The organism is Bacillus sp. ABP14, from assembly GCF_001831375.1.
In the GTDB taxonomy this organism is placed as follows: domain Bacteria; phylum Bacillota; class Bacilli; order Bacillales; family Bacillaceae_G; genus Bacillus_A; species Bacillus_A paranthracis.
Map to the genome: position 1 here is coordinate 909142 of NZ_CP017016.1, position 115070 is coordinate 1024211.

Below are 115070 nucleotides of genomic sequence, written 5' to 3' on the forward strand. Positions count from 1 at the left end.
TTAATTACTTTTCCTTCTTTTTTATCCTGTTCTTCTTGTACTGATTTTTTGTATTCGTATATTTGCATGTGGATTCCCATATTTTTTGCGATAGGAGTATGCGGTGTAAGAACAATTAAACCGCCTAGTACAACTGCTGCAACGATGGTGTTTACAAGATATGTGAATCCTTTTTTTTCTTTTTTACGGTTTATCATATATTCAATGAACGAGAAGAAAAGTGCTACGCCTAATGTTAGCACAATTGCACCATATCCAACTTTTGTTCCGACCATAATACTTGCATACATCGCAAGTATTGTTGGGATCCAGTAATATATTTTCGAGAAAGAAGTTGTTTTATAAATCGAATATAAGACAACGATTGGGAACATAATCGCGAAGAGAGCACTTAAATCATTTCCAGCAAAGAACCATCCTCTTGAACCAATTTTTGAGTGAGGATAGCTTGGGAAATCAGTTCCAGTTTGCATTGCGATAATCATTGTGATGCTTAAAATTAAAGTTGCATATAAGAAATATGTAATGATTTTATGAAACACATATTCTTTATTTTTTAGCTCTTTAAAGACGATAATATATCCAAACAGTAGCACAATTGGATATATGCTCTTTAAAATAAATTTAACTTCTTCTCCAAATGAAACTGGAGATTTAACCATCATATTATTTACAAGACCGATTGCCAGTGCAATTCCGAGTAAACATAAATAGAGAATGTACTTTTTCGCGCCTTGTTGTTTATGATGAAGAAGTAGATAACCTAATGCAAGAAGCATAAAGGCGAAACGGACTACGATTCCGACTGTTGCGCTCATGTGTAATACATAGATTGAAAAAGATGTTAATAAATCTAAAATTGGTTGAAACACGATGAATAGCAGTAGGAAATGCGGGAAGTAGTTATCCGTCTGTTTTAACTTAGTAACCATATGTTCCTCCATTTCTTCATTCCTTTATTTCAGCACCCCTCTATATAATAGGAAGGGGAATGAATTTCTATATTTAATTTTTATATCAGACTTAAGAATACACCATTTCATTGTAATGGTAAATAGATGAAGAGCCGGGATAAACCGACTTTAATTTCTATATTTTTCAACGAAATTGTATGTTTTATACAAGGTGATATACAAATTACGAGATTATTAGACAGAAAATTAAGAAAAAAAGAAGGGTTTTTCACATCCTTTCTATAATTATATAAGTATAATCTTTGTCCCGCTTTAATGGGCAGTAAGACCCCCACCTCAAAATTCAGAGAAAGCAAAGAAGTTAGGTGGGGAATCAACTGCCCATAAAAGTCCGATTGGTTCAACTAATAATCAGTGGAGTGGGGGATGAAGAAAACCCCCACCCCACTGATTAAAGTTTCACTTTATGTAGAAAAGAGGGGTATATATAATGGAAGTAACAAGTAAAACAGAATCTGTCATTGTGAAATATGAAGGGCACGTTGCAACGGTTATGGTCAATCGCCCAGAGGTGTTAAATGCATTAGATGAGCCAACGTTAAAAGAGTTATTACAAAAGCTGAAAGAAGTAGCGGAGAGTTCTGCACACATTGTTGTGTTATGCGGGAACGGCCGTGGTTTTTCTGCGGGTGGAGATATTAAATCGATGCTTTCAAGTAATGATGAAAGCAAGTTTGATGGTATTATGAATACTATTTCTGAAGTCGTTGTGACTTTATACACGATGCCGAAACTTGTTATTAGTGCTATTCATGGACCAACTGCTGGTCTTGGATTAAGTATTGCACTAACAGCTGACTATGTGATGGCAGATATATCATCAATTATTGCGATGAACTTTATTGGAATCGCTTTAATTCCAGATGGTGGCGGCCATTTCTTCCTTCAGAAGCGCGTTGGTGAAAATATGACGAAGCAAATTATTTGGGAAGGAAAGAAATTATCGGCGAGCGAAGCGCTTGATATCGGTTTAATTGATGAAGTAATCGGCGAAGATTTCCAAACGGCTGTGAAGCAAAAAATTAGTGAATGGTCACAAAAGCCAATCAAAGCGATGATTCAAACGAAGCAAATTTTATGTGAAGTAAATCGCTCTAATTTAGAACAAACGCTGCAGCTTGAAAAACGCGGCCAATATGCGATGAGACAAACAGCGGATCATAAAGAGGGCATCGCTGCATTTTTAGAAAAACGTTTGCCAGCATTTAAAGGAGAATAAAGTGTAGTGGTAGTTTTACTGCCGGCTAATTTAGGATAAAGGGAGAAAGTGCTAACACATTTTAGTATAATTGTGTTAGCACTTTTTTTAGGAGTAATATATGAAGAAAATTATTGGTGTTATCGTTATTATTTTACTTACATATTATGCTTTGCATAGTACACCATCTCTTGCGGTACGAACTGCACTATTCTTTGAAGGGCATCCAATTGTTGCTTTCTCAGGTGAAGTGGAGAAAGAACGGGATGTGAAAAAAGAGGCGATTCCTGATGAGTACCAAACCTTATATGGCGATAAGAAAGAAGAACCAGAGCATTATTTCTTTCCGGCAGTAAGGGCACATGGATCAGGAATTGATATGTTAAGTGCTTGTGTGAAAAAAGAGTGGTTATTTTATAAGGCAGAGCTCGGCTGCTATTAAACATAGGAGGATGAATGATGTCAGCATATAACAAGTTAGTAAGAGATCGTGTTCCAGAGAAGATTTTAATGTCTGGAAAAACATATACAGCACAAAAATTAACAGGACAAGCATACATACAAGCTTTGGCGAAAATTGGGACAGAAGAAATTCGTGAATTTGCTTCTATGAAAGAGCGTGAACATGCGCTTGATTCTCTTGCGGATGCACTGGAAGTAATCATATCATTAGCGCGTGCAGAAGGTGCAACAATTGAAGATGTAGAACGTCTTCGTAAGCAGAAAGAGATAGAGCGCGGTGGGTTTGAAAGAGGTATTTACTTGTTGGATGTTTCAGAAGAATAGATTTGTAGGGAAAGCATAGCGTTACTCATTAATGCTATGCTTTTTTGTTGCAAATAAACTAATAATGAAGAAGATAGCTGTTAATACCCAGCCAGTTGTAATAGAAGTAGTAGTATGAACTGCATAAGAAACTTGTAAACAAAGTAATGATGCTAGAAACCAAATGAGTGCAATGTGTACATATTTTTTTGATATATTCATATTGTATAACTCCTTTTATATACTAAAGTGAATTTTACTATAATTTAGAAAATTAAGCTATATGAGTAGAGGATTTATAGTAAATTCGGTATACTAAATAATAGGAAAAATGAGGAGGAAATGACAATGGCACATCATACGAAAGAAACGATGGAATTGATTAAGGAGCTTGTCTCTATTCCAAGTCCATCTGGAAATACAGAGAAAATTATTCGTTTTATTGAAAACTATGTAAGTGAGTGGAATGTAGAAACGAAGCGTAACAATAAAGGTGCTCTTATTTTAACGGTAAAAGGGAAAAATGATGCACAGCACCGTTTATTAACAGCACATGTTGATACGTTAGGTGCGATGGTAAAAGAAATTAAGCCAGATGGTCGTCTCAGTCTTTCTATGATTGGCGGATTTCGCTGGAACTCTGTAGAAGGGGAATATTGCGAAATTGAAACATCAAGTGGCAAGACGTATACAGGAACGATTTTAATGCATCAAACATCTGTACATGTATATAAAGATGCAGGTGAAGCGAAACGCGATGAGAAAAATATTGAGGTTCGTATTGATGAGCGCGTATTTTCAGCTGATGAAGTACGTGAATTAGGAATTGAAGTAGGAGACTTCGTTTCATTTGATCCACGCGTTCAAATTACAGAGAGTGGATACATAAAATCACGTCATTTAGATGACAAAGTAAGTGTTGCGATTCTATTAAAATTAATTAAGCGATTACAAGATGAAAACGTAACATTACCATATACAACTCATTTCTTAATTTCTAACAATGAAGAGATTGGATACGGTGGTAACTCTAACATTCCAGAAGAAACGGTTGAATATTTAGCGGTTGATATGGGAGCGCTAGGTGATGGACAAGCATCTGACGAGTATACAGTATCTATTTGTGCAAAAGACTCTAGTGGTCCGTATCATTATGCACTACGTAAACATTTAGTAGAGCTTGCGAAAACGAACAATATTGAATATAAAGTAGATATTTATCCGTACTATGGATCGGATGCATCAGCTGCGATTCGCGCTGGATTTGATGTGAAGCATGCATTAATTGGAGCAGGTATTGATTCTTCTCATGCATTTGAGCGTACACATGAAAGTTCGATTGCTCATACAGAAGCACTTGTTTATGCATATGTATTATCAGAGATGATTGCAGAATAAGAAAAGAAATAGGCTACCTCTAGTAGCCTATTTTTTGTTTGCAGAGAAATCGACTTTATTTAACAAAGAGTAAATTAATTGTAATTTATTTTACAATATTAAGAAAGTAGGTTTACTACATAATTCGAGTATTATAAAATAATAGAGGCGCACTAATTTTTTTTGTTCGAATTTGTCGAAATTTATATATTAAGATTACGCGTTATTAAAAGATGATTGTCGAGAGGAGTATTATTTTTTATGAAGTATCGTGCAGTCGCGGCAGGTATTTTAGCCGCAAGTTTATTATCGTCTCCAGTAAGTAGTTTCGCAGCAGCGAAGAAGTTTTCGGATGTTCCTTCATGGGCGCAAGAATCAGTTGATTATTTAGTAGGAAAAAAGGCGCTTGATGGAAAGCCAGATGGAACGTTTTCTCCATCTGAAGCAGTAGATAGAGGATCAGCTGCAAAAATTTTAGCAGTCGTTCTTGGTTTACCAATTGATCCAAAAGCAAAGCCATCTTTTAAAGATGCACAAAACCATTGGGCAGCTCCGTACATTGCTGCAGTGGAAAAAGCAGGTGTAATTAGTGGAGATGGTACTGGTAAATTTAATCCATCAAGCCAAATTAACCGTGCATCTATGGCATCTATGTTAGTACAAGCATACTCATTAGATAAGAAAATTATTGGAGAACTTCCAACACAGTTTAAAGATTTGGAACCTCATTGGGGTAAGAAACAAGCTAATATTTTAGTAGCTTTAGAGATTTCTAAAGGTACGGGAAATGGCTGGGAGCCTGAAGGAACTGTAACTCGTGCAGAAGCAGCTCAGTTTATTGCGATGGCTGATCAAAATAAAACAGATACATCAAAAAGAATGTATATGAACAGAAACTTTATTACATATCATCAACCATCATTATCATCTGGTATTACTGATGTTCAGCATAAGCCACAAATGGTTGTAGTGAAAGAACAAAGAGCAGACGGCTGGTTAAAAATTGTAACAAGTAAAGGTGAGAAGTGGACACCTCTAACAGAAAAAACAGAAACGATTAATGAAGGATTTACTACTTATGAAACAGCTTCACATAGTTCTAAAGTGCTAGGTACATATAATGCACAAACAGTAACGGTTATGGAAGAGAGTGGAAGCTGGATTCGTATCCGCGTAGGCGCTGGTTTCCAATGGGTTGATAAAAATCAATTAAACCCAGTAAAACAAGAGAACTTCTTAGAAGGTAAAGCAATTATTATTGATCCAGGTCACGGTGGAATTGACTCGGGTAATGTTGGTTATTACGAGAAAGAAAGTCAAATCGTATTAGATACATCTTTACGATTACAAAAACTATTTGAGAAAAAGACACCATTTACTGTTAAGTTAACACGTACGAACGATACACGCCCAGGAGTAGATTCTAGTGATTCTTTAAGAAAAAGAGTAGAATTTGCTAATGAAAATAATGGTGATATTTTCGTAAGTATTCACGGTAACGGTTCTACAGGTAAAGATGGACATGGTACAGAAACATTCTATTATGCAGCAGCACCGACAAGATCAACGAATCCACATACGGAAGACAGTCGCTTATTAGCAGAAAAAATTCAAAAGCGCCTTGTAGCAGCTCTTGGAACAAAAGATCGTGGTGTGAAAAAGGATAATTGGTACGTAGTAAAATATAATACAATGCCAGCTGTATTAGCAGAATTAGCATTTGTAGATAATAAGGATGATGCAAATAAACTCGCTACACCAGCACAGAAGCAAAGTGCAGCAGAAGCGATTTATCAAGGTATTTTAGATTATTACGAAGCAAAGGGTAATAACGTATCTTCTTTCCGTTAATACACTAAAAGAGATTGCCAATAGGCAGTCTCTTTTATTTATTAACGTTTCTCTTTATTTCAGGCATGTGATATCATTTAATTTTACATAAGAAAGTATTGTAATTATAACGATATAGAGGATGATCATAGATTGAATAATCATAGGAAAACACCTGCATGTATATATACGTATGCATTTCGTGAGGAGGAGCGTGCTTTATGTTACTTGGAAATGCGCTCGTTCTTTGGAATGGAGTCCCACATTAATATTTTGAAAAGTGATGTCAAAATTGACCCGAGTAGAAGTCCTTTTATGAAAGAGCGCGTTGAGGTTATGTATGAAGGAGACGACTTAGAAAGTATTTTGGAACAAGTAAAGGAAATTGAATTAGGAGAAATGACGTTTAAAGTTATCTTCGTGAAAATCAATGATCTTGAGGGGGAAAATAAAATAGAGTATGCGGAAAGGCGTATCATTGAACGACGTATTGGAGATTGTATTGATGCGGAAGCAGATGTGCGCAATCCAGAGCGTACTTTTGGTATTGTTCCATTAGGCGGACGTTGGTATTTTGGACATTATGTAGAGAGTAAGCCAGTTTGGTATCATCATATAAAAAAACCACGTAGCTATTCGACATCTCTTAGCACACGCGTTGCAAGATCCGTTGCAAATATTGCGGTGCCAAATCCAGAGGGAGTAAGAGCGATTGATCCGTGCTGCGGCATTGGAACGGTTGTAGTAGAAGCTCTTTCGATGGGAATTAACATCGTTGGTAGAGATATAAGCCCGCTCGTTGCGATTGGAGCGAGAGAAAATATTGCACACTTCGGATTCGATGGGACGATAACGAAAGGCCCGATCGAGGAGATTACGGATAATTACGACGTCGCAATTATCGACATGCCATATGACTTATTTACGCATGCAACACCAGAAAATCAGCTCTCCATTCTTTCAAGCGCGCGCCGCATTGCTAAAAAGGTAGTCGTTGTTACAATGGAAACAATGGACGATATGATTCATGAAGCAGGATTTGAAATTATAGATCGCTGCACTACAAAAAAAGGAACATTTTCTAGACAAATTCTTGTTTGTGAATAAGGAAGAAAGGTCACCCGTTTGGGTGACCTTTTTTATGGTGGTTTGATGTGTGATTGGTTGGTGGAATGGAGAAGGGATTTGGCGAAATTTGTCGGTAAGTCGATATTCCATGTCGAATCGTCGATAAATTTAAAAAATCGCCGATATATTGTGTGAAATCGCTGATATATTCCGAGAATCGTCGATATCGTTACATTAGTATATTACCGTTCTTTTAATTTCTCTTGTTGTGCAAGTAGTAAATTGCGCAAGATGTGTCCGCGGTAACTTTCTAGTTTGCGTCCTTCATGATAACGCACGCCTAATTTTTTTAGTTCAGCTACGTACCAGCCTTTTGTTCCGTAGTACATTGGATCACTTCCTTTTTGCTTTTGAACAGTATATGTTGGGGGTGGAAGTAACTTTCCAGTGAAAATAATAAGCCTGGCTGTATCAAGTGGTTCCATAAAATAGCTTCTGGATCGTGTATAAAAAAATAGACAGTAGTGTATGCTTTTTTAAACAATGTATACAAATTTATACCCTATGCGTTGGCATGATATTTGCAATAAAAAGAGTATCAACATATAGGGGAGAGATGGAAATGAAGGTTAGTAAAGTGTATACGACAATTGATGCTCACGTAGCTGGGGAACCACTTCGAATTATTACAGGAGGCGTGCCAGAAATAAAGGGAGAAACGCAGCTAGAAAGACGTGCATATTGCATGGAACATTTGGATCATCTTCGCGAGGTTCTTATGTATGAACCGAGAGGACATCACGGTATGTACGGTTGTATTATTACTCCGCCTGCGAGTGCTCACGCTGATTTTGGTGTGTTATTTATGCACAATGAAGGATGGAGTACGATGTGTGGACACGGCATTATCGCTGTTATTACAGTCGGAATTGAGACAGGTATGTTTGAAGTGACAGGTGAGAAACAAAAGTTCATTATTGATAGCCCTGCTGGGGAAGTCATTGCGTACGCAACATATAGGGGAAGTGAAGTAGAGTCCGTATCATTTGAAAACGTTCCTTCATTTGTATACAAAAAAGATGTTCCTATTAAAATAGATGACTATGAGTTTCAAGTAGATATCGCATTTGGCGGAGCTTTTTACGCTGTTGTGGATAGTAAAGAATTTGGTTTGAAAGTTGATTTTAAAGACTTAGCTGCTATTCAAACGTGGGGCGGTAAAATTAAGCGCTACATTGAGAGTCAGATGGAAGTGAAGCATCCACTTGAAGAAGGATTAAAAGGAATATACGGCGTTATTTTCTCAGATGAACCGAAAGGGGAAGACGCAACGTTACGAAATGTAACAATCTTCGCTGATGGGCAAGTAGACCGTTCTCCTTGCGGCACAGGAACTTCCGCAAGAATCGCAACTCTTTTTGCAAAAGATGCCCTGCAAAAGGGAGAAATTTTCGTCCACGAATGTATTACTGACGGGAAATTCGAAGGGGAAGTATTGTCGGTAACAGCGGTACATACATATGAAGCTGTCGTTCCGAAAGTAACGGGGCATGCATTTATTACAGGATTTCATCAGTTCGTTATAGACCCGAGAGATGATTTGAATCGGGGATTTTTGTTAGGATAGAAGAAGGAGGTGGAAAGATATGCTAGTCATAAGCGCGAACGAACAACGAAACTTAGTAAATATGAATGAAGTCATTGCATACGCGGCGCTTGCCTTAAAAGAATTTTCCGCAGAAAGAACAATCACGCCAATTCGCGGTTCGTTACCATTTGCGAACGAGCAAAATACGGCATTAATTATGCCTTCAGTCGCAGAAGGGCTTGAGGCAATTGGCTTAAAAGTAGTAACAGTAGTCCCTGAGAACAAAAAGATAGGAAGGAAAACAATAAACGGGATTGTGATGCTATCAGACTTTCAAACAGGAGAACCGCTCGCACTTTTAGAAGGATCCTACTTAACGATGATTCGAACAGGCGCATTATCAGGAGTAGCGACAAAACATTTAGCTCGTCATAACGCAAAAACTTTATGCATCATCGGGACAGGAGAACAGGCAAAGGGAATTGCTGAAGCAGTATTTGCGGTTAGAAATATTGAAAAAGTCATGTTATACAATCGAACAGAGGAAAAAGCATACGCATTCTCGCAATATATACAAGAGAGATTCAATACACCTGCTTATGTTCACAAAAATGCAAATGAAGCAATAAGCGAAGCAGATATCATCGTCACAACTACGAATGCATCCACACCAGTCTTCTCAAAAAAACTACAAAAAGGCGTCCATGTAAACGCCGTCGGCTCATTCAAACCGAACATGCAAGAACTACCATCCCATGCCATTGCGGGCGCAAACAAAGTAGTAGTAGAATCGAAAGAAGCAGCATTAGAAGAGACAGGGGACCTTCAAGTTCCGATAAAAGAAGGTCTATTCGAAGCTAGCAACCTCCACGCCGAACTCGGTCAAATTATAAGCGGAGAAAAAGCCGGTCGCGAAAATGATGAAGAGATTACTGTTTTTAAATCGGTTGGTTTGGCGGTAGTGGATATTATTGTGGCGAAGTATTTGTATGAGAGAGCGGTGGAGAATGGGGTGGGGAATAGGATTGAGTTTTGAGGGGCCGCCTTTTGGTGGTCTTTTTAATTTGGGGTTGAGGGGTAATAACATTTGGTCCTTTCCAATAGAAATAAAGAGTTGCATCAAAGTTATTTTAGGTGTTATGAAGAACTGAGTCATTTATTTCTACAGGTTTCTAAATTTTATAACTGCTGTACAGTATCGCCATAACCACTACTAGCATTTCCATCGTCTTAAAAAAGATTTATAGTTATATTATAAATCTTCTTAAGGAGAGGGTATATTGAATAAGAAAAACAGGATGAATATTGCTATTTTAACAATTTTATTATTAATAATAGGCTACATATTTTATACAATGTACAGCAAAAATATTACGCAAGATAAAGCTTCGAAAGTAGCAATAAATCACATGAAGGATAAAGAAAATATAGATCTTGTAGTTACTAAAGCTGAGATTTTACATGGAGTACGTGAAGGTTTTATTGATGTAGAAGGTTATTCTAAAAATGATAAGAAAAAGGTAATCCGCGTTACGATAAACAAAACGCAAAACTATTTAGTCTCTGGTTGGGGATTTAAGGATCAAAGGTAAACGATTAGATTGCTCAAATAATAAATTCAAATGAGAAAAAGGCACCTTAAGGTGCCTTTTTCTAGCTAGATTTATTATTAACGAATGTATCCCCACCACCAAGCTCCGCCTCAATCTGCGAAGTCTTCGATGACTCATCCATACGCCAATACGTAATAAAGCTGATCGCGATACATCCGGCTACGTAGAAGTAGAATAATGACTCCATTCCGATACTCTTTAGCCATAAAGCGATGAATTCTGCTGTTCCGCCGAATATTGCAACGGTTAGTGCATATGGTAAACCTACGCCTAGTGCACGGATTTCAGTTGGAAAGAGTTCTGCTTTTACAATTGCGTTAATCGATGTGTAACCAGTAACGATGATGAGGCCGACCATCATAAGTAAAAATGCTACGATTGGTTCTGTCGTTTTTTCCATAAAGAAGAAGATCGGTGCTGTTAGTAACGTTCCGAGAATACCGAATGCCATTAATAGTGGACGGCGTCCGATTTTATCGGATAGTAGCCCTGCAATCGGTTGAAGTACGACGAATATAAGTAGTGCGACAAAGTTAATCCAGCTTACAACTTCTTTCGGAAGACCGACTGTGTTTACCATGAATTTTTGTAAATATGTTGTGTACGTATAGAATGCAACAGTGCCTCCGAGTGTTAGGCCGACTACTGTTAATACTGCTTTCGGGTGTTTCATAAGAGTGCGAACGGTTCCTGCGCTTTCGCGTTTTTGTGATTTAATGTTTGCGAATTGCTCCGACTCATCCATCGTGCGGCGAAGCCATAATACAGCTACTGCACCCATCGCTCCAATAATGAACGGAATGCGCCATCCCCAAGCTTTCATATCTGGTTCGCTTAGTAATTGCTGAAGAACAATTTGAACGCCTAACGCAACCATTTGTCCAGCAACGAGCGTTACATATTGGAAGCTGGAATAAAAACCACGGCGTCCACTACTAGCCATTTCAGATAAATACGTTGCGGAAGTTCCGTACTCTCCGCCAAGTGATAATCCTTGTAGTAAACGGGCAAGAACTAAAATAATTGGTGCCATAATACCGATGCTTTCGTAACTAGGTGTACAGGCGATAATGAAAGAACCACCTGCCATAACTGTAATCGAAAGCGTTAATGCTGCCCGGCGTCCGTGCCGATCTGCATAACGCCCCATTAATAAACTTCCGATAGGGCGCATTAAAAATCCAACTGCGAAAATAGCTGCTGTGTTCAATAATTGACTCGTTGGATCGCCTTTAGGAAAGAACTCTGCTGAGAAGTAAACAGCGAAAGCAGAGTAAACGTACCAGTCGTACCATTCAATTAAATTACCGACAGAACCTTTGAAAATATTGCCGGCGACTCGGTTTGATTTTACTTGAGCCATACTAATTCCTCCCCGTGCTATAAATAAAATGATAATTATGAAAGCGTGTTCATTATAGTTGAATTGTACTGTTTGTAGAATGAAATCTCAATATTATGACAATTTTATTCTTTTTGTACTTTATGAACATGGATATTTTTAATAGTTGCTTCATTATTCGTTTTGTCATAATAATAGAAAAAGGAGATTGATAGTTTTGAATATTTTATCAAAGGGTATGGGGTATGAAAAAATCACGCAAAGTGTCATTACAAACGAAAATAGTAAGCTTAATTATCGCGTTAATTTTATTTGTCGTTCTCCTATTAGCAGGAATATTTGTTTACATTCAGTCCGTTGATACGAAGCGTCAAGTGGAACAGTTAGCACTGCAAACAGCTAAATCTCTATCTTTTATGCCAGCTATAAAAGAAGCTTTTCAAAATAATGAGCATAAAAGTACGATTCAATCCATTGCGGAACAAGTTCGTGAGCAAGCTGGTGCCGATACTGTCATTATAGAAGATAGCTATGGGATTATGTATTCGAATTCTAATTCGGAGTTGATTGGTACAAAGAGTAACAATCCATATAACTATGAAGCACTCACTTTTGGTGGTTATTATACACTCGAAGGAAATAGTGTAAGTGGTCCGGCTTTAATGGCGAAAGCACCGATTATTGTTCATAACGGAGATTACGATCAAGTAGTAGGTGTTGTGACAGTGGAGTTTTTAATAAAAGGCATTGAATCTAACATATTGAGCAGAACGAAAGAAATTACACTCTTTTCTTTAGCTGTATTATTAGCGGGCATTGTTGGTGGCATTCTTTTAGCACGTAGCATTCGTAAAGATACACTCGGTTTAGAGCCGAATGAAATCGCAGCGCTATACCGGGAGCGAAGCGCAATACTACTATCTATAAAAGAAGGGATTATCGCCATTGATCAAAACGGTTTTATTACGATGATGAATACGTCGGCAGAAGAGATGCTACATGTAAATGGTGATTATATGCAGCAGCACATTTCAAAAGTTTTACCGGAATTTCATATGGAGAGAGTACTAGAAAACGATCAAGAAATCGCATTTCAAGATAAGGTGTTTATTTTAAACATGACGCCGATACTCGAAAATAACAGTACGGTAGGCGTTGTATGCAGTTTTAGAGATAAAACAGAACTGCAAAATTTAGTGAATACAATATCTGAGGTAAGAAAGTATTCAGAGGACTTACGCGCTCAAACACATGAATTTACAAATAAACTTTTCGTCTTATCAGGATTACTTCAGTTAGGGCACTACAGAGAAGCGATTGAATTTATCCAGCAAGAATCTAATATTCATCAAAGCCAAAACCATATTTTATTCCATCAAATTCACGATGCGAAAGTACAAGCTATTTTATTAGGAAAAATCGGAACAGCGTCTGAGAAGAAAATTGATTTTCATATTGAAGGAGATAGTGCGCTTCATCCATTACCAGACCATATAAAAGTTTCGCACCTTATTACGATTCTTGGAAACATAATCGACAATGCATTTGATGCGGTGAGTGAACGAGAGGAAAAGAGTGTTTCCTTCTTCGTTACGGATATTGGACACGATATTGTATTTGAAGTGATAGATAGCGGGATAGGAGTACCGGCAGAAAAAATAACGACCATTTTTCAAAAAGGATTTTCAACGAAAGGAAACAATCGTGGTTACGGACTAGCAAATGTGAAAGAAATGGTAGATGTACTAGAAGGAACGATTGAAATTCAAAACGAGAAAAATGGGGGAGCTATTTTTACAATTTACCTTCCGAAAACATTGAGAGAAAGTACATGACAAATAGGGGGATGGATATATGTTGAAGGTTGCAATTGCAGAAGATGATTTCCGCATCGCACAAATTCAGGAAGAGTTTTTATTAAAAATAAAGGACGTAAAAGTGATTGGAAAAGCATTAAATGCAAAAGAAACGATGGAACTACTACAAAAGGAAGAAATCGATTTGCTTCTATTAGATAATTACTTACCAGACGGAATCGGAACAGACTTATTGCCGAAAATTCACGCTGACTTTCCAAACGTTGACGTCATTATGGTTACTGCAGCGAATGAAAACCATATGCTAGAAAAAGCAATCCGAAACGGCGTAAGTAACTACCTTATAAAACCGGTCACGTTAGAAAAATTCGTTTGCACAATTGAAGACTATAAAAGAAAGAAGCAATTACTACATAGTAACAATGAAGTGAATCAAGCACTAATCGATAACTTCTTCGGTATGTCGCAAACACAAGATATAAAAAACTTACCGACAGGTGTTGATCCGTTAACACTGCAAAAAGTGAAAGGCATTATAAAAGGATTCGAAGAGGGCATTACAATAGAAGAAATGGGAGAACAAATGGGGGCCTCCAGAACAACCGCAAGAAGATATTTAGAATACTTAGTAGCGACCAACGAGTGCACAGTAGAATATACATACGGAATAATTGGACGACCAGAACGAAAATATCGAATAGGACGAGGGCTATGAAAAAACGATTATTACTATGTATATGGATCATGACAGGAGTAATAGCGGGTTGTTCCTCGGAGAAATCCGAAACAAATAAAGTGAATATCGACAAAGTAGAAATCGTTGCGCCAAACGTTCAAGGAGCAGGATGGGACTTAACAGCACGGGCAATGCAAAAAACGCTCGCAGAAGAAAAAATCTTCACAAAACCAATTACTGTCACAAACAAAGTAGGTGGTAGTGGTGATGTCGGATGGAAATATACGAAACAAAAAGGCGGTCACGTACTGGCGATTAACTCAAGCTTACTCATAACGAACAACCTACTAGGTCACAGTAAACTAACATATAAAGACTTCACGCCGCTCGCAACATTAGCATCGGACTGGGAAGTCGTTGTCGTATCAAAAGACAGCACCATAGATAACGCAAACGAACTAATGGAACAACTAAAACAAGACAAGAAAAACTTCAAAATCGGCGTTGCCCCCGGCCTAGGAAATGACGATCACCTATCCTTCGTACAAGTAAGCAAAGCATTCGGCATAAACCCAGCCGAACTACAATTCTTCGTCTACGAAAACAAAGAAAAAATCATAAACGCCCTAACGAACAAACAAATAGGCGCCGCAACCATGACCCTATCCGAAGCCGAAAAACAATACAAAGCCGGCAAAATAAAAATACTAGCCGTATCCGCACCAAAACGACTAGATCGACTACCAGAAATCCCAACATGGAAAGAACAAGGCATCGACGTCATATTCCAGCACTGGAAAGGCATTATGGGCCCGAAGGATATGACGGAGGAAGAGGTTGCTTATTGGGATGGTGTGATTAAGAGGATGGTGGAGAGTGATAGTTGGAAGGGGGTTTTGAGGGAGCGGGGTTGGGAGAGTTTTTATAAGGGGAGTGGGGAGGCTAGGGGGTTTTTGGAGGAGAGTAGTGGGTGGTATGGGGGAATGGTTGGATTTAGTAATTAACACCTTTCTATTGGTTTGTTTGTAAAAATTAGTATATTCAACGTTAATAATGCTGAATTTTAAGGTATACTTTGGGAGTAGCAAATTAATTGAATGCTAGAGAAGTATTGTAACTAAGATATTTAGGGAGATAGAAAAATGAAAGTAGAAACATATTCTTATAGGTATGCAGAAGAGATTTTGCAACATCCCCGTTTTGAAGCTGCATATAACGAATTGATAATGGTTTGTCGTGATTGCCCTGTTCCAATATACAAGGGGAAATCGGGCAGTCAGTCACAGCTGGAAGTTATACAGCAGATAATGAATACTTATTTTCTTTTGAGATTCGAAGAGCTTGGCTGGGAAAAAGAGCCTCGAGCTACACCGAATACATCTGATGATGCATTACGCTCTGATTTTCGAAAATACTATATTGATCCTGATACAGGAGAAGTTATTCTTAAACTTCAAATTGAAGTTGAGTTTGGTAACGTTGCTTCCAGTTATCGTAACTACTTCAAGTTTCAACTTAGCTTTTCTTATGATTTAACAGATATATGTATTTTAATTGTTCCTTCTTATGAACTTTGTAAGAGAATTGATAGTGGTGTTTCAAATTATGAAAAAACAATAAGGGAAATACCAGCTGCAAAACTCTCTGTTACTGTTCCAACACTAGTTATTGGACTTTTTGATGATGGCTCTACAGCCTGGAATGTAAAAGATATTACAGAAGATTTAAAAGTTTTGAAAGGAGCACTAAAAGATACATATCCTCAGCATTGTGAGATAGTGAAAGGATACATAAATGATTTAAAAGTATAAAAGGTTAGGGAAAGTAGTTATTTTTATTGGGATTTTTTTTTGAATATTCATCAATTATTAATTATATTATTAGGGATTTCAACTTCAATTAATGTTGGAATAACTAGATAATCGGTCATTAGAGATACTATTTGTAAAATCGTAACAAATTGATAAAAGCAGATATCTTTAGGGATAAAATTGATATCTGCTTTTTATCATGAATGGTAATTTCTTTATAAATTAAATCCTTATGATTTTTTATCAGTAATAATATCAGCTATGTATGAATTATTTAACCAATAACACTGCTTTGTAATTTGCTGGCCATCAGGTAAAGTTACTTTATCGGCACCGTTGCGGGCTTTTGGTCTAATGTGCGCGACACCGTTGAAGTTTATTTTTGGTAGGTTATTTGCTTCGACGACTTTATCACCGCGTTTTTTATATTCGATTTGAATACCCTCATGTATTACTTTATTAACCTCTTCCCATAGTTCACGTATTTCTTTTTCTATTGTAGGAGTAGGCATGTTCCAAAGTTTAATACCTTTAAAGTAGAGTTTACGATTTGGATTTTCTTTTTTTGTTTGGTTAAATTCAAAAATTACGAATAAAAACTTGGTTTGATAGAAGCGTTCTCTAATTTCGCTTTCTTCCCATGATTCGTTTGTCCATTGATGAAAATCGATTGTTTCAAATGACATGCTTTGTTCGGGTTTACCGTTGGGCTCTAAACGAACTGTTTTAAATTCTATATTAGCTTTCGCAAATTCTTCAATTTTATCGAGTCGAGTTCCTTTGATGCCAAGTAAAGAGCTTACTAATAGTGGAACAAAGCTTTTGGTTGTAGGTTTGTAATCAATAGATAATTTTTGAGCGATTTCTTGATCAGTTAAGCCTATGTAATTTTCAAATTTTGAATAAAGGATTTTTTCTAAAGATTTTCCTTTTAGTTCATTTGTTGTTGTAAAACTTACTAGTTCTTCGTTTAGGTGATACCTGCGAACTAGTGCTGTCATATAAGAAGGCTTTAACGAAAAAGCTCTTTGCATTGCTGGAATTTCAGAATACGGTTGTGAGCGAAGTGAATTTTTATTGGAACCCTTAGTGCAAGCTCCTAAATAGTTTGTATCACCTTCAGATAATTCATGTGCTTTGCCGGCACGAATTTTATTTACGATGGTTTCCCAGTCTTGTCTAATTATTTCTAAATCAGCTTCGGGATAGGTGAATAAAAGGCTTTTTGTAATGTGAAAATCTTTACGGTCTACACCAGGTACCCATTCATAGAACATTAATAGTAGTTTTTCGTTTTTCTTCCAAAAGCTTGAGGTTTCAAAGTGTGTATGAACTTCTTCCATATAGTTGATAATATTTAAGACTAGCCGCTCTTTGGCAGATAATGAACCGTTTTTATTTTGTTTAAATGCAGTTACTTTAAGTTCAATACCAAGGTGTTTAAAGTCAGCTTCTGCGTTTGAATTGACTTCATATCCAAAAAAGCTTTCTTCGATTACTTGCCCTAGTCCACCTTTCGATTTAGCATTTGCCAGTCGGTTAGTGGAATCAATTTCACCAAATGTTTTTCCTTCAGCTTCATGTGCTTTTTTCATTAGTTCTTCTATTGTAGTATAGTCCATAATAAACTCCTTTCTGTATCCAGTGCTGCGTTGTATGATTTTAAACAATACATATTAAATCTATGCTATAATAAAAAGCTGTTTCAATTTTATACAAGTAAAATTTATAAGAAGGAAAAGTCAGTTTGTTCTATTAAAGAACAGTTATATTGGATCTATTCAAGGCGATTTGTTTCGTTTATACTATTGATATAGTAACGAATTATTTTCTTAACGGTTACAAGTCAAAAAAGGAACTGTAAAAAAATATGATTCCTAAAATGTTATAGTTGATCTTTTCCTCACTTTTTATTATAATGAAGCATAGATAAATAAAATACCGAAAGGATGTTCGTGTATTTATGGTGAAAGTAGTAGAACTTTTCGCGGGAGTAGGAGGTTTTAGATTAGGACTAGAAGCAAACGAAAACTTTGAAGTTCTTTGGGGAAACCAGTGGGAGCCCTCAACTAAAGCACAACATGCATTTAATTGTTATGCAACTCGCTTTGAAAATAAAGGAATACATGTAAATAGAGATATAGCAGAAGCTTGGCCGGAAATACCTGAGCATGATTTATTAGTAGGTGGATTCCCTTGTCAAGACTATTCTGTAGCACGTACTTTATCAAATGAAAAAGGAATACAAGGGAAAAAAGGTGTTCTTTTTTGGGAGATAATGAACATAGTTAATTCTCGTAAGCCAAGATTTGTTTTGTTAGAGAATGTAGATAGATTATTAAAGTCACCAGCAAAACAAAGAGGTCGTGATTTTTCTATTATGCTGGCGAGCTTTAGAGATGCAGGATATGTAGTGGAATGGAGAGTTATTAACGCTGCGGATTATGGGAATTCTCAAAGAAGACGAAGAGTATTTATTTTTGCGTATTTAAAAGAATCTCATTTCACATCTGTTCAAAGTAAAATGAAGCCTTTAGAGATATTGTGTAAAAATGGATTCTTCGCTCCAATTTTTAATGTGCATGAAGCACCTGAAGAAAACAAAAAAAGAGGGCAATTTGAGTTGCCAGTCGATATTATTGAGGTTTCTGATACATTTAAAGCTGAATACTATAATTCTGGCGTAATGATGGATGGACAAGTATATACGGAAGAATTAGTTCCAGTAACTGAGAGTCCAGAGACTTTAGGTGAAGTTGTTCAAAAGGTATATGATAAATTTGGTCCTGCAGATGAATCATATTATTTGAAAATGGATAAGGTTAACAAAAAGGGCAGAACTGAATTTGAGGAACTTAAGTATCTTAAAGGTCCTAAAAAAGAAGAAAGAGTATCAAAGGCGACAGGTCATAAATATTTCTACTCTGAGGGAGGAATGGCTTTCCCTGATGATTTAAATAAGCCTGGGCGTACAATGTTAACAAGTGAAGGAACATGTAATAGAAGTTCACATGTCATTGAGGATCCTTATACAAAAAGACTAAGATATTTAACACCAGTTGAATGTGAATTGTTAAATGGTTTCCCGATGGACTGGACAAATACAGGTATGCCACAAAGAAATAGATATTTTTGTATGGGAAATGCTTTAGTGGTTGATTTGGTGGAGCGAATGGGTCAAAGGATTTTAGAGATTAACAAAGAAGAAGAGAAGATGGATAGTATTGTGCAGTTGAGTTTATTTTAATAAATGAGGAAAGGAGTATAGTGAATTAGTTCACTATACTTTTTTTCTTGTAAAGAATAAATGTACGAAGTAGATAAATAGAAGGTTATTTATATGTGGTAATTTTTGGTTTTTTGTCGGATTATATTTTTATTCATGGGGTCTTATATTAAAATGTAATTAGATTTGGTATAGTACCGAGTCTACGTGCAAAAAATTAAGAGTTCCTAGTTTTATTAAAGGTGTTTCATAACTTTTCATGTACGTAGGTGAGGTCTGTCCTTTTAGGAGCAGACCTTTTTATTTTCAAGACAAATTTAATAAGATAAGGAAGTGTTGGTTCATGGTTAAACATAATCGTGAGAATAGTCCAAACGCAGGTTTATTTATTGTGGCATTACGCAATTTAGGGTATAACAATATATCCGCTATCAATGATCTTATTGATAACGCACTTGATGCGGAAGCAGATAAAATTATTGTGAAAATCGAAAGTATTGATGGTCTTATTGTAATATCTATTATAGACAATGGATATGGTATGAATTTTGATGTGTTAGATCAATCTCTTCGTTTAGGATCGGCTGTTGAACGTGATATCACAACAGAATTAGGGAAATTTGGAATGGGTCTTTCTACAGCATCTATTTCAATCGCTCGCCGTGTAGAGGTGATAACGAAACAATTAAAATCTCAAGCAATTTTAAAGGCAGCTCAGGATATAGATGAAATTATTAATGAAAATGCTTTCGTTAAATATATTGGAGAACCAGAAAAGGAAGATATAGACTTCTTTAATGTACATTTAGACGAGAAGGATCAAGGTACTGTTATTAGATTGATTGATTGTGACAAAATTACGAATAAAAAGTTGAATAATTTTGCTTCTCAACTTATGAAGGATATAGGACGCACGTTTCGTGAGTACATTAACGCAGGGCGAGAATTTTATGTTAATGGAAAAAAAGTAGAAGCAGATGATATTTACATGTTATCTGAAGGTGGAGAAATTTATTCTGATGAGGAATATGAATTTACTATTAAAGATGAAGAAGGGATTGAGAAGAAGGAAACAATTCGTGTACGTTTAGGAATTCTTCCTGATTTTGGGGTAGCGGGTAATTTATCTCGAAAAATTAATGCATCAACTCAAGGTTTTTATGTGATGCGTAACAATCGTGAAATTGAAAAGGGCTCAGTGCTAGATCTTTACACTCGACATCCACAACTTAATAGGTTTCGTGGAGAAATTTATTTCTCTGCTGCACTTGATGAAAATATGGGGGTTAACTTTCAGAAGAATGGTGTGAATTTAGAACAATCGATTTTTGATAAAATTCAGGCTGATGTGAAGCATCAAATAATTGCTATTAGGCGGATGTTACAGAGGGGAAAAGCGGCAAAAGAAGCACAGGACATAGATCATAAGGAATCAGAACGTCATATTAATAAGAAAGCGCCTTTATTAAAAACACCAAAGCCATCGGATGATACTGGAAAGCAGATCAATAATAAAAGGAAAGAAGATGGTGTAAGAGGGAAAGATAAGGTTTCGCGTAAGCCTCGTGAAAATGTTCGTGTGAGATTTGAGGCGCAGCATGATGGTAAGGCTGGTCATATTTATGAAGCTAGAATGGAAGGGAAAACAACGGTGATTGTCTGGAATATTGATCACCCTTTCTATGAGCGCTTTGTAATTGGTACAAAGGATGACAAAACATTATCTACTTCAATTGATTTTATGATTTACTCTTTGGCAACAGCTGAACTAAATATTATGAATGATGAAACACTCGATATGATTGAGGAGTTTAAGAATATAATGGCATTGAACTTAAATACATTATTAAGGTAAAAGATAAAAAACAAGTGAAGTGAACTCGAATAGTGGTACATGAAAAAAACTATGCTACCTGTTTCTTGTATTTTATAGGAGACAGGTAGTGTAACTTTTCATGAATACGTTCCATATTATAATACTCAATGTAATCGTGAAGGAGTTGTTTTTCTTGTGAATAAAATAATTCAGATTTCAATGAGGAATAAAAAGATTCTATTGCGGCATTATCAAGACAATTTCCTTTACGGGATATTTGGAAAGCGTAGGAGGTATACACGGCCCCTTAATCACTATGTAGTATAATTTGAGTCTTTTGTTTTAGTTTGATTGCCTTCTCAACTGTGTTTAAGACAAGTGTTACGTCTTGTCTGTTACTTATTTCATACACAATGATTTCATTGTTATATAAATCCATCATAATTGATAAATACAACATCTCTGTACCAAATGGCAAATATGTAATGTCTGTAACCTATTTTTCATTTGGCTTGTTAGCTTGAAAGTTTAGATTTAAGAGATTCTCTATAACAATTCTACTTTCTCTATTGATCCAGGTTCTTCTTTTTCTTTTGACCCTACATTGTAAACTTTTCTTTTGCATTATTTTTTGTACAGTTTTTCGATTTAGGTGATAATTATATTTTCGTTTCAATAAAGCAGTAACTTTTCGATGGCCATATCGAAAGTGATTTGTCATACAAATTGTCAAAATAGCCTGTTCTAATTTTGCTTCCTTTACATCTTTTGCTTTATTTTTCCATCGATAATAAGTAGAATGAGGTATACCAATTAATATACATATCTCTTTAATGGAGTACTCATCTTTGATCAACTCCACTACTTCTACAACTACTTCTTTAACCAACTCCTCTCGATTTCGTGGTACTTTTTTTTTTTATCTAGTTGCATTTTTAATTTCCGATTCTTTATTTGAAGTTTCTCGATTTCAGTTATGCCTTCTTCACTAATCTTTTGTAGCGTACTTTGTTTTCCTACAGGGCGACTAAAACGATACGTTTCACCTTCACGATGCCACTTCATCCAAGTTTAATCTGTGCTTTATTTTTAATTCCTAATTGTTCCATAATTTCTTTGTTTGTGTATCCTTGTTTTTTCAGCTCGATTGCTTTCCATTTAATTTCTTCTGAATAAGATTTTCTCGTTCCCATAAAAGAAACACCTCCGTATATTCGTATTTAATTTAAATACGAATATACGGAGGTGTTTTTTCATGTACCACTCTTCGGGTTCATTTGATTTTTGTATTACTAATCGTGTTGAATCTTTGAAAAAGTAGGAGGCCTCCCTTGTCAAGTTCTTTTAATTTTCAAGTGATTTTCATAGAGATTAATGTGGGGGGAATTCGTGACTAGATAAATCCTTAGTATTTAAAGAGGATATATACAGTTGATCTTTTAATTTAGTAGAGATATAATAGGTGAATCATAAAAATGAAAGGGGGAAGAGCGGTGAATTTTATGATTCCTTTGACTGGTATCTCAATCTTGTTTCTCTGCTATTGGTGTGTTGTGAATCAATATATTGTAGTTAAATGGAGTGCTATTTTTAAGAAGCTTAATGAAAATGTAGTGTTTGGGATATTTATTACATGTATGTTATTTTGGCTGCAGTATTTATTTCAAATGTTTTTTGATAGATAATTAGTTTTTTATGAGGTAAATAGACACAACGAAGTATGTAAGATATTTCATTGTGTCTATTTTTCAGAATTAATTACAGTTTATTTCTTGCATCTCCCCCAACGTCACCCCCTAACCTAAAGAAGACAAATCAAAAAGGGGGACCAAACTACTCATGAAAACTACCACAAAAGAAAAAAGAAACACCATCATCATGCTACTACTTTCAGCTGCAATAGGAATCTTTTCACCACTACTCATGTACATCACGCTGGCACGGAAAAATGAGGTGTACAAATATCATTGCCGAAAGGCGTTCAACTTTCATTTGTTAATTTTTCTTCTATTTAATATTAGTTCGCGTATTAGTGATGTTTTATTTTGGATTGTATTTCCCTTTGAGGTCGTTCAAGTAATCATTGTTGCGTGGAAAGTAATACGCGATGAACCGTATCGTTATTTCATTCGAATTCCGTTATTTAAAGAAGATAAGTATATCGTGGAAGGAGAATAGGCGATGAAACAAGAAGTGGAGATAAGGGGAAAGCGAATTTTTATCATGATTGCAGTGTTGTTTATTGCGATTTATATTATTTTACGAAAAAGAAAGTATGAGTACTTTTATGATGGTATTAGTGAGTATGAACATCGTTATAGAAGGAATGTTCCTTTTATATTGCTTGTTGTAGGTTTGTTTCAATATTGTAGGCAGAATGAGATGAGTTTTTCTCATATGCTTCAGTACGTGAAAGAGAAGTTATCGGAGTAGGTGATGATATGGCGTGGATGATTAGTGAGTTTGCAAGTGTTGGGGATGTTACGGTGCGGACGCTTCGTTATTATGACAAGATTAATTTATTAAAGCCGAATGATTATACTGAAGGCGGACATCGGTTATATACGAAAGATGATTTGTATGTGCTGCAGCAAATTCAATCGTTTAAGCATCTCGGTTTTTCGCTTGGGGAAATTCAAAATATTATATTGCAGCGTGATATTGAGACGGAAGAATTTTTAAGACAAATACATTTTCAAAGGGAATTGCTTTTGGCGGAGCAAGAAAGAATTGCGAAGGTGCTTTCGCATATGGATGAGATGACGAAGAAGTTTCAAAAGGAAGAACGAGTGGATGTTGCTTTGTTTTCTTCATTTCTGCAAACTTTTATATGGGAGAAAGAAAATAAAGAATGGCTAGAGGAACATTTTTCGAAGGATAGTGTTCAAGCTTTTTATAATAATAAGGAATTAAAAGAAAAGTTCGATCGGCGATTTATGGATGTAATAGGGGAGTTGAAAAAGTATAAGGAAGAAGAGAGGGATTCGAGTCATGAAGACGTTCAAGTTACCTTGAAGGAATTTTTCAATGTAATAGAAGAAGTAACGAACTATTTTGAGACACCTCAAAGCGATATAGAGGATATAATCAAACAATCAAAAATCCCATTAGCCGAATTCCCAACGCTCTTCACAACTGAAGAAGAAAACTATATAAAAGAAGCAGTAAAGCAGTTTAACACCTAGTTAAATTGCTTCACTTTCTATTTCATCTGGAATTTGATAAGTGAGACACAGGTCAACTGCCCTTTTAAGTGGATATTTGCTGTTTTAATAGGCGTGGTAAGTAATATGTGCTTGTCGGAATATTGAGGACGTCATACATTATTAATATCGAATGGATGTGACCATTATATTATGAGTCACATCTATTTTTGTCTCATAATAAGCGTTGCTTTAAAATGTTGTTCTCTATCAATGAACAGTGGTTTTCTTTACGTAATTGAGCCAGTTCTTCTTTTTCTGTTCGACTATCTTTCGCAATGAACAATCCGGTTGCTGTATAATTTTTAATCTAACACTTTCATGTTGAAGGCGTCATGTTATATTTACGTGCAATACCTATGAGTTTTTTTATTTTTGTGAAAATTCACTAATTGTAGTTTCAATGTGGGTATAAAAGTTCGATGGTGACATCCCACATTAGCATGTGCCCTTATTTTATCGTGCAGCCTATCCAATTTATAGAGAAATATATAAATGATTCAACTTAATTGGGTATTTTTGTTATAATTTAATATGAAGCGGAGAAATTTTCAGGACACAGAGGAGGGTTTTTAAGTGGATTTAATGAGTATATCAGATAATTCAACTAATTATCTAACAATGTTTGGAACTAAGGGCAATCAATTTGGACAAGAAGTGATTTCTTTACAATGTAGTGTGGATTATGTATTGAAATTTTTGGAAATCGATAGATCTGTACAACGTGATATGCTGGAAAAGCAGGTCGCCTCAATATCTAAGTATATACAATATGGTCTAGATGGAAATGATATATATTTTCCACCTTTAATTTTTTCGGCAAGGGGAAAAGGAATTTTTAATGTTAGAACTAATGAATTTTCGATTGGAACTAATGATAGTATGATAGTTTTAGATGGTCAACATAGAATAAAAGCTTTTGAAGTAATAAAGAAAAGACTAGAATTGAGTGATTATCCAGAAGATAAAAGGAAATTAGATTATATAAAGAATTTTCCTTTTACAATTCAAGTATTTACGAATTTGACTTTAGATCAAGAAAAGCAGTTATTTACAGATGTTAATACTAAGTCTTCTCCAGTTAGCAATACTTTATTAGTTATGTATAAAGATAATGATTTGTGTAGTAAATTAGTTAAAAGTGTAATCTACAATCATTCTTCTATTTCCTCAGACAAATTTGAAGTTAGAGCCAAAACAACAAAGACGAAATTAATGACAGCATTTACTTTATATAATTTAGTACTTACATTAAATGAGGGTATTGTTGTTATTAAAGGTAGTAATAGTAAATTAAATGCTGGGAATTATGATTCGTTTAAAATGAATGTAGAGAATTTTTTGACATTACTAGTGAAATATGCACCGGATCAAGGGTTAGATAGAAATAAATATATTATTATGAATCCTAATGTATTAAAAGGAATTGCTAAAGCTGTTTATCTGTTAAAAAAAGATAATGAGATATTTGATATGGAAGAATTTTTTAAACATGTTATTTTTTCATTTGATTGGTCTCATAAAAATAAAAAATTGAAACAAGTAGGTATTCCATATAACCCGAAAACAAAAAAGTTTAGAATTAATGTGGGTACTAGGACTACTTCTCAAATTTGTGATCTTTTACTTGAAGATTTTTTGAAATTTAGGGAGGTAGCTATTAATGTTTGAAGTTAAATTAAAGGGTATTATAAATATAATAAATAATAATAAGGGTATGATGACTACACAAATTTTTATCAGAGATATCCTGGACATTTATAAGATTGATAATTCTGTAAATAGGGATGTGAATTATAATAGATTAAAACCTATTTCTAGTTACATTAATTCTTACGATTCTGAAATAGGTATCTTTTTACCTTCACTCGTATTTTCTTTTCAAGAAAATCCACTTTATTTATATGATAAGGTTTCAAAGGAGTTAACAATACCCTTAGGATCAAAATTAAAAGTCTTAGATGGACAACATCGTATTAAAGGATTAGAAGAATTATTAAATAGTTTGAATGATTCTAAGAGAAGAGAGGAAATATTAAATAGTAGTATAACAGCTCAAATTTATTTTAATTTGAAAGAAGAAGATGAGAAGGTTTTATTTGCTGATATTAATTCTAATGCTAAACGTGTTTCCATGTCCTTAGTAACTAAATATGATACAAGAGATATTATGAGAGTTTTAATAAGGGATCTTTACTCTTCATGTAAGGCTTTGCAGGTAGCTGGTGTAGAGTTTAATAAAAGTCGGATAGTAAGACCTACGAGTACTTTGTTTTTTACTAGTGCTCGTTTAAGAACGTTTATTATTAGTTTGCTTTTTGGTACAAATCAAAAGCTTTCTAAAAAGAATGAGAAACTTCTTAAGGAAAATTATGATGATATATTAATTTTTTTAGAGAAATTTTTCACTATATTATTTGATGTACTTCCTTCTGATTCTGGAGACGTTAAGAAATATATACTGGGGCATGAAGTTTTGCAGACATCTATGGCAATATACTTACATCAAGCGATAATCCTAGAAACAAAAGAAGATGTGAAGTGGTTCGCTGATTGGGAATCTGAAGTAGAACGGTTGAAATTAATAGATTGGAGTGTATCTAATTCAATATGGCAATCATATCTAATGAAACAACGAGTTAATACAGATTACGAGTATTATGGTTTTTCAGATAATAGACCGAATGAGTTAGTATCTACATTAAATCATTATTTGTTAGAAAGTTAAAGTTGATACAGAATGCAAATAAAAAAACACACTAAGGAAATTGTCACGCTAAGAGTATTTCGGTGTGAGACAACATAAATTGTTGTGTAGCTAATGCGGCACAACTCTTAGTATGCCTTTCAAAAATGCTCATGATAATCTAAATGGAATATTATTTTTCTGATTTTAACAAAAGTTAACTTTGAAAATTGTGGTTGTTTAATTTAACAGCCACGATTTTTATTGTAACTGTCAAGTTAAAATTTTTTCAACAGTGTAAAAGCACCTTAGTGAAAATTGTTTGGTACAAAGAATAGAAGAAAAAACTAACGGAGGGAAAGCCCATGCCAACCTACAACAAACTAATCCGAAACAACATCCCGCAAATAATAAAAGCTAACGGAAAAACACCCACAACAAGAATCCTACCCGAAGACGAATACATAAAAGAAATCTGTAAAAAAACACAAGAAGAATTAATCGAATACCTAGAAGCAACAACGAAAGAACATAAACTAGAAGAGCTATCCGACCTACTAGAACTAATAAACGCTCTAACCGAATACGAAGGTACGACACTAGAAGAAATAGATAAAATTCGTAGAAAGAAAGCAGAAGAGCGAGGTGGCTTCCAAAATAGAATCTTCTTACAAGATGTTAAGTGATAGATTTAACTGGCTGTAAAAGCCTGATTGACTTAATTCACAATCCGTGAGGGATGGATACTCCGCACGGATTCAAGTTCCATTTTATTATTTAGAGGTTCTTTTATTTTGTATGGAAATGTTTTTCGTTTAATGTCCTTGGTGATGATAAGTGGAATTAATTGTAATTAAATTAAGTCAGGAGAGAATTTGCATTGTATAATGTATATAAAATGATAATGAAGATGAGGGGTTAAGTATGAATAAAAATTATAAGAAGTTAGCTGGAGTTGCGGCAACTGCTGTAATGGCGGTTACGATGGTAACAGGCGGAGTACAGGCACAAACAGTAGATACTATGCAGGTAAGTGAGGTTGCAAATGTACAAGGGATTAAGCTGTACAACGTACCTATTACGTTTGATAAGACAGAATATACAATGAAAAAGGGTACAACGGGTGTTCTAAATAATTTACTAGATTTACTTGGTGTGAAGGCACAGGTACAGACTCCAGAGGGGCTTCGAAGCCTAGAATATTATGTAGATTATGAGTTTAGTTCAGTGGATGTAGACAAGGTGGGGGACTACCGTGTTGTGTTTGTCTTAGATAGAAAAGATGATGATGGGAAAGCAAGGTTTGTAGGTAAGGGAGAGGCTATTATTCATGTTGTAGATAATAGAGTTCCTGCTTTTACGTTTAAGAATGGAGAGATGGTTGCCCATGTAGGTGATACGTTCAATCCTCCTGATTACGTTACAGCTACAGATGTTGAGGATGGAGATATAACGAGTCGGGTTAAGGTCTTTGATTCTAAAACGGGTAAGCTATTGGGAGATTTAAATCAAGAAGGGACATACAAAGTACAATTTACGGTTAAAGATAGTGATGGAAATCTGACTGTGGAAGAGAGAACGTTAAAGGTGCTACCGAAGAAGGAAGATGGAAAACAATCCGTATTTAAAGATGTCCCGAAAGATCATTGGTCTGAAGACGCAATTAACGATTTAGCAAAAAAAGGTTTGGTTAACGGATACGGTGATGGAAGATTTGGACTTGGAGACAATGTAACGCGAGGTCAAGTGGCTTCATTAATTAGTCGTTATCTGAATTTAGGGGACGTACAGGGTAGTTCAATGTTTACAGATACAAAAGGTGATATGTTCGAGAAGGATATTGAAAAAGTAGGTCGTATGGGAATCATGGTAGGTGACGGTACTGGGGAATTTAGACCGAAAGATACTTTAACGCGTTATGAAATGGCAGCTGTAATGAAGAAGGCGTTTAACTTAGAGACACAAAGTAATGAAAACTATGTAGATGTACCAAAAGGTCATTGGGCATATGACTACACTCGCATTTTATATGGAAACAAAATTTCGATAGGTGTAGGTAATGGTAAGTTCGCAGGAGATGCAGTTGTAAAACGTGAACAGTATGTACAATTCCTATATAACCAAATGATAAGAAAAGCTTAAGTTACATATTAGGAGAGAAGCGGGAGTAGAGATGCTCCCGTTTTTTTATTAGGCCATGTAAAGAGTGTTAATTCATAAATAAGAAAATGAGTATGTTTATAAAAACGAATGATGCTAACCCCTCCTAAGCCCCTTACAAGCCCCTACCAAGTAATAAATCACTAAGAAAAAACACAACAAAACAAAAACAACTACAAACACCGTAGTAGTAGTCAAAAAAAATTTTGAAATAACACGCCAAAAACCCGGACCTCCCGCCTATATATTACAAAGGGGCTTTTACATTTTGAATGAGGACGGGAGGAATTTGGATGGCGGTGTATCGTACTGTGCAGGTGAATTTTTGGCAGGATGATTTTGTTTTGGATTTGACGCCGGAGGAACGGTATTTTTATGTGTATTTGTTAACTTGTTCGAAGACGACGCAGTGTGGGATTTTTCCTTTTCCGAAGCGGTTAGCTGAGATGGAGACGGGTTATAATCGGGAGACTGTTGATAAGCTTGTGCAGCGCTTCATTGATTATGGGAAGATTCTTTATGATGCGGATACTCGTGAGTTATTCGTTTTGAATTGGCTTCGTTATAATCCGGTGACGAATACGAATGTGGAGAAGTGCGTGCTTCGTGAGCTTAAGGGTGTGAAGAATAAGGAGTTTGTACATATGTTTCTTCAGAAGTGCGTAGAGGAGGAGCTGAATGCTCCGATGCTTTTAGCGCATTTCGGTATGCCGAGTGATTTAGCTGTGGATGATGTTGAGCCAGTTTGCGAGGAGACAGAGGAAGAAGAGGTTATAGAGGAAGAGACAGGGAGTCGCGTGTTTTCTTTTTATGAGCAAAATTTCGGTAGTTTGTCTCCGCATACGGTGGAGGAATTGAGTGCGTGGATGGAAAATTTGTCAGAGGAGCTTGTGCTGAAGGCTCTTCAAATTGCGTTTGAGAATAATAAGCGGACGGTTGCTTATGTGAAGGGGATTTTGAGAGGGTGGCATGGGAAAGGGTTTACGAAAGTTTCTGAGGTTGAGGCGGATACGGCGAGCTTTAGAAAGAAGGATTCGTCTGTTAGTACGGTTGAGACGGAGGAGTTTTTGGCGAGGTGTGAGGAGTGGGAGAAGAATGCGCCGTCTGAGGAAGAGTTGCAGCGCTTTTTAGCAGAACGCGGGTGGCGGCCATGAGTATTCAAAATGTGGAGGCGGAAAAGACGGTATTAGGTTCTCTATTACTTGATGGAGAGCTTATTAAGGAGTGTCGTTTGACGGAGCAGTATTTTTCTCTGTCAGTGCATAAGTCTATATTTCAGCTAATGCGAAAAATGGAAGAAGAGGGGCAACCGATTGATCTTGTGACATTCATTTCTAGGGTGGATCCGAAGTTTTTAGAGGGAATCGGGGGAATGGAGTATTTTATAGGGTTAATGGATGGTGTGCCTACAACTGCCAACTTCTCTTATTATGAGGGGCTTGTTCGAGGTGCCTGGAAAATGTATCAGGCTGGCGTTCTTGGGCACAAGATGGGAGAGCGTCTTATTGCGGAGAAGAATGAGAAGATTATTGGTGAGACGATTACGGCACTTTGTGAGTTAGAGGAAAAGGACTGTGTATGTGAGTTTGATTTGAAGGATGCGCTAGTTGGTTTATATGAAGAACTTCATCAAGATGCGAAAGAGATTACGGGTATTGAGACTGGTTATACATCGCTCAATAAAATGACGTGCGGATTGCAGGAAGGTGATTTTGTCGTTCTTGGTGCGCGTCCTTCTATGGGGAAGACTGCGTTTGCGTTAAATGTGGGACTGCATGCGGCGAAGTCTGGCGCGGCGGTTGGGTTGTTTTCGTTAGAGATGAGTAGTAAGCAATTGCTAAAACGGATGGCGTCGTGCGTAGGTGAAGTGTCAGGAGGTAGGCTGAAAAATCCGAAGCATCGTTTTGCGATAGAGGACTGGGAAAAGGTGAGTAAGGCGTTTGCGGAAATCGGGGAATTACCATTTGAAATTTACGATAACGCAGGCATTTCGGTGCAAGATATTTGGATGCAAACGCGTAAGTTAAAGAGGAAGCACGGTGATAAGAAGGTTTTAGTCATTGTAGATTACTTGCAGCTTATTACGGGTGATCCGAAGCATAAGGGAAATCGATTTCAAGAGATTAGTGAGATTTCTCGTAAGCTTAAGTTATTAGCACGTGAGTTAAATGTTTGTGTAGTAGCATTATCGCAATTGTCTCGTTCTGTAGAGTCACGTCAGGATAAGCGTCCTCTTTTATCTGATCTAAGGGAGACAGGACAAATTGAACAAGATGCGGATGTCATTATGCTTATGTATCGAGAAGATTATTACGATAAAGAAACGAAGCAGAAAGAGATGACGGAGATCCATGTGGCGAAGCATCGGAATGGACCTGTGGGGATTTTTAAGCTGCGGTTTTTGAAGGAGTTTGGTCGGTTTGTGGAGATTGGATGATAAAATAGAAGAAGGCATATAAAAAGGTAAAGGAGTAGTTACGGATGACAAAAGTAGGTCGTTTATATGAGCAAGAGAAGCAAGAAGAAATTGATAAAGCACTTTCGGTAGCTGGAATGCTCTTTAAAGGAATGAGTGTAGAAGAAATAGCTGAAAAATTAGATGTAACAATTGAAAAGGTGAAAGAGTGGGAGAAGCGTTTATCTCATTAACAGAGGAGCAATGTCCGTCATTGCTCTTTTTTTATGCGCTCTGACATTAATGTCGACATAAGTGCAATGGATCCGAGTATCGCTGAATAAACAATGCCGATAAATCCAGATTGTTCCCCAATGATGCAAGAGATGAAAGGCGGCATTAATATAGAAAGGGATAAGCCAACGAAAAGCATGGCAGGTAGAAGATTACGAAACATTTTCATGACTTACAGTTTGTGTAGTAGGCTTCCATATCGGAAATAATCTAATTAAATGCATTAATTTATTTTGCAAAGAGCATCCAATGATTTTCTAGAAATACCACGCACTTCCCTATTCTCTTTATCTTTTTTCCTTATCCTTTTGTGAGAGAGTTGTGTATAAAAGCTTCAAATTATATTATGTATGATATAATTTAATTTGAATATATGGATAAAGGAGTGTTTTTGTGTTTAAAGAAAAAACAAATTGGAAGTTAACTTTTTTAAAACCGATAATTTACCCTATAATATTTGGTTTGCTAGCAATATTGTTATACTTTGGGTTGTTTGCTGGTTTAGAAGGAATAAGTTCATTGATTGCTCAAGGATTTAATATGAATAATAATGCTGAAATAATAAAATCTACAAATTCCACTTTTGGTGCTATGCTTGTAGCAATGGCAACTATTTATTGGAATTTCACAAATAGTGAAGAAAAGGATAAAAATAAGAGTATAAAAAAGAAAGTTATAAAGCTTCATATATTGAAAAGAAGGATTGATAAAATTCAAAGAAATATTAAAGGTATGGAGGGCTTATTGTTAAATCAAAATTTAAGTATTGAATTAAAACAAATATTTAAAAATAAACTTGATGAAATAAAAAAGATAGAAGATGAGGTTATTGAAATAGTTGTTGAAATAGAGCATTTTGATTTGTATAAAAAAAGTAATTTGTTTTTTGAAGCTATTTATACTGAGAGATCTTTTGACACAAAGAACGAGTTGAAAGATTATTTACTTATGCTAGAGGAGAATTTAAAAGAATTAAAGGAAATAACATCTGATAAATTAGTTTCTTATATAAATAAATAAATAAATAAATAATATATGCGTTTGTTTTTTGCTCATTTATATATTTTATTTAGGGTGTTTAGCTCTAGCAACTAGGTTGTTTGTTTGAAAATGTAGATTATGTCACTTTTATAAAGATAGATACTGATGGATTAGAGGTTATTATTAAATGTGGAATTATATATGTTATATACGCAGCTATTATTCTCTTATTGTTAATGAAGAGAATAACGGAAATTGTAAGAAAAACAAATGTAAAATCTGATAATAAAAATTTTACATTAAATGTTTAAAAAAGACACCAATTGGTGTCTTTTTTATTTAGATGTTGAAAAGAAAGATTTCCCCGGGGCATGTTCATCTATCTCAATAAAATGCCTACGTCACATTCCCCTTAAAATCCACCTCAGCAATCAACATACTTAACAATATAAGCGTCGCACCTCAAATTCTTTGATTCTTTCAATATGTTCCTCATTTCTCCATAAAGAAAGACTTTCTCTCTGCAGTAATCCATTGCTCCAAGTCATCTTGGCTACGTCGGACAAGTCGATTTACTAAAACATCATGCCATACATAATCCTCTAATAAGTATATATGAACGGGGTCATCTGTATAAAAAGCAATATTACGCTCTTCAAGTGATGGGCCATAAATCATCTCTTTAGAATCTATCGATAAAATAAACCAATGTTCTGTAGAGAGGGTTTCTGTATAAGTTGTTATACGATGGGCTTCTAGATTTTTAATAGGATTTTCAACATGCAGAGTAATGCCTTGTACTGTGACTTTATCAGCTACCTCAGCTAGGTCCTCTTTTAACGCTTCATACATTTCATCCCACATCGAAATGACAATACGTCGTTCTGCTTTTTTTATTAATGTTTGACAGTAGCTAATGATTGTTTGATTATCTTTTAAAGTAATGACTCGATTATCCGTTTTTTCTTCGGAAGTTTCTAGTTTCTTTAATGAATCACTAATTCCTTCATAAGTAGACTGCCATTCTGATTGAGCCTTCTGTAAAAAGATTTCAACAGGTAGAGGTGAATAGCGAGTGGTGTCATTTATTTCTTCCTTCATGACAATTCCTTTTTCTACAAGGTTACCTAAAATCTCATATATTCGCGCTCTTGGGACACCCGAATCCTTACTTACTTGATAGGCTGTGACAGGCCCTTGTTTCACAAGAGATACATAAGATTTAGCTTCATATTCATTAAAACCAATTTTTTTAAGCTGTTGCACTATGTAGTCCACTTTTTTGTCCTCCGATGTTTGCTGTTATATTTCAACGTTACAATAACTCTTTACATTTAGCAAATTGATAGTTACTATTACAATAGTGACTAAAGGGGAGGCTACTAATATGGATTTTTATTTAGACCCATCTGTATTAATGATTTTGATTGTTTTTGGGTTTGTGGCTGCATTTATTGATTCAGTTGTAGGTGGTGGTGGATTAATCGCTTTACCAGCTTTATTATTTTCAGGATTGAATCCAGCAAGTGCGGTAGCCACAAATAAATTAGCATCAACAATGGGGAGTGCAACTAGTAATATTGTGTTTTATCGTTCTGGTAATCTTGATTTGAAATCGGCGTTTAAATTATTTCCAATCACTTTCATAGGTTCCATAATAGGGGCATGGACCGTTCATTTAATGAATCCAGAAGTATTAAAGCCATTAATGCTGATCATGCTCGGTGTGGTCGCTATTTATACGATATTCAAAAAGGATTGGGGAAGTATTTCCACTCATAAAAAATTGTCTGGTCGACACGTCATTATTTTTACCTTTTTTATTTTTATTATTGGTTTTTATGATGGATTTCTAGGTCCTGGTACAGGTTCATTTTTAATGTTTTCTCTTTTATTTATTGGGTATGATTTTTTAAAAGCAGCAGGTACGGCGAAGTTTCTTAATTTAGGAAGTAACGTTGGTGCATTGTTCATGTTTATGTATGTAGGGCAAGTAAACTATGTGTATGGTTTTATAATGGGAGTTGCTCAAATTGCTGGAGGAATCGCCGGCTCCAGATTTGCTATAAAAAAAGGAAGCGGGTATGTTCGCGCCCTTTTCATTACCGTAACTTGTTTGTTGTTAGCGAAAAACTTGTATGACTATATTCAGTAAGTAATCTAAGTGAAGAGAATGAAAATAATATAAACTCATATTTTTCCATATAAAATTTCATTTGTTTTATTTACATAATATCTTTACAATCATTTGATAAAATAAAGTCAACTGCGTATTGTGAGGGTGGGTGGTTATCCCTTCTTTCTATTTGGAAGGAAAGGAGGTGATAATATGGACTTTTTGTTTGATCTTGTAAAAGAGTTTGTCAAAGCAACTGTGCGCGAAGTTTCAGCGTATTTTTTGCAGAAGCAACTTCTGGGTAAGGACAACAAAAAACCCACTCCGCGCCGTAGGAAGCAAAAGGGTGGGTTTCGTAAAAAATAATAACGTATAATAACCACCACCCTATACGGTAGCAGTTAAGGAAGAGATGTTAGCGCATCTCTTCTTTTTATTATATGCCAATTCATTCGCTGTTACACTTATATAGTATTCTACGGAAAATATATCATATTCCTATTTTGGGGTCAATTTGATTGCATGATTGAAAAGGTGCAGTCTTATTCCTTTTCAAACTGAAAAATATCCCGGTTAATAAGTTGGTGGAGATACATATCCATTTCAGTAGCAGAAACTTTTCTTTCATTTTTAAACCACCATGCGCTTAATGAGGTGATTGCCCCTGAATAAAATTCAATGATTAAATCATTTGGCATCGTATGATTTTTGCGCAGTTGATATAACGCTTCTATTTCTTGTTTTCTCGTTTCGTGACTTAAATACTGTGTCTGGTTAATAAATTGTTCATCAGACATTTGCGTCTCTAATATTTTACCGAGTTCTTCATGGTGTAGAAATTGTTCCATTACTTGAAATGGTTTACTTAATCGATCTGAAACGGGTATTTCAGCAATCATCTTGCTGTATCGTTTAAATCCAAAGGCTAATAAAGCATCTTTATCTTCAAAGTGTTTATAAAAGGTTGTTCGGTGTACCATCGCACGGTCGCAAATTTGGTTAATCGTGATCGTGCTATATTTTTGTTTTGATTGCGTCATTAATTCAAATAAGGAATCCCATAGTAATTTATGTGTACGTCTAATACGTAAATCGAGTTGTTTTTCATTATCGTTCATCTACAATTCTCCTTTTTTGTAGATTAAATATACAGTGGTTGAAAATTGATTCTCCCTTTTTAATCTACATATGTATATTATATTACATGTGTTCAGGTATATTTAAAGTTTTTTAAGTAAGAAACAGGAGGAGAATTTGCAAATGAATATGACAACTAAGAGCCCTGCAAGTGGCAAAGTTGATACTTCTAATATGAAACATACCCCCATTTTAATTGCATTACTTTTAGGGGCAATGGTTGCGTTATTAAACGAAACGTTACTTGGTAATGCGTTAACAGTATTAATGAAAGAATTCGGTGTAACAGCTTCAACGATTCAATGGCTTTCTACAGCATACATGTTGGTGGTTGGGGTTTTAGTTCCAATTACAGCGTTACTTCAGCAATGGCTTACAACGAGACAGATGTTTTTGATCGCTATGGTAACGTTTTTAGCTGGTACATTAATTGCGGGATTCGCACCGACATTTTCCATTTTATTAATTGGCCGTATCGTCCAAGCTGTAGCGACGGGATTAATTACACCGTTATTAATGAATACGATTTTAATCATTTGTCCGCCTGAAAAACGTGGTGCCACAATGGGATTAATTGCACTTGTGATGATGGCAGCTCCGGCAATTGGTCCTACATTATCTGGAGTAATTGTGGATTCATTAAATTGGCGCTGGTTATTCTATATTGTTATTCCAATCGTGATCATTTCCATTATGATTGGGATGAAGTACATTCAAAATGTTTCAGAGTTAACAAGACCAAAAGTAGATTATCCATCAATCCTTTTATCGACATTAGGATTTGGTGGGCTTGTGTATAGCTTTAGTGCATCGGGTGATTTAGGGTGGTCTGATGCGAAAGTGTATGGTACTTTACTTGTTGGGCTTATCTCATTATGTATTTTTGCTGTTCGACAATTGAAAATTGAAAATCCAATTTTAGAATTACGAGCATTTAAAGTTCCGATGTTTACATTATCAGTTGGATTAATTGTCATTGTGATGATGTCGTTATTTTCAACGATGACGTTATTACCGATGTTCCTGCAAACAGTTTTACTCGTTACAGCTTTTAAATCAGGAATTATCATGCTTCCGGGAAGTATTATTAGCGCCATAATGGGACCAATTGCAGGTAAACTATTTGATAAATTTAGTCCGAAAGTTATTATCGTTCCCGGCATTGTGTTAGTAGGGATTGCAATGTTCTTATTTAAAGGCATTACACCTGACACATCAATGTTACAAATTATTATTATGCACAGCGTATTAATGGTTGGACTCATGTTTGTCATGACAGCACAAACATACGGTTTAAATCAATTAACACCAGATCTATATCCGCACGGAACAGCACTGTTTAATACGCTGCAGCAAGTAGCTGGCGCAATTGGTACGGCTATCTTTATTTCAAAAATGTCTTCAGGAACAACTCAGTATATGGAAAGCTCCGCAAATCCAATGGATCCAGTAGAGAAGTTAAATGGTTTAACGTCAGGATTCCAAGGTGCATTTGCACTTGGATTAGTCTTTATCGTTGTTGCATTTATCGTATCGCTATTCTTAAAAGAAGAGAAAAAGGGAGTAAAGGTGGCAGGGGTTTTACAGAACGAAAATTAAGGTTTATATAAAAAGACATCTTTATGATTAAAGATGTCTTTTTATATTTCTTTCGTAATAATAGTTCAAACAGCGGAGGGAAATGTGGTGTATGTATTGTCTATTTTTTAGTATAAAGATCTATTGAGAATAACGATGTAAAGCCTTACTAATAACTAAAAGTCCAATAATGAGGGAAAGTGTTCTTATAATAAGTTCTGCAACTAATAAGTCACCCATCGTTTTCGTGACATCATACATAGTCCCTGTAATGAGAATAGGTGCGATCATAATGATAATTCCAATTACTATTTGAAAAAGTAAATTGACGTTTTTACTCAAGATAATCACCTCCCAAAAATATTACAAAATGATTATGTTGAATTTTCTGTATTATACATTAATTATACTGTATCAAATTAAAGTTACGGTAATGTTTCTAAAATAAAAAGGAGGTGTCACATAGTCAAAAAATGACTCTTGGGACATCTCCTTTTAAGTAGTAGAAAGTAAAGACGCTTCAATAATATAACGATCTGGGGCGTCACCAATGTAGTTGAAAGGGTAACACGTTGTTAATGTTAATGTTGGTTCCTCTTTTTCTACAATGACAGTTCGATCTTCTGCGTTTGTTATCCAATGTTTGTTAATGCTGTATGTATAGGTTTTATTCTCATATTCTACAATTAGTTGGTCATTTTCCTTTAGTTGACCTAGTTCGGTAAATACAGTATCTCGATGACCACTTAAAACCGTGTGACCATTTCCAGATGGTGTAGTCGTTAATTCGCTAACAAACATACCAACACCCTTTTTTAGTACTTTATCATCAGCGCCCCAATATATGGAGTATTTCTTTTGGATTTTAGGAATGATTAAGTAGGCTATTTTTTGTCCTAATCTATGATTTACTTCTGAAGACGGAATTCGTAAAATTTCTTCATGTTTTTGCGGAGTTTCTATTGTATCGTTATTGTCTTCAGGAGATGCTATGATGGATGTTTGCGTTTCATATTTTTTTATTTCACTAGAGGCTAAAGATTCCGCTGAGCTTCTAGCACTATACCATTCTATAAAACAATAAGAAAAGATCGAAATTCCAACGATAAATAAACATAAGCCGATCCATTGGTTTATTTTCATTTCTATCACTCCATTTTAAAAGGACAGGGGAACCCTGTCCTGTAAAGGAATTATTTTATGCGTTTGTTTTTTTACGACGGAACATTAATACAGATCCAACTGCAGCTAAACCTAAGCTTGCTAACATCATTGTAACACCGTTTGATGCTGTATTTGGCAATTTTTCGCCTTGTTTTTTAGTTTCTTTTTTCACAGCTGTATCGTTGTTTTTCTTTGTTTCTTTTGTAGTTGTTTGAGGTTTAGTTTGTTCTTGTTTCGTGTTTTCTTGTTTAGCAGGTTCTTGCTTAGTTTGTTCTTGTGGTTTGTTTTCATCTTTTTTATCAGTTTGTTTACTAGCTATAAATTGGTCATAATCCCCTTTTTTAACTTCACAAGGTAAACCATCGTTGTCACGGTCTAGATCGTGAGGGTCGTTAGTTGCGCTATATCCATTGCTGTGCCAGAACTCCATAACTTCTTGCTTGTTTTTGAAGTGCCCACAGTTTTTGTCGTTTGGATTTTTCGCTGCAAATGCAGAAGAACTGTACCCCACAGTTAAAAGTGTGAACGCTGTTGCTGAAACTAATAATTTTTTCATGATTTTCTCCCTTTTCCCAATATTATGTATTACATTGAAATATTTTACATTCAAATATTCGAAAATACAATAGGAAAAATTAAGAAATGTAAGATTTTTTAAGAATCCTACATTTCCTCCGTAACATCATACCGAAGCAACTCTCCCGGATCATAAAACCTCTCAAACACAATCCCCATTACATAAAAGAATACTAAACCGAAACCAATATGAATAAGTGTAAAAGTAGCTCCAAATGAAGAAAATTCATACACGAGAATTGGCAATTTCGCAGTTGTCCAAACGCCTAAGAAAAATACGATGTACCGAATGCTTGCACCTTTTTTTAATAGTAGTGCTGCGATTGGAAAGGCGACGTAGAGGGGACCAGCTGCAATGCCTCCTAATAATAGAGAAAACAAGATTCCGTACATACCTGATTTTTTACCCATATATTTCATGAGCGTTTCTTTTTTCACCCACTGATCAAGTAACCCTACAAATAGTAAGACAGGGGGGAGGAGAAACAACATATCTAAAATGCTATTCCCTGTTAGTTGTAATGCACGCCATCCTAAAGATTGATTTATAAAAGTTAATAGAAAGAGCCCGAGTAGTAAGACGAAAAAGAAGCGATATCTTTTTAGTTCTTTCATACCATCACCATCCAAATGATATAGGAGAATAGAAGAGACATGAGCAAAGCAGATGCATTACGTGCGTAAGCAAAGCTTCGCCCAAATATCTTTTGTTCCATCGGCAAGGTTGTAATTCCTACTGACATGAATGTAGACATAAGTGCCGCAACTTGAGGTAAGCCTGCACCGTGTTGGACTAACGTATGACCAAGAGGAAATACGACAAAGCTTGGAATAAGTGCAATGGATCCGAGTATTGCTGAATACATAATACCTAACACTCCGGACTGTTCTCCAATGATAGAAGAGATAAAGGACGGCGTTAATATAGAAAGCGATAAGCCAACGAAAAGCATGACGGAGAGCATCGCAGGGAGAAGGTTGCGAAACATTTTCCACGACTTCATTAGAGAATCTTTCGTTTTCTTGCGTTCCTTCATAAAAGAAATCCCCGTAAGAATAATGGCTAACGTGTAAAGAATCACGCCGTTAAGCATGGTCGGATTCCTGTAAGTCTTTATATTTGCCTAGGAAAAAGGATAAGTTCTTCATTTTTTCTTCAATATCCATTTGAAAATCTGCCAATTGTTCTTTTCCAGCAGATGTAATTTTGTACATCTTTCTCGGTTTGTCTTGATGATCTGTACTTACATAAGATTCAATTGCACCTTCGTTTTCTAATTTTTTTAGCGTACGATATAAAATGGCACTATCGATTGGATTGACGGGAAGTTCTTCCTCGCACTTTTGCAGTAATTGTCCGCCATAGTTATCACCCTCAGCTAGAAATAACAAAAGAAATGCACCTGTATGTCTTCCTGTATGTTTCATGGATATACCTCCTAGAATGAATTTGGATTTATACTGTTAATGACAGTATACTGTTGTTAACAGTATATGGTGCATGAAGTGTTATGTCAATTTCAAAATGTGTAATTCTTCAGAAGAAAAATATAATCGGTTTAATTGTAATTGTTTTCTGATTTTGTTGAGTGACAAAATTAAAGCATGCGGCATTCTCGTTCAAATGTTTATTGAGTACCTCGGTTGAAATACAACTAACAGTGGCTGCATTTAATTTTGTGCAAAGAGTAACTAAAGACTCAGAACTAATTGTTTGTCCTAAAAATACAAAGAGTAATAGAAGATTCTGTGCCTGAGATTTTTGTTTTGGTTGAATCATACCTGTTTAATACATAAGTTCCTCGATTGGTGCGTCATTGTTTATAGCCATAAATTAAAACACCCTTTCATACAGTACTGCATGAAAGGGTACCCTAATTCATTATTTTATTCATTTTCTTAAGTTGATGGCTATGCTCTTATGAGTGCCTACAGTGTTAGTTTTTAAGTTCTAAATTTTTAGAATGAGACATGGAACTTACATGATATTTTTCTCCACCGTATTCTACATCTGCAGAAAAGGTTTTACTCTCATCATCTTTTATATGCCCGTTTATAAAGACGGTTTGAAAATCACTTGGAGCAAATTTATGTCCTGTAATGACTACTTCTAAATTCTCTTTTTCTTTGAAATATTTAATAGTTACTTCTTCGGCCTTTTTTACTATTTTTTGTTCTTCTTTCTTATCATCATTCATGTTACACCCTCCTAAAATGATTAATATAAAAATAATACTCAAACTGGAAAAGATTTTTTTCAATTCAATTCCCTCCATTAATGGTATCTAATATTTAAATCTATACTTTGTGGAATTGATTGAGCTATTAGATCAAAAAAGAGACGCTGTAATTAATGTTTCTTTACAATAAGTGTACTCTTACAGTTTAAGCATACTATTTCTTTTTGTTTGAATACAAGGTGCTGCCTATTACAAGTTAGGAAAATAATACCAATAGAGGTTAAACGTAATGTATTATATTCATGACTCTAAAAACCCGTTGTTTAAGAGGAGTTTATATAAGGGAGACGTAGTAATCAGTTCATAGGGCATTAACGGATTATATATGTAAATTGAGTGCAGCTAGAGGGAAAATTAATTATTATAAGTAAAAAAAGACACTCTCAAGAGTGCCTTCCCTTAGCAGCCGAATCCGCCGCCCCAACAGCTAGCGCCAACGATGATTAATAAAATAAAGAGTACAACTAGTAAAGCGAAACCGCCGCCGAAACCGCAGCCTCCACCACAAGTACCGCCATAGCCCATATTAACTCCTCCTTCCATAAAGACCATTAATTAATGGATTTAATTCACTTTATGTTTTTACGGATAATCTTGAGCAGGTCCTTTTGAAAAATAAAGGTGCTTAGATTTTATAAGAGTTGACGACCTTATTTTTGTCACCGCTATTCCGCTGATGACATATTCTATTTTATTCTGTGCATTGGGGGAAGGAGGATCTTTATGGCTAATTCTGAAATGATTTTACGTTTACTTACAGATTTAAAGATTGAACAGCAAGCTTTAAAAGAACAGCTGGAAAAAATGCAAACAGCTGTGAATACTCTTGAAGAAAAATCAGTGATTGTGGAAGAAAAACCAAAGACTATTGAAGAAAAACCAGCTGTTGCTGCTGCAAAGCAAAGAGCTCATTCTGGACACCCAACATCTTTTCGTGCTTGGAGAGCATCTGCTCAAAGGAATTCATAAAAATATAAGAAAAGAAGACATCAATTAAGATGTCTTCTTTTGCTTGTACAATCCAAATGCGATAAGAAGGTATATATCCATATTGCTTTAAAACTAAGAAGAAAATAACGATTGTCGACTCCTGTTTTAGTATAGCATGTAATAATAAAGATTTTTATGTAATATTGCATATATATGAATTATATAATATTTAGTCGTATATATTTTAGTTGTCTGTTATTACTCTATACGTATTACATGTAAAGGTTTTTTATGAAAAGATACCTAGTATATAAAGAATGAGAAATGTATATTCAGGACTATAAAAACAGTGGGTTATCAAAGGGTTTTTGGTGTTAAAGCAAAACTTATCGGTTCATCGGCTTTATTACTGGCTGAAAAAATTATCATCTGAAGTGAAAGGGTAAAATCCAAATCTAAATGTGCGTGTGGAATCAGTGTTATTTGATGTTTTACTTAAATTGTGATAAAAAAGTTAGTTAGCTTAGAGAAAAAGATTAATATATATACAGCAATAATATTGCTAATTATAATTAAGATGAAAGCATTCATAATATATGGGGGAATAACAAGTAATGAATAAAAAGGCAACATTTAAAATAGGGGCAATGTTTACCATTTTATTAATGGCATGTTTGTTTTATGGATATAGGAGTTTAAATAGTTTTTTAGTCTGGAATGAACTCGGTGATATACAGATGATTTCAAGTGAAAAAGAGGTTGCAAATGGTATATATTTTGTAAGGGGAGAGATATATTCTGAACGTGTAACAGGAGATGAAACGCTACTTGCTGATGGGTATGCGGTAGTGAATCGAATTCAAAAGAAAAAAACAACATACTATACACAGACTTCTGCACCAAATCGTTCGTTATGGAGTAACGGTCAAGTAACAGCTTTTTATAATGAACCAATACATATCGGAAATAAAGAATTAAAATTAATAAATAAAGAAAATGTGTCTTTGGAAACTCCCTTTATGGAATTAAATGATCAGAATGTAATTTCAACAAGAATAAATGATATTCAGGCGAATACTACCAAGTTAGCAGATGGAAAAAAACGCTTTTATTCATTTAGAGCAGTAGAAAATAAAGAAAATGTAGTTGTACTTGGAACAGTAGATGGAAAAGTAATAAAAGAATTACCTAGTAGGTACGGGAAATTTGTTCATATTGGACATACGAAGGAGCAAATTATAGATAGCTTAAAGAATGGTAATGAAAAAAATTGGATATATTTCGCTGTACTTATTATACTAACTAGTATTAGTGGATTCGTATTTTATATGTACGGGAAAGGAAAATGGACAAAAGATGTTTTTGTTTTTACATTTTTCGGACGGAAGATAAATTAAAGAGGATGCATCTTTGCATCCTCTTTAAAAATTCATATGAGTTCTTTTCGTAAGGAAAGTTCTTCTTCATTTTCGTATCCAGTAAATAAAATTTCTTCAATTTAAAAGGTCCCCCACAAATGATAAACCATACCGATAACAAAAAATGCGAGTCCCACAAACAAAACAATTAAAGCAAGGATTCCGTTTTTATTATGTTCCATACAGTCAGCTCCTTTTTAATTTAAAGAGAAAAGACACCTTAAGGCGCTTTCCTCCGACTTGAACCATCTTAATTTTAATAATATGTATTGGACTCCCATCCGAAGATTATTTTACCCCCAGAACGAAAAATTGTGCTTACTTGTAATAAAAATCTCATTTTTTCGTTTTGGGGTGTTATAAAATCTTGAAGTTGATGGGCATAGGGTGGGACCCAAAACAGTACAATTTTATTTCAAAGACACAACGATCTTACTACACACTTTTATTTATCCCACACTCTCATCTGCTAGTATTACTATTTTTTATTACTAATGTTGCCGTTTCACTCGGATGGCTAAGAGGAAAATGATGGCCATATGGAACAAAATCAATCTTACCAACATGCGATGGAGCAGAATATGCTCTGTCATAACCCCCCCAGATAATGTGAAGATTATACTTTGTTACTTCATTGAAATCACCTTGATCGTTTTTCAGTAGGAAACTGTTAAGCTGAACCGTAGTATTTAAAATTCTAGGAGAAGTAAAACTTTTACTTATCTTTTCAATATAATGTTCAGGGATGCTCTCTATACTTTCAAACAAACCATTACTTAATAAATATCGCTCTATGAAATTAGTAGTTGCCAGTTTTAATGTCCATTTGTTCATAAATTGAGGAACATTTAGCGATTTAGCATTTTTTTTAACAACAGGTGGCTGAAGTAAAGTGATTGCATACTTCTTATCTATGTACTGTTGTACCAATGCTTCCAGAAGAATAAATGCACCGAATGAATGACCAATTAGATGTGCACCATTAGTAGCTTTCTCCAATAACTTTTTCACTACATTCAAATAGATATCTAGAAGATTTTTATCTCGTTTAAAAGGAGAACGCCCCAAACCTGGAAGATCCAAGATCCATACAGGTTGACCAGTTTTTTCATGAAGCTCTTGTGCTAAAGGAAATAAATCCTCTCCATCACTCAATAAACCATGTAATAAAATAAACGGTTTACCCTCTCCTTGTAATTGGTAAAGGGTAGTGTTATCGCATAATGTTCGTTTAAATAAATGATTATGCTGGCCATTTTGATATATCATTCGATAGTCCAGATCTGCTACTACAGCAGGGAGAAATTTCATTACACTCGTCTTCTTAAACCAATCCTCTCCCATAATTTTTTTCGCTGAAACATTTGAAAATTTTCGTTTTGTAATAAAATTCAGTCCATCAGAAGGAATTTTTGTTATTTTACTTACTCCACTATTCATAATTGTTTTCATAAGCGGCATTGGAACCGAGATTTTTGGTGCCCTCATATTCATACTTTCCGACATAATACTTAATAATTCAGCAATGTTCTGATCGTGCTGTTTGTCTTCAACAAGTGTATATGTTTGGATAGTCGGTTGCTCCAACCTGAAAACCTGCACAATAAACTTCGCAAACTCATCGTTTGAAATAAGTGGTAACCTATATCCCTTACCTCCAGGAATCACTGGCATGAGCCCTCTTCGCATACTCATCACAAGTAAACCTAATCCTGCTATCTGCTCTGTACTCCCTGTTTTGCTACTACCGACTACAGTTGGCGGATTAATTACAGAAAGTGGATAACCTATTGCTGATGCCTGGTGACGGATATAAAGATCTGCTAAAAATTTTGTTCTCTCATATGGATTTTTTATTTTCAAATAATTGTTTCCTTCTTTAAACACATCAATTGCAATGTTGCTATTTTTATCATCAAAGGGGCTCATATAACCTACAACATGAATAAATTGTTGCAAGCCCTTCAATTGATGAATACTTTTAGCTAATTCACTAATATGTTTCGCGCCATTTAAAAATACGGAAGCTGCCTCATTACTTGTCGCTTGAATATCCATGGGGCCTCCTGCGTGAATAATCACATCCGTTTCCAACACCCTCTCCTTATCTTCAGCACTTAGACCTAAATCTATTTTCGTTAAATCACCTTCAATAAAGTGCATAACTGCCTTTTTTAAGATGCCTCTTTCTTGAAAAATGCTTGTTGCTTTACTTTTCGACCTCACTAAAAGAAGAATTTTAACATCCTCTCTAGCTAATTCTTTCACTAATTGCTTTCCAATAAAGCCTGTTCCACCAGTTAAAAATACTGTTCTCATATAAAATCCCCCTTTTAGTACTACTTAGTACTAATTTGATGTAAAAAAAATGCTTCTTTTATCGAAGCAATTTTAAAAAATGATCTGCTGTTTTCGTGATTACAGTTGCATCCTTCAATGTTTCTGAAATAAATAACGCTCCTTCAAGATTTGTAATAAAAAGTGATGCAACCTCATCAATATGAATCGTATTTCTGAATTCTCCATTCTCTACCCCTTGTTTAAGTAATAGAGAAACTTTCTTTTGTAATCCTGTAAAAAAAAGACCTATTTTTTCTTTTATTTGCGTGGCCTGTATAGGACTTTGAATATAAAGAGTAATAAATGGACAGCTCCCCTTATACTCTCTCGACTGAACTCCTTGTGATAATTGCTTTAAAAACAGTTGGATACGATCTTCAACTAAAAATTGGCTCTGAGAAATTACGTCATCAATTGCAGATTGATACATTTCAATCCAATAATCAACGACTCCTTCTAATAATTGTTCCTTATTAGAAAAGTGATAATACACATTCGACTTTGAAACTTTGCTTACACGTACTAATTCATCCATACTTGTATAAGCAAACCCTTTTTCTAAAAATAATGTTGCAGCTACTTCAATCACACGTTTTTGATTCATTAATTTTACCTTTGTCATAATTAGAACTATATAGTACTAATTTAAATATTGCAAGTATTTATGTTAATTTTAAAAAAAGTTTGATTAAAAAAGTTCCACCAACATTGATTTTACTGCAAAAAAATCTTATTTTGAATAAAGTTGAACTGAACCCCGAAATTGTTAATTTACTATCGTCTAATAGGGGTCACCATACATGTCCATCAACTTAAGAAAAAAATGCCCGGCTTCTCAGAGTAACTATCGTTAGAGAAAGAAAGTTTTAATTTAGGGGGATATGAAAATATTAGCTTGATGGTGATGGAGTATTACCAACGAGTCGCTTAGAATTGTAAATCTGTCTTTTCATAATCCTACTCCATAAAGAAAAGACACCCTAAAGTGCCTTTTATCAATTTGAATTATTTATTGTATATAATCAATATTCGCTAGCATAAAACTCTTTTATTAGCTTTATTTCGTTTGTATCCGGATCAAACTTAAATATTTTAATTTGATTAGATTCGTCTTTATAGGCAAATGTATGATCGCCAATTTGGGTCATATTACTAGTGTTTAACATAGGATCGCTACTATGGTCAGTGATTTCTACAGGTTTCTCACGGTCCCAAAATGCGATGACGATAATTAAGATGATAAGGCATATACGTATGTTACGTAATTCTCTTGCAACAGGATGTTCCATTTGATAGTCTCCTTTATCATGTAATAGATTTTGTGTCTAAAAGAGATAAATCCTTAGAATATAAATAAAAAAGACACTGTAAAAAGTGTCTTTTTTATTTGAGTTATGCGCATTGCTTAATAAGACGCTAGTTCCTCAATCGGAATATGAGTAACTATGTAGGGTAATTTTATTATAACATTTTAACCAGTAATGGGTCTATATGGAATTTTTGTAATGATTATGTTTATTTATTCAAAATGATAGATGTATCATGCCAGAGAGATCGGAATTTGATCAATGAAAAACAGTGGAAAAGGCAAATGGCATACTTTATTCCGTGTTATAGGAATGGATAGAGATTGATTTCCCTTTACACAAACATAACGGTATAATATAGTTAAGTTAAGTGAACTTAACTATTAAACGAAACAAAATAACAGCATGGAGGAAGAGTGCTATGACTAGAACTTATAAAGAAATAATTAATGAAATGAATCGAGCCTATAATGAATTCTACATTTTACTATTTCAGGAGTTGAAAGATGAGTACGGTCTTACAGGACAGCAAGAGAGTATGTTATTTCATATTCATTTAAATGAAAACACGACAGCAAATCACATCGCGACTACTTTTAATATATCGAAAAGCGCTGTGAGTCAAGTTTTATCGAAATTGGAAAAGCAGAAGATGATTTCAAAACAAGTAAATCCTAATAATAAAAGGGAGTATTTCCTTACACTTGGTCCGAACGGTAGTAAGTATATGGAGGAGTTGTCTGAGTTAGATGATGTATTAATTGAGAAGTATTTTTCAAAAATCGATATCGGTGCTTTAGAACAAATGACGGATACGCTAAAGAACATAAATAAAGTGATATTGGAAGAAAAACAGAAGGATCTTGAGTCTAATGAGTGAGAATGAAGATGAAGCAATTAGTAGAAAGGAGGCGAAGCGTGTGATGAGTTACATACCAAATATGATGACGATAGCAAACTTTGTGTGTGGACTTTTGGCTATTCACGCTGTTATCGTTCACGATATGTATGGTGCAGTCATGTTCATTATTACAGGTATGGTATTTGATTTGTTTGATGGCATGGTTGCTCGGAAAATGGATGCTGTTTCGGAAATTGGCGGAGAGTTAGACTCATTTGCAGATTTAGTTACTTTTGGCGTAGCGCCATCTATTCTTGCCTATAGTGTCGCTTTAAAAGATTTGCAATCTATTGGGATGATATGTGCGCTCGCTTACAGTATTTGCGGAATGCTTCGACTTGCGAGATTTAACACGCAGCAAAGCAAACTCCCAACCTTTATCGGAATGCCCATTCCATTTGCGGCAATGTGTCTCCTCATTTTATGCTTTTTGAATAATCCAGTTTCCGTAGCGTTTGGCACATGCGTACTCGCTTATTTAATGGTAAGCAAAATCAAATTCCCCCATTTTAAAAAAGATATATCGGAAAGCTTGAAGTCCGAAAGATGGGATTAATGGGAGAGATAAGGAGCATAACATGATTCGTATGGCATTAAGATCATTTAACATACAAATATATTGTTTGCTAGGCGTGATGTTACTGGGATGGTTGATGACACCTTTTCGAGCCCAGTTTGTAGGGATAAGCATTGGCCTGTTAGTTAGTATGTACTGCGCCTGGATTTTAGGAAGGCGTATCGAAAAGTTCGGAAACAGCATTGTAAAAAAAGAAAAAGCACCGATGCTCGCAATGATAAATCGGTTCGCAGCCGCAATACTCGGTGCGATTATTATGTATGAAATTGAACATCGTGAGTACATGTGGACATTCGCTGCTGGAATTATGGGTGGGTACTTCTTGGTTATTATTAATTTGGGGTATTATAGTATGAGGGAAGAGAAGGGATAGATTAGTACATTTTAAATTAGAAATTACCCCCCCTCCTCAAGCTCTTGAGGAGGGGGTTATTAATACTTACAATAAAATCAATACAATTCCCAAAAAATATAAAAAATGAAAGTAAGTGCTCTATTTTGAGTCTGCTCTATAAAACTAGCTCTTCTTATTTTTTATTTTTTTAAACATAAATTTGTAAATTAACCATGTAATAATTATTACCACAGGAGTAATTAATGCACCGTTAAACATTTTTTTTGATATGTATAAAATATTTAAAATTAATAAAGAAATTATTGTAATGATCATATTATATTTTGAAAAGGTTTCTACAAATTTAGAATGTGCAAATAACTTTTTGTATATAAAGTAAAAGATTACAAAAAGGATTGTTGTTACTAAACTAAAAACACTAATTTGAAGATAAAATATAACTATTAAATTTGTTACTGCTATTATCATTAACCAAAAAATTATAAAAAAATTAGATAAAACTTCTACACTTACTAATAGAGCTCCTAGCGTTGCAATAAAAGCAGCAATTTTATTTGAGGAATCATCTTTGTTATTAGAAGAATTTTGTCTATTCATGAATAAAAATCAGCTCCAATTTAATTTCAACGATTGTTAAGTAATTGATTTATTTTTTGCTCAAACAGGATATCATTGAGATTCGTTAATGATAATGTTCCATCATTTTGTTCATCTTGAGAAAACAACCATTGTTTTCCTTTTGTTTCAATAATAAAGAAGCCATTATCAGAAGTGATTTCTTTATTATCTTTTGTTTCAAGTTTTATTACGCTATATATATTTTTTGTTGTTTTTAGGTCTTGTATGAATTCTTCTGCAGATTTTATATCAAAATCATGAGCAGTTAAAATTTTAATACTTTCTTGAGAGGGTAGTGTTATTAGTTTTTCAATGTTGTTTATTAAGTCAGTAGATATTGATCCATACTTTTTATTTTGCAAATGATCTTCTTTAATTGTAAGTTGTAAAAGAGTCTTTGATTCTACATATAATTGTTCATTGTTTATTTTTTGTAATTGATGGGTAATACCATTTAAACTTTGATATCCAATAATTGTTTTATCACTAAAATAGATATTTCCAGTTGTTGTTGTTGTGTTTTCAATATTAATTTTTTGTAATAGAAGCACGGTGGACGGATTGTTAATTATATTAAGCCATTGTTTTAAATCTGGTTGTATATCAATTTCTTCTTTATGTTGATCATATGTAATTAGATTCCTTGTTAAAAGTGAATGTGATACTGTCGAAACAATTATTTCTAATTCTTTTTCTGTAAGTTCATTGTAAGCAATACTTAATAGCTCTTTTGCATATGCAGTATTATTTGTAGAATTTAATAAAAACACTAGTTCTTCTAATGAAATTAATTGTTTTGTATTCATAATTAATTAAAAGTCTAATTACTAGACTTTTTAGTCGCCTCTTTTCTTAAATATTTATTTTTTGAAGAATTTTTCAATCCCATTTGCTAGATTTGCTACGCTATCCTTGAATTGTTCGCGAGGCATCAAATGGTTTATAGTTTCTTTAACAATAGTTCCACTTGCAGTAGAACCAATTATACCTCCTGCAAGAGCACCTACGGCTGTACCAATTGGTGGGAACACAAGTGATCCAGCTAAAGCTCCGGCTTCAGCACCTGCTAGTCCACCAGCCCAACTAGCGCCGATATTAGTTGCAACCTTCACAGTAGAATATGCTAGATCTGCTGATACACGAGATCCGGCATCTAATCCATCATATTTTTTGATATCTGAAGTTACGTTAGTTATTAAAGAAGGCACTTCTAGTGCGCTTTCAAGTATTATACTTCCTTTTGTAATAGTTTTTACATTTTTCTTTATATGATTAGCAATATTTGATTCTTTTATACTATTATTAGGCAGTGCGGGGTTTAATTTCCCCAATGATGCAGCCGCTTTTTCAGGTGATGAGTAGTCTTTTATTAATTTATTTAATGTTTTATTAGAACCTAATTCCCTCCACATAGCCCCAAATTTTCCGTTAACCCAATTTCTTGTGCCGATATTTACAAGATCAGCACGTTTTTTATTTGACATTATATTTAATGTTCCTAATATAAATCCTAATTTTCCAGTTGTTACTGTTCCTGCAATAGCAAGTCTTTTAAGAATATCTTGACTACTGTTTTCTCCTTTTGATAATTCAGAACCTGTTTCATTATCGGTCGTTCTGAATTTTTCAGCTATTCTTTTTAATTCTGTTTCAATTTGTTGAAGTGAATAAATATATTTATCCATTACTTGGCCAGATTGTTGATAGTCATAATAAAATTTTTCTCTTGTTGTACCGTACCAAACCATTTCAAGATGTGAAATATCTTGGCGTAGGCCAGTAAAAATTTGTTGTGATTGTTCTTGTGCACTTTTAAATTTATTTGCTGTTTCTTCTAATAGCTCAGGTGTTACTAAAATTTTCAACTTTCTTTATCCCCCTTAAATAAGATAGCTGTGTATATGAAAAAAATTCCATATAGAAATGATTATCTATTTTATATTATCAGAATTTCGTTTTATGTGGAATTGTATTATGTGGTTGTTAGGCTTTTTTAACTAGGCGCATACAAAAAACAAGATGGGAACCTAGAGTCCCCCCTTGTTTTATCACTAATTACCCACTCCAAATCCTCTACCTTAAGCAAATTGAGCGAAACATCTTTCATATCTAAAGAAGTTAGAAGGGTACCAACTTTTACGAATGTAACTTGTGATCCTTCAAGCTCACATAAACGGCGAATGTGGTTTGCGAAAATGTATTGTTCCATTAATGGCGTTGTGCCGAGCGCGTTAATGAGGATGGCTAAGTTGTCACCTTTTCTCCAGTGATACATGCTTTTTAGTTTATTCATTAGTTCGATTGCTAATATTTCAGAAGAGGAAAGTGCTTTTTTACGGTAACCTTTTTCACCGTGGATGCCGACGTCATAAAATACTTCATCGTCGTTTTTAAAAGAAAGGGAAGTAGCTATTTAGCAATCCCCTAATTAACATAATTCCTTAATAGTTTCTTTAGCAATTTTATTAGAAGCATCTAAAGCTAAAATTTTATTACAAATTGTAATTGCTTGTTTATCAGAAATTAATTTGTCTGGTACGGAATGCAAAAAGGGTAATTGTAATAAACTATCCACATTTTCTTCGTTTGTTAATTCCACTGATCTTGTAGCATGATACAAAGCAGAATAATAGGCTCCTTCTATATGACATAAAGGATTTACTAGTAAATCAAATGCAAGGTCATGTAAATCACTTGATTCTTTTTTGTTAATAAATAATTGATAAAACTATAATTGGTAATACTACTATTTTTATAAGTAACATATAGCATTTCTTCTGAGAATTCCTCAAAGCTATTGTTTTTAAATAACTGTTCAGCTTTTTCGAAAGCGGCCGAAGTGATAAAATTTTCTAGCTTTTTTAACATTATGTATTCACCCACGCATCACGAATTCTTATTTCATTAAGTATCTTTTCATTCACGCTTACTGTTTTCCTCTTGTCAGAATAAGTATATCTGATTGAGTCAGACTTTAACTAAACAAATGATTATATATACTGCATTGATAAAAATACTACAAGGGTTGCATGTGAAGAGTTAAGAAAAATTTTATATTTACCCCACTTTTTATTTTAAAAGTTTCTCCTATCCTATAAACAACAAAGTCATAGATGAAAATGTAAAGTTAGGGGATTCCACATGCATAGAGAAGTTTTGATGAGTTATTTGTATACTTATTTTTTTACAATTATGTTTTGTATTTTATTTCAAATTGGATTTTATTTTAAAGCGAAAAACAATATATCTATTCGGCATTTTTTATGGGTATATGTTTTTCTATTCTACCTTTCGTTAGTGTATAAGGTGACGCAGATCGCGACTGTATGGGATATAAGTAGATATGAAACGTGGATTCGTGTAAATCAAATCAATTTGACTCTATTTGATACGGCAGGTAGTACTACGTATCTTTTAAATATTGTACTGTTTATGCCATTCGGTTTTTTATTGCCGACTATTTGGCCGCAGTTTAGAAAAATGAAAAACACCGTATGTGCAGGATTCTTTTTTTCATTGGCAATTGAGTTAAATCAATTACTAAATAATAGAATTACAGATATTGATGATTTATTTACGAACACCCTTGGGTCAATTATTGGGTATGTATTATATAAAGTATTATATACAGCATTATTTAAAATGATATTGAAAAGAGAGGAAAAAAAGATTGATACGAACTCTTCGCTAGTCATAAAATACGAGGCTATTTTTTGTTTAGTGTGTTCATTTGTAGGTGCGATGTTAATTTATTATCCAATTTTATTTGGAAGACCTGTAATTCTCCAATGAGATGTGTGATCTCGTTTATAAAATGATTCTCGTTCTCCACACCCAAACACAGTAAAATGTGAATGATGCATTCTCTTTTTCTAACTTAATAGATATAGTTTATGTATTACATGATAGGTAGGTGTAAAGGTGTTACATGTTCAATTATCTCAATACTTACTAAAAGAATCAAAACCAGCTCTTCATACAGATGAAAAACGAGTATATATGTTAAAAGATGAAGGATTATCGCCGTATCCTATTTATTTAAATCACCCTATTATGATAGGAGTGGGGACGAATTGGAATCAGCATACAGGATTCGAAGAAATCGTTAAAGGATTTATGAGTACACATAACAAATTTCCTATGTATATGCTATTTGAAACTTATTTATGTAGAGACTTTATTGAAGGATTTTTAGAAGAGAATAAACTTCATTTTGAGCTAGTTTTTACTAATAAGAAAAAGGATACGAACTTTTTTAAAGTGTGCATTACCAATAGTGATGATATAACCACACTTATGAAGTATTTCTTCCAATCAGCACAAGATTCTCTCTATACGTTAGTAAGCTATTCGGCAGACTGTAAGATTATCAGTAATCGTATTGGTGAGATTGAAATAAAGGCTGACAGTTTCTATCCAAGCTTTTCATTTATGTATGATGCGCAAGAATTATTTATTATTGGTGGAGAAGAAAAATGGTCTGATATCCATTATATAAAAAGATTTTTCCATCTTGAGCAGATTACAGATGAGCTAATTATTGATTTAAGAAAATGAGAGACGAGAGAGAATAAATGAAAAAACCCTCAAGTATAGAACGACATACTTGAGGGTTTTTATGTATGAAGAAGGGCCTTGTATCATATATTTTATTCGTCGCTGCATAAAAACAATGTGTTGAATAAATCAGTAAAGAAGGCTTTTCTACTTTTCCCTAGAATGAACAGTAATGTATAATCTAATTCCTTCATGTAATAAGGAGGCAGTGAAATTTGAACAGGAAAATCTGGTATGTATTTACTTGTTTTGCTCTTTTAGTAGCTAGTTATATTGTTGTCCAATATTTTATTATGGATGGATTTCAAACAGGGCTTGTAAAAGCGAAGCTTATGTATGGATCTAAATTAAGTGAGTTTTGGTATATGATGTTATTTATACATATTATAACTAGTATAGTAGCATTAGTAATTGGCCCTTTTACATTATCCACTCAATTTAGAGAAAAGAATATGAACCGTCATCGAATAGCTGGGAGAATTTATATGGTTGGTATATTATTAGGCGGCGTTTCTGGACTATACCTATCCTTTTATGCTACGGGAGGATTGGTAGCGAAGCTAGGTTTCGGTTTGTTATCCGTACTTTGGCTAACATCAGCATATGAAGCATTACATAGAGTTAAGAATAAAAAAATTAAAGAGCATCGGAATTGGATGATTAGAAATTATGCTTTAACCTTTGCGGCAGTTACATTAAGAATTTGGCTACCTTTGTTTATCGTTCTATTTGGGATAGAACATTTTGAACTTAGTTACGCTATTATTGCTTGGTTAGCATGGGTACCTAATTTAATTGTTGCAGAATTATTCATAAGAAAAAGGCTTAATAAAGGAAAATACGAAGGAAATGAGGATTTACATTTTTGATGTAAATTTGCTGTAATATTGAGTGCAGAATTCTTCAGTAATTGAATTTTTCTCATAGCTGAATTACGTACAAAAATAGGATGGCCAATTGAAGCCATCCTATTTTTATTTGTACTACCAACTAGCAGTTTCCGTATTTTCTTTCAACCACTTCACCCAATCCAAATCCTCTACCTTAAGCAAACTGAGCGAAACACCCTTCATATCTAAAGAAGTCAACAGCGTACCAACCTTTACGAATTTCACATGTAATCCTTCCAGTTCACATAAACGACGAATGTCATTTGCGAAAATGTATTGTTCCATTAATGGCGTTGCACCGAGTCCATTAATGAGAATCGCAAAGTTGTCACTTTTTCTCCAGCGATAAATGCTTTTTAATTTGTTCACTAGTTCAATCGCTAATATTTCAGAAGAGGATAGTGCTTCTTTACGGTAACCTTTTTCGCCGTGGATACCGACGCCATAAAAGACTTCATCGTCGTTTAACGTGAAAGAAGCTTTTCCTTTCACTGGATCGTTTGCAGGTGAAAGGGCGACTCCTAATGTGTGTAAGTTTTCAGTGATAGAACGGCCAAGTGCAGTCAGTTCTTCTAAAGAATGACCTTCAAGAGCGGCCGCACCTAATATTTTTTGAACGAAAACAGTACCAGCAACACCGCGTCTTCTTTTATTAAACGAAGCGTCATCTTCAATTGAAACGTCGTCATTTACGATGATGTGGTCAATTTGTCTTCCTTCTTCTTTTGCGATTTGTTCTGCCGCTAAAAAGTTAGCTACGTCATCTTTAAAGTTTTTTATGATGAATAGTATACTTTTTTCTTTTGGTATGAGGCTAGTTGCTGCGACGATTTGTTCTACTGTAGGCGGAGTGAAAATACTGCCGTTTACGGCCGCCGTAAGCATACCTTTTCCTACATAACCAATATCAGCTGGTTCGTGTCCGCTACCACCGCCGCTTATGATGACGACGTTTTGCTTCAGTTTTTCGATATTTTTTACATAAATGATGTTATTTGTTTCGTCGTAATTTACTTTGTCGTTATGTTCAAAATAAAAGCCATGCATCATATCTTGAACGATATGTTGTACATCATTCATAATCTTTTTCATTGCTTTTGCCACCCTTTAATTACTTTGCTGATTGCTCCAGTAATAGTAGTAATTGATTGTTTATCATATTTTTCATGAGAGAAGACATAATGGAAGGATCTACTTCGCATTTGCTTTCAATCCAATCTTTTATCGTTCCGACGAAGCCGTGACTATAAAAAGAGGCAATCGTATTTTTTGTCTCATCAGAAAGACTGAATCCGCAGCTCACGGATAGTTCATCAATAATCTTCATATATAAGTTTTTTGTATGCTCAAATAAATAGTGATTAAACGAGTTTTGTTCAATGACTTTAAAAGCATTTCGGTAAAATTTTTGATTTTCATAAAAGTAATCAAATAATAAATCAAAAATGTTTTCCCACGTTTCATAGTCAAGAAAGTCGATAATGTTTTCTTTCGTTTCTTCTCTATAAATCCAGCTTAATAGTTCAAATTTATCTTTAAAATGATAATAAAAAGTTTGCCTACGCATTTGACAGTGTAACATAATATCGCTCACTGATATTTTATGAAACGACTCTGTTTCCATTAAATATTTCAATGAGTTCGCGATTATTTTTTTAGAAATTATAGAAGAGGTCATCTCAATCATCCCTAGAATGTTAGTAATATAAAAATCCTATCTATAAATGAGAGCGGTGTCTTTAGACAGATTGTCCATTTTGTCCGTTTACTATAAAACGCTTTCATTTTAACATGAGTAGTAAGAAGAAGATTTCAAATATATCACAATATATTAAAGGAATTGAGGGAGAATCACAATGAAAAAGATTATAAACAAACCAGAAACATTAGTAATGGAAATGTGCAACGGAATGGTTATGGCTCATCCAGAGCTTGAGCTTTTGAAAAAATATAAAGTCATCAAGAAGAAAAAAATGAACGAAAACAAAGTAACGTTAATTAGTGGCGGCGGTAGTGGTCACGAGCCAGCGCATGCAGGACTAGTCGGAAAAGGAATGTTAGATGCGGCAGTGTGCGGAGATGTGTTTGCGTCACCTTCACAAATTCAGGTATATCAAGCAATTAAAGAAACAGCTAGTAAAAAAGGTACGTTATTAATTATTAAAAATTATAGCGGCGATATTATGAATTTCAAAAACGGTGCGCATTTAGCGACAGAAGATGGAATTGAAGTCGACTATGTAAAAGTGGACGATGATATTGCGGTAGAAGATAGCCTGTACACAGTAGGACGCCGCGGCGTTGCGGGCGTTATTTTAGTCCATAAAATTGCCGGTGCAGCAGCGGAAGCAGATATGGATTTAGGGGCGGTGAAAGCTGTAGCAGAAAAAGCAGCGGCTAACGTGCGTACAATCGGTTTAGCGTTAACTTCTTGTACAGTTCCAGCGAGCGGATCACCTACTTTCACACTTGCGGAAGATGAAATGGAATACGGCGTAGGTATTCACGGTGAGCCAGGAATTAAGCGTGAAAAAATGCTGTCAGCGGATGAACTAGCTAATCGTATGACAAATGATTTAATGAAAGATTTAGGAGTAAAAGGTGGCGAGGAAATCGCACTTCTAGTTAACGGTTTTGGCGGAACACCACTGCAAGAACTTTACTTATTTAACAACGCTGTTACGAGAGAACTAGCAGCTAGAAACATTAAAATTAATAGAGTATTTGTCGGTAACTATATGACGAGTATCGATATGGCTGGTATGTCTTTAACAGTGATGAAATTAGATGATGAGTTAAAAACATTATTATCGAAAGAGTGTAATACACCAGCGTTTAAAGTAGATGGGCCAGTTGAAAGTGTTGAGTATGTAAATGTACTTGAAGAGGCAGAAGAGAAGGAAGTTTCCTTTGAACTAGAAACAGCGGAAGAGCACGCTGTTATAAAAGATAATATCATCACATTAAACAACATGATTTATCTCGTTGATAAAATGAGCGATATTATTATTAAAAATGAAGTACCGTTCTGTGAGTTAGATACACATGCAGGTGACGGCGACTTTGGAATGAGTGTGGCAAAAGGATTTAAGCAATTAAAACGTGAATGGCATTCGATTGTAGAACAAGAAAACGTAACGATCGGATCATTCCTTGACGGTTGCTCCATGATTATTATGGAACATTGCGGCGGCGCATCTGGTCCAATTTGGGGCGGTGCATTCCGCGCAGCTAGTAAAGCAGCAGGCGAGAAGCGTGAGTTAACAGTGAAAGAGTTCGCTGAAGTGTTGCAAGGAGCACTGCAAGGCATACAATCGATCGGTGAAAGGTCATTCGGAAGAGGAGCAGTAGTTGGTGATAAAACACTTGTTGACGCACTTGCTCCATGTGTAGATTCTTGGTTAGATAACGCTTCAAATGAAGTAGACATGAAAACTGCCTTTGAAAAAGGAGCAGAAGCAGCGGTTAAAGGAGCAGAGTACACGAAAGAAATCGTAGCTCGCATGGGCCGCGCCGGTACAGTTGGTGAAAGAAGCTTAGGCTACCCAGATGCAGGTGCACATGCACTTGGGGTTATCTTTACGGAGATTGCGGGTAGTTTGAAGTAGGAATGAGAAAGTCCCTTTGCCTTAAGGTGAAGGGGCTTTTATATAGTTGGTAGAAGACTATTTTCGGGCTCTCTGTAAAATATGAGTTTGTTACTATTTTTGATAAAATTTTATTTCAAAAATACAACTAATATTTCTCAACATTAATATATTGAAAATAATTAGAATATTCAAGAAAATAGTTTATGAAGAAAGAAATTATAAAAAAAGGGGGAATTTATTTTGTTACGTCGCTTATCTATTTGTACTTTATTAACAGCTTTTATGTTTACTTTATTTACATTTAACGGCTCTGCTTTTGCGGCTACGAATACTACTGAAAATGAAACAGTAGTAGCAGCTTGTGCCAAGGGAGGTACGGTAGGTACATATGGTGCAAAGATGCGCAGTGGTTACACTGTGGGATCACCTGTCTTACATACATTTACTAGTGGTCAGAAAATTACTGGCACATGGGTAACAGGTGAGTATGTTCAAGGGCATTATAGTAATTCTAAACAGTGGTTAAAAGTTACTTATAAAGGGATGACAGGTTATGTATCCCACACAACATTATATAACGTTTGCTCATAAAACTATGTAATATAATAGCTTTTGAGATATTGAACTAATCCCTTCTAGGGATTAGTTCTTTTTTATTTCCTAGTTTTTAATGGAGCATTTTTTTGGGGAAAACCAACGATTCATTAAATCAATAGCTTTATGTTTATATATGATTCATTTGTACCTATATCAAATCTTTCAATGTTTTTGCTTATTTGAGAGATTTCTTCAATCAAATAGATATATTAATCATATAATTTGTCCCTATCAAAATGAACGTTTCTTGTATCTAATATATTGTAACTATATTTTATTTTGAAAGGATGTGATGATATGGCTCATAAATCTACTGGAGTGTTTCGAGTTCCCGTTTCTGAAAATGGGATTATTCCAACTGCTCTCAACATTATGTTAAACAATGATTCACGCTGCCATACTAGTAATGTAACGGTAACTGTTAAGAGAAGTCCAAACACTTCTTTCCCAACTCAAAATGAATTAGTTGAAATCTCTCGTACTTTTGTTTCTTTAGAACGAAACAGAACGACTAAGATTGTGTTGTTTACGCCAGAATTCCACATAGAAGATTTTCTTGATGTCATCATTAGTGGAAATAAAGATGATGTTAAGGATGTTCTTGTATATTCTTTCTTAGCAGATTCAGCAGGTCACAATCTTCCATCTACTGTTTTCAGAAATGCAGAATACACTTTTGCTTGCTGACATCGTGATGAAGTATGCTTTACTATCATAAGTACCATCCTGCAGCTTGAATCAACTTCATTTTATTGTGTTGTTATTATATAAGAAAAGAAGACATCCATTAAGATGTCTTCTCTTACTTGTACACTTGGTGTTAAGAAGGTATCATATTGCTTAAAAACTATAAAAAATATAACAATCATCGAGTAAGCCTATTATAGCATCAATAAACAGGGTTCAATATGTAACATTGCATATATATAGATTTATTTATATTTATTCTATATAGTTAAATTGTCTGTTATTTGTTTTAATTCATTTACTTATTTTATTTTTGAGCGCTCCAGCAATGGAGCCTTTTTTTATGAAATAAAACATTTTCTTTGCGTTATTTAGTTGATCTATATTAACTTTACCTCTTAAAAAAATATCCATATTTAACAAAAGTAGTGTATAGATAACTAGTTTTTTTCAAGAATCTATTGGATTAATAGTTTTAATGATATTTTACTAAGTTGAGGTTGCGTCACATCACCATCAAGCTAAAAAAATACAACTCCCTCATAACGAAAATTTTATGCATCGTTGACTATTGGCAATGAGACGCTATGTCTACTAATTTTGTATAGAACAAACATAAAAAATCTGTAAAAACTATTACTAAATTGAATCATGTTCTTTATTAACAAAGTTTTTAATTTTATTTCCATATAAAACTTTCTTTGGATTTATAACTATAAGTAAAATGGCAACTATTAAATAAAAAATTGCAGTATACATAATTAATTCAATTAATGGTCCATTTATTATGCCAATAAATAAATTAAAGAAAAAGTGGATGATAATTGGAACAATTAAATTTTGATTTAAATTATAAAATGTTGCCATGATAATTGTAGTAGATATAATTGCAATCATAAAAAATAAAATATATTTGATTAAATTACTGCCTGTAAAACCTGTAGTAAACCATATAGGCAGATGCCACATTCCCCACCAAAAACCAATAATGATTGAAGATTTTAATGGCGAGTATTTTTTCTGGAGCTCCATTAATGCAAAACCCCTCCACCCTAATTCTTCTCCTAGTGGTCCAGATACAATAGTTTTAACAACATAATAAATTAACACGCCCCATGTAGTTCTATTAAAAATAGAGTCTGCTTCACTATTAGTCGAAATGAGAAACAACATCGTCAAAAATATAATTATTTGAATCATACTGACAGTAAGAACGATAGAGTAGTTAAGTTTATTTTTAAATCTATCTTTTACGAATTGAATAAAACTTTGTCCAGGATAAATTCTTTTAAATAGAAACATAAAAGCAAAAGTGGAAGACCAAGCTGATATGCAGAGCATTACATCAAAAATCCAAGTTGGAAAATGTAATAACTTTGTAATTCCTACAAGCAGAAAAAGTGGCCAAAAAATAATGTTGGTTAGTAATATAAAACTTACCACCGGCTTTTTCAGTCTTTTATATTCAGTCATATACAATCCCACCTTAAGTTAAATTTTTAACATGCAATAATGTACCTATTCAGCGCGTTGAGATGATGCACCGAGTATTCTTTCTATTATATCTATATGTTCTTTCAAAATATTACTTAGTTAATTAATAAAGGGAATTTTCAACTAATTGTTCACATAAAATTCATTCTTGGAAGTAAAGTTCTAAAAGTAATTTATCCATAGTGATATTAAAATTACTACTAATAGGGGGAGCACCACATCGCTATCATGCTAACAAAAATAAACTACACAAAATTAATTTTTTTGCTTCATATGTTAAAGAATATGGAGTAAAAACCAGAAAATGAAATGATTCATACAGAACTAGAGGTATATATAATTTTATACATTTACATAGTTTTTTAATTTTAAACAGTAAACTAATTCTGGATGGTGTCCTTCTTCAATCTCTCCTGTTGGCCTAAAACCCACTTTTTCATAAATCCGCTTTGCGCGTTCATTATCGTGAATAACCGATAAGAATATTTCTTCACATTTGTACGTCTGAACCATACTATCTATTACTGCTTTTAAAACAGGAATCCCATACCCTAACCCTTGATATTGATGGCCAAGCATCATACTAATTAACTCATATTGCTTCGTTTCATTTCTAAACCCATACGAAGCAAAACCTATTAAAACATCATTATCATATATAGCTTTCGGAGTAAACCCAAACGTTTGGCAAGCTGCAAGAAAGAAAGCATTTGAACCAACCCATCTTTCATATATTTGAATGTGTTTTTCTTGAAGTTTATCTGATTTTAAATTAATAATTTCAAAGAAATTTTCTTCTGTTACATCTATTAATTTTAGATTCATCTTTTCCCCTCTTTCCATTTTTTACATTATCTATTCTAATTCTTTATCGTATTTCTTATTCCTTTATCTTCTTAATCAATAACTCATTAGTATTCTACATACTAATTGCATGAATTAAGAGGTTTCGTGCACTACTTCTTGGAAGTTGATCATGTAGCGCTCTATTTCGTAATTCACTATGTTTTCCAAAGAAAATAATGAAAGGAAAGGCGATGAATACATTTGCAAAATGACAAAATTGTAAGAATACAAGAATGTTTGTAAGAAAGTTCGATGTTTTCCTTTTTCTTTTTTTATTATAGTGAAAAAGAAGAAAGAAATATTCTCTTATGTAGGAAAGGAAGATAATAATGATTGATTTATTAAATAAATGGATGTTAGAAAGTACAGGGAATTTCAATATTGTTGTAGGACTTACAGCACTGCTACTTTTGGGTTCAGTAATTGCACTTATTATTATTTACAAAAAAATTGGTAAACCAAATGAAGGAACAAATGCTATTTATTTAAAAATTACTTCTCGTATGTTTACTACTCAAATTCTAATGAATGCTATATTTATTTCTTTAGTTGGTAAAGATATCGAGAATTTCCGTCAAATCTTTATATTATTTGAAGCTTTTGTATTCTTTATTGGAGCTATTTATTCGTTTAAATTATATAGACAGGAATACAAATAGTTCACTTATAAGAAACAATAAAAAATGTAAACTTTTCATTTTTAGTTTACTGTATATTCTATACATATGAGGTTAATATAACGTCTCATTATCGGTAGCAAGAAAAAGGCGAATTCCAAATTTCAAAAGGAATTCGCCTTTTTCTTTTTCTATAACCCTATCCATATCTTTATACATTCCTATCATGGCAGTACCCTATTTATAGGTTATGAGAAAGGGTATTTTTTGCACTATTATCTATTCTTGGATATTATTAATAATATCTATATGAACTTATTTTTTTATTAAAAAGGTTTGGCGGTGTGTAAAATGATGAAAGGGATTAAAAATATTGAAACGAAAGAACCGATAAACATGTTTCTATTTATTCCCTGCAGTACTCTTTTGTTTGATAATATTTATCAACATTTTATTCTTGGAAAGGATTTTACACTAGAGAAGCTTTTATTTGAATTCGTATTTTTATTTATTTTCATTTCATTTTTTTTATGTAATAAGTGTTTACAAAAAATGAATAAACAAATGTTTACAAAATATATTTTTCTTGGTGTTAGTATTATTTATCTTTTGGCATATGATCTTATGTTTATACGTGATCCAGGTTCGTCTTTACATATCCCATATTTAGAGTGCTTCCTAGTAATTTCTGCACCTTTATTTTTAAGTATTCATTATCTTCTAACGGTATCTATTTGTATGGTATGTAGATTTTTAATTGCTATTTATTATTTTGAAATTAATTATCCAATATCATTAATATTATTGTTTCTAATCATTTTTGTTACGTCATTTTTTGTATTTCTTTCATTAAAATTTTTAGTACAAAAAATTAAAGTATCCTATGAAAAACAAATGAAAGAAACAGCTTTATCGATAATGAGGATAATGGAATTAAAGGATCAATATACGAAAGGACATAGTGAACGTGTAGCCAATTATGCTACGATTCTTGCTAAAGAAACAAATGAATATGATGATAATTTTTTAAAACAATTTCATTTTATTTGTTTATTACATGATATAGGGAAAATAGGTATTCCGGATGATGTTTTAAAGAAAGCATCTTCTCTTACAGAAGAAGAGTATAATCTTATTAAGACACACCCACAATTAGGATTAGAAGTTTTTAAAAATATATCTTTAATAAAAGGTAATGAAGACATAATTCTTTCTCATCATGAAAGATGGGATGGAAAGGGCTATCCTCAAAAACTAAAAGGAAATCAAATACCATTATGCGCAAGAATTGTTGCAATAGCAGATGCTTTTGATGCGATGACTTCTTCAAGAGCGTATCGTTCGGCTCTATCTCCTGAAGAAGCGTATAGACGTATTATAGAAGGATCTGGTACACAATTTGATCCTTTCATGGTAGAGATTTTCAAAAAGGTATTTCCTTTGTGGGAAAAAATGGTCCCCAATTCTTTTCGTTAAAAACACATGTCTGAAATCGATTCTTATTTCAGGTATGATGAATAAGAAAAATGAAAAAACAAATTCAATCGTGATAAAAATTTGGAACTAGATAATGAATAAGGCATATAAAGAAAAGGTACCCATATAGGTACCTTTTCTAATAGTTTTTTAGCAGAAACAACTGCATCCGATAATGATCAATAGAATAAATAATACAACTAATAAAGCAAATCCTCCAGCGAAAGCAAAGAAGTTAGGTGGGGGATCAACTGCCCATAAAAGTCCGATTGGTTCAACTAATAATCAGTGGAGGATAAAGAACCCCCCGCTGATTAAAGTTTCACTTTATTATGCACTGTTACATACTTCTCTAAATTCCTCTATTTTTCATTTGATAAAATGGAATCCTAATATTACCAAGAATCAAATAAATATTTCTACATATTCAAGATATTTACATAAATTACAAAAGTGATACATTTAAGTTGTAAGCTATAAAAACTATTAAAGGGGGATTTATTATGTTTAAGAAATTAGTAGTAGGGCTATTGGCAACTGGTATTGTATTAACAGGAGGAATTGGAGCGGCTTCAGCTGATACGCAAAAAGCTGTGAGTTCTCCGAAGCAAGCAACATGCTCAATTCCTTATGAGTATTCTAACGGTAAATTCAAAAGAACTCTTTATTACTCAAATGGAGTATATGCTAATAGTTTTAATGAAAATGTTTGTGGCGGGACGATTACATGGTATTTAAAGCATGTTCAAAATGGAGTTGCTTTTTACGAAGGTAATTTAAAATAGTAGATTCTTTGAACCTCATTTATTGAGGTTCTTTTAGTTTTTAAACTGATTCTTCACAAAAAAAGACACCTAAAGGTGCCTTCCTGCGACTTTTGTAAGTATCTTTTACGAAATTATGATTGTTTTTTATTTTGTATTTCAATCAGTTCATCTGGTAGCGTTTTTGTATAATATTCTTTTTCTGTTAGTTCAAATATAAATAATGCTTTTTTCCAGTTATAAACAACCTCTTCTACATTATGTTGTTTAATCTTTAATAAATATTGACCTTTTAAATAGAATAGTTCACCTAATAGGTATAAAGTATTTAAATTAATTGCTAATTTTATACCCTTATCAAGGTATTTTATTGCCTCTTCATGTTGATATATGGAGTCTAAACATTTTGCTAAATTTAACATGATTTTTAATTTAATTTCTTTATCTCTAGGAAAATCTAACTTATTAAAATTAGTTAAACATCTTTTTAATATATTAATACCTTTTTCATAATTTTTATTTTCTGCATAAAATATAGCCATTGTTTGCATAATATCTATTTCTCTTTCTGATAAAAAATCAGAATTAGTTAAAGTCAGTTTTAATGCATTATTTAAAAGATCTAAAGCAGTTTTTATTGATCTATCCACCATAAATATAGCAATTGCTTCGTGCCATATTAGAAACTGTTTCTCTTCTTTTGTTTGAAAATTATTTAAGTTTTTCTCTTTTTTTACTATTTCATAAAGTTCTTTATATTGTTTTTGCTTTAAGCAGTCTTTTATTACGTATTTTACGTTTTCTACATATTTTAATCTTTTGTTTTGAGTTAGTGCAAATATATTATTTGGATCAATACCAAGTCTTTCTGATAATTGATATAACAATATACTAGATGGATAAATCATACCTTTTTCAATCTTGCTAATTTGACTTTGTGAACATATTCCATGACATAATTCGGATTGTGATATATTTTTTTTCATTCTAAGTTCTTTAATGATAATACCCAAATCGTTAAATTCCATTTTTCCACCTACTATCTAGCACTTTATTTGTAAAAGGACATCCTTTTACCTTAATGTAATGTAAAAATAATATAGTTGCAATTATTGTTTGGTGTAAAGGGCTTACCGTTTTTATAAGGTGGTGAGGATTTTAGTATGTACAAAGAAGATACCCAAAGGTGCCTCCTGCAACTTGAACCATCTTAATTTTAATAATATGTATTGGAAGCTCATACGAATATTATTTTACCATGTTAAATACCTAAATTCATTGAGAGAAAGATATAACTCATTATTCATTCTGTCAAAAAGGATTTATCTAACGTAACGTATGAATGTTCCATAAAATGTATCAAAAAAAATGAATAAATCGTGATTGGCATGAAAAAAGGGTTTTTACTATTACGTAAGAACCCTTAAACAAAGAAAAAAGTCGTATGTGCCTCTATATTAGAATCGAAATAACATTTTTAATATTCAATTATATATAGTTTTCTATATAACTTAACGTGATGAAGTTAAATAAAAATGTTATTTTAATACAAAACGAAATTGAAAGTTAGCAAGCAATACTTAAATAAGTAAAAGCGGCAAATCCATAAACTAATAAGCTACTAGTAGCAAGGAATTTTATAATTTCATTTGTAGAAATAATAGTTAAACATATTGCTATAGATGCACCTATAAAGAATTGGTACTTCGTATGTATATTTGTAAGATTAATTATTACAAGTACAGTTAAGAAAAGTGAAATGAAGTTCAAATATCTTTTCATTGTCATATTTCCTTTCAATATTTGATCTGTATTTATTATACCGGATTGTACCAGTAATAACATACTTTGTAATAGATCGTAATAGAAATCTCATTTTGCCATAAATAAAAAGGCGGTTGTTTCCGCAACCACCTTTCAGCAAAATAAAGCACTTTTTCAGAAATAAAATATGAATAATTCCTGAAAATGTTATAGGATATAATCCCATTTTTATAATTCAAGTGACGAGCTTAATTTATAAGAAAGGAATGACTACATTATATGAAAGCTTGTCTAACAAGGTTTCATATAAAAGAGCAGCTAGCAAGGGCTAACTGCTCAATACAAGGAGATACAGAGAAAACGAAATGAGTTTTGGCATACAGCCTATCAACATTATGGACATAATATTGAGTTTTATTCGAAGGAATTCATATTTTATAAATTAGATTACGATAGTCGATATTCTCCATATTGACCAGAAAAGAACCAAGAATTCTAGTGAAATTCCAAGTGTTCTTTTCCTAGTTTTTTGAAATTCTTTTATTAAATAGCCAATAGCACTAATTGCTATAAGAATGAAAAGAATAAGTTCTAGTGTAACTGGCATTTGATCCGCTCCTAATATATTTATTTGTTATATAAGGATTATAAGATGTTTTTGAGGTTAGTGGTGAAAAATTCAGCAAAACTATCTCTATATGAAAAAAGATTCTGCTGTCTCCAACAGAACCTTTTCTAAAATGGCAAAGAGTAACTCTTACCTTACTCTTTGTTTATATACTACAGGAGTGTTAATGAAAATCCAAGGTTTCTTATATTGAGAAATAAAGAAGAATTATTTTAAAGAATTTGATCATTGTTATAAATAAAGGAGCAGTTAGCAAAAACTAACTGCTCATCTCCAAGGGGAAACCAAGAACAAACAGCTATTATAGACGATTTAAAAAATCATACTATTGGTTTAGGATTAGTAAGGAAATACATTGCTCTACAGAAATTAGAAAAGGCTATAGCTTGTATAATGAAATAAGTAATGATATGGAAAGGAAGCAAACGCGAGAGTCTCTTATTATCGTACTAGATAAAACGATAAATAAGTTTATAAAAATAAGGAATATAAGAAAGGACCCGCTGGAGTTTGGGTCCTTTTAGAAGTGATGATGTTTTCTCGGATTAGGAAACTGAGAAAATACAAAAATATAATACATCGAGATTTAGAGAATTTCAATACTAAATTAGAGGTTACCATGAGGGAGTTATAACGACTTACTACTTATATATTCGCAAGTAAAACAACATAATATTAATACGGAAAAATATATTAATATGAGTTTTTGCATATTTCAAAACTTAGTGTATCCTTCAAAAAATTTTAATAGTATAATATGTTTTGTCATATTCTTTTAGATTTTTCGACAAAAAATAACATAAATAGAGAACGAATTGGGAGAAGGAATTATGTACACAAAACTATTAAAATCAATTACATCATTAACACTTATTGGTGGTGCTTTACTGTATACAAACGGCAGTGATGTGAAAGCTGCTGAGGCGGGTGTTTTTTCTGACGTGCCTACATCACATTGGTCGTATCCGGCGATTAAAGATTTAGCGAGTAAAAATATTATTTCAGGTTATGGAAATGGGAAGTTTGGTTTCGGTGATGTTGCGACGAGAGAGCAAGTTGCAGCTTTAATTTATCGTGCGCTGTTACCGAATAAGCAAGGTGGTACGTTTAGTAATGATGGTGCTCGTTACGTATTACAAGATGGATCTACTTTAAACAATCCGTATCGAGATATTCGCGCAGGATCTACATTGTTTCCAGAAGAGGTTTTAACGTTAACGAAATTAGGGATTTTTAACGGGGATGGAAATGGAGGTTTTAGACCGAAAGATTCTGTTAGCCGTGCAGAAATGGCGCAAATTATTAAAAACGCTTTTCAAGTTTCGGCTAAGCAAAAGCATACATTTAATGATGTTCCGAATGGTTTTTGGGCAGAAGGGGCGATTAGTGCGGTGCAGTCAAACGGGATTGCATCTGGTACAGGCGACGGGAAATTTGAACCTGCTAAAACGGTAACGCGTGAACAATATGCACAGTTTTTATATAATGCTTTGCAGTATAAAAAGCCTGCGGTTGCGGTGCAAGATACAGGAGATGCGGCATTATTAGCAGCATTTAAAGATGAAGTACAGAAGCGTATTAATGCGTATGAAATGAATATTACACTGCCATATAAAACGACAAACAGTAATACAAAAGAAGTGATGAATACACTTTTTAACGCCTATAAAGAAGTGGCAAGTAAAAATGAGTATACAAATAATAATAGATCGAATGTTTCATATGGACTTTCTGGATCACCTGGAAATTATACGTTTACGCTGAAAATTACATATCGTGAAACGAAAGAACAAACAGAATATGTAATGAAGCAAGCAAAAGCAATTGTTTCTTCTATTACACAAGTTGGGATGGATGATCACGAAAAAGTGAAAGCGATTCATGATTATGTCGTAAAACATGTTTCTTATGATACGTCTTATAAAGCTTACACAGCATATGAAGCACTTGTAAATCGTTCTGCTGTTTGCCAAGGTTACGCACTATTAACTTACCAATTATTAAAAGAAGCGGGAATTGAGAATCATTTTGTAGTAGGAACTGGAGACGGTCAGCCTCATGCTTGGAACTTAGTGAAAATCGAAAACAAATGGTATCACCTTGATACAACATTCGATGATCCTGTGCCAGATGAACAAGGCCGCGTAACATATTCTTATTTCAACTTATCAGATGAGCAAATCGCAAGAAATCATGAGTGGAACCGCGGGGACTATCCGCAAGCTACAACAAATTATTATAGTACATTAACAAATAAAATTGCTGCAGGTGGTACGAAAATCCCTGCCTATCAGCAAATATTAAAAGATACAAAGTTAAACTATTTAGGAAATGAATACATCGCAAATAACTATAACGAATTAAAAAATAAAATGCAGCAACGTTATAACGAAAAGTCACCAAAGATCGAAATCCTTTATAAACAATCAATGGATGGCGCATTGCAAGATGTGAAAAAAGCAATTGGGGAAATCGGTTATCCGCAAGGGGCGAACCGTGTTTCTTATAAAGCGGAGCCGTATAATGCGAAAGAAGGATATTCTTTAGTGACGATTACATTTATGTAAAAAAAACCTGGATCCTATGGGATCTAGGTTATTTTTTTAAACTTAATTTGACATATACAGTCTAACTGTATAAAATCAAACTATACAGTTGAACTATATAGTTTAGCTATATATTTATCGTTACATTGGAGGTCTTTATGAATAGAGATAAAAATTTACCATTAACGGAAACGACGTATTACGTTCTTTTAGCTTTATTAGAGCCAGCACATGGTTATTTAATTATGCAAAAGGTGGAGGAGCTGAGTAATCATCAAGTGAAAATCGCAGCGGGTACATTGTATGGGGCGGTTGAAAATTTATTAAAACAAGGGTTAATAGAATCGGTAAAAAGTGAAGATAAACGAAGAAAAGTGTATGCCATTACGGAACGTGGGAAAGAAGTATTGCATTTAGACTTTATGAGAATGCAGCACATTATTGCAGTTACAAAAAGTTTATTACACGTATAGTTAGGGGGAAACGATTATGTGGAAATTGAAATTCTTTTTAGACTTTGAGAAAGAGGAAAAATGGTTAGAAGAGATGGCTTGGAAAGGATATGAACTAGAAAGTAATACATTTGGTTATACATTTAGATATACAGAACCAGAAGATGCGACGATTAAAATAGACCATAGGGTATTTAGTAGAAAAAGTGATTTTATGAATTACTGCACATTATTTGAAGATAGTGGCTGGGAGCATATAGCCGGTAATTGGTGGTCAGGTACGCACTATTTTAAAAAGGTAAATGAGGAAAGCGAAGATGACATTTTTTCAGATCAAATGTCACGAGCAGGGAAATATAAACGTCTATCTAAAACATTTTTAGAATTAGCTATATGCTCTATTCCGATATTAATCCTATTTATGTTTAATGACACGATTCGTTTAGGAGCACTTGCAAATCCGAAAGAACTATATTTTACGCCAGGACTATGGGATAAGCAAGGTGTATCATTTCTATGGTCATTCTTATTTGAAACACCATTTGCATTGATGAGAGGCTTTGCATGGTTGTTTATTCCTACTGCAATTGTTATGTATTTAATTTGCTCATATAAAGCACATCGGTTGTATGAAGAGAGAAGATGAAAACAAGCACTTATCAAGTAACATTAAGATAGGCAGAGAAGTATATATTTTTTCTACCAATATGTAGTTCCATTAGGAGATTGCTTATAATGGAATTTAATACATACACAGTAATGCTTATGTTCTTAGCCATTGTCTCAAGCAAGGACTTTTAGGTGTTATTACTACTATTGTTCTTTTGTTAATCGCTGTATGGACTACAAAAAGACCTCATACAGAAAACCAGCACAAGTAAATTATTGTATTTCTCAATAAACAAAAATAACTTAACATGGTAAAATAATAGTTGGATGGGAGTCCAATACATATTATTAAAATTAAGATGGTTCAAGTCGGAGGAAGGCACCTTAGGGTGTCTTTTCTTTATTTTGCTAATGAATAGATTGTCCTCTTCTATATAACTCTTTAAAATATAAAATGTGCCATCTTTGCCCTTCCCTTAAGAAGGGAGGGACAGGAATGAAAAAACGTAAAAAAAAGGCGACCAAAAAGGCGAAATCCCAGTCTTTTGTAAGTAATCTAGCATCGTGGACGACAGTACTGAGAAATATTCATTACTTCTTCACGCAAAGCCAGTTTGTAAAACATATAATTCAATTCATCAAAGAACAAATTGGAATGTAAAAAAGTGCTGCTATGATTAGCAACACTCAACTCAAAACTAAAGTAGATGGAACACTGAGCTGAAAGTACTGACCATACTTTCTTCGCACAAGACCAAAGTGATTTAGAAGCGGCAAAGGTGTCAGTGTTCTATCTTCTACTAAGATTATATTTTATTTTGTCCATAATAGACCTATATATACGTTAATAAAAAAGAAATACCCCAGCGACCAACCGGGGTATTTCATGACCGATAGGAATGAAAAAACTTGGCGACCAAACCTAGCTTTTGTGTTATTCCCATAAAATTTAAAAACTAAGCAACATCTTGTTGCACTTTTATTGTATCATTATCTTTCTCTTATTGTAATACATTAGATTATTTTTTAGATAAGAGTCCAATACATATTATTAAAATTAAGATGGTTCAAGTCGGAGGAAGGCACTTTAGGGTGTCTTTTCTTTTTTCTAAAAGAGAGTTTTGCTTTCAAGAAGATACATTTTCAATGGATTACTACCATGAGTATATAGATAAAGTCCATCAAAACATGTATGTTCATGAATATGTAAAATTACATAAAATTTCCGAGAAAAAGAGAGTATACTTTCTTATTGTGTAATAAAGATAAAGCTCGCCTACGGAAATAGGCGAGCTTTTTTAACATATAAAGAAAAGACAACTTTTCAAGTACCTTTCTTTGAGTTGAAACATTTTACTAGGTTAAGTTTTGTGATGATTATTTCTTTTCATTTAAATGAACTAGAGTAGTACATCACTTTATTTTTAAGCATCCTTCTCAACAAATATGAATATTTTCATTATCCTTTTCACTACAAAGGGTAGTAATTTAGAAGCTAAAAATGCAAGCACGAAAGCAATTGCCCATGTTTTTATCCATGATTTGAGAAATAAAGCTGTATACCCAACGTTCATTGAAACCATGACGAAAGAGATAATACTAGATATACCTAAAATCATAAAGAGATTAAAAATTATCGGTTCAAATTTTTTATTGATTTTCAAAATTAGCACCTATTTTCTATATATACTTTGCTGTCCGATTTCACCAACATCTAATCTTACAGTTTGAAATCTATGTTGTCCAGCTTGTTGTACTTTTCTGCAATAGCAATTATTGAGATGTTAACTAGTTTGTCTGGGATGGGAACTCATGATATTGCTATCAAGCTAAGGTTGTATAAATGAACACTTTATCTTTTTTATAGCATCGAAGTTCATTTTGGGGGCGAATGTAATATTACATCATTAAAGTATTAGTTACACTTGAATCTCTGCATATCGCATGTCTTTTCCAATAGTTTTTTAGCAGAAGCAAGCAGCTCCAACGATGATTAATAAAATAAACAACTAATAAAGCAAATCCTCCCGCGAAGCCATAACTATCACCAAAGCCGAGAACAATTCCTCCTTTAAATAGGAGGGGGAAAACAAAGGATCAATTATGTGTTTTAACGGATTCCATTTACTTTATGTATTTATGAATGGAGCGGGTTCTTTTCAAAATAGATTTATTCTTTGAAGGAGTTCAAGGACAAAATAGGAGAATCTATATTGTTCTTTAAGAAGGAATAAATAAAAAACAAAATATCCAAAAATACAGATAGAAATCCGCTTTTATACCTTTCATTAAAATAATACTAGCATTATATATTGTAAGGAATGCTTATCCTTAATTGTAAATGAAAGGGGGGATTGATATGAGTTATGGCTATGATCATCCTCCTGAAAAACATCATAAACATCACAATGAAACTTTGTCAACGGGTGTATTACGTAGACATTCCGCTACGTTGTTTCTTACTGTGGAAGCTATGAATGTTGATCCAGATGATACTCATACAGTAACTGTTGAAATGTTTGATTGGTCATCGGGTTCTCCGGTATTGTTACCATTAGTAGACCCTTCAACACAGACATTGGCACCTAATCGACGTGTTACTTTTCGTTCAGCAGCTCTTCCTTCAGGTGTTTTTGCTTATGAAGTAAGAATCATTCGTTCGAAAGATAGAGATGTTGTTACGAATGTTTTTGGTCTTAGTGCAATAGTATTTAACCCACAAGAAGGAAATAATGTTTTACAACATGATTTAGCAAAATTAGATCTTAAATAGCTTTTATAAAAGTTTATTTATTGGACAAGATTAAAAAAGAGTAGGATGTAATCCTACTCTTTTTTAACATCAATTATATTAAAATTTTAAAAGAAATCCTTCATCATTTTCACATCTTTAATATTCACTGTCACACCTTCAACTTTATCTTTCTTCTCATCTTTAGCAATCGTAATTTGCTCCTTATTATCAACCCACACAAGAAATTCTTCTTTTGTGTCATCTTTATATGTAACGGTAATAGTAGAATGTGCCGATTCTCGCTTTTTTTGATCTAAAGTGATTGTTTTAGGCGTGCCTTTTTGAACTGCGGAAACGATAGATTGTATCATTTCTTCGTTGTCTGTTTGAGATTTTGAAACGTTGTTATTTATTGTGCTAAGTATTTCAATGTCTGTAATATTTGCGGATTTTAATTGAAAGGTAGTTTGTGTATGTTCTTGCTTAGCTTGTGAAGCTTTATCTGTAGATAAGGTGCTTGTACAGCCTATTAAAGTGAAAGATAGAGCGGTTAGAGCGCATATAGATATAATTTTTTTCATAGTATCCCTCCTCACGCTTAATTGTAACAATTTTCCGTTAATTTAGGTAGTTATTGTAAGGAGAAGATGTTTTTAAAATGGTAAATGATGTTGTTCATTCTCTATTAAAAGCAAAATTCACATAACTTTTTTCAAATTTTATGTTTAACATTTCGAAAATAGGTGTACTACATATAATATAACAAATAATTCATTTTAAAGGAGGAAGTTAAAGATGGAAACGAAGTATAGTAAACCTTTTGTATATGAATTTATTACGGAGAAAGAGGTCATGAATGCGGCGAATGATCTAGTGAAGAAAGGAATAGACCAAAAAGATATTTACGTATTAACACATGAGAAAGAAAGGACAGACAGAATTGCAGACAACGCAGACGTGAATACAATTGGAATAAAAGAGGAGGGACTTGGGACAAGCATTATTAACGTCTTTCAAAACACGGGAGATCAGTTAAGAAATAAGATGCAAGAGTTAGGACTTAATGAAGAAGAAGCAAACTTCTACGAAGAAAAGCTAGATGAAGGGAAGATCTTGTTATTCGTTAAAGATTTAGAGAGAGTCGGTGAATGGTTACAAGAAAGAAGATGCATGTATTCTATTTAAATTTGTATCCTGTAAATCTATAAATCTATTACGAAAAGGAGATGGGAAATATGAGTGAGAGCGGACTAAAAGAACAAATTACTGGTAAAGTGGAAAAGACAAAGGGACAAGTAAAAGAAGGAATTGGTGAAGTTACAGAAGATAGAAAGTTGAAAAATGAAGGGAAGTGGGACAAGACGAAGGGAACGATAAAAGAAAAAGTCGGAAAAGTTAAACAAAAGATAAGTGATGGGTTGGATAATAAAGAATAATACATGTTTATCAAGCTTTGGTTACATACCAAAGCTTGATAAATCCAATATAAAACGAATATAGGAGGGTTAATTGTGGGACTTATTATTACGTGTATTGTAGGTGGACTTATTGGTGCGTTAGCTGGAATGATTACGGGAAAAGACTTTCCTTTAGGTATAGTTGGTAATGTGATTGCCGGATTAATCGGATCTTGGGTAGGTAGTGCGTTATTTGGTCATTGGGGTCCTGAATGGGGAGGCATCTTTATTCTTCCAGCGTTATTAGGTGCAATCGTCTTTATTTTAATTGTTACATTCTTCTCTAGAATGCTACGGAAAGCGTAAGTATGATAATGAATAGTAATCTTAAGTTTATTATATATAGTTATAAAGTAAATAGAATGATAAATATACATAAAAAAGCATCCAATTCAAATAATTTGGATGCTTTTTTATGTAATCTGCATAGGAATGAGCGGGGGATGAAGGCCCCCGCTCATTGAAATTACACTTTCTATTTATGTATTAAGCCATCGTTACTTTTTTACAATTATTTATTCTTACGACCTGCCTTGGTTCTATATGAGGTAAGTCCTCGCTATTACCTATATCCACTACAATCGTATTCGTTAGTATATTAATAATGGAACCAACTAATTTTGTAGCATGATCGTGTCGATAAGAAAATTGAACGAAATCTCCCTTTTTAAAGTTGTGCTCTTCCATAGATAGATCCCCCTAAAAATAATGTTTATACATTATACATACACAAATTTATAAGGTTTAAACATTTGGTATTATTTTTTACGTGTTAAGCCGAGAAAGGTGTGGAAAATTTATTTATAATAAAAATAAAAAAATATGTTTAAAACTAATTTTTATGGGTAATTAACATAGTAGTAGTTTGAGATAAGGGGGCGGAAATGATGAATTTGGGAATAAATATTTTGCAAAATGATGTAGGGTATACGGTACAGCTTAATGGTGAAATTGATGCATATACGGCATCAGATTTGAAAAATAAGATCATGCCTATTGCGAGCGAAAAAGAGGTTCATATGGTAGTAGATTTTACTGAGGTAGAGTATATGGATAGTACAGGTTTAGGTGTTTTTATAGCTCTATTAAAAGCGGTTAAGAAAAATAATGGAAAACTAGAGTTTATTGGTGTATCTAAAAGACTAAAAAGATTATTTGATATTACAGGGTTGACAGAAATATTAAATTTGAATTCCGATTTTGAAAAAGTAGAAAGAAGGTGACTAGGGATGATGGAGAGATTTGAAAAGATAGAAATGAAAATTCCTGCAAAGGCAGAATATGTGGCTATTATTCGTTTAACGATGGCTGGTGTTGCGAATCGAATGGGCTTTGCTTATGACGATATAGAAGATATGAAAATTGCTATTAGTGAAGCATGTACAAATATTGTACAACATGCATACAAAGAAGACGTTGGAGAAATTGCAATTGTCTTTGGGCTATATGAAGATCGATTAGAAATTATGGTTGCGGATAATGGGGTTAGCTTTGATTTTAATAACTTAAAAAGGAAAGTTGGTCCGTATGATATTAGTAAACCAGTAGAACATTTGCCGGAAAATGGTTTAGGTTTATATTTAATCAATACGTTAATGGATGATATACAAATCATGCATGATGAGGGCATGACAGTTTTAATGACAAAATATATACAAAGAGAGCAGGTGGAGAATGATGGAAATCCAATCTCAACCTACGAATCTTACTAAAGAAGACGTTATGAAACTAATTGCAGAATTTCAACAAAACCAATGTGATGAAGCGCAGGAAAGGTTAGTTGAGCATTATAAAAATCTTGTCTATTCCATTGCATATCGCTATTCAAAAGGCGGACCGATGCATGAAGATATTATACAAGTAGGCATGTTAGGGCTCTTAGGCGCAATAAGAAGGTATGATTATTCGATAGGGAATGCTTTTGAGCCTTTTGCAATACCTACGATAGTAGGGGAAATAAAGAAGTATTTACGCGATAAAACTTGGGGCATTCACGTTCCAAGGCGAATTAAAGATTTAGGCGGAAAAATTAAACTTGCGATAGAGGAGTTAACAGATCACCTGCAACGTTCACCGAAGATTATAGAGATTGCAGACCATTTAGGACTATCCGAAGAGGAAGTACTAGAAATTATGGATGCGAAAAATAATTATCGAGTATCTTCCTTAGATGATGTAGTTGAAAATGCATCTGATGGAAGTTCGGTAGCGAGAATTGAATCTGTAGGTGAAGTAGAGCAAGGATATGAAGAGACAGAAAGGCGTCTCGTTTTAAAGGATATTTTTAACGTATTAAATGAAACGGAAAAGAGTGTTATTCATTATATATTTGAAGAGAATTTAAATCAAAAGGATACAGGGGAACGGTTAGGTATTTCACAAATGCACGTTTCTCGTATTAAAAGACAAGCGATAAGTAAATTGAAGCAAGCCGCATTTTTAGATACATAAAAAATTTAAAATAATGATGTTTAAAACATGGGAAAAGGGGTACGTATTAAGTATAGGAGGAGATATAAAAATGTCACACGATGTGAAAGAACTAATCGAAGGATTGAATGAAGATTTAGCAGGAGAATACTCAGCAATTATTATGTATAACCATAATGCAGCAACAGTTTCTGGTATATATAGACAAGTGTTAAAACCTTTCTTTGAATCTGAAATTAGTGATGAACAAGGACATGCCCTATATTTAGCGGAGAAAATTAAGACGTTAGGTGGTACACCTACTACGATCCCTTTACCAGTGAAACAAGTAGAAGACGTTAGAGAAATGTTAGAAGAAGCTAGAAAGTCAGAATATGAAACAATTAAGCGTTATGAAAAGAGAAAAGAACAAGCAGCGAAATTAAATATGACAGAGTTAGTTGTAAAGTTAGAAGATATGATTGCAGATGAAACAAATCATATGGAAGAATTAGATCGTCTTTTAAATGATAAAGCAATGGTGTTAAATTAAAAGTGGAAACTTATAGAGTGAAAGAACAAACTCTCATTTCTGGGGGTTTGTTCTTTTGCTATATAAAAAATATGTTTGAGTAGGAAATTTTCATTTTATAACTGAGTATGTAATACTAGAAAAATAGAAAATAATAATCGATTTACATTTTATATAAGAAAAGGGGAAATCACTTGTGTCCATTTTAATTGTAGATGATAATCCGGTGAATATCTTTGTAATTAAGAAGATTTTAAAACAAGCCGGATATCAGGATCTTGTATCACTTAATTCTGCACAAGAGCTTTTCGAATACATCCATTTTGGAAAAGATTCTTCCAGGCATAACGAAATAGATTTAATACTATTAGATATTATGATGCCTGAAATTGATGGACTTGAAGTTTGTAGGCGATTACAAAAAGAGGAGAAGTTTAAAGATATCCCTATTATTTTTGTTACAGCTTTAGAAGATGCGAATAAATTAGCTGAAGCACTTGATATAGGTGCAATGGATTATATTACAAAACCAATAAATAAGGTTGAATTGTTAGCGCGTATGCGTGTAGCACTACGCTTGAAATCGGAATTAAATTGGCATAAAGAACAGGAAGAAAATCTTCGGAATGAACTAGATTTAGCTACGCAAGTACAAAGAAACTTATTAAGTAGCCCATTAAGAGAAGAGCATATAAAAATCGAAGCAAGTTATTTACCTTCATTTAAACTAGCTGGAGATATGTATTACTGGTATAAAATCGATGAAAACCGCTACGGTATTATATTATTAGATGTGATGGGACATGGTGTATCCGCTTCCTTAGTTTGCATGTTCATTTCGTCTGTATTACGTGAAACAATTAAATGTTTAATCGATCCAGAACTTGTCATGAAAGACTTAAATAAATATATGACTCTTTTACATAATGAGAATGACAATATTCCATATTATTTTACAGCGATATACTTAGTAGTTAATACAGAAGATAGAACGATTGAATATGTAAATGCAGGACATCCTTCTGGATATGTTTTAGTTGATGAAACAAATGTAGTGGAACTAAATCGCGGGAGTTGTGCGGTAGGATTTTTTGATGAAATAAAAGTTGAAAAGACAGTTATACCTTTTGAGAAGAACGCTCAAATCGTATTGTTTACAGATGGTGTACTTGAAGCAATAGCAAATGATGAATTTGAGGCTGAAGAGAAATTACGTACTTTTACAGAAAGAAAATGGGGAGAGCTAGAAGAAGAGATAGAAGAGTTTTATAAGGAAGAACAGAAAGAAGCACAATCAGATGATATGTGTTTAATTATGATACAAACGAATGCGAAATAAAAAGCGTATGAAATCCAAATAGAGGATTTCATACGCTTTTATTGTATTTTTTGATAGATTTGTTCGTGTGGATTAAATTGCGTATAATGCGGCATGATATCCGAGAAACGAAGAGTTTCTTTATTTCCTAAACATAGGAATCCATTGTGACTTAAACTTTCATAAAATAGTTGCTGTACTTGGTTTTGAAGTTTACTTGTAAAGTAAATTAAAACGTTACGGCAAAGGATAATATGAAATTCGTTAAAAGATTGATCGGTTACTAAATTATGTTGTGCAAAAATAATGTTTTGTAACAGTGAAGGATTAAAATAAGCAAAACGATTATCCGTTGAATAATAGTTAGAAAATGCTTGTGTACCGCCAGCTTGTAAATAATTTTTCGTATAAGTTTGCATTTTATTTAATGGAAGAATACCTTGTTTTGCTTTTTCTAACACATCTGTATTCATATCTGTTGCGTAAATAATAGCTTTTTCACTTAATCCTTCTTCATGAAGTAAGATGGACATGGATAATACTTCTTCACCAGTTGCGCATCCAGCATGCCAAATTCTAATTTCAGGATGCTTTCTTAATTCAGGAATAACATGCTCTCTCAGCGCCTTAAAAAAGATAGGATTACGGAACATCTCAGTTACATTGATCGAGAAATCATTTAATAACTGCTCTAAAACCCCTTCCTCATGAATTACTTTTTCAATTAATTTTGAAATGGTAGGGATATTAGAAATCTGCATTCGATTACAAATCCGCCTATAAATAGATGTGCGAGCATATTGGCGAAAATCAAATCCTGATAGTTTAAATACCGCTTCTAATAGTAAGTCAATTTCTAAGTTCGTACGCTTATCCGTATCTACTGATGGATCAAAATTATAATACTTATTTTCCACTGAAACGAAACCTCACTTATTTTATTAACCATACACTCATTACCGAATAGAGTTGATGTAAATTTAATGGTTTACTTATATAATCTGAAGCGCCAGCAGATAAACATTTTTCCTTATCATTTGGCATTGCTTTAGCAGTTAATGCGATAATAGGTATTTCATGTAACCCTAAGTTCATTCGGATATGTTCCATCGTTTCATAACCGTCCATATTTGGCATCATAATATCCATTAAAATAAGGTCGATATTTGTATTGTTTTTTAGTATTTCTAAACACTCTAGGCCGTTTTGTGCAGTAATGATATTGGCATGTTGTTTTTTTAATGCATTTTGTAATGCAAATATATTCCGATGATCATCATCGACAATTAAAATAGTTTTCTCTTGGAAGACGTTATTTGTTTCTGGAATCACGATAGTTTCCTCGACAACTTCAGCAGGAATAACTTCATCTACCGTTGCTGCGACTTCTAAATTGGACAACTGTACATCATGTAATCCATTTGGAAGGTTAGGAATATATACGGTGAAAGTACTGCCTTCTCCTACGTGACTCTGTAACGTAATCCAACCACCTAATAATCTAGCAAACTCTTTACAAATAGATAATCCTAAGCCTGTACCACCATACTTCCGAATCGTTGCGCCATCTGCCTGTTGAAAGGCTTCGAAAATAAGTTGATGTTGTTCTTTAGCGATACCAATACCAGTATCTTTTACTGAAATTGTCATCCAGTCTTTACTTATAGACTGCATATCATCACTTAAATTGCTTGTTTCTATCGAATCGAAATGTAAAGAGACAGATCCTTTTTCCGTGAATTTAAATGCATTGGATAATAAGTTTTTAATAATTTGTTCAATCCGTTTTGCATCTGTATAAAACAGATCAGGAATCGTGTCACTGTCTTCAACAGTAAATTCAACATTTTTTTGTGCAGCGATATGTAAGAAGTTTTGCTGCATACTTGCTGCCATATCACTTATGTTCGTTGCTTCAAAAATGACATCTAGTTTTCCGGCTTCTACTTTAGATAAATCTAGTATGTCATTAATTAAAGTAAGTAAATCCTTCCCTGATGAATTAATGACGGTTGCCAATTCAATTTCATCATCGGATAAATGATTATCATGATTTTCTTTTAACATTTCAGATAATAGTAAAATACTATTTAACGGTGTGCGTAATTCATGTGACATATTTGCTAGGAACTCAGATTTGTATTTTGAGCTACGTAACAACTCGCTTGCTTTTTCTTCTAATTCTAATTTAGTCACTTGTAAGTCAGCTGTCTTTTGCTCGGCCTCTTTCGTTCTAGACTCTAACTGTTCGTTCGTTGTTCTTAATTCCTCGGCTTGCATTTGTAGTTCTTCCGCTTGCGTTTGCAATTCTTCTGATTGAACTTGTAACTCTTCTGTCATTGCTTGTGATTCATGTAAAAGAGTTTGAATTCGCATACGTCCCATAATGCTGTGGATTGTTAAACCTAGATTATCAACAGTTTGGTGAATTAAATCTTGATGTAAATCTGAAATGTCAGTTACACTTACTAACTCCATTACTGCAATCACTTCATCCTCAAATAAGACAGGGATGACTAGTAAATTTTTAGGGCGTATTTCTAATAATCCAGTAGTAACGTAACGAAACTCTTCAGGTATATCCCTAAGAATAAAACTTTTCTTTTCTAAAGCAGACTGTCCAATGAAACCTTCACCCATTTTAATGGATTGTTTTCCAATATCAATACCTTGATCGGCGAAAGAAGCTTTTTTCACAAAGTAGACAGTTTCTTCAACTTCTTCACGTACATAGAATGCACCGCAAGAAGTTTGCGTTTTTTGTATAATGCCACTCAAAATTTTGTTACCTAACATCTCAATAGAAGATACACCTTGATACATTAAAATTAATTCTGCAATCTCCGTTTGTAACCACTCTCTTTTAGATATTTCGTCTAGCAGATGGTTCGTTGTATGAGCAAGATCTTTTATTTCATCATGTGTATTTACATGAATTCTTTCCGTAATTTTTTCTTTAGAAGAAATGGATTTAATAGCTTGAATTACATTTTTAATCGTTTTTGTAATGGAATTGGAAATATAAAGTGAAACGATAATAGAAATACAAGATAGTAAGAACAATAAACTGTATAACCAAAGCTCTAATTTATTATTTTTAGTATCTAATTGTGCAGCTCTTTTTTTCGTTAATTGCTCCTCAGTGCTACGGAAGTCAGTTAGTTGTGATTGTAATGATTGGATTTCGGTAGTGTCGATTTCTTGTATTTTATTACTATTATGATTTGCAATTAACGGGTGAATCTCTTTATTCATCCAATTAGTAATGTTTCCGTTAATCTCTTTTAATTTTTCTTGCTGAGATGGATTATCTTCTAATAAAGAAAAAAGATTATGGTAATGTTTTTCATAATCTCTTTCGGCAGAGTTAAGAGATTGCAAATAGTTCGCGTTATTAGAAGTGATAAAGCCTTTCGCCTTATTTTCTATTGTTAGCAAGTCTTTTTCCACTTGGTTCGTTAAATTGAGAACTTTAAAATCGTGATCAATAATAAAATTACGAGATTTTTGTAAATTGGAAATCTGATTGTTTAACATAATAAAAGAAATAAGTAAAAACAAAATGATAACTAAATAACCAGCCATAATTTTGTAGCGAATACTAAATTTTGCTTCCGATTTCATTAAAAATTCCTACCTTCAAGGTTATTAAAAGTTTTCTATTTTAAAGAATGAAAAACGTAATATATATTATATCAGTTTTCATAAGGCCAAACTAGAAATCCCCCTATTGTATTAGGGGGTTCGTTTTGAATAGAGGAAATTATTTTGAAGTATAAAACTATATATGAAAAGTAACAATCGAGGGAATAGGGAGATAATAAAACCTTTAAGAAGGAAAGAGTGTTCTTAAAGCTCTTTTTGCATCTACTCCTTCAAATATAAATAATACAAGCTCCCTCTTTTTTACAGTAAGGAAAAATGATACTAATGTGCTTAAGTTTTTAATAGAAGTAAGTGTTCCTTGTTTACTTATAAATACATTTGTTTGAAATGTTGTCATTAAAGCATAAAAATGATGAATCTGCGTTATTGTAGGTGTTTCATTATAAAGAATAGTAGTAGAGTGAATGGCATTCATCGTAATATTCCTTTCCATATAATAAGCATAACAATATAAACGTACCCGTTTTAAAAAAAGTTAAACATATAAATAAGAAAAAATATAATTATAGTTTTTTACGTTTAGAAAGGGGTAAGAAGGGTATACATATACCATAAAGAGATTGACCGAAGATGAATTGTAAAGTTCTAGTCTATAAAAATATACTTTTACTTTAAATAAAAAGGAGACTGTTACATATGGATAAAATGATAACGGATATTACATTTGATTTCATTTCCTTGTTAAGTAGTTCTCTTGTAGTCCTTTTATTGTTAGCATTTTTCGTAAATGGTTATGTGAATAAAAAAATTAGTGTATATAAAAACGAAGAGTAATAAAGATACGTTATATAAAATTTTAGGAGGTTAATAGTTATGAATGTAGATAGAAAAATAGTAGGTGTTTTTCCAACAATTGATGATGCGGCACTCGTTATTAATGAATTAAAGGAAAAAGGATACCCAGCAGATAACATTTCAGCTATTGCGAAGGATCAAAAGGAAATTGAACATCTGGAAGAAAAATCGGGTGAAAAAGTGAATAGCGAAACGGCACATAAAGCAGATATCTTTTCAGCAACCGGGCTTGTAGCAGGAGGAGTAGCAGGCGGACTCGGTGGTTTATTAACAGGTCTTGGTGTACTTGCTGTATCTGGACTGGGCCCAATTGTAGCAGCAGGACCGATCGCAGCAGCTATTGGGGGAGCCGGTATTGGCGGAGGAGCTGGAAGTTTAATAGGAGCATTTATCGGCTTAGGAATCCCTGAAGACCATGCTAAAAAGTATGAAGAATATATTTACGATGGGAATATATTAATTTTAGTAGATGCAAAATTAGATGATAAGTTAGAAATCTACAAAATATTTGATAAGCATCATGCTTATAACTCGGATTTCTTTAAATAAAATGTAAACAAAGTAAATATCGTTTTTGATCTTACAACTTTGGCGCGACCGAGGAGTCGTATGACTATAAGAGAGGAAGGGCTTATGGTAAAAGATCAAGTTTAAGAGAGAAGGGGTGTCTTGTCGTGATTGTAAAAATATTAAAGGATAGTAGTAATAGCTTCCTTTGTACAGTGCAAAATAAAAATGGAGATCAGTATGTGAAGAAATGGTTTCGTAAACATGAAAACAAGGAAGAATTAGGGCGACCAACTTTTAAAGAAGTAGAACGCGACTGGAAAGAAAATAGGGAATCGTTTATGTATCCTAATGTTAAAGCGCTTTATTAAACAAAATAGTCGCTGTATTCTTACAAAACTGTCACATTCCTGTAAGGTAATTCAATAGATTCGTTACTTGTTCCATGTCATAATAAAGACATAAGAAAGCTTATTAAAACTACAACTTATTAGGAGAGTGTCAGTCATGATTGTAACAACAACGTCTGGAATTCAAGGTAAAGAAATTATTGAGTATATCGATATTGTAAATGGTGAAGCTATTATGGGTGCAAATATTGTCCGCGACTTATTCGCATCTGTTCGTGATGTTGTCGGTGGTCGTGCCGGTTCTTACGAAAGCAAGCTAAAAGAAGCTCGTGATATCGCAATGGATGAAATGAAAGAACTTGCAAAACAAAAAGGTGCGAACGCTATCGTTGGGGTTGACGTAGATTATGAAGTTGTTCGTGATGGAATGTTAATGGTTGCTGTAAGTGGTACAGCTGTACGTATATAAGTAAATGAAAAACAGGCTCCCCCTTGAAGTTTATGCTTTGAGGGGATTTTTTTGTTCATAACTAAAGTTAAGAGGGAAAAGAGTTGATTGCTAGCTTACTTATTTCAAGTTTAGTATATTATTTCCAAATACGAAAGTGATAGTATGGGAAATTTGTATATATTTAATGAAGATGTTAACTTTATGACAAATAATAAAATTGCTATTTGATGTACGGCGAGAATGAGTGGTATGAATAATTTTAGAGAGTGTATAGTTGATAGAAATAAACGATTGAGCATGTAAAGCGTTATATTACATAAAATTTATAATGAATGGAGGCGATTACATTATGTTTTGGTTAGGGTGTTTTTTAGGATACATTGTAGGCTCTGTCATTACATGTGCTCTACTTTACTATGGGTATAGATCTAATGAAAACAAAAAAGCGAATATACAAAAGAGGGAGGAGAGGAAAATCAATCAAAAAGGTGTATAGGATGTGGAACGTACGGTGATAACATTGATGCAAAAATAAAGGGCAGTACATATTTTGATGACTACTATGTACTGTCCCGTTTATTCTTTTTTGATTATGAGAAGTGGTTTCCTGTTTTGCTATAAATTTCATAGGCGAAAAACCCCAATAAATAGCCGATTCCGGATCCTAAACTCACTGCAAGAAGTGAATAATCCGGGAAAAACATGCCGAAAATCAAACCGATTATACAGCCAATAAACATTCCTATCGGTATGAAACTGTCTAATAAAATTTGAGCCTCATTTGATTTTTTCTTACCCAATTTGCCGTGCTTATATTTATGTTCCAATCTTTTTATTACAAATACTACAATTCCCCCGACTAGTATAACAGGCCAAATTGCCGAAATTAGCCACATGTTAGAAGCTCCTTTCACCTTTTAATATAATTATACCAGATACTTACAAATTTTCGTTCCTAAATGTATTATCTAGTCTATTTAAAAGGTCAATCAAAAAGCCCACTTCAATTGTAGTTAATAACTAGTCAAAAATACTTTCCCTTTCGTTTTCTCAGCAGACTGCACAACATCAACTGCCGCTTTCACATCCGCTAAATCATATGTAGAATGGACTTTCATAAAACGTAATTGCTTATTTTCTACTAAGCGAATTAAGTGACGAAACGTTTCTTGCCATTTATATGGTGATACCTCTTTATTCCAATGTCGTAAATGAAATATGTTCGCGTGTACTTTTGCTTTCGTGACAATCTCTGCCCAGTTTACTTGTACACCTGATAGAAGCCCGATCGTTAAAAAGTGCCCGTTTGGACGTAAGGAGAAAGCTAATGCATTTCCATCCGGTCCCCCGATAGAATCAATTGCAGCATCCGCACCGAGCCCGTTCGTTAATTCCATAACAGTTTCATAAAGCGGGGCAGTGGAAGTATCGATTACATATGCAGCACCAAGGCGCAGTAATTCTTCTGTATGCTTATTATTTCGTGTAACGGCAATTAATCGGAAGTTTAAAATTTGTGATAACTGCGCAAATAGATGTCCAATAGCGGATCCGCAAGCATTCACTAATAAAATGTCATTACTCTGTAAGTTTAGCGTTTCTGTACAAGTGACCCACGCCGTAAGAGGATTAATATACATTTGTGCCGCTGTGAAATCATCGATGGAATCGGGAATAGGAACTACAAAATCAGCTGATGTTTTCACATATTCTTGCCAAGTACCTTCGCCGCGTAACGGTAAAACACGTTTGCCGATAAGTTCTCTAGAAACAAAAGCCCCTACATCTTCTACAATGCCAACACCTTCATAACCAGGTATGTTAGGTAACGGAATTCTATGGGCATACGCTCCGGTTATTGGAATTAAGTCAGATGGATTAATCGGTCTAACTAGCATACGAACTAAAACTTCATTCTCTTTTAATGGTTCTATATTTTTATATTCAACTTGTAATACATCTTTTGGATTGCCGAACTTGTGAAATTGAATGTGTTTTCCGTGCAAAGTAATGTTCCCCCTTAGTTTGATTGGGTTTATTATAGCATTTTTGGTTGGAGTGATTATTTCGTTATCAAAAAATAAACGGGAACAGAAATTCGTCGTTTATCTATTTGATAAAATCGCTTTCTCCTAAATACATAGTAATATAAGAAAAAGACGCCCTTGTGAGCGTCTTTTTCTAACTTGAGATAGATGCATTATTATTGTTCTACTAGGTTACATAGTTCTCGTATAAAGTTTTCTCACACAAATGATCTGTGTATCAATTTGTTTTTGATATACAGATCATTTGTATGATAATTATTATAGATAATTGCTGAATGATAACCTTACATGAATGCTTTTAAAAGTTCTTGAACTAATGGAATTACTCCACCTACAAATTTTAAAACTGCCATTGCGATTTCCATATGAGTGCCTCCTTTTTTAATGGTAAGATGCAATAAATCTTTATACGCTTATTATAGTAAGCGCTTACAATTATATCAATGCATTTCGATATGCAATATTTCATATTTATATTCTGTAATGGGGATGGGAAAAAGCCCCTCTAATTAAAGTTTCACTTTATCAAAATGTAAGCTGCATCTTGTATAATATAATGGTGGAGGTTGAATATGAAAAAAATGAATTCAAATATAGACGTGGATACAAATGTATTGGAAGCGGTATTTATTCCAAGAAGGTTTATTGTTTTATGGATTACACTCGTATATATAGCTTCAATGCTTTTAGAATTTCGTAATAATATTCTCTCAATGGATAGTTTCTTCTTCACAATAATTATTGTTATTCATACTATCTTTCATTGGTATGCAAGTTCATTAAAGAATAGACAATTGTTGTATTTCTTTTTTGTACAACTCTTCATTGTGTTTCTTGCTGCATTTATTGTACCAAATGGTTCAATAGCTATTTTTGTTGGATTAACGCCTATTTTAATTGCCCAAAGTTTATATGTTTATAACAATATATTTAAAGTAATGGCGGTTTTTACTTTCATGTATGCCATATTTTGTACTGCGATTAGTATGAATTATGGTGTGAATAAAGTAGCTATTCTTATCTCTATGTTCCTTTTAGTACTAGCAATTATTATTCCTTTTTCTTATATTAATAAGCAGCAATATGATGCACGTAATCGTATACAGAGCTACATTCAAGAGTTAGAGTCTGCATATATGAGAGTAGAAGAATTGACATTAGCTAATGAAAGGCAGCGAATGGCAAGGGATTTACATGATACGTTAGCGCAAGGTGTAGCGAGCTTAATTATGCAATTGGAAGCAATAGACGCCCATATGCAAAAAGGGAATACAGGGCGATCTCAAGAGATTATGAAACAAACTATGATAAGAGCGAGACAAACTTTACATGACGCAAGGCTGGTTATTGATGATTTGCGTCATACTACTAATTCATTTAATAAAGCTGTAGAGGAAGAAGTTCAACGTTTTTCTGAGGCTACGTCTATACATGTGAGATTTACTATTCAAAGCCCCCCGCATATTTCAAGATTAGTAAAGGAACATTGTTTATATGTAATTAGTGAATGTTTAACGAATATCGCAAAACATTCGCAGGCAACAGATGTACATTTGAAAGTTGAATATAGCGATAGCCTTGAAAGACTTACTATTGAAGTTGAAGATAATGGAATTGGTTTTGACACTGGATATATCGGTAAGAATCCTGGACATTACGGCTTAATTGGCTTAAATGAGCGAGTTCGATTGATTAATGGAGAAATACATATATTGAGTGAAAAGGTGAAGGGTACGAAAGTGTGTATTCAAGTACCTATCAATAATGAAGGAGATAGCGATGAAGTATAACGTATTAATTGTGGATGATCATTTCGTTGTAAGAGAAGGTCTGAAATTAATAATAGAAACGAGTGATTCATTTCAAATTATTGGTGAGGCTGCAAATGGAGAAGAAGCCCTTTCTTTCATAGAAAAAAAGAAACCTGATGTTATTTTAATGGATTTAAATATGCCTAAAATGAGTGGTTTAGAAACAATTGAAGCTTTAAATAAAAAACAAAATCATACGCCGATTATTATATTAACTACTTATAACGAAGATGAATTAATGTTACAGGGAATTGAGTTAGGAGCAAAAGGATATTTGCTAAAAGATACGGATCGTGAGAATTTGTTTCGAACATTGGAAGCGGCTATTCGAGGTGAGATTTTACTACAACCTAATATTATGGAAAAGATAGTGAATTATAAAAGGAAAGAAGTATATGCTGATAAGGTTGAAGAAAATAACTTAACAGAAAAAGAATTGTTTGTGTTGAAAGCTATTGCGCGTGGAAATAAGAATAAAGAAATTGCATTCGATATGGGAATAGCTGAGCGAACAGTAAAAGCGTATTTAACAAATATATACAATAAATTAGGTGTTAATTCAAGGTCAGAAGCAGTTGCTGTATCTATTGAAAGGAAGTTAATTCATTTTTAAAACATTATATATGCCCAATCGTACATTATAGGCTTGCCCTTTTGTACGATTTTTTTATTATTTTCTCATGTTATGCTTTAGAAAGGATGAGAGATTTAAGAACGCTCTAATTGCATTACACAGACGTTTTTAATGTGGGAAAGGAAGAAGAATAATTAAATGGCAACTTTGTTTTTAATTTCTGTAGTAATTTTCTTTATTTGGCTGCAAAGTAAACAAACAAAATTAAACTGGATACATATTATTACTTTTCTCATGATGATAGGGATTATTACTTATACGGCGCCGCAACCAATGACTAGAGATTTACAAGCAGAGTTATTGGCCGTTACGCTTTTTTCTTTCGCTATCGGTGTTTGGCAAGGTGGAGGAATTACAGTTTGTTATGAGGATGGAGTTTTATATATTACAAATGGAAAACAGTATTCCATTTCATGGATTCTTTTAATAATCGGCAACATAATTATTATTAACACATTTGAAGGTGGATTTACTTTTAATGGATTGTGGATTATTTTGTGTAGTGTTGTCATTGCATCTGGGGTGAAAAATAGTATTCTATGTATTCTATACAAATTAACAGTGCGAAATTGAATGGAAAAATAATATTTTTTTATATTTATATATAAATTAATGATGTAAGTTCAACAAAAGATTGTAGTCGATAAAAACGAGAAGGAAGAATGGGGGAGTTAGCGTAGATGTTTCTACCTATTACTACATTTGATAGGTTTATTTGGCTGGGGAATGTTGCTTCGTCTTCAGAAAAGATGAACAGGAATCTGGCGTTTTCGAGGGCTGAAGAAAGTAATGTTAATTTGTGTAAAAAGAAATGTATAGGTTCAATTAATAATATGCATCAAAAAATAACGATAGCTTCTGTGGAATATGGTCATAATTTTGTGTTGGGTCGTGCAGAACCACATTCAACAATTGTCATAACAAGTGGTGATATGTATGTTGGAAGCGGACGGGTTAATAAGTATGGGAAATTTAAAGTATGTACGAATGATTATCTAGAAAGAGATTTGGTAATAGAGATTCAGTTGATAATGGGTGGTTTTTATCAAGAGAGTATAACGGTAAAGATAGAACGTTAAGATAGGATTATTTCTTTTTTTCCACTATATAAAAAGGAAGCAACCGTAGTTGCTTCCTACATCAATTAAGCCGAAGCTCTCTTCATTCTCTCAAGTAAACTAGATAACACATGCGTACGATACGACTCTAGTTTTTTACCTTCATAAGTACGGATACCTAATTTTTTAAGTTCTTTTACATACCAACCTTTGCTTCCGAAATACATGTGATCGCTCCCCTTCAACTTTGTTTTTACCCCGCATTAACGGGCAGTAAGACTCCCACCTTGAAATTGGGCTATGAAGCAAAGCAGTTAGGTGGGAGATCAACTGCCCGTAAATGCCCGATTGGTTCAACTAATAATCATTTGGGATTAAAAGATTCCCCAATGATTAAAGTTTCACTTTATCTGCTCTGATTGCATATGGAGGTACAGGTAATATAATGAAGGAAATGAATTTCGCGCAAAAATGGTTAACTTTGTTGCAAAAGACATATATACTAAAGATAGTATACAACGAGGTGGACAAGACGTGATTATAGAGAAGCACGAAATTCAAATTGACCAAATTACGAGCGGTAAAGTGAATATCTTTACTTTCTATCGAAATAGAAAGCAAATTGATGATCAGTTTTTACGATTGCAAGAACCATCGCTTACAGCAAACTACTTCTTCCATTTTCATTTTGATGCAGAGAGCTTGCATCTACTGCAGGAAGAGTTTCCAAGCGTATATCCGTACGACGGTAGTGAAACGATTCACGACTGGACGGAAAAGATGAAAGCGGAATTGCAACATCAGATCCAAACAGGAAAATGGAATAAACGCGTACGTATCGGTAATCGCATTCTAGATGTGGTGTTTACGTGGTGTGACGAAGATATAGTAGAGTGAAAAAGAAGCGGATGACGCTTCTTTTTTTTAGCGCTGGAATAAAACGAGCTTACCTGCAGTAGATGTGCAGCGATGTGTTTTTTCATACAATCCTTTTTCTCGTAAAATAGATTCACCTTTTGCTTTCGCTTCTTTTTCAGTTGCCGCCTCGAATGATTCGTCTAATGCTTTTGAACCATCTTTTTCAAAGACTGTTAGAACGTATACTCCCATGAAAATTCCCTCCAATAATAAAAATCAGAATCTTATAACTATTTTGGCATAAATCACTAGAATATGCAAAGAAATATATGACATTGCGTGTTAAAATAAAGGGGAAGTTTTATGGGCACTAGATTTACTATTCGTAGTAAAGTACGGAAAAAGAAAGGATCGTTATTTGTGAAACAAGTGAAGTTTATACATGCGGCTGATTTGCATTTGGATAGTCCGTTTAAAGGGATGGAGATGAATGTACCGCAGTCTGTTTGGGAGAGAATGAAGCAGAGTACGTTTGAATCGTTCGAGCGTATTGTTGATAAAGCGATTCAAGAGCGCGTTGATTTCGTATTACTAGCCGGGGATTTGTATGATGCGGAGACGAGAAGTTTGAGAGCGCAAGTGTTTGTGCGCGAGCAAATGAAGAGACTTTCGCAGTACGATATCCCTGTTTTTATTATTCACGGTAACCACGATCATTTAGGGGGAAGCTGGGCAGCAATTGAGTTTCCGGAAAATGTTCACGTGTTTACGGAGCCTTATGTAGAAGAGAAATCATTTTATAAAAATGGTGAGTTGTTAGCTTCTATTTACGGTTTTAGTTATTTGCAGCAAGCGGTAACGGATAATATGACAGCGCAGTATACGAAAATGAGTGATGCGCCTTTTCATATTGGCATGCTTCACGGAAGTGTGGAAGGAGATGCAGAGCATAATCGCTATGCGCCGTTTCAAATTCGTGAGCTGAAAGAAAAGCAGTTTGATTATTGGGCTCTTGGCCATATACATAAACGTGAAATTTTATCAGAAGAGCCATACATTATTTATCCAGGTAATATACAAGGACGTCATCGTAAGGAAACGGGCGAGAAGGGTGCGTACCTTATTGAACTTACGAAACGAGGAACGCACTGTTCATTTTTCCATACGGCGGATGTTGTGTGGGATGAGATAGAAGTGAGTATCGATGGACTTGAAACTGTTGATGAACTTATGACGAGCGTATCGAGTGCGATGAATGAATGCCGAAGAGAAGAGGAAGGGACGCTTTTAACCGTCGTATTTACAGGTCAGGGAACACTTTCTCCTTATTTACGTGACGAAAAACGTGTGGAAGAGGTTTTTCATATTTTAGCAGCGGGCGAAGAGCGAAAAGATTTCGTATATGCGATGAAGTGGAAAAATGAGACGGTTTCTTTTGCAGAAATCGAGCGTTTGAAAGAAGAAAATCATTTCGTCGGTAGTGTGCTAAAAGAGTTAGAAGCCTTCACTAATATGGACGGCGTATTGCGCACAATTTGGACATCTCCTGTAGCACGTAATAGTATTGAATCTTTTACAGAGGAAGAGAAGAGAGAGATTCAAAAGGAAGCAGAAAATATTATTTTAGAACAATTATTCCAGCAAGAGAGGGATAAGAAATGAGAATGGAAAAACTCCATATTTATGGGTACGGAAAATTAGAAAATGTGGAAATGGATCTGTCAATGCTGACGGTGTTGTACGGTGAAAATGAAGCGGGAAAATCGACAATTCGCTCGTTTATGAAAAGTATTTTGTTCGGCTTTCCGACGAGAGGACAGCGCCGTTATGAACCGAAAGAAGGCGGCAAGTATGGCGGGGCGATCACTGTACAAACAGAGAAGTACGGCCGTTTGAAAATTGAACGATTGCCAAAGACGGCCGCTGGGGAGGTAACTGTTTATTTTGAAGACGGGAAAACGGGCGGCGAAGAAATTTTACACGATATATTAACCGGGATGAATGAAAGTTTATTTGAATCGGTCTTTTCTTTTGATATGCATGGCCTTCAAAATATTCATCAGCTTGGCGAAGCGGATATCGGCAATTATTTATTTTCGGCAAGTGCAGTCGGAAGCGATGCGCTATTGCAGTTAGATAAAAAGCTAGAAAAAGAAATGGATCAGCGCTTTAAGCCGAGCGGGCGTAAACCTGAAATTAACGTGTCACTGCAAGAGATGAAAAAGCTGGAAGAGAAGATGAAAGAGTGGCAAGGGAAAATTGGCACGTATGAAAAGCAAGTGGAGCAGCTAAAAGAAAGTGAAGAGAAACTTGCTTCTGTTCGCGTGGAAAAAGAGAATGCAGAAAAGCGAAAGCAAGATTATGAAATATTAGCAGCACTTGAACCTCTCGTTATTGAAAAGCGTGCACACGAGAAAGTGTTACAAAACGAGAGCGGGCAATTTCCTGTAAACGGGATTGCGCGTTATGAAGCGATTAAGGCGAAGATGGAGCCGCTTCAGTTGCAAGTTGATTCGCTCCATAAAAAAATAGAGACAGTGCAATTGGAAATGGAATCGATTCAAATAGATGAAGAATTTTTACAAAAAGAAAGTTATGTAGAAGAACTTCGTATGCAGCATATGTCTTATGAAAATGCACGTCAAGAAATGCGTGATATAACAGGAACGATTACGAATATAAAAGAAGAGCTTGCAGAACTAGAGCAACAAATCGGTGCTACTTTTGAAAAAGAAACAGTCCTTTCGTTTGATATGAGTTTGGCAACGAAAGAGTTAATTACGCAAGCAGTGCAAAAGGCGCGCGAATTAGAAACGCAAAAAGCACAGCTTGATGATCGTTTTAAAGTAGCGCAAGAGCAATTAGAAGAACAAGAAGAAAATATAAGACAAATTCAGAAGCAAATGTTAGCGGATGAAGAGCGAAATACGTTAGTTGAGAAAGAAAAATCGTTCCAAGATGCGGCGTTTATCGGTATGGGCGCTGAGAGAATGAAGCGTAAATATGAGGAAAAAGCAGGAGCAGCGATGCAAAAGAAAAAACAGTGGCAAAGAGTTTGTCTTCTGTTACTTCTTATTAACACAGGCGTGTTATTCACAAGCTTATTTATAGATAACCGCCCGCTCTTATTTATTAGTGTCATTATTTTTGTAGGGATTGTTCTTGCCCTCGTTTTATATAAAGATCCGTCAAGTGGATTACAAGAAGAACTTCTTACTCTTCAGCAAAGTGCTGGCGGGAGACAAAGTGAAGAAGCGATGTCTGTGCGGTATGAGTTAGAAAAAGATGAAGAGATACGTAAACTATTTGAGCGTGAGTCTTATAAATTGCAGCAAATGGAGCGCGCATATGATAAAGTCGTTTCATCGTATGAAGAATGGGAGAGAGAAACGTTCCGCATAAGCGAACAAGTAAATGTGTATAAGAAGCGCTATACGTTCCCTGAATTTTATACGTATGCGCACATATTGCCGGCGTTTGAGCGTATGGAAAAAATGCAGCAATTATATCGTGAATTAGAGAAGCAAGGTGCGCGAAAATCTTTATTATATGAAATGATTTCCCAATTTGAACATAAACTAGAAACGGTTATCGGTAGTGGGGAGTATAGTAAGCTGCACGAGGCACAAAGCCGTATGCAAAATGAGAAAGAAAAACGCCAAACTTGTAAGCAGCTAAAAGAGAAACTAGCTGAATGGCAAGAAGAATATGCGTTCATGCAAGAACAATTAAAGCAATTAGTAGTAGAACGAGATAGTTTATGGCATATCGCAGAAGCTACAAATGAAGAGATGTTTCTAGAGGCAGGTAAACTAGCGGAAAAACGTGAAGATGCAGAGAAACAAGTGGGGCGTTTATTGCCGCAAATTGATCTTTTAGAACAACGTTTAACGAGTTTATCATTAGCTGAACATTATGAAGCTGACGGTTATGATGAAAAATTAAAGCAAGAACTGACAACCGCGCAAAACTGTCTTACAAAGGAAAAAGAACTGACAGAGCGTATTGCACAGCATCGTATGGAAATTGCGAATTTAGAAGAAGGTAGTACGTACGGTGATTTAATGCACGAATGGGAAATGAAAAAAGCGCAAGTGCGTGAACAAGTGAAGAAGTGGGCTGCGTATGCGGCCGCAAAGACAGTGTTAACGAAAACGAAGCAATATTATCATGAAGTACATCTTCCTCGTATTTTACAAAAATCAGAAGAGTATTTTGTGTATTTAACGGGCGGACGATATAGTAAAATCTTTTCACCGTCAGAGGCGGAGCCGTTTATTGTAGAGCGTAACGATGGTATGCGTTTTTATAGTCATGAACTAAGCCAAGCCACAGCTGAGCAGTTGTATTTATCGCTGAGATTTGCGTTAGCAAAAACATTTGAGCATGATTATCCATTTATTATTGATGACAGTTTCGTGCACTTTGATGCGGTAAGGACGAATCGGACGATTGAACTTATAAAGGAAATTGCAAAGGATAGACAAGTGATCTTCTTTACATGTCATGCGCATTTACTCGCGTATTTTACAGAAAAACAGATTATAAAATTAACGCATAAGCGTAAAGAAAATGAGTTGTAGTGTGCTATACTAAAAGTAACTGATTTGGTGGAGGAATTCGAATGAAAAAGAAAATTGCAGAGTATGAAGTTGGTGAACAAGTCGATATTTTCTTGTTAATTAAAACAGCGACAAAAGGTATCGCAAGCAATGGAAAGCCATTTTTAACAGTAATCTTACAAGATCCAAGTGGAGATATTGAAGCGAAATTGTGGGACGTATCACCAGAAGTTGAGAAACAATATGTAGCGGAAACAATCGTGAAAGTAGCTGGAGATATTTTAAACTACAAAGGCCGTATTCAATTACGTGTGAAACAAATTCGAGTTGCGAATGAAAATGAAGTAACAGATATCTCAGACTTCGTAGAAAAAGCACCAGTGAAAAAAGAAGATATGGTTGAGAAAATTACGCAATACATATTTGAAATGAGAAACCCGAACATTCAACGTCTAACAAGACATTTATTAAATAAGCATCAAAACGAATTTTTAGACTATCCAGCAGCGACGAAGAACCATCACGAGTTCGTATCTGGATTAGCTTATCACGTCGTATCGATGCTTGATTTAGCGAAAGCTATCTCAAATCTATATCCATCATTAGATAAAGACTTACTATATGCAGGCGTTATTTTACATGACCTTGGTAAAGTAATCGAATTATCTGGCCCAATTTCTACAACGTATACGTTAGAAGGAAATTTACTAGGCCACATTTCAATTATGGTGAACGAAATTGGGAAAGCAGCAGACGAGCTGCAAATCGATGCAGAAGAAGTATTAATTCTTCAACACATCGTGCTTTCTCACCACGGAAAAGCAGAATGGGGTAGCCCGAAACCACCATTAGTAAAAGAAGCAGAAATTCTGCACTACATCGATAACTTAGATGCAAAAATGAACATGATGGACCGCGCATTAGGACGCACAAAACCAGGCGAATACACTGAGCGTGTCTTTGCACTTGATAATCGTTCGTTCTATAAACCGTCGTTTCATAATTAATAGTGTGAATAAAGTGGCCTCATTAAGTGTTAATATGCTTAGTGGGGCTGTTTTTTATTGAAAATGAAATAAAATAGTTAAGAAGTACGTATGGGTGTAATGAAGAACTAATAAAACATATCTTGCCACTAGAATGGGAGCATATCAACTTTTTAGTTGAGTACCGCCAGCATGTCAGAAAAATTATGCTAAGCAAAAAATACAATAGGCTGTCCATATGGGCAGCTTATTTACATAATTCTCGTTATTGGGAGTTGATTAATATCAGTTCATTTGTTTTTCAAAAGGAGTTATTTTGTTCGTTCAAAGATAATATCAAAGTAATTCGCGTACCCCATAGTTGGTGGCGCAAATAGTTGATTTTATAGGGGGGAAACCTGTAACTAAAGCCTAATATAGGTGTTTTTGTTTAAATTTTGCTTAATTCTCACTGGTAATTCACTAAAAATTTAGAAATCGTTATATAATGAATTTAATTTAAAATTAGGAGTGATTAAATTGCCAGATATGATAAACCTCGTTCTTTTCATCATTATAGCGAGGTGTTAAAACTTCTAATAGAAAGCATATTCGATTAAGAAAGAAGGGGTAGTTATGAAAACTAGTGAAGAAACGCATTGGCAAAGGTTTAAACGTAAGAGTAAATCCCCGAAAGAGTGGTTAAAGAAAGTATACGAATTTTTTATTAATGAACACGTATGGGATGCTATCTTTAAAGTGTTCCTTAAACTAGTATGGGCAGTAAAAGGTATGGGGAGAAGCTTGAAACGGGTAATAGAAAACATATTCAATTAAATTCTATTCTGTCATACTTTCCTCATACGATCGATAATTTCCAATAAATTTGTTTTATATAATGGAGTGTGAATACGACAGTTGATACAGCAATGGCTATAATACCTATATGTGCGTAAAAATTGAAGTAATCATATTTCTGGAAGAAAAATTCAAGGACAGGAAATAAAAGAGTAAGACTAGCAATTAATATTAATTGTTCTTTTTTCATTATCATGCCTCCTTCTTTGTATAATTCAGCATTGATAGAAACAATTCCTATATGAATATCCTATACATGATCAGTTAACATAACGTTCTATTATCAGTAGCAAGGACAAGGAGGAACCCTGCTCTCACAAGGGAACCTCCTTTTTACGTTCTATGGATCTATGCAATTTTTTATACATTCCTATTCTGGTGCGGTTTTAGGGTGCTTGTCTGTTATTGGATTAACGGAAAAACTGTATAAAATCTCGCATACTCGTAGCGTGTTTTTTTCAAAAATGCTGGCGATATCTCACATCCATCAACTTATGAATTTTATAATGTCCTCAAACCAAGAATTTCTCGTGTTTTTAGTCCAAAATGTTATTTAATAAAAAAATATCTCGAATTTGAGATAAATCACTTGCTTTTTAATCACTTGAGGTGTAAAGTGATAGTAACGAAAGCGATTGAGTCATATGAAAAACATACACTCATTTGCTTTCGACTTACAAAACAAAGCAACTTATGCAGTAAAAACTAAGATGAATTTACAAAAACATAATGAGAATAAATTAAAACGCTAAAAACCATATTAGTTGTGGGAAATGTTATTTTTTTAGTCATCACTTGACTAGTAAAATGAAACGGAGGAATAAACTATGTATGAAATTAAAGGGCATCATCATATTTCAATGGTTACGAAAAATGCAAATGAAAATAATTACTTTTATAAAAATGTGCTTGGCTTACGTCGTGTGAAAATGACGGTAAACCAAGATGATCCGTCTATGTATCACTTATTTTACGGAGATAAAACAGGAAGTCCAGGTACGGAATTATCATTTTTTGAAATGCCTTTAGTAGGAAAAACGTACCGTGGTACGAATGCAATTACGCGAATTGGATTACTCGTGCCTTCAGAGGAAAGCTTACATTATTGGAAAGAACGATTTGAGAAATTTGATGTAAAGCATAGTGAAATGACAACATATGCAAATCGTCCTGCTTTGCAATTTGAGGATGCTGAAGGTCTTCGCTTAGTACTACTCGTTTCAAACGGAGAAAAAGTGGAGCACTGGGAAACTTGGGAGAAATCAGAAGTTCCTGCAGAGCATCAAATTCAAGGAATGGGTTCTGTGGAAATGACAGTTCGTAGACTTGATAAAATGGCGAGCACACTTACAGAGATGTTTGGTTATACAGAGGTTAGCCGTAGCGAAGAGGAAGCAATTTTCCAGTCCATTAAAGGAGAGGCTTTTGGAGAAATCGTTGTGAAATATTTAGATGGTCCTACTGAAAAACCGGGCCGCGGTAGCATCCACCATTTAGCAATTCGTGTGAAAAACGATACAGAGCTTGCTTATTGGGAAGAACAGGTGATACAAAGAGGCTTCCAGTCTTCAGGAATCATCGACCGTTTCTATTTTAAAAGCTTATATTTCCGCGAATCAAACGGAATCCTATTTGAAATTGCGACAGATGGACCAGGATTTACAGTTGATGGAGATGTGGAACATTTAGGAGAAAAACTTGATTTACCACCGTTCCTAGAAGATCAGCGTGCAGAGATTGAAGCGAATTTAGCACCTATAGAAGAGAAGTAATAGAAGAGAAAATATAAATTTTAAAACCATTGGAGGAATATAAAATGAACCAATTAAAAGGAATTCACCACGTTACAGCGATTACAAGTAGTGCAGAAAAGAACTATGAGTTTTTCACTCACGTTTTAGGAATGCGTTTAGTTAAAAAAACAGTAAACCAAGATGACATTCAAACGTATCATTTATTCTTTGCAGATGATAAAGGTAGTGCAGGAACAGATATGACATTCTTTGACTTCCCAGGTATTCCAAAAGGAGTACACGGTACAAATGAAATTTCAAAAACGTCATTCCGCGTGCCAACTGATGCAGCACTAGCGTATTGGGTGAAACGTTTTGACCGTCTTGAAGTAGAACATACAGGAATTAAAGAGCAATTTGGTAAGAAAACTCTTTCGTTCGTTGACTTTGACGATCAACACTATCAATTAATCTCAGATGAATTAGATAATGGAATAGAATCAGGTACACCGTGGCAAAACGGACCAGTTCCATTAGAATATGCAATTACTGGTTTAGGCCCTGTATTCATCCGTATTGCAAACTTTAGTTTCTTCAAAGAAGTGTTAGAGAAAGTTCTATTATTTAAAGAGGTTGCGCAAGAAGGAGAATTCTATTTATTTGAAGTGAATAAAGGTGGAAACGGTGCTTCTGTCATTGTAGAACATAATACAGTTCTTCCTGAAGCACAACAAGGGTTTGGTACGGTGCACCATGCTGCATTCCGCGTAGAAGATCGTGCTGTATTAGAAGAATGGATTGAGAGAATCAGTAGCGTTGGACTTCCGTCATCTGGATATGTAAATCGCCACTTCTTCGAGTCATTATATGCAAGAGTTGCACCACAAATTTTATTTGAATTCGCAACAGACGGCCCAGGGTTTATGGGAGATGAGCCATACGAAACACTTGGCGAAAAGTTATCATTACCTCCGTTCTTAGAGCCAAAACGTGAAGAAATCGAAAAATTAGTTCGTCCAATTGATACAGTGAGAAGTACGAAGGAATTTATGAAAGAGTAACAATAGAAATAGTAAGTAGGAGAGCAAGTAGTTTTAGCTGATCGCTGGAACTGCTTGTTTTTTTATTTGTTCTATGAAGTTTTCTGACAATTTTTTCTCAAGTTATCAAAAAGGAAAACTTTGGTATAATCAATTAAAATATTTAATTTTCTGATAATTATTTTTCAATACATAGAAAAGAGGTGGTAATATACAATTTGGATAATTGTATAAATATCCTAATTTTGTAAGTTTGAAGAGAAGGGGATGCGAGTGTATGGGAGCAGATGTAGTAACACGGGAGCAAATGAAACATTCTTTAGATGATTGGTATCGTGTAATGTTGCAGCAAAACATAGAGAAAGCCACGGAAATGAAAGAGGAGATTGATAGTAAGATTAGTGTGCTGGATGTGGATCAGGATGTATTGCTTTATCATGCGTTATTGAACTTTAGATATGATGCATTAGTTGATTGGATTGGGGTTAGAGAAGATAGTTTTGATAAAGTGGAAGCTTTCGAAATTCCAACAGAGGGCTTTTTAGCTTATTATTATCACTTTTTTAAAGGGTTTCATTGTACATTAATTTCAAATTATAACGAAGCGAAAGAACAGTATGAGCAAGCTGAGAAGTTATTAAAATATATTGCAGATCCGATAGAGCATGCGGAGTTTCATTATCGGATGGGGAATTTCTATTATCATTCCTATCAACAAATTAATGCAATTGATTATTTGAAAAAGGCAAAAGAAGATTTTACAAAGCAACCAGGATATGAGATTAATTTGGCTTTATGTAAGAATGTATTGGGTTTATGTTGTATAGATTTAAGACAATTTGAATTGGCGGAGGAAAATTTAAATGATGCATTAAATGTTTTCCAACAAGCTAATCATGAAAAATATATTTTAATGGTTAGAAATAATTTAGGATGGCTATACGGCAGTCAAGATTTATCTGATTTAGCGATTAGACATTTAAGCGAAGTTACTCAAAAAATGCCTGAAAATTTTAAAGCAATTTTTACTGAAGCGGAGGAAAACTACAAATTAGGTAGGGTAGAAACTGCTGATGAGTTAATAGAATTGGGCTTAAGAATTTGTAACAAATTACAAAATAAAGAATTTCAATATCGATTTATAATTTTAAAAGAGCTGAATATTAAATCCAGTGCTAGTCAATTAGAGAAAGTAACTTTAGAAGGGATTTTATATTTTGAAGAACATTCTCTTTTAGAGTGTGTTAAAGAATATATGGAAATATTAGCTTATAAGTTTTATCAGGAAGAAAATCATGAAAAAGCTAGTAAGTACTTCTTTATTAGTAGTCAAGCTCAAAAAAGAATTCTCAAAAAGGGAGCGTTAAAATAAATGAAAAAGGCTAGTTTATTCATTACCGGTTTAGTAGTTACACTGTCAATTGGACTGAATTCTTTGGCTGGGTTTCAAGAGCAATCATTAAATAGAGGAGACACAGGTGGAGCACCAGCAAGGCCAGACTATGTTAGCTTTAATAAAGGAGATACTGGTGGAGCACCAGTAAAACCAGACTATGCTAGTTTTAATAGAGGAGACACGGGTGGAGCGCCAGCAAGACCAGACTACGTTAACATTGGTGAAACAGGCGGAGCACCAGCAGATAATAGAGGCGATGGAGGAGCACCAGCCAACTTCAATAAAGGTGACGGTGGCGGTATTAGCAAACAAGATTCACACGCTGACCATTTTTAAATTAAATAACAAAGTGAAGGGACCTCATAACGAGGTCTCTTTTCTTTTTGCGACTAAAAACAATTGACTTACTTTAAATATGTAACTATAATAGTTACAAAACAACCATTAGTAATAGAAATGAGTTATATTTTTTTAGTGTAATTGTAACTTTAGTAGTTACAATTGAAATTAATCATAAAACAACCAAAAAATGTAAAAACTTTAAATAGCAACAAGAGAAAGGAGACGGGAATGTTGAAACGGTTTAAGTTTTATATGATTAGCGGTATTGTGCTCGTTTTGCTTATCGTATGTAACTTCGTTGATAAGCCAATCGCGAAGGTTGGAGAAGTGAAAGATACTGTTATGATGAAGCTGAATACGAAAGAGAGTATGGCACAAATCGACGGGCAGACGATCTATTTTAAGAAAATTGGTGAGGGGAAGCCTCCTTTACTTATGCTGCACGGGTTTGGTGGTTCTTCTGATGGATTTAGTGATATTTATCCGGAACTTGCGCGAGATCACACGATTATTGCAGTGGATATTTTAGGGTTTGGGCGTTCTTCAAAGCCAATTGATTTTGAGTATTCGTTTCCTGCGCAAGTGAATTTATATTATAAGTTAATGAAGAAGCTTGGATATGATCAATTCGCAGTACTTGGTCATTCGATGGGCGGAGAGATGTCACTGAATTTAGCATATTTATATCCGGATGCAGTAACGCATCTCATTTTAGCGGATTCTACAGGAATAGAGTCTTTCCAGCAAAAAGAAAGTTATGAAGTGCCGCCGCTATCGACAGACTTACAAACTGTAACTGAGATTACGGATTATAATAAAAATGAAGTGAAAAATAGTCGTGACGATAAACAGCATTATGATCAGCTGACGAAAATGAGAGAGCGCCGCATTGCGATGGAAGCCGATAAAATTAAGGTGCCGACTCTAATTATATGGGGTAGAAATGATAAGAGCGTTTCTTGGAAAAATGGTGAACTGTATCATCAGCTATTTGCGAATAGTACGTTCCATATTATTGAAAAAGGATACCATGCGCCGTTTCGCCAGGAACCAATCGAGTTTATGGAATATGTACAAGCGTTCTTCGCGAAGAATCCACAATGATAAAATTTTAAGCATAAATCTACTTCTTTCCTCATACAGTGAAACTAATAAGGCTTGTCTAAGGAAAGGAATGAAGTAGAGTGGAAACTTTACCATGGTGGGTGTATCTTGTAATCGTTGGGATCGTATTAAGTGGCTACATGGTTTTATATACTTCGAAAAAAGAGCAAGAGATGGATAATGAGTTTATTGAAAAAGAAGGCGAAGTGTATATGAAGCGTTTAGCAGAGGAACGCGAGAAACGTAATCAGGATAGTGATAAAGATTCTGTATTGCTTTAATAGAAATGTTGAAAGGCTATTATCTAGTAGAAGTTTACATCTAGATGGTAGCCTTTTTCTTTTTTGGAAGCATGTATACGAAATTCATCATGAACTTTTATTGAGGGCATTTATATATATGTTTCTTCATAAGAATGGAACTAGCGGGGTATTTTATTGGGGGGGGGATTAACAATGCATAGGGATGAAACTTCATTACATCCGGATACAGGTGTTACATCTGTAATGTTTGTTGAGCGTTCATTAAATGAAATTCGTTTTTGGTCTAGAATCATGAAGGAGCATTCTCTTTTTCTTCGCTTAGGGTTTAGATGTGAGGATACGCAACTAATCGAAGAGGCGAATCAATTTTATCGATTGTTTGAACATATTGAACAAATAGCGCATTCCTATACAAATGAAACAGATCCTGAGCAAATCAAAAGGTTTAATGCAGAAGTACAACAAGCCGCAACTAATATTTGGGGATTTAAACGAAAGATTTTAGGGTTGATTCTCACATGTAAATTGCCGGGACAAAATAACTTTCCACTGTTAGTTGACCATACGAGTAGGGAAGCTGATTATTTTAGAAAACGTTTAATGGAATTAAATGAAGGAAAATTAGATGCTCTTCCTGATGCTATTATTAAAGAAAATGTTTTCTTTCTAAGGATTATGGCAGACCATGCTAAATTTATTGGTCATCTTCTTGATCCATCAGAAAGAAAGCTTGTAGATACAGCGCGAAATTTTAGCAATGATTTTGATGCATTAATGTATCAAGCAATTGACTTAGAATCAATGAAACCACAATCCCAAACAGTCCCTCTTTTAGATCAATTTTTAGATCAAAATCGTGTATCGGTTGCATCTCTTCGGGATTTTAAGAAGACAGCACGTGATTTAATTGAGCAATGTAAAATAAAGAGTATCATTCACCCACTATTGGCAGACCATGTTTTCCGTGAAGCTGATAGATTTCTTGAAATCATTGATATGTATGATGTTCATCTTACAAATATTCAATCACAACATAGATATTAGAAGGTAAGGAAAGATACTATTTTGCTTTCAGTTGAGAAGTTAACAATGAATTGTTAGCTTCTTTTTTCGCGTAGAAATGTCTCTTTAAAAACTACATAATTCCCTTTGACCAAATATGTAATTCTCTGTAAAATGATATATATGGAAAGATTGTGAATATACAGGAAATCTATTCGTAGTAGATTCTAATAAATTATTCGGGGAAAATTTATTAATTAAGTATATTAATTTTTTCACAATCAATTTTACAACTAAAGGGGTAGTAGTAATCATGAAGGCAAAGAAATTAGTGAGTTTAGCATTACCAGTTATGTTATTGAGCGGTTGTATTACAATTGAAACGGATGGTAAGAAAGCTGATGAACCAAAGAAAGAAGAAACACAAAAGGTAGAGAAAGAGAATAAGGCTTCTGAAAAAGAGAGTAAGTCAACTGATAGCAAGAAAGAGGATAGCTCATCTGTAGCGAAAGGTGAAGGTACAAACAGTAGTTCATCAAGTAGTCAACAAAGTTCCTCTTTTAATTCTTCAACTGGTAAGGTAACTGGTTCGGATGTTGAAAGGTACAAGGCAGATATCATAAACAGTGCTACTCAAATTGAAGATACAATGAAATTAATTGAAGGAATAGCAAATTCAGACGTAAAATCATACAAACAAAAGAAAAGTGAAGTACAACTGAGTTTAGGTGGAGCGAAGGCAACAACGAAGAAACTGAAAAATTTACAAGCGCCTCCTGAATTACAGGGAGAACAAGCGAAGATAAAGCAATCGATGGAACTGTATGCGGATTGTTTCCAACTTCTCTTTGATGCATTAGACCAAGAAGACGAGAGTAAAATGCATCAATCATTAAGTAAAGCACAAGAAGGTTCAAAACTGTTTGAAGAAGCAGCGAAGAGTATCGGTAGTAAAACCAACTAAGAATAAATGGCTTAAAGGGCTATGAGGTATGAAAGTGAAGAAACTAATAGCTGCTGCAGTTCCAGTTGCTTTATTATTAAGTGGTTGTGTTACAGTAAAAGATTCGGCAAATAAAGAAGAAAAGACAGAAGAAACAAGTAAATCTAAGGCCTCTGAAACGAAGGGGAAATCAACTAATTCGAAAGAAGAAAGTAAAGATGTTCAAAAGGTTCGCGTTTTTGATGAAGATTATGCACATATTTATTAGACATTGAACAGGATATGTTAAGACGATTTGATTACTATGATGGAAACACATTACAAATTTATCATATGGACGATAACGTTCGTATTCGGTATGCAAAACAATAAATAATCGGCAAGAAACTCTGTGATAAATTTTACAGGTTTTTTTGTTCGTTCTAATTGTATTTCTTCATTATTTTCCTAGATACTAGTATAAGTTGGGAGATGAATAAAATGATTTTCTTTCTGGAAAATGATAAGAAGGGGAATCGGGATAGTGATAAGGATTCGGTTTTATTATAATTATGGGAGCGTGGATAACGTACTGTTATCCACTGTTTTATTTCCTAAAATATATCAACGATTTTTCAAATATATCGAACACAACTTGAAATATATCAACGATTTTTTCAATATATCGACGATTCGACATAGGATATCGACTTACCGACACAAAACGACAATATTAAGAAGCACGGTTATTGTTCGGGAAATTATTATTGGAACATAGCATATAGAATGTACATACTAAATAGCACCATTATAAGCTGTAACGCACAAGTTGCACAGCCAACGCAACGACAACTCGCTTTACTCATCATCATGTATTTGCTCATACTAGAAGTAGATAGGTGAGAAACATAGTATGATTTTTAGTGAACGCTTAAAAGAAGAACGAGAAAAATGAAAGAAATCCCCTACACTAGCTGTTCTTTTCACTTAAATTGTGTACTATAAAGGATAGGACGACATAAAGAAGGGGACATATAGAATGGAATTTCATGAACAAAAGATTTTGCCGGCAGTGAGGCAAATTAAAGATTTGGAAAAGCTATTACATAGTTCGTATGAGTATATCGTTATTTTAGATATTCATGTCGGTCAATTGAAGAGTGTTATATCACTTGCGAAGCAATATTGTAAAAAGGTGTTTTTACATGTGGATTTAATTCATGGTTTGCAGAGTGATGGGCATGCGACGGAATATTTATGTCAGGAGTTTAGACCGTACGGGTTACTTTCAACAAAGGCGAGCGTGATTATGAAGGCGAAGCAAAAAGGTGTTGTGGCAATACAACGCATCTTTTTAATCGATTCGAGTGCGATGGAGAAGAGTTGTAATCTTTTAGATAAGACGAAACCGGATTATATAGAGGTACTTCCTGGAGCATTAACGGACGTTATCGCTGAAGTGAAAGAGCGTACTGGTGTACCGATTTTAGCGGGTGGTTTTATTCGTACAGTGGATGATGTGGAGAAAGCGTTAAATGCTGGTGCGACAGCAATTACGACATCAAAACGCGAACTATGGAAACATTACCAAAAAAAGTGACGAAAATGTGAAATAATTCTGTTGACACCGCTTTCATTAACGGTTAACATTATAGACAAGTTAATAAACGTGACGGAGAAAAGAAGAGATCCACATTTCATTGTTTCTATATAAATTTATATAGAAGCGTGCAAAGCTGTGGGTCTTTTTCTTTTGATAAAAACGAATGGCCATTCATTTTACCTCTATCACATTTGGAAGCGTTTAAATTGATTGTGGAGGGATACTATGTCAGCATTTTTAGGAGAGTTAATAGGGACTGCGTTGTTAATCGTACTTGGTGGCGGCGTTTGTGCTGGTGTAAGTTTAAAGAAGTCGTTTGCGAAAGATTCTGGTTGGATTGTAATTACAATGGGCTGGGGCTTAGCGGTAGCGGTTGCAGCATATGCGGTTGGATCAATTAGTGGGGCACATTTGAATCCAGCTTTAACGATAGGATTAGCATTTAAGGGAGCGTTCCCATGGAGTGACGTACCTGGTTATATCGCAGCACAAATGATTGGGGCAATTATCGGGGCAGTTATCGTATATTTACATTACTTACCACACTGGAAAGAAACAGAAGATCCAGGAACAAAGTTAGGCGTATTTGCAACAGGTCCAGCAATTCCGAACACATTTGCAAACCTTTTAAGTGAAATGATTGGAACATTCGTTTTAGTATTTGGTATATTAGCAATTGGTGCAAATAAATTTGCAGATGGATTAAATCCATTCATCGTAGGTTTCTTAATTGTAAGTATTGGTTTATCATTAGGTGGAACGACAGGATACGCAATCAACCCAGCACGTGATTTAGGCCCGCGTATCGCACACTTCTTCCTTCCGATTGCAGGAAAAGGCGGTTCAAACTGGAAGTATGCATGGATTCCAGTAGTAGGTCCGATTTTAGGTGGATCACTTGCAGGATTATTCCATCAAGTTGTATTTGAAGGAAAACAAAATGCAGCACTTATTTATGTGATTATTGCAACAGTGATTGTACTAGCAATCTCTTATATGACAAGCAAAAAAAGTGGAAGCAATACAAATAGTAGAAAAGTAGCATAAGGGGGAAACCGATATGAAAAAATATATTCTTTCATTAGACCAAGGAACAACTAGCTCACGCGCAATTCTTTTCAATAAAAAAGGTGAAATTGTTCATTCAGCTCAAAAAGAATTTACACAACATTTTCCAAAGCCGGGCTGGGTAGAGCATAACGCGCAGGAAATTTGGGGATCTATTTTAGCAGTTATCGCAACTTGTTTAAGTGAAGCTGATGTAAAACCAGAACAAATCGCTGGTATCGGTATTACGAACCAACGTGAAACAACGGTTGTATGGGATAAAACAACTAGTAAACCAATTTACAACGCAATCGTATGGCAATCTCGCCAAACAGCTGAAATTTGTGATGAGTTAAAAGAAAAAGGTTATGGCGAAATGGTTCGCGAAAAAACAGGTCTTTTAATTGATGCATACTTCTCTGGTACGAAAGTAAAATGGATTTTAGATAACGTTGAAGGTGCAAGAGAGAAAGCAGAAAACGGCGATCTATTATTCGGAACAATTGATTCGTGGCTTGTATGGAAACTATCTGGTGGTAAAGCGCACGTAACGGATTACTCAAATGCATCACGTACATTAATGTTTAACATCCACGACTTACAGTGGGATGATGAGCTTCTAGAAATGTTAACAGTACCAAAGAGCATGCTTCCAGAAGTACGTCCATCATCTGAAGTGTATGGAGAAACAATTGACTATCACTTCTTCGGTCAAAATGTACCGATTGCCGGTGTAGCTGGTGACCAACAAGCAGCATTATTTGGACAAGCTTGTTTCGGTGAAGGTATGGCGAAAAATACTTACGGAACTGGTTGCTTCATGTTAATGAACACTGGTGAAAAAGCAGTAGCTTCTGAGCATGGTCTATTAACAACAATTGCATGGGGAATAGATGGTAAAGTAAAATATGCATTAGAAGGAAGTATTTTCGTAGCAGGTTCTGCAATTCAGTGGTTACGTGACGGAATGCGCATGTTTAAAGATGCAAGTGAGAGTGAAGTGTATGCTTCTCGTGTTGAATCAACTGACGGTGTATACGTTGTACCAGCATTCGTAGGATTAGGTACACCTTACTGGGATAGTGAAGTACGCGGTGCTATGTTTGGTGTAACACGCGGTACGACGAAAGAGCACTTCATTCGTGCAACACTAGAATCTTTAGCTTACCAAACAAAAGACGTATTATGCGCAATGGAAGCAGATTCAGGTATTGAACTAAAAACATTACGCGTTGACGGCGGGGCAGTTAAAAATAACTTCTTAATGAAGTTCCAAAGTGATATTTTAGACGTTCCTGTAGAGCGTCCAGTAATCAATGAAACAACAGCTTTAGGTGCAGCGTACTTAGCTGGTCTTGCGGTTGGATATTGGAAAAACCAAGATGAAATTAAAGAACAGTGGCATATGGACAAACGCTTTGAACCAACGATGGAAGCGAAAACAAGCGAAGAGCTATATGCTGGATGGAAAAAAGCAATTGAAGCAACAAAAGCTTTCAAATAATCATAAACAGTGTTATAATGGTGACAAGTTAATAATTCGGTAGGAGATTTGGAGAGACCACAACACGCTATAGAGGCGAAATCTATAGCGGAGTTTGTGGTCTCTTTTTTCGTTATCAAAGGGAGGAATTACCATGAAATTTTCAAGTAAACAACGTAAAGACGTATTAAACGGAGTAAATAAACAAGAATTAGATGTGATCGTAATTGGTGGAGGTATTACTGGTTCTGGTATTGCATTAGATGGAGCAACACGCGGGTTATCAACAATTGTGTTTGAAATGCAGGACTTTGCAGCAGGTACATCAAGTCGTTCAACGAAGCTTGTACACGGTGGTCTACGTTATTTAAAACAACTTGAAGTGAAAATGGTAGCAGAGGTGGGTAAAGAGCGTGCGATCGTATATGAGAACGGTCCCCATGTAACAACACCAGAGTGGATGTTACTTCCGTTCCATACAGGTGGTACGTTCGGATCATTCAGTACATCAATTGGTCTTCGTGTATACGACTTCTTAGCAGGTGTAAAACGAAGCGAGCGCAGAAAAATGTTTAGCCGTGAAGAAACGCTGAAGAAAGAGCCTCTTGTAAAACAAGAAGGATTAAAAGGCGGCGGTTACTACGTTGAATATCGCACTGATGATGCGCGTCTTACAATTGAAGTAATGAAAGAAGCAATTGAACACGGCGCAAAAGCTGTTAACTACGCAAAAGTAGACGGTTTCTTATATAAAGATGGAAAAGTATGTGGTGTACGTGTAATCGATTTACTAGACGGAGAAGTATATGAAGTTTACGGTAAGAAAATTGTAAACGCAGCGGGTCCTTGGGTAGATACACTTCGTGAAAAAGATAACTCGAAAAAAGGGAAAGTACTTCAGTTATCAAAAGGTGTTCACTTAGTAATTGATCAAAAACGTTTCCCATTAGGTCAAGCGATTTACTTCGATACACCAGATAAACGTATGGTATTCGCGATTCCGCGCGGAGGAAAAACATATGTAGGTACAACAGATACGTTCTATGATAAAGATGCAGCTGTACCACAAATGACAACAGAAGATCGCACATACATCATTAATGCGATTAACTATATGTTCCCAAGCGTAAAAATTACGGAAAAAGACATCGAATCAAGCTGGGCTGGTGTACGTCCGTTAATTTATGAAGAAGGTAAGAGTGCATCTGAAATTTCTCGTAAAGACGAAATTTGGACTTCTGAATCTGGTTTAATTACAATCGCAGGTGGTAAATTAACAGGATACCGCAAAATGGCTGAAATGGTAGTAGACTACGTAACGAATTTACTACAAAAAGAAGGTCATAGTGCATATCCGAAGAGCACAACGAAACATATGCCAATCTCTGGTGGACATGTAGATGGCTCTAAAGGATTACCAGCATTTATTGCGAAAAAAGCAGGCGAAGGTACAAAATACGGTTTAACGACAGCACAAGCAGAAGAATTCGCGAAATTCTACGGCTCTAACGTTGACATACTATTCGACTTAGCGAAAAAACATAAAGATGAAGCGAAAGAATACAACATGCCGCTAGACGTTCTAATCCCACTTGTATACGCAATGGATTACGAAATGACAGCAAAACCAGTTGACTTCTTCGTACGCCGCAGAGGTGCTGTATTCTTCAACATCCACTGGGTATACGAGTGGAAAGAAGCAGTAATCAACTACATGGCTGCGAAACTAGGCTGGAGCAAAGAAGAGCAAATGAAACACACAGCAGAACTAGAAAAAGCATTAACAGACGCTGTCGTTCCTGTAGACCAACAAGAACAAGCAGCTGCATTAGCGTAAAATAGAGAAACACCTGAAGAGAACCTCTTCAGGTGTTTTTTATCTTGACTAAAAATAAATAAAATGTGTTACAATGATGGTAGAGTATATAGTATGAATTTTGCATAAAATAAAGAAGACAGAAGCCTGAGAAACTTCTGCCTTTGTAACCTAACTTGCTATTGTGGTGGTAGTAGGTGCGGTTATAAGACAATTACATTAACGTTTTAGCCGAGAACCGCCCTTACCTTTTCCACGAAGCAGGGTGGTTCTCGCTTTTTTGTATACAGAAATTAGCCACGGACCGACGTATCTTCTACCGATGACAACGCCAGCTCCGGTTAGGATACCGTACATTAATTTCATTACAAACATCGCGATCATATTATCACCTCCCCCCTTTTTTCAAAATGGAAGAGATGATTACCACACCTACTAGTTATAGCTTATTAAGTTACAGTTTAATTGTATTATGTTTTAAAATAGGGAACAAGACAAATGGATGAAAAGCCCTAGTTTTAAATGGTTGGGTAGTGTGTAAAGCGTGTTTTGTCATATACAACTTATTTGTGACCGCCTACAAGTTAAGGTTTTCATTCAACCTTGTTAAATAAACAAACATAACTAAAAAATAAGGATAATGATAACAACGTTCAGATGAAATAAACAACAGAACTAGAAAAGCAGTAGATCAACAATAGCAAGCAGCTGCGTTATGTATAGAAATTCAAATACTATACTTGTATTTTATAACTCGAAAACCTAATATTTAGTTTATTGAGATAAGTGTAATACAAAAAAATAAGATACCGATATGAGGTGTATCATGAAAAAATTAATTACTTACGACCCTGCAATCCAGATGGCATATCTGTATGTAATTCCATTCACTTCAGAAATTGAGATTGAATCAACTGAAGAATTGGAAGAAAATCCGACATTAAATTTAGATATAGATCAATTCGATCGTATAGTGGGGATAGAGTTTTTTGGAGAAAATGCTCGTAAATTAAAAGAATTAACAAATAAGAGTAAAATATATATAAAGAAAACTTCAAATGATAATACATACATATACTCATTTAGACTTTCTCAGGATACTCATTTGCAAAAAGTGTTATTTCATAATATCGTATTTTATTTTTCGGATAAGAAGTATGAAGAATTTATCGGTTTTGATATTATGAAGCCCTCTTTGTATGGCTATGAGATATTAGATTCTTTAAGTGAGTGTTAGGAAGAAGGGGGACCCTGATTAAATGGGTTCTTTTTTATTTAGCGGTTTTTGAAGAAGAATTTCAAAATGAAAGAGCGCCTTGGGAGAAAGACGCTCTTTAGGTGAATGTAGTGTAATAACTATTCGGTTTATTATATGTAATTTGCTGAGGAAGTGTTTTATAAAAAATGTTATTATCAATTACATTTTTTTATTTAATTTATAAAACTTTTCCATACAGTGCGTCGTCTAATATATGGGAAGGAGGAAATGCTGTGGATGAATTAACGGTAGAAGCGTTTGAAATAGAAGATAAGGAGGACCTTATCGACGAAATCATGAACAAGTATGGACAAGAAGTCTTACAGCTTGTGTATTCATATGTGAATAATAAAGAGGTTGCGGAGGATTTAACGCAAGATATATTTGTGAAATGCTATAAATCTCTTCATACATATAAAGGGAATTCGAACTTAAAAACATGGTTATGGAGAATTGCAATCAATCATTGTAAGGACTATTTAAAAAGTTGGTATAACAAAAAAGTTATCGTGACAGAGGATGACTTTACGTATATGGGGAGTCAAAAAGAAAGTGTGGAACAAACTGTCATTCAAAATGCGGAGGATCGTGAACTGACTTCTGCAGTAATGAATTTACCGATCAAATATCGAGAAGTGATTTATTTATTTTATTATGAAGAGTTATCAATTAAAGAGATTGCGATTGTAATAGAAGTGAAGGAAAACACGATAAAAACGAGACTGAAAAAAGCGAAGGAACTTTTGAAGAAAGGATTGGAGGAATAATCACATGGAAGATCGATTAAAAGGTTTGCGAAAATCAATGGAGAACACAACGTTTAAACATTTGAGTTTTTCTGATCAGCACCAAAAGCGGGTGCGCGAAAAAATCAATCAATCGTCCGAGAAAGAAGAAGATATCCTTTTAGCAGTGTTGCAACTTCTTATGAATGAAAAAACAGGTTATGAATTGATGCAGCTGTTGCGGGGGAGAGGGATTCAAAAATTCGAAGGTGATGAAGGGTCTCTATACACTTTATTACATCGGCTAGAGCAGAATCGCTTTATCCAATCTAGCTGGGACCACGCGGGAGCTAAATATTATCAATTAAATGATAAAGGAAACAAGATGGTACGAAAGGCAGAGAAGAATGCTACGAAGGCACGATTTATATTAAAAGGATTAGTACAGGAGTGAGAACAAATTGAACAAAAAAGGGGAGCGTTTTTTAAAAGAGGTTACGAACCATATTAAATCAAAAGAAGCGAAGGACTTGGTGGCAACGGAACTAGACTTTCACTTAAAACAGGCGAAGAATATGTGGATAGAAAAAGGGTTAAGTGAGGAAGTTGCTGAAGATAAGGCCGTTGAACAAATGGGGAGTCCGATTAAACTGGGGCAGGAACTTAACAAACTTCATAAGCCAAAGGTTGATTGGTTTTTAATTGGTTTATTAGTGGCTGCGATGGGGT

At 34.3% G+C, this 115070-nt stretch carries 132 protein-coding genes and 5 pseudogenes (2 of these 137 only partly in view); 86 read left to right on the top strand and 51 right to left on the bottom strand.

Features of this window, described 5'->3' with window-relative positions:
- Positions 1-932 carry the 5' portion of an O-antigen ligase family protein gene (locus BGI23_RS04660; RefSeq protein WP_000256711.1) on the bottom strand. Its footprint begins 463 nt before the window's first position, so 932 of the gene's 1395 nt are visible here — the first part of the coding sequence; it begins with the start codon at positions 930-932; its stop codon lies off the left edge, out of view.
- A gap of 472 nt (positions 933-1404) precedes the next feature.
- On the opposite strand from BGI23_RS04660, the gene BGI23_RS04665 reads away from it, so the two are divergent.
- The 3 genes from BGI23_RS04665 to BGI23_RS04675 all read left to right on the top strand — a co-directional run bounded on the left by BGI23_RS04665 (position 1405) and on the right by BGI23_RS04675 (position 2958).
- Positions 1405-2193, top strand: a complete 789-nt coding sequence (locus BGI23_RS04665; RefSeq protein ID WP_000454170.1) for an enoyl-CoA hydratase — start codon at positions 1405-1407, stop codon at positions 2191-2193.
- Between the two features lie 100 nt (positions 2194-2293).
- Complete coding sequence (locus BGI23_RS04670; protein WP_000720155.1) at positions 2294-2614, top strand: hypothetical protein; 321 nt, start codon at positions 2294-2296, stop codon at positions 2612-2614.
- Between the two features lie 17 nt (positions 2615-2631).
- Complete coding sequence (locus BGI23_RS04675) at positions 2632-2958, top strand: nucleoside triphosphate pyrophosphohydrolase (RefSeq protein WP_001277353.1); 327 nt, start codon at positions 2632-2634, stop codon at positions 2956-2958.
- Positions 2959-2979: 21 nt separating this feature from the next.
- On the opposite strand, the gene BGI23_RS04680 is transcribed toward BGI23_RS04675, so the two are convergent.
- Entirely contained in the window at positions 2980-3159 is a 180-nt protein-coding gene (locus tag BGI23_RS04680; RefSeq protein WP_070805343.1) for a hypothetical protein, read from the bottom strand.
- Positions 3160-3285: 126 nt separating this feature from the next.
- On the opposite strand from BGI23_RS04680, the gene BGI23_RS04685 reads away from it, so the two are divergent.
- The 3 genes from BGI23_RS04685 to BGI23_RS04695 all read left to right on the top strand — a co-directional run bounded on the left by BGI23_RS04685 (position 3286) and on the right by BGI23_RS04695 (position 7251).
- On the top strand, positions 3286-4335 hold the full coding sequence (locus tag BGI23_RS04685) for a M42 family metallopeptidase (protein WP_000930097.1): 1050 nt from the start codon (positions 3286-3288) through the stop codon (positions 4333-4335).
- A gap of 240 nt (positions 4336-4575) precedes the next feature.
- Positions 4576-6165, top strand: a complete 1590-nt coding sequence (locus tag BGI23_RS04690; RefSeq protein ID WP_070805344.1) for an N-acetylmuramoyl-L-alanine amidase — start codon at positions 4576-4578, stop codon at positions 6163-6165.
- A gap of 132 nt (positions 6166-6297) precedes the next feature.
- Positions 6298-7251 (top strand): TRM11 family SAM-dependent methyltransferase, encoded by a 954-nt coding sequence (locus tag BGI23_RS04695; protein WP_070805345.1) that lies wholly within the window; start codon positions 6298-6300, stop codon positions 7249-7251.
- 203 nt (positions 7252-7454) lie between these two features.
- On the opposite strand, the gene BGI23_RS28095 is transcribed toward BGI23_RS04695, so the two are convergent.
- On the bottom strand, positions 7455-7697 hold the full coding sequence (locus BGI23_RS28095) for a YflJ family protein (protein ID WP_130983616.1): 243 nt from the start codon (positions 7695-7697) through the stop codon (positions 7455-7457).
- Positions 7698-7834: 137 nt separating this feature from the next.
- Here BGI23_RS28095 and BGI23_RS04705 point away from each other — a divergent pair, with 137 nt between their 5' ends.
- From BGI23_RS04705 to BGI23_RS04715, 3 genes are all read left to right on the top strand, one after another.
- Positions 7835-8839, top strand: a complete 1005-nt coding sequence (locus BGI23_RS04705; RefSeq protein ID WP_070805346.1) for a proline racemase family protein — start codon at positions 7835-7837, stop codon at positions 8837-8839.
- Between the two features lie 19 nt (positions 8840-8858).
- Positions 8859-9836 (top strand): ornithine cyclodeaminase family protein, encoded by a 978-nt coding sequence (locus tag BGI23_RS04710; RefSeq protein WP_070805347.1) that lies wholly within the window; start codon positions 8859-8861, stop codon positions 9834-9836.
- A 262-nt stretch (positions 9837-10098) separates the two neighbouring features.
- The gene (locus tag BGI23_RS04715) at positions 10099-10392 is read left to right on the top strand and encodes a hypothetical protein (protein ID WP_369805078.1); all 294 of its coding nucleotides are present in this window, start codon (positions 10099-10101) and stop codon (positions 10390-10392) included.
- A gap of 61 nt (positions 10393-10453) precedes the next feature.
- Here the strand turns inward: BGI23_RS04715 and BGI23_RS04720 are convergent, their stop codons facing one another.
- On the bottom strand, positions 10454-11776 hold the full coding sequence (locus tag BGI23_RS04720; RefSeq protein WP_070805349.1) for an MFS transporter: 1323 nt from the start codon (positions 11774-11776) through the stop codon (positions 10454-10456).
- Positions 11777-12000: 224 nt separating this feature from the next.
- Between BGI23_RS04720 and BGI23_RS04725 the strand changes: the two genes are divergently transcribed.
- From BGI23_RS04725 to BGI23_RS04740, 4 genes are all read left to right on the top strand, one after another.
- A complete protein-coding gene (locus tag BGI23_RS04725; protein ID WP_070805350.1) occupies positions 12001-13590 on the top strand; it encodes an ATP-binding protein in 1590 nt (529 codons plus the stop codon).
- A gap of 19 nt (positions 13591-13609) precedes the next feature.
- A complete protein-coding gene (locus BGI23_RS04730; protein ID WP_070805351.1) occupies positions 13610-14287 on the top strand; it encodes a response regulator in 678 nt (225 codons plus the stop codon).
- Entirely contained in the window at positions 14284-15252 is a 969-nt protein-coding gene (locus BGI23_RS04735; protein WP_070805352.1) for a tripartite tricarboxylate transporter substrate binding protein, read from the top strand. The genes BGI23_RS04730 and BGI23_RS04735 overlap by 4 nt, the downstream gene beginning before the upstream one ends.
- A gap of 138 nt (positions 15253-15390) precedes the next feature.
- A complete protein-coding gene (locus tag BGI23_RS04740; RefSeq protein ID WP_061660999.1) occupies positions 15391-16059 on the top strand; it encodes a BglII/BstYI family type II restriction endonuclease in 669 nt (222 codons plus the stop codon).
- A 230-nt stretch (positions 16060-16289) separates the two neighbouring features.
- Here the strand turns inward: BGI23_RS04740 and BGI23_RS04745 are convergent, their stop codons facing one another.
- On the bottom strand, positions 16290-17681 hold the full coding sequence (locus BGI23_RS04745) for a Sau3AI family type II restriction endonuclease (protein ID WP_070805353.1): 1392 nt from the start codon (positions 17679-17681) through the stop codon (positions 16290-16292).
- Between the two features lie 341 nt (positions 17682-18022).
- Between BGI23_RS04745 and dcm the strand changes: the two genes are divergently transcribed.
- On the top strand, positions 18023-19306 hold the full coding sequence (dcm, locus tag BGI23_RS04750; protein WP_070805354.1) for a DNA (cytosine-5-)-methyltransferase: 1284 nt from the start codon (positions 18023-18025) through the stop codon (positions 19304-19306).
- Positions 19307-19628: 322 nt separating this feature from the next.
- On the top strand, positions 19629-21140 hold the full coding sequence (locus BGI23_RS04755) for an ATP-binding protein (protein WP_070805355.1): 1512 nt from the start codon (positions 19629-19631) through the stop codon (positions 21138-21140).
- A 49-nt stretch (positions 21141-21189) separates the two neighbouring features.
- Here BGI23_RS04755 and BGI23_RS28910 read toward each other — a convergent pair whose 3' ends face one another.
- From BGI23_RS28910 to BGI23_RS28535, 5 genes are read right to left on the bottom strand one after another with little or no spacing between them, the layout of a single operon-like run.
- Positions 21190-21402 carry an IS3 family transposase gene (locus tag BGI23_RS28910; RefSeq protein ID WP_083322657.1) on the bottom strand — a complete coding sequence of 71 codons (213 nt, stop codon included), beginning with the start codon at positions 21400-21402 and terminating at the stop codon, positions 21190-21192.
- Between the two features lie 6 nt (positions 21403-21408).
- A complete protein-coding gene (locus tag BGI23_RS28915) occupies positions 21409-21588 on the bottom strand; it encodes a DDE-type integrase/transposase/recombinase (RefSeq protein ID WP_369805079.1) in 180 nt (59 codons plus the stop codon).
- Positions 21589-21597: 9 nt separating this feature from the next.
- A complete protein-coding gene (locus BGI23_RS27025; RefSeq protein WP_083322658.1) occupies positions 21598-21990 on the bottom strand; it encodes an IS3 family transposase in 393 nt (130 codons plus the stop codon).
- Complete coding sequence (locus tag BGI23_RS28100) at positions 21975-22166, bottom strand: hypothetical protein (protein WP_157441023.1); 192 nt, start codon at positions 22164-22166, stop codon at positions 21975-21977. Before BGI23_RS28100 ends, BGI23_RS27025 begins: the two co-directional genes overlap by 16 nt.
- Positions 22163-22294 (bottom strand): helix-turn-helix domain-containing protein, encoded by a 132-nt coding sequence (locus tag BGI23_RS28535; protein WP_218921378.1) that lies wholly within the window; start codon positions 22292-22294, stop codon positions 22163-22165. Before BGI23_RS28535 ends, BGI23_RS28100 begins: the two co-directional genes overlap by 4 nt.
- Positions 22295-22940: 646 nt before the next feature.
- Here BGI23_RS28535 and BGI23_RS04775 point away from each other — a divergent pair.
- The 10 genes from BGI23_RS04775 (at position 22941) to BGI23_RS28280 (ending at position 31799) form a co-directional block, all read left to right on the top strand.
- Positions 22941-23279, top strand: coding sequence for a magnetosome magnetite crystal formation protein family (locus BGI23_RS04775; RefSeq protein WP_070805357.1), 339 nt, complete (start codon positions 22941-22943; stop codon positions 23277-23279).
- Positions 23280-23282: 3 nt separating this feature from the next.
- The gene (locus BGI23_RS04780; protein ID WP_070805358.1) at positions 23283-23534 is read left to right on the top strand and encodes a hypothetical protein; all 252 of its coding nucleotides are present in this window, start codon (positions 23283-23285) and stop codon (positions 23532-23534) included.
- An 8-nt stretch (positions 23535-23542) separates the two neighbouring features.
- Complete coding sequence (locus BGI23_RS04785; protein WP_070805359.1) at positions 23543-24286, top strand: MerR family transcriptional regulator; 744 nt, start codon at positions 23543-23545, stop codon at positions 24284-24286.
- A 603-nt stretch (positions 24287-24889) separates the two neighbouring features.
- The gene (locus BGI23_RS04790) at positions 24890-25975 is read left to right on the top strand and encodes a DNA sulfur modification protein DndB (RefSeq protein WP_157441052.1); all 1086 of its coding nucleotides are present in this window, start codon (positions 24890-24892) and stop codon (positions 25973-25975) included.
- Positions 25968-27032, top strand: a complete 1065-nt coding sequence (locus BGI23_RS04795; protein ID WP_070805361.1) for a DNA sulfur modification protein DndB — start codon at positions 25968-25970, stop codon at positions 27030-27032. The genes BGI23_RS04790 and BGI23_RS04795 overlap by 8 nt, the downstream gene beginning before the upstream one ends.
- Positions 27033-27355: 323 nt before the next feature.
- Positions 27356-27676 carry a nucleoside triphosphate pyrophosphohydrolase gene (locus tag BGI23_RS04800; protein ID WP_070805362.1) on the top strand — a complete coding sequence of 107 codons (321 nt, stop codon included), beginning with the start codon at positions 27356-27358 and terminating at the stop codon, positions 27674-27676.
- Positions 27677-27914: 238 nt separating this feature from the next.
- Complete coding sequence (locus BGI23_RS28590; protein WP_070805363.1) at positions 27915-29132, top strand: S-layer homology domain-containing protein; 1218 nt, start codon at positions 27915-27917, stop codon at positions 29130-29132.
- A gap of 311 nt (positions 29133-29443) precedes the next feature.
- Positions 29444-30304 (top strand): DnaD domain-containing protein, encoded by an 861-nt coding sequence (locus BGI23_RS04810; protein WP_070805364.1) that lies wholly within the window; start codon positions 29444-29446, stop codon positions 30302-30304.
- Positions 30301-31587 (top strand): replicative DNA helicase, encoded by a 1287-nt coding sequence (gene dnaB / locus BGI23_RS04815; protein WP_070805365.1) that lies wholly within the window; start codon positions 30301-30303, stop codon positions 31585-31587. The genes BGI23_RS04810 and dnaB overlap by 4 nt, the downstream gene beginning before the upstream one ends.
- Before the next feature lie 44 nt (positions 31588-31631).
- The gene (locus BGI23_RS28280) at positions 31632-31799 is read left to right on the top strand and encodes a helix-turn-helix domain-containing protein (RefSeq protein ID WP_070805366.1); all 168 of its coding nucleotides are present in this window, start codon (positions 31632-31634) and stop codon (positions 31797-31799) included.
- Positions 31800-31816: 17 nt separating this feature from the next.
- On the opposite strand, the gene BGI23_RS27030 is transcribed toward BGI23_RS28280, so the two are convergent.
- Positions 31817-32002, bottom strand: coding sequence for a hypothetical protein (locus BGI23_RS27030; RefSeq protein WP_172801675.1), 186 nt, complete (start codon positions 32000-32002; stop codon positions 31817-31819).
- A 230-nt stretch (positions 32003-32232) separates the two neighbouring features.
- Here BGI23_RS27030 and BGI23_RS04825 point away from each other — a divergent pair, with 230 nt between their 5' ends.
- Entirely contained in the window at positions 32233-32859 is a 627-nt protein-coding gene (locus BGI23_RS04825; protein ID WP_070805367.1) for a hypothetical protein, read from the top strand.
- Positions 32860-33312: 453 nt separating this feature from the next.
- On the opposite strand, the gene BGI23_RS04830 is transcribed toward BGI23_RS04825, so the two are convergent.
- Positions 33313-34098, bottom strand: coding sequence for a TrmB family transcriptional regulator (locus BGI23_RS04830; RefSeq protein WP_070805368.1), 786 nt, complete (start codon positions 34096-34098; stop codon positions 33313-33315).
- Between the two features lie 109 nt (positions 34099-34207).
- Here BGI23_RS04830 and BGI23_RS04835 point away from each other — a divergent pair, with 109 nt between their 5' ends.
- Both BGI23_RS04835 and BGI23_RS28285 read left to right on the top strand, forming a co-directional pair.
- The gene (locus BGI23_RS04835; RefSeq protein WP_070805369.1) at positions 34208-34975 is read left to right on the top strand and encodes a TSUP family transporter; all 768 of its coding nucleotides are present in this window, start codon (positions 34208-34210) and stop codon (positions 34973-34975) included.
- 174 nt (positions 34976-35149) lie between these two features.
- Positions 35150-35302 carry a hypothetical protein gene (locus BGI23_RS28285; protein ID WP_070805370.1) on the top strand — a complete coding sequence of 51 codons (153 nt, stop codon included), beginning with the start codon at positions 35150-35152 and terminating at the stop codon, positions 35300-35302.
- A 176-nt stretch (positions 35303-35478) separates the two neighbouring features.
- Here BGI23_RS28285 and BGI23_RS04845 read toward each other — a convergent pair whose 3' ends face one another.
- Positions 35479-36054, bottom strand: coding sequence for a TetR/AcrR family transcriptional regulator (locus BGI23_RS04845; RefSeq protein WP_070805371.1), 576 nt, complete (start codon positions 36052-36054; stop codon positions 35479-35481).
- Positions 36055-36196: 142 nt separating this feature from the next.
- Between BGI23_RS04845 and BGI23_RS04850 the strand changes: the two genes are divergently transcribed.
- Positions 36197-37672: an MDR family MFS transporter gene (locus BGI23_RS04850; protein WP_070807274.1), complete on the top strand. Its 1476-nt coding sequence runs from the start codon at positions 36197-36199 to the stop codon at positions 37670-37672.
- 120 nt (positions 37673-37792) lie between these two features.
- Here the strand turns inward: BGI23_RS04850 and BGI23_RS04855 are convergent, their stop codons facing one another.
- The 8 genes from BGI23_RS04855 to BGI23_RS04890 form a co-directional block, all read right to left on the bottom strand.
- Positions 37793-37993, bottom strand: a complete 201-nt coding sequence (locus BGI23_RS04855; protein WP_070805372.1) for a hypothetical protein — start codon at positions 37991-37993, stop codon at positions 37793-37795.
- Positions 37994-38146: 153 nt separating this feature from the next.
- Entirely contained in the window at positions 38147-38794 is a 648-nt protein-coding gene (locus BGI23_RS04860; protein WP_070805373.1) for a class D sortase, read from the bottom strand.
- Positions 38795-38849: 55 nt separating this feature from the next.
- Positions 38850-39371, bottom strand: a complete 522-nt coding sequence (locus tag BGI23_RS04865; RefSeq protein WP_048557807.1) for an excalibur calcium-binding domain-containing protein — start codon at positions 39369-39371, stop codon at positions 38850-38852.
- Between the two features lie 107 nt (positions 39372-39478).
- Positions 39479-40006: a permease gene (locus BGI23_RS04870; protein WP_070805374.1), complete on the bottom strand. Its 528-nt coding sequence runs from the start codon at positions 40004-40006 to the stop codon at positions 39479-39481.
- Positions 40003-40485 carry a hypothetical protein gene (locus BGI23_RS04875; RefSeq protein WP_070805375.1) on the bottom strand — a complete coding sequence of 161 codons (483 nt, stop codon included), beginning with the start codon at positions 40483-40485 and terminating at the stop codon, positions 40003-40005. The genes BGI23_RS04870 and BGI23_RS04875 overlap by 4 nt, the downstream gene beginning before the upstream one ends.
- Positions 40478-40819, bottom strand: coding sequence for a PadR family transcriptional regulator (locus BGI23_RS04880; protein WP_070805376.1), 342 nt, complete (start codon positions 40817-40819; stop codon positions 40478-40480). Before BGI23_RS04880 ends, BGI23_RS04875 begins: the two co-directional genes overlap by 8 nt.
- Before the next feature lie 509 nt (positions 40820-41328).
- The gene (locus tag BGI23_RS04885; protein WP_000997169.1) at positions 41329-41589 is read right to left on the bottom strand and encodes a hypothetical protein; all 261 of its coding nucleotides are present in this window, start codon (positions 41587-41589) and stop codon (positions 41329-41331) included.
- Between the two features lie 441 nt (positions 41590-42030).
- Positions 42031-42156, bottom strand: coding sequence for a YjcZ family sporulation protein (locus BGI23_RS04890; RefSeq protein ID WP_000540385.1), 126 nt, complete (start codon positions 42154-42156; stop codon positions 42031-42033).
- A gap of 198 nt (positions 42157-42354) precedes the next feature.
- Between BGI23_RS04890 and BGI23_RS04895 the strand changes: the two genes are divergently transcribed.
- Both BGI23_RS04895 and BGI23_RS04900 read left to right on the top strand, forming a co-directional pair.
- Complete coding sequence (locus tag BGI23_RS04895) at positions 42355-42600, top strand: hypothetical protein (RefSeq protein ID WP_000013681.1); 246 nt, start codon at positions 42355-42357, stop codon at positions 42598-42600.
- Positions 42601-43175: 575 nt separating this feature from the next.
- Positions 43176-43958, top strand: coding sequence for a hypothetical protein (locus BGI23_RS04900; RefSeq protein ID WP_070805377.1), 783 nt, complete (start codon positions 43176-43178; stop codon positions 43956-43958).
- Positions 43959-44441: 483 nt separating this feature from the next.
- Here BGI23_RS04900 and BGI23_RS04910 read toward each other — a convergent pair whose 3' ends face one another.
- The 3 genes from BGI23_RS04910 to BGI23_RS04920 form a co-directional block, all read right to left on the bottom strand.
- The gene (locus BGI23_RS04910) at positions 44442-46298 is read right to left on the bottom strand and encodes an alpha/beta fold hydrolase (protein ID WP_070805378.1); all 1857 of its coding nucleotides are present in this window, start codon (positions 46296-46298) and stop codon (positions 44442-44444) included.
- A 58-nt stretch (positions 46299-46356) separates the two neighbouring features.
- Positions 46357-46923, bottom strand: coding sequence for a TetR/AcrR family transcriptional regulator (locus tag BGI23_RS04915; RefSeq protein WP_070805379.1), 567 nt, complete (start codon positions 46921-46923; stop codon positions 46357-46359).
- A 418-nt stretch (positions 46924-47341) separates the two neighbouring features.
- Entirely contained in the window at positions 47342-47608 is a 267-nt protein-coding gene (locus BGI23_RS04920) for a YmzC family protein (protein ID WP_000400975.1), read from the bottom strand.
- A gap of 439 nt (positions 47609-48047) precedes the next feature.
- Between BGI23_RS04920 and BGI23_RS04925 the strand changes: the two genes are divergently transcribed.
- Genes BGI23_RS04925 through BGI23_RS04935 form a run of 3 tightly spaced genes read left to right on the top strand, consistent with a single transcriptional unit; the run spans position 48048 to position 49477 of the window.
- Positions 48048-48506 (top strand): MarR family winged helix-turn-helix transcriptional regulator, encoded by a 459-nt coding sequence (locus tag BGI23_RS04925; protein WP_044792615.1) that lies wholly within the window; start codon positions 48048-48050, stop codon positions 48504-48506.
- A complete protein-coding gene (pssA, locus tag BGI23_RS04930) occupies positions 48499-49083 on the top strand; it encodes a CDP-diacylglycerol--serine O-phosphatidyltransferase (RefSeq protein ID WP_157441025.1) in 585 nt (194 codons plus the stop codon). Before BGI23_RS04925 ends, pssA begins: the two co-directional genes overlap by 8 nt.
- 22 nt (positions 49084-49105) lie before the next feature.
- On the top strand, positions 49106-49477 hold the full coding sequence (locus BGI23_RS04935; RefSeq protein ID WP_070805380.1) for an ATP synthase subunit I: 372 nt from the start codon (positions 49106-49108) through the stop codon (positions 49475-49477).
- 144 nt (positions 49478-49621) lie between these two features.
- Here the strand turns inward: BGI23_RS04935 and BGI23_RS04940 are convergent, their stop codons facing one another.
- The 6 genes and pseudogenes from BGI23_RS04940 to BGI23_RS28600 form a co-directional block, all read right to left on the bottom strand.
- Positions 49622-50056 carry a hypothetical protein gene (locus tag BGI23_RS04940; RefSeq protein WP_070805381.1) on the bottom strand — a complete coding sequence of 145 codons (435 nt, stop codon included), beginning with the start codon at positions 50054-50056 and terminating at the stop codon, positions 49622-49624.
- Positions 50057-50082: 26 nt separating this feature from the next.
- The gene (locus BGI23_RS04945) at positions 50083-50883 is read right to left on the bottom strand and encodes a hypothetical protein (RefSeq protein WP_001093365.1); all 801 of its coding nucleotides are present in this window, start codon (positions 50881-50883) and stop codon (positions 50083-50085) included.
- Between the two features lie 54 nt (positions 50884-50937).
- Complete coding sequence (locus tag BGI23_RS04950; protein ID WP_070805382.1) at positions 50938-51942, bottom strand: WXG100 family type VII secretion target; 1005 nt, start codon at positions 51940-51942, stop codon at positions 50938-50940.
- A gap of 128 nt (positions 51943-52070) precedes the next feature.
- Positions 52071-52466, bottom strand: a pseudogene (locus BGI23_RS27045) (dihydroxyacetone kinase subunit DhaK); the annotation flags it as partial.
- 39 nt (positions 52467-52505) lie between these two features.
- Positions 52506-52697 (bottom strand): hypothetical protein, encoded by a 192-nt coding sequence (locus BGI23_RS28595; RefSeq protein WP_255369079.1) that lies wholly within the window; start codon positions 52695-52697, stop codon positions 52506-52508.
- A gap of 41 nt (positions 52698-52738) precedes the next feature.
- Entirely contained in the window at positions 52739-52945 is a 207-nt protein-coding gene (locus tag BGI23_RS28600) for a hypothetical protein (RefSeq protein WP_255369080.1), read from the bottom strand.
- Between the two features lie 273 nt (positions 52946-53218).
- On the opposite strand from BGI23_RS28600, the gene BGI23_RS04960 reads away from it, so the two are divergent.
- From BGI23_RS04960 to BGI23_RS04970, 3 genes are all read left to right on the top strand, one after another.
- Positions 53219-53869, top strand: a complete 651-nt coding sequence (locus BGI23_RS04960) for a VanZ family protein (RefSeq protein ID WP_070805383.1) — start codon at positions 53219-53221, stop codon at positions 53867-53869.
- Between the two features lie 129 nt (positions 53870-53998).
- Entirely contained in the window at positions 53999-54634 is a 636-nt protein-coding gene (locus tag BGI23_RS04965) for a hypothetical protein (protein ID WP_070805384.1), read from the top strand.
- Positions 54635-54849: 215 nt separating this feature from the next.
- Positions 54850-55503 carry a DUF2306 domain-containing protein gene (locus tag BGI23_RS04970; protein WP_070805385.1) on the top strand — a complete coding sequence of 218 codons (654 nt, stop codon included), beginning with the start codon at positions 54850-54852 and terminating at the stop codon, positions 55501-55503.
- A gap of 114 nt (positions 55504-55617) precedes the next feature.
- Here BGI23_RS04970 and dhaQ read toward each other — a convergent pair whose 3' ends face one another.
- Both dhaQ and dhaS read right to left on the bottom strand, forming a co-directional pair.
- Positions 55618-56616, bottom strand: coding sequence for a DhaKLM operon coactivator DhaQ (gene dhaQ, locus BGI23_RS04975; protein ID WP_070805386.1), 999 nt, complete (start codon positions 56614-56616; stop codon positions 55618-55620).
- 19 nt (positions 56617-56635) lie between these two features.
- Positions 56636-57202 carry a dihydroxyacetone kinase transcriptional activator DhaS gene (gene dhaS, locus BGI23_RS04980; protein WP_000204220.1) on the bottom strand — a complete coding sequence of 189 codons (567 nt, stop codon included), beginning with the start codon at positions 57200-57202 and terminating at the stop codon, positions 56636-56638.
- 178 nt (positions 57203-57380) lie between these two features.
- Between dhaS and dhaK the strand changes: the two genes are divergently transcribed.
- The 3 genes from dhaK to BGI23_RS04995 all read left to right on the top strand — a co-directional run bounded on the left by dhaK (position 57381) and on the right by BGI23_RS04995 (position 60398).
- Positions 57381-59132 carry a dihydroxyacetone kinase subunit DhaK gene (gene dhaK / locus BGI23_RS04985; RefSeq protein ID WP_070805387.1) on the top strand — a complete coding sequence of 584 codons (1752 nt, stop codon included), beginning with the start codon at positions 57381-57383 and terminating at the stop codon, positions 59130-59132.
- Between the two features lie 222 nt (positions 59133-59354).
- On the top strand, positions 59355-59705 hold the full coding sequence (locus tag BGI23_RS04990; RefSeq protein ID WP_000946187.1) for an SH3 domain-containing protein: 351 nt from the start codon (positions 59355-59357) through the stop codon (positions 59703-59705).
- Positions 59706-60008: 303 nt separating this feature from the next.
- The gene (locus BGI23_RS04995) at positions 60009-60398 is read left to right on the top strand and encodes a hypothetical protein (RefSeq protein ID WP_070805388.1); all 390 of its coding nucleotides are present in this window, start codon (positions 60009-60011) and stop codon (positions 60396-60398) included.
- A gap of 639 nt (positions 60399-61037) precedes the next feature.
- Here the strand turns inward: BGI23_RS04995 and BGI23_RS05000 are convergent.
- Complete coding sequence (locus BGI23_RS05000) at positions 61038-61871, bottom strand: CPBP family intramembrane glutamic endopeptidase (RefSeq protein WP_070805389.1); 834 nt, start codon at positions 61869-61871, stop codon at positions 61038-61040.
- A 363-nt stretch (positions 61872-62234) separates the two neighbouring features.
- Positions 62235-62717 (bottom strand): GNAT family N-acetyltransferase, encoded by a 483-nt coding sequence (locus BGI23_RS05005; protein WP_001049724.1) that lies wholly within the window; start codon positions 62715-62717, stop codon positions 62235-62237.
- Positions 62718-63067: 350 nt separating this feature from the next.
- Between BGI23_RS05005 and BGI23_RS05015 the strand changes: the two genes are divergently transcribed.
- On the top strand, positions 63068-63397 hold the full coding sequence (locus BGI23_RS05015; RefSeq protein WP_070805390.1) for a 6-aminohexanoate hydrolase: 330 nt from the start codon (positions 63068-63070) through the stop codon (positions 63395-63397).
- 309 nt (positions 63398-63706) lie between these two features.
- Positions 63707-64831, top strand: coding sequence for an HD-GYP domain-containing protein (locus BGI23_RS05020; RefSeq protein ID WP_070805391.1), 1125 nt, complete (start codon positions 63707-63709; stop codon positions 64829-64831).
- A gap of 150 nt (positions 64832-64981) precedes the next feature.
- Here BGI23_RS05020 and BGI23_RS28605 read toward each other — a convergent pair.
- Positions 64982-65056, bottom strand: a pseudogene (locus tag BGI23_RS28605) (YjcZ family sporulation protein); the annotation flags it as partial.
- A gap of 278 nt (positions 65057-65334) precedes the next feature.
- Between BGI23_RS28605 and BGI23_RS05025 the strand changes: the two are divergent.
- Complete coding sequence (locus tag BGI23_RS05025) at positions 65335-65616, top strand: LCI fold-containing protein (protein ID WP_016133803.1); 282 nt, start codon at positions 65335-65337, stop codon at positions 65614-65616.
- A gap of 113 nt (positions 65617-65729) precedes the next feature.
- Here BGI23_RS05025 and BGI23_RS05030 read toward each other — a convergent pair whose 3' ends face one another.
- Positions 65730-66623 (bottom strand): helix-turn-helix domain-containing protein, encoded by an 894-nt coding sequence (locus BGI23_RS05030; protein ID WP_070805392.1) that lies wholly within the window; start codon positions 66621-66623, stop codon positions 65730-65732.
- 538 nt (positions 66624-67161) lie between these two features.
- Entirely contained in the window at positions 67162-67377 is a 216-nt protein-coding gene (locus BGI23_RS28920; RefSeq protein ID WP_000833256.1) for a hypothetical protein, read from the bottom strand.
- Between the two features lie 1440 nt (positions 67378-68817).
- Here BGI23_RS28920 and BGI23_RS05045 point away from each other — a divergent pair.
- The 4 genes from BGI23_RS05045 to BGI23_RS28290 all read left to right on the top strand — a co-directional run bounded on the left by BGI23_RS05045 (position 68818) and on the right by BGI23_RS28290 (position 72255).
- Positions 68818-70554 carry an S-layer homology domain-containing protein gene (locus BGI23_RS05045; protein WP_070805393.1) on the top strand — a complete coding sequence of 579 codons (1737 nt, stop codon included), beginning with the start codon at positions 68818-68820 and terminating at the stop codon, positions 70552-70554.
- Positions 70555-70691: 137 nt separating this feature from the next.
- Complete coding sequence (locus tag BGI23_RS05050; protein WP_061131459.1) at positions 70692-71006, top strand: PadR family transcriptional regulator; 315 nt, start codon at positions 70692-70694, stop codon at positions 71004-71006.
- 13 nt (positions 71007-71019) lie between these two features.
- Positions 71020-71631 (top strand): DUF2812 domain-containing protein, encoded by a 612-nt coding sequence (locus BGI23_RS05055; RefSeq protein WP_070805394.1) that lies wholly within the window; start codon positions 71020-71022, stop codon positions 71629-71631.
- A gap of 459 nt (positions 71632-72090) precedes the next feature.
- On the top strand, positions 72091-72255 hold the full coding sequence (locus tag BGI23_RS28290) for a hypothetical protein (RefSeq protein ID WP_000746318.1): 165 nt from the start codon (positions 72091-72093) through the stop codon (positions 72253-72255).
- Between the two features lie 763 nt (positions 72256-73018).
- Here BGI23_RS28290 and BGI23_RS05060 read toward each other — a convergent pair.
- Both BGI23_RS05060 and BGI23_RS28840 read right to left on the bottom strand, forming a co-directional pair.
- On the bottom strand, positions 73019-73258 hold the full coding sequence (locus BGI23_RS05060; RefSeq protein ID WP_000700215.1) for a DUF2798 domain-containing protein: 240 nt from the start codon (positions 73256-73258) through the stop codon (positions 73019-73021).
- Positions 73259-73558: 300 nt separating this feature from the next.
- Positions 73559-73658: pseudogene (locus BGI23_RS28840) on the bottom strand (YjcZ family sporulation protein).
- A gap of 295 nt (positions 73659-73953) precedes the next feature.
- Between BGI23_RS28840 and BGI23_RS05065 the strand changes: the two are divergent.
- Positions 73954-74367, top strand: a complete 414-nt coding sequence (locus BGI23_RS05065; protein ID WP_000120198.1) for a hypothetical protein — start codon at positions 73954-73956, stop codon at positions 74365-74367.
- Positions 74368-74453: 86 nt separating this feature from the next.
- Here the strand turns inward: BGI23_RS05065 and BGI23_RS05070 are convergent, their stop codons facing one another.
- Positions 74454-74909, bottom strand: a complete 456-nt coding sequence (locus tag BGI23_RS05070) for a hypothetical protein (protein ID WP_070805395.1) — start codon at positions 74907-74909, stop codon at positions 74454-74456.
- Positions 74910-75123: 214 nt separating this feature from the next.
- Between BGI23_RS05070 and BGI23_RS05075 the strand changes: the two genes are divergently transcribed.
- The 3 genes from BGI23_RS05075 (at position 75124) to BGI23_RS05085 (ending at position 76091) form a co-directional block, all read left to right on the top strand.
- Positions 75124-75513 (top strand): YflT domain-containing protein, encoded by a 390-nt coding sequence (locus BGI23_RS05075; protein WP_000448812.1) that lies wholly within the window; start codon positions 75124-75126, stop codon positions 75511-75513.
- 50 nt (positions 75514-75563) lie between these two features.
- Positions 75564-75764, top strand: a complete 201-nt coding sequence (locus BGI23_RS05080) for a CsbD family protein (protein WP_000004269.1) — start codon at positions 75564-75566, stop codon at positions 75762-75764.
- Positions 75765-75839: 75 nt separating this feature from the next.
- Complete coding sequence (locus BGI23_RS05085; protein ID WP_000522902.1) at positions 75840-76091, top strand: GlsB/YeaQ/YmgE family stress response membrane protein; 252 nt, start codon at positions 75840-75842, stop codon at positions 76089-76091.
- Between the two features lie 180 nt (positions 76092-76271).
- On the opposite strand, the gene BGI23_RS05090 is transcribed toward BGI23_RS05085, so the two are convergent.
- Positions 76272-76472 carry a methyltransferase gene (locus tag BGI23_RS05090; protein ID WP_070805396.1) on the bottom strand — a complete coding sequence of 67 codons (201 nt, stop codon included), beginning with the start codon at positions 76470-76472 and terminating at the stop codon, positions 76272-76274.
- A gap of 197 nt (positions 76473-76669) precedes the next feature.
- On the opposite strand from BGI23_RS05090, the gene rsbV reads away from it, so the two are divergent.
- From rsbV to BGI23_RS05115, 5 genes are all read left to right on the top strand, one after another.
- On the top strand, positions 76670-77008 hold the full coding sequence (gene rsbV, locus BGI23_RS05095; RefSeq protein WP_042515077.1) for an anti sigma b factor antagonist RsbV: 339 nt from the start codon (positions 76670-76672) through the stop codon (positions 77006-77008).
- A 6-nt stretch (positions 77009-77014) separates the two neighbouring features.
- Entirely contained in the window at positions 77015-77497 is a 483-nt protein-coding gene (gene rsbW / locus BGI23_RS05100; RefSeq protein WP_000970573.1) for an anti-sigma B factor RsbW, read from the top strand.
- Entirely contained in the window at positions 77460-78236 is a 777-nt protein-coding gene (sigB, locus tag BGI23_RS05105) for an RNA polymerase sigma factor SigB (protein WP_041184079.1), read from the top strand. Before rsbW ends, sigB begins: the two co-directional genes overlap by 38 nt.
- A gap of 70 nt (positions 78237-78306) precedes the next feature.
- The gene (locus tag BGI23_RS05110; protein WP_000017747.1) at positions 78307-78747 is read left to right on the top strand and encodes a ferritin-like domain-containing protein; all 441 of its coding nucleotides are present in this window, start codon (positions 78307-78309) and stop codon (positions 78745-78747) included.
- A gap of 175 nt (positions 78748-78922) precedes the next feature.
- Positions 78923-80065: a fused response regulator/phosphatase gene (locus tag BGI23_RS05115; protein WP_070805397.1), complete on the top strand. Its 1143-nt coding sequence runs from the start codon at positions 78923-78925 to the stop codon at positions 80063-80065.
- Positions 80066-80103: 38 nt separating this feature from the next.
- Here the strand turns inward: BGI23_RS05115 and BGI23_RS05120 are convergent, their stop codons facing one another.
- The 3 genes from BGI23_RS05120 to BGI23_RS05130 all read right to left on the bottom strand — a co-directional run bounded on the left by BGI23_RS05120 (position 80104) and on the right by BGI23_RS05130 (position 84125).
- Positions 80104-80961, bottom strand: a complete 858-nt coding sequence (locus tag BGI23_RS05120) for a CheR family methyltransferase (RefSeq protein ID WP_070805398.1) — start codon at positions 80959-80961, stop codon at positions 80104-80106.
- Between the two features lie 16 nt (positions 80962-80977).
- The gene (locus BGI23_RS05125; RefSeq protein WP_070805399.1) at positions 80978-83668 is read right to left on the bottom strand and encodes a response regulator; all 2691 of its coding nucleotides are present in this window, start codon (positions 83666-83668) and stop codon (positions 80978-80980) included.
- Positions 83669-83873: 205 nt separating this feature from the next.
- A complete protein-coding gene (locus tag BGI23_RS05130; protein ID WP_000991340.1) occupies positions 83874-84125 on the bottom strand; it encodes a hypothetical protein in 252 nt (83 codons plus the stop codon).
- Between the two features lie 221 nt (positions 84126-84346).
- On the opposite strand from BGI23_RS05130, the gene BGI23_RS28300 reads away from it, so the two are divergent.
- The 4 genes from BGI23_RS28300 to BGI23_RS05150 all read left to right on the top strand — a co-directional run bounded on the left by BGI23_RS28300 (position 84347) and on the right by BGI23_RS05150 (position 85831).
- Positions 84347-84484: a hypothetical protein gene (locus BGI23_RS28300; protein ID WP_070805400.1), complete on the top strand. Its 138-nt coding sequence runs from the start codon at positions 84347-84349 to the stop codon at positions 84482-84484.
- Positions 84485-84523: 39 nt separating this feature from the next.
- Positions 84524-85054, top strand: a complete 531-nt coding sequence (locus tag BGI23_RS05140; RefSeq protein ID WP_070805401.1) for a general stress protein — start codon at positions 84524-84526, stop codon at positions 85052-85054.
- Positions 85055-85179: 125 nt separating this feature from the next.
- Positions 85180-85383 carry a DUF4028 family protein gene (locus BGI23_RS05145; protein WP_002193859.1) on the top strand — a complete coding sequence of 68 codons (204 nt, stop codon included), beginning with the start codon at positions 85180-85182 and terminating at the stop codon, positions 85381-85383.
- Positions 85384-85519: 136 nt separating this feature from the next.
- Positions 85520-85831, top strand: a complete 312-nt coding sequence (locus tag BGI23_RS05150) for a YbjQ family protein (RefSeq protein ID WP_000637511.1) — start codon at positions 85520-85522, stop codon at positions 85829-85831.
- A 572-nt stretch (positions 85832-86403) separates the two neighbouring features.
- On the opposite strand, the gene BGI23_RS05155 is transcribed toward BGI23_RS05150, so the two are convergent.
- The 3 genes and pseudogenes from BGI23_RS05155 to BGI23_RS28925 all read right to left on the bottom strand — a co-directional run bounded on the left by BGI23_RS05155 (position 86404) and on the right by BGI23_RS28925 (position 88330).
- The gene (locus BGI23_RS05155; protein ID WP_070805402.1) at positions 86404-86709 is read right to left on the bottom strand and encodes a hypothetical protein; all 306 of its coding nucleotides are present in this window, start codon (positions 86707-86709) and stop codon (positions 86404-86406) included.
- Positions 86710-86826: 117 nt separating this feature from the next.
- Positions 86827-87819: a zinc-dependent alcohol dehydrogenase family protein gene (locus BGI23_RS05160; protein WP_070805403.1), complete on the bottom strand. Its 993-nt coding sequence runs from the start codon at positions 87817-87819 to the stop codon at positions 86827-86829.
- A 326-nt stretch (positions 87820-88145) separates the two neighbouring features.
- Positions 88146-88330, bottom strand: a pseudogene (locus BGI23_RS28925) (hypothetical protein).
- A gap of 103 nt (positions 88331-88433) precedes the next feature.
- Between BGI23_RS28925 and BGI23_RS05165 the strand changes: the two are divergent.
- From BGI23_RS05165 to BGI23_RS05180, 4 genes are all read left to right on the top strand, one after another.
- A complete protein-coding gene (locus tag BGI23_RS05165) occupies positions 88434-89651 on the top strand; it encodes a sensor histidine kinase (RefSeq protein ID WP_070805404.1) in 1218 nt (405 codons plus the stop codon).
- On the top strand, positions 89641-90285 hold the full coding sequence (locus tag BGI23_RS05170; protein ID WP_000876839.1) for a response regulator: 645 nt from the start codon (positions 89641-89643) through the stop codon (positions 90283-90285). The genes BGI23_RS05165 and BGI23_RS05170 overlap by 11 nt, the downstream gene beginning before the upstream one ends.
- A 159-nt stretch (positions 90286-90444) precedes the next feature.
- Entirely contained in the window at positions 90445-90879 is a 435-nt protein-coding gene (locus BGI23_RS05175) for a hypothetical protein (protein WP_060489168.1), read from the top strand.
- A 107-nt stretch (positions 90880-90986) separates the two neighbouring features.
- Positions 90987-91385, top strand: coding sequence for a hypothetical protein (locus BGI23_RS05180; protein ID WP_070805405.1), 399 nt, complete (start codon positions 90987-90989; stop codon positions 91383-91385).
- Positions 91386-91450: 65 nt separating this feature from the next.
- Here BGI23_RS05180 and BGI23_RS05185 read toward each other — a convergent pair whose 3' ends face one another.
- Positions 91451-91591: a YflJ family protein gene (locus BGI23_RS05185; RefSeq protein ID WP_000273537.1), complete on the bottom strand. Its 141-nt coding sequence runs from the start codon at positions 91589-91591 to the stop codon at positions 91451-91453.
- Between the two features lie 307 nt (positions 91592-91898).
- Between BGI23_RS05185 and BGI23_RS05190 the strand changes: the two genes are divergently transcribed.
- Positions 91899-92261, top strand: coding sequence for a hypothetical protein (locus BGI23_RS05190; RefSeq protein ID WP_000582789.1), 363 nt, complete (start codon positions 91899-91901; stop codon positions 92259-92261).
- Positions 92262-92288: 27 nt separating this feature from the next.
- On the opposite strand, the gene BGI23_RS05195 is transcribed toward BGI23_RS05190, so the two are convergent.
- Entirely contained in the window at positions 92289-92474 is a 186-nt protein-coding gene (locus BGI23_RS05195) for a YhzD family protein (RefSeq protein ID WP_000539554.1), read from the bottom strand.
- 168 nt (positions 92475-92642) lie between these two features.
- Between BGI23_RS05195 and BGI23_RS05200 the strand changes: the two genes are divergently transcribed.
- The 4 genes from BGI23_RS05200 to BGI23_RS05215 all read left to right on the top strand — a co-directional run bounded on the left by BGI23_RS05200 (position 92643) and on the right by BGI23_RS05215 (position 98586).
- Complete coding sequence (locus BGI23_RS05200) at positions 92643-93884, top strand: metallophosphoesterase family protein (protein ID WP_070807276.1); 1242 nt, start codon at positions 92643-92645, stop codon at positions 93882-93884.
- Positions 93881-96805 carry an ATP-binding protein gene (locus BGI23_RS05205; RefSeq protein WP_070805406.1) on the top strand — a complete coding sequence of 975 codons (2925 nt, stop codon included), beginning with the start codon at positions 93881-93883 and terminating at the stop codon, positions 96803-96805. Before BGI23_RS05200 ends, BGI23_RS05205 begins: the two co-directional genes overlap by 4 nt.
- 41 nt (positions 96806-96846) lie before the next feature.
- The gene (gene yhaM / locus BGI23_RS05210) at positions 96847-97791 is read left to right on the top strand and encodes a 3'-5' exoribonuclease YhaM (protein ID WP_000726638.1); all 945 of its coding nucleotides are present in this window, start codon (positions 96847-96849) and stop codon (positions 97789-97791) included.
- 594 nt (positions 97792-98385) lie between these two features.
- Positions 98386-98586 carry a hypothetical protein gene (locus tag BGI23_RS05215; RefSeq protein ID WP_070805407.1) on the top strand — a complete coding sequence of 67 codons (201 nt, stop codon included), beginning with the start codon at positions 98386-98388 and terminating at the stop codon, positions 98584-98586.
- A 22-nt stretch (positions 98587-98608) separates the two neighbouring features.
- On the opposite strand, the gene BGI23_RS05220 is transcribed toward BGI23_RS05215, so the two are convergent.
- Entirely contained in the window at positions 98609-98797 is a 189-nt protein-coding gene (locus tag BGI23_RS05220; protein ID WP_000712159.1) for a hypothetical protein, read from the bottom strand.
- A 637-nt stretch (positions 98798-99434) separates the two neighbouring features.
- Between BGI23_RS05220 and BGI23_RS05225 the strand changes: the two genes are divergently transcribed.
- The 13 genes and pseudogenes from BGI23_RS05225 (at position 99435) to glpD (ending at position 112379) form a co-directional block, all read left to right on the top strand.
- A complete protein-coding gene (locus BGI23_RS05225) occupies positions 99435-100379 on the top strand; it encodes a ring-cleaving dioxygenase (protein WP_070805408.1) in 945 nt (314 codons plus the stop codon).
- Positions 100380-100423: 44 nt separating this feature from the next.
- Positions 100424-101401: a ring-cleaving dioxygenase gene (locus BGI23_RS05230; protein ID WP_070805409.1), complete on the top strand. Its 978-nt coding sequence runs from the start codon at positions 100424-100426 to the stop codon at positions 101399-101401.
- A 256-nt stretch (positions 101402-101657) separates the two neighbouring features.
- The gene (locus BGI23_RS05235) at positions 101658-102752 is read left to right on the top strand and encodes a response regulator aspartate phosphatase (protein ID WP_070805410.1); all 1095 of its coding nucleotides are present in this window, start codon (positions 101658-101660) and stop codon (positions 102750-102752) included.
- On the top strand, positions 102753-103112 hold the full coding sequence (locus tag BGI23_RS05240) for a hypothetical protein (protein ID WP_017561265.1): 360 nt from the start codon (positions 102753-102755) through the stop codon (positions 103110-103112).
- Between the two features lie 237 nt (positions 103113-103349).
- Positions 103350-104222: an alpha/beta fold hydrolase gene (locus BGI23_RS05245; RefSeq protein ID WP_157441053.1), complete on the top strand. Its 873-nt coding sequence runs from the start codon at positions 103350-103352 to the stop codon at positions 104220-104222.
- Between the two features lie 80 nt (positions 104223-104302).
- The gene (locus BGI23_RS05250; RefSeq protein WP_000449227.1) at positions 104303-104503 is read left to right on the top strand and encodes a sporulation YhaL family protein; all 201 of its coding nucleotides are present in this window, start codon (positions 104303-104305) and stop codon (positions 104501-104503) included.
- Between the two features lie 174 nt (positions 104504-104677).
- Positions 104678-105529 carry a DUF2935 domain-containing protein gene (locus BGI23_RS05255; RefSeq protein ID WP_048554132.1) on the top strand — a complete coding sequence of 284 codons (852 nt, stop codon included), beginning with the start codon at positions 104678-104680 and terminating at the stop codon, positions 105527-105529.
- A 271-nt stretch (positions 105530-105800) separates the two neighbouring features.
- Positions 105801-106451 (top strand): DUF7018 domain-containing (lipo)protein, encoded by a 651-nt coding sequence (locus BGI23_RS05260; protein ID WP_070805412.1) that lies wholly within the window; start codon positions 105801-105803, stop codon positions 106449-106451.
- A 28-nt stretch (positions 106452-106479) separates the two neighbouring features.
- Positions 106480-106745: pseudogene (locus BGI23_RS05265) on the top strand (DUF3994 domain-containing protein); the annotation flags it as partial.
- A gap of 703 nt (positions 106746-107448) precedes the next feature.
- Entirely contained in the window at positions 107449-108009 is a 561-nt protein-coding gene (gene glpP / locus BGI23_RS05270; RefSeq protein WP_000394283.1) for a glycerol uptake operon antiterminator GlpP, read from the top strand.
- A gap of 228 nt (positions 108010-108237) precedes the next feature.
- Positions 108238-109059, top strand: coding sequence for a glycerol uptake facilitator protein GlpF (gene glpF, locus BGI23_RS05275; protein WP_001272193.1), 822 nt, complete (start codon positions 108238-108240; stop codon positions 109057-109059).
- A gap of 13 nt (positions 109060-109072) precedes the next feature.
- The gene (gene glpK, locus BGI23_RS05280) at positions 109073-110563 is read left to right on the top strand and encodes a glycerol kinase GlpK (protein ID WP_070805413.1); all 1491 of its coding nucleotides are present in this window, start codon (positions 109073-109075) and stop codon (positions 110561-110563) included.
- Positions 110564-110696: 133 nt separating this feature from the next.
- A complete protein-coding gene (gene glpD / locus BGI23_RS05285) occupies positions 110697-112379 on the top strand; it encodes an aerobic glycerol-3-phosphate dehydrogenase (RefSeq protein ID WP_070805414.1) in 1683 nt (560 codons plus the stop codon).
- 198 nt (positions 112380-112577) lie between these two features.
- Here glpD and BGI23_RS28305 read toward each other — a convergent pair whose 3' ends face one another.
- Positions 112578-112742 (bottom strand): hypothetical protein, encoded by a 165-nt coding sequence (locus BGI23_RS28305; RefSeq protein ID WP_000561155.1) that lies wholly within the window; start codon positions 112740-112742, stop codon positions 112578-112580.
- 442 nt (positions 112743-113184) lie between these two features.
- Here BGI23_RS28305 and BGI23_RS05295 point away from each other — a divergent pair, with 442 nt between their 5' ends.
- The 4 genes from BGI23_RS05295 to BGI23_RS05310 form a co-directional block, all read left to right on the top strand.
- Entirely contained in the window at positions 113185-113595 is a 411-nt protein-coding gene (locus BGI23_RS05295; protein ID WP_070805415.1) for a DUF2283 domain-containing protein, read from the top strand.
- A gap of 254 nt (positions 113596-113849) precedes the next feature.
- Positions 113850-114383 carry a sigma-70 family RNA polymerase sigma factor gene (locus BGI23_RS05300; RefSeq protein WP_044792647.1) on the top strand — a complete coding sequence of 178 codons (534 nt, stop codon included), beginning with the start codon at positions 113850-113852 and terminating at the stop codon, positions 114381-114383.
- A 4-nt stretch (positions 114384-114387) separates the two neighbouring features.
- On the top strand, positions 114388-114795 hold the full coding sequence (locus BGI23_RS05305) for a PadR family transcriptional regulator (protein ID WP_042874536.1): 408 nt from the start codon (positions 114388-114390) through the stop codon (positions 114793-114795).
- A 7-nt stretch (positions 114796-114802) separates the two neighbouring features.
- Positions 114803-115070 carry the 5' end (the start) of an FtsW/RodA/SpoVE family cell cycle protein gene (locus BGI23_RS05310; protein ID WP_070805416.1) on the top strand. Its footprint extends 1004 nt past the window's final position, so 268 of the gene's 1272 nt are visible here — the first part of the coding sequence; the start codon lies at positions 114803-114805; the stop codon falls past the right edge of the window.

Coding starts and splice junctions, on each gene's coding strand:
- BGI23_RS04665 (WP_000454170.1), top strand. CDS start 1,405: ATGGAAGTAACAAGTAAAACAGAATCTGTCATTGTGAAATATGAAGGG.
- BGI23_RS04670 (WP_000720155.1), top strand. CDS start 2,294: ATGAAGAAAATTATTGGTGTTATCGTTATTATTTTACTTACATATTAT.
- BGI23_RS04675 (WP_001277353.1), top strand. CDS start 2,632: ATGTCAGCATATAACAAGTTAGTAAGAGATCGTGTTCCAGAGAAGATT.
- BGI23_RS04680 (WP_070805343.1), bottom strand. CDS start 3,159: ATGAATATATCAAAAAAATATGTACACATTGCACTCATTTGGTTTCTA.
- BGI23_RS04685 (WP_000930097.1), top strand. CDS start 3,286: ATGGCACATCATACGAAAGAAACGATGGAATTGATTAAGGAGCTTGTC.
- BGI23_RS04690 (WP_070805344.1), top strand. CDS start 4,576: ATGAAGTATCGTGCAGTCGCGGCAGGTATTTTAGCCGCAAGTTTATTA.
- BGI23_RS28095 (WP_130983616.1), bottom strand. CDS start 7,697: ATGGAACCACTTGATACAGCCAGGCTTATTATTTTCACTGGAAAGTTA.
- BGI23_RS04705 (WP_070805346.1), top strand. CDS start 7,835: ATGAAGGTTAGTAAAGTGTATACGACAATTGATGCTCACGTAGCTGGG.
- BGI23_RS04710 (WP_070805347.1), top strand. CDS start 8,859: ATGCTAGTCATAAGCGCGAACGAACAACGAAACTTAGTAAATATGAAT.
- BGI23_RS04715 (WP_369805078.1), top strand. CDS start 10,099: ATGAATATTGCTATTTTAACAATTTTATTATTAATAATAGGCTACATA.
- BGI23_RS04720 (WP_070805349.1), bottom strand. CDS start 11,776: ATGGCTCAAGTAAAATCAAACCGAGTCGCCGGCAATATTTTCAAAGGT.
- BGI23_RS04725 (WP_070805350.1), top strand. CDS start 12,001: ATGAAAAAATCACGCAAAGTGTCATTACAAACGAAAATAGTAAGCTTA.
- BGI23_RS04730 (WP_070805351.1), top strand. CDS start 13,610: ATGTTGAAGGTTGCAATTGCAGAAGATGATTTCCGCATCGCACAAATT.
- BGI23_RS04735 (WP_070805352.1), top strand. CDS start 14,284: ATGAAAAAACGATTATTACTATGTATATGGATCATGACAGGAGTAATA.
- BGI23_RS04740 (WP_061660999.1), top strand. CDS start 15,391: ATGAAAGTAGAAACATATTCTTATAGGTATGCAGAAGAGATTTTGCAA.
- BGI23_RS04745 (WP_070805353.1), bottom strand. CDS start 17,681: ATGGACTATACTACAATAGAAGAACTAATGAAAAAAGCACATGAAGCT.
- dcm (WP_070805354.1), top strand. CDS start 18,023: ATGGTGAAAGTAGTAGAACTTTTCGCGGGAGTAGGAGGTTTTAGATTA.
- BGI23_RS04755 (WP_070805355.1), top strand. CDS start 19,629: ATGGTTAAACATAATCGTGAGAATAGTCCAAACGCAGGTTTATTTATT.
- BGI23_RS28100 (WP_157441023.1), bottom strand. CDS start 22,166: ATGAAGTGGCATCGTGAAGGTGAAACGTATCGTTTTAGTCGCCCTGTA.
- BGI23_RS28535 (WP_218921378.1), bottom strand. CDS start 22,294: ATGGGAACGAGAAAATCTTATTCAGAAGAAATTAAATGGAAAGCAATC.
- BGI23_RS04775 (WP_070805357.1), top strand. CDS start 22,941: ATGAAAACTACCACAAAAGAAAAAAGAAACACCATCATCATGCTACTA.
- BGI23_RS04780 (WP_070805358.1), top strand. CDS start 23,283: ATGAAACAAGAAGTGGAGATAAGGGGAAAGCGAATTTTTATCATGATT.
- BGI23_RS04785 (WP_070805359.1), top strand. CDS start 23,543: ATGGCGTGGATGATTAGTGAGTTTGCAAGTGTTGGGGATGTTACGGTG.
- BGI23_RS04790 (WP_157441052.1), top strand. CDS start 24,890: ATGAGTATATCAGATAATTCAACTAATTATCTAACAATGTTTGGAACT.
- BGI23_RS04795 (WP_070805361.1), top strand. CDS start 25,968: ATGTTTGAAGTTAAATTAAAGGGTATTATAAATATAATAAATAATAAT.
- BGI23_RS04800 (WP_070805362.1), top strand. CDS start 27,356: ATGCCAACCTACAACAAACTAATCCGAAACAACATCCCGCAAATAATA.
- BGI23_RS28590 (WP_070805363.1), top strand. CDS start 27,915: ATGAATAAAAATTATAAGAAGTTAGCTGGAGTTGCGGCAACTGCTGTA.
- BGI23_RS04810 (WP_070805364.1), top strand. CDS start 29,444: ATGGCGGTGTATCGTACTGTGCAGGTGAATTTTTGGCAGGATGATTTT.
- dnaB (WP_070805365.1), top strand. CDS start 30,301: ATGAGTATTCAAAATGTGGAGGCGGAAAAGACGGTATTAGGTTCTCTA.
- BGI23_RS28280 (WP_070805366.1), top strand. CDS start 31,632: ATGACAAAAGTAGGTCGTTTATATGAGCAAGAGAAGCAAGAAGAAATT.
- BGI23_RS27030 (WP_172801675.1), bottom strand. CDS start 32,002: ATGTTTCGTAATCTTCTACCTGCCATGCTTTTCGTTGGCTTATCCCTT.
- BGI23_RS04835 (WP_070805369.1), top strand. CDS start 34,208: ATGGATTTTTATTTAGACCCATCTGTATTAATGATTTTGATTGTTTTT.
- BGI23_RS28285 (WP_070805370.1), top strand. CDS start 35,150: ATGGACTTTTTGTTTGATCTTGTAAAAGAGTTTGTCAAAGCAACTGTG.
- BGI23_RS04845 (WP_070805371.1), bottom strand. CDS start 36,054: ATGAACGATAATGAAAAACAACTCGATTTACGTATTAGACGTACACAT.
- BGI23_RS04850 (WP_070807274.1), top strand. CDS start 36,197: ATGAATATGACAACTAAGAGCCCTGCAAGTGGCAAAGTTGATACTTCT.
- BGI23_RS04860 (WP_070805373.1), bottom strand. CDS start 38,794: ATGAAAATAAACCAATGGATCGGCTTATGTTTATTTATCGTTGGAATT.
- BGI23_RS04865 (WP_048557807.1), bottom strand. CDS start 39,371: ATGAAAAAATTATTAGTTTCAGCAACAGCGTTCACACTTTTAACTGTG.
- BGI23_RS04870 (WP_070805374.1), bottom strand. CDS start 40,006: ATGAAAGAACTAAAAAGATATCGCTTCTTTTTCGTCTTACTACTCGGG.
- BGI23_RS04875 (WP_070805375.1), bottom strand. CDS start 40,485: ATGCTTAACGGCGTGATTCTTTACACGTTAGCCATTATTCTTACGGGG.
- BGI23_RS04880 (WP_070805376.1), bottom strand. CDS start 40,819: ATGAAACATACAGGAAGACATACAGGTGCATTTCTTTTGTTATTTCTA.
- BGI23_RS04885 (WP_000997169.1), bottom strand. CDS start 41,589: ATGAATGATGATAAGAAAGAAGAACAAAAAATAGTAAAAAAGGCCGAA.
- BGI23_RS04890 (WP_000540385.1), bottom strand. CDS start 42,156: ATGGGCTATGGCGGTACTTGTGGTGGAGGCTGCGGTTTCGGCGGCGGT.
- BGI23_RS04895 (WP_000013681.1), top strand. CDS start 42,355: ATGGCTAATTCTGAAATGATTTTACGTTTACTTACAGATTTAAAGATT.
- BGI23_RS04900 (WP_070805377.1), top strand. CDS start 43,176: ATGAATAAAAAGGCAACATTTAAAATAGGGGCAATGTTTACCATTTTA.
- BGI23_RS04910 (WP_070805378.1), bottom strand. CDS start 46,298: ATGAGAACAGTATTTTTAACTGGTGGAACAGGCTTTATTGGAAAGCAA.
- BGI23_RS04915 (WP_070805379.1), bottom strand. CDS start 46,923: ATGAATCAAAAACGTGTGATTGAAGTAGCTGCAACATTATTTTTAGAA.
- BGI23_RS04920 (WP_000400975.1), bottom strand. CDS start 47,608: ATGGAACATCCTGTTGCAAGAGAATTACGTAACATACGTATATGCCTT.
- BGI23_RS04925 (WP_044792615.1), top strand. CDS start 48,048: ATGACTAGAACTTATAAAGAAATAATTAATGAAATGAATCGAGCCTAT.
- pssA (WP_157441025.1), top strand. CDS start 48,499: ATGAGTGAGAATGAAGATGAAGCAATTAGTAGAAAGGAGGCGAAGCGT.
- BGI23_RS04935 (WP_070805380.1), top strand. CDS start 49,106: ATGATTCGTATGGCATTAAGATCATTTAACATACAAATATATTGTTTG.
- BGI23_RS04940 (WP_070805381.1), bottom strand. CDS start 50,056: ATGAATAGACAAAATTCTTCTAATAACAAAGATGATTCCTCAAATAAA.
- BGI23_RS04945 (WP_001093365.1), bottom strand. CDS start 50,883: ATGAATACAAAACAATTAATTTCATTAGAAGAACTAGTGTTTTTATTA.
- BGI23_RS28600 (WP_255369080.1), bottom strand. CDS start 52,945: ATGTTAAAAAAGCTAGAAAATTTTATCACTTCGGCCGCTTTCGAAAAA.
- BGI23_RS04960 (WP_070805383.1), top strand. CDS start 53,219: ATGCATAGAGAAGTTTTGATGAGTTATTTGTATACTTATTTTTTTACA.
- dhaQ (WP_070805386.1), bottom strand. CDS start 56,616: ATGAAAAAGATTATGAATGATGTACAACATATCGTTCAAGATATGATG.
- dhaS (WP_000204220.1), bottom strand. CDS start 57,202: ATGACCTCTTCTATAATTTCTAAAAAAATAATCGCGAACTCATTGAAA.
- dhaK (WP_070805387.1), top strand. CDS start 57,381: ATGAAAAAGATTATAAACAAACCAGAAACATTAGTAATGGAAATGTGC.
- BGI23_RS04995 (WP_070805388.1), top strand. CDS start 60,009: ATGGCTCATAAATCTACTGGAGTGTTTCGAGTTCCCGTTTCTGAAAAT.
- BGI23_RS05000 (WP_070805389.1), bottom strand. CDS start 61,871: ATGACTGAATATAAAAGACTGAAAAAGCCGGTGGTAAGTTTTATATTA.
- BGI23_RS05005 (WP_001049724.1), bottom strand. CDS start 62,717: ATGAATCTAAAATTAATAGATGTAACAGAAGAAAATTTCTTTGAAATT.
- BGI23_RS05015 (WP_070805390.1), top strand. CDS start 63,068: ATGATTGATTTATTAAATAAATGGATGTTAGAAAGTACAGGGAATTTC.
- BGI23_RS05020 (WP_070805391.1), top strand. CDS start 63,707: ATGATGAAAGGGATTAAAAATATTGAAACGAAAGAACCGATAAACATG.
- BGI23_RS05025 (WP_016133803.1), top strand. CDS start 65,335: ATGTTTAAGAAATTAGTAGTAGGGCTATTGGCAACTGGTATTGTATTA.
- BGI23_RS05030 (WP_070805392.1), bottom strand. CDS start 66,623: ATGGAATTTAACGATTTGGGTATTATCATTAAAGAACTTAGAATGAAA.
- BGI23_RS28920 (WP_000833256.1), bottom strand. CDS start 67,377: ATGAAAAGATATTTGAACTTCATTTCACTTTTCTTAACTGTACTTGTA.
- BGI23_RS05045 (WP_070805393.1), top strand. CDS start 68,818: ATGTACACAAAACTATTAAAATCAATTACATCATTAACACTTATTGGT.
- BGI23_RS05050 (WP_061131459.1), top strand. CDS start 70,692: ATGAATAGAGATAAAAATTTACCATTAACGGAAACGACGTATTACGTT.
- BGI23_RS28290 (WP_000746318.1), top strand. CDS start 72,091: ATGAAAAAACGTAAAAAAAAGGCGACCAAAAAGGCGAAATCCCAGTCT.
- BGI23_RS05065 (WP_000120198.1), top strand. CDS start 73,954: ATGAGTTATGGCTATGATCATCCTCCTGAAAAACATCATAAACATCAC.
- BGI23_RS05070 (WP_070805395.1), bottom strand. CDS start 74,909: ATGAAAAAAATTATATCTATATGCGCTCTAACCGCTCTATCTTTCACT.
- BGI23_RS05075 (WP_000448812.1), top strand. CDS start 75,124: ATGGAAACGAAGTATAGTAAACCTTTTGTATATGAATTTATTACGGAG.
- BGI23_RS05080 (WP_000004269.1), top strand. CDS start 75,564: ATGAGTGAGAGCGGACTAAAAGAACAAATTACTGGTAAAGTGGAAAAG.
- BGI23_RS05090 (WP_070805396.1), bottom strand. CDS start 76,472: ATGGAAGAGCACAACTTTAAAAAGGGAGATTTCGTTCAATTTTCTTAT.
- rsbV (WP_042515077.1), top strand. CDS start 76,670: ATGATGAATTTGGGAATAAATATTTTGCAAAATGATGTAGGGTATACG.
- rsbW (WP_000970573.1), top strand. CDS start 77,015: ATGATGGAGAGATTTGAAAAGATAGAAATGAAAATTCCTGCAAAGGCA.
- sigB (WP_041184079.1), top strand. CDS start 77,460: ATGATGGAAATCCAATCTCAACCTACGAATCTTACTAAAGAAGACGTT.
- BGI23_RS05110 (WP_000017747.1), top strand. CDS start 78,307: ATGTCACACGATGTGAAAGAACTAATCGAAGGATTGAATGAAGATTTA.
- BGI23_RS05125 (WP_070805399.1), bottom strand. CDS start 83,668: ATGAAATCGGAAGCAAAATTTAGTATTCGCTACAAAATTATGGCTGGT.
- BGI23_RS05130 (WP_000991340.1), bottom strand. CDS start 84,125: ATGAATGCCATTCACTCTACTACTATTCTTTATAATGAAACACCTACA.
- BGI23_RS28300 (WP_070805400.1), top strand. CDS start 84,347: ATGGATAAAATGATAACGGATATTACATTTGATTTCATTTCCTTGTTA.
- BGI23_RS05140 (WP_070805401.1), top strand. CDS start 84,524: ATGAATGTAGATAGAAAAATAGTAGGTGTTTTTCCAACAATTGATGAT.
- BGI23_RS05150 (WP_000637511.1), top strand. CDS start 85,520: ATGATTGTAACAACAACGTCTGGAATTCAAGGTAAAGAAATTATTGAG.
- BGI23_RS05155 (WP_070805402.1), bottom strand. CDS start 86,709: ATGTGGCTAATTTCGGCAATTTGGCCTGTTATACTAGTCGGGGGAATT.
- BGI23_RS05165 (WP_070805404.1), top strand. CDS start 88,434: ATGAAAAAAATGAATTCAAATATAGACGTGGATACAAATGTATTGGAA.
- BGI23_RS05170 (WP_000876839.1), top strand. CDS start 89,641: ATGAAGTATAACGTATTAATTGTGGATGATCATTTCGTTGTAAGAGAA.
- BGI23_RS05175 (WP_060489168.1), top strand. CDS start 90,445: ATGGCAACTTTGTTTTTAATTTCTGTAGTAATTTTCTTTATTTGGCTG.
- BGI23_RS05180 (WP_070805405.1), top strand. CDS start 90,987: ATGTTTCTACCTATTACTACATTTGATAGGTTTATTTGGCTGGGGAAT.
- BGI23_RS05185 (WP_000273537.1), bottom strand. CDS start 91,591: ATGTATTTCGGAAGCAAAGGTTGGTATGTAAAAGAACTTAAAAAATTA.
- BGI23_RS05195 (WP_000539554.1), bottom strand. CDS start 92,474: ATGGGAGTATACGTTCTAACAGTCTTTGAAAAAGATGGTTCAAAAGCA.
- BGI23_RS05205 (WP_070805406.1), top strand. CDS start 93,881: ATGAGAATGGAAAAACTCCATATTTATGGGTACGGAAAATTAGAAAAT.
- yhaM (WP_000726638.1), top strand. CDS start 96,847: ATGAAAAAGAAAATTGCAGAGTATGAAGTTGGTGAACAAGTCGATATT.
- BGI23_RS05215 (WP_070805407.1), top strand. CDS start 98,386: ATGAAAACTAGTGAAGAAACGCATTGGCAAAGGTTTAAACGTAAGAGT.
- BGI23_RS05220 (WP_000712159.1), bottom strand. CDS start 98,797: ATGAAAAAAGAACAATTAATATTAATTGCTAGTCTTACTCTTTTATTT.
- BGI23_RS05225 (WP_070805408.1), top strand. CDS start 99,435: ATGTATGAAATTAAAGGGCATCATCATATTTCAATGGTTACGAAAAAT.
- BGI23_RS05230 (WP_070805409.1), top strand. CDS start 100,424: ATGAACCAATTAAAAGGAATTCACCACGTTACAGCGATTACAAGTAGT.
- BGI23_RS05235 (WP_070805410.1), top strand. CDS start 101,658: ATGGGAGCAGATGTAGTAACACGGGAGCAAATGAAACATTCTTTAGAT.
- BGI23_RS05240 (WP_017561265.1), top strand. CDS start 102,753: ATGAAAAAGGCTAGTTTATTCATTACCGGTTTAGTAGTTACACTGTCA.
- BGI23_RS05255 (WP_048554132.1), top strand. CDS start 104,678: ATGCATAGGGATGAAACTTCATTACATCCGGATACAGGTGTTACATCT.
- BGI23_RS05260 (WP_070805412.1), top strand. CDS start 105,801: ATGAAGGCAAAGAAATTAGTGAGTTTAGCATTACCAGTTATGTTATTG.
- glpP (WP_000394283.1), top strand. CDS start 107,449: ATGGAATTTCATGAACAAAAGATTTTGCCGGCAGTGAGGCAAATTAAA.
- glpF (WP_001272193.1), top strand. CDS start 108,238: ATGTCAGCATTTTTAGGAGAGTTAATAGGGACTGCGTTGTTAATCGTA.
- glpK (WP_070805413.1), top strand. CDS start 109,073: ATGAAAAAATATATTCTTTCATTAGACCAAGGAACAACTAGCTCACGC.
- glpD (WP_070805414.1), top strand. CDS start 110,697: ATGAAATTTTCAAGTAAACAACGTAAAGACGTATTAAACGGAGTAAAT.
- BGI23_RS28305 (WP_000561155.1), bottom strand. CDS start 112,742: ATGATCGCGATGTTTGTAATGAAATTAATGTACGGTATCCTAACCGGA.
- BGI23_RS05295 (WP_070805415.1), top strand. CDS start 113,185: ATGAAAAAATTAATTACTTACGACCCTGCAATCCAGATGGCATATCTG.
- BGI23_RS05305 (WP_042874536.1), top strand. CDS start 114,388: ATGGAAGATCGATTAAAAGGTTTGCGAAAATCAATGGAGAACACAACG.